The sequence below is a fragment of the Ralstonia sp. UBA689 genome (genome assembly GCF_002298975.1).
Lineage (GTDB): Bacteria > Pseudomonadota > Gammaproteobacteria > Burkholderiales > Burkholderiaceae > Ralstonia.
Genome location: NZ_DBMV01000024.1, coordinates 57,672 through 171,566, shown reverse-complemented (window position 1 = coordinate 171,566; position 113,895 = coordinate 57,672). Strand labels below are relative to the sequence as shown.

Here is a 113,895-nt window from a genome sequence, read left to right as displayed (position 1 = left end):
GTCTCAAGTCTTCATCGCCTTCCAGGCCAACGAGGAGTCGCGCCCTGTGATCGAGGCCATCGTGACCGACAACCCACAGGCCGTTGTCACGTACCCCACGGGCCTGGTCAAGATCGACGCCCCGGGGCGGCTGACCATCCGCCGCGAAACCATTGAAGAGCAGACCGGCCGGCCCTTCGACCTTCAGCAACTACACGTCAACCTCGTCACGCTCTCGGGCCATATCGACGAAGACGACGACCAGTTGACGCTGAGCTGGCAGCACTGAACACGCAAGACCTCGCACACCTACACATACGAGAGGAGACACCCAATGGACACCCGTGTTGCCAAGAAGAAGCTTGGCCTGAAGGAACGCTACGCCGCCATGACCCGCGGCCTGGGCTGGGAAACCACCTACCAGCCCATGGACAAGGTCTTCCCCTACGACACCTACGAGGGCATCAAGATCCACGACTGGGACAAGTGGCAAGACCCGTTCCGCCTGACCATGGATGCGTACTGGAAGTACCAGGGCGAGAAGGAAAAGAAGCTCTACGCCGTGATCGAAGCCTTCGCGCAGAACAACGGCCAGCTCGGCATCAGCGATGCGCGCTATGTCAACGCGCTCAAGCTCTTCATCCAAGGCGTCACGCCGCTTGAATACAACGCGCACCGCGGCTTTGCGCACGTGGGCCGACAGTTCACGGGCGAGGGTGCGCGCGTGGCCGCGCAGATGCAATCCATCGACGAGCTGCGCCACTACCAGACCGAGACGCATGCGATCTCGCGCTACAACAAGTACTTCAACGGCATGCACAGCCCGAACCATTGGTTCGACCGGGTCTGGTACCTGTCGGTGCCGAAGTCGTTCTTTGAAGATGCGTGCACAGCCGGGCCGTTCGAGTTCCTGACGGCGGTCAGCTTCTCGTTCGAGTACGTGCTGACCAACCTGCTGTTCGTGCCGTTCATGTCGGGCGCCGCGCATAACGGCGACATGAGCACCGTCACCTTCGGCTTCTCGGCGCAGTCCGACGAGTCGCGCCACATGACGCTGGGCATCGAATGCATCAAGTTCATGCTGGAGCAGGACCCGGACAACGTGCCCATCGTCCAGCGCTGGATCGACAAGTGGTTCTGGCGTGGCTACCGGCTGCTGACCATCGTTGCGATGATGCAGGACTACATGCTGCCCAAGCGCGTGATGAGCTGGAAGGAGGCCTGGGAGATGTACGCCGAAGGCAATGGCGGCGCGCTGTTCAAGGACCTCGCGCGCTATGGTATCCGCGAGCCGGCTGGCTGGAAGGATGCGTGCGAAGGCAAGGACCACATCAGCCACCAGGCATGGGCGACGTTCTACAACTATGGCGCGGCCGCACCGTTCCATACCTGGGTTCCGAACGAGGACGAGATGCAGTGGCTTGCGCAGAAGTATCCGGACTCCTTCGACAAGCTCTATCGCCCGCGCTTTGAATTCTGGCGCGAGCGGGCCGAGGAAGGGCGGCGTTTCTACAACAAGACGCTGCCGATGCTGTGCACGACCTGCCAGGTGCCGATGTTCTTCACCGAACCGGGTGACGCCACCAAGATCGCCTATCGCGAGAGCGACTACTTCGGCAACAAGTACCACTTCTGCTCAGACCACTGCAAACACATCTTTGACGATGAGCCCGAGAAGTATGTGCAGAGCTGGCTGCCGGTGCACCAGGTCTACCAGGGCCATTGCTTCCCGGAGGGAACCGATCCGACGGCAGAAGGCTTCGATCCGTTGATGGCCGTGCTCAAGTACTACGAGATGAACATCGGGCGGGACAACTTCGATTTCGAAGGCTCGGAAGATCAGAAGAACTTCGCCGCCTGGACAGGAGAAACAGCATGAGCGTCATAACCAACCCGAAAGCCGCGCCCTACACGTTTCCGATGAAGGATGTGCGCGAGAACTTTCCCGCGCCGCTGCTTTACATCGGATGGGAAGACCACCTGATGTTCAGTGCGCCGCTCTGCCTGCCGCTGCCGCCCGACATGCCGTTTGGCGCGCTGATGACCCAGGTGCTGCCTGGCATCTACGCCGAGCATCCGGACTTCGAGCGCATCGATTGGAGTGCGGCGCAGTGGTTCAAGTCCGGTCAGCCCTGGACGCCCGATGCGGCCAAGTCGTTGGCCGAGAACGGCCTGGGCCACAAGGACGTGATCCGTTTTCGCACGCCGGGCCTCACCGGCATCAAGGGTTCCTGCAGTTAAGCCATGTGTAATCAACTCACCATCGAGCCCCTTGGCGCCACGCTGGACGTGGCCGAGGGCCAGACCCTGCTCGACGCCGCGTTGCGCTCGGGGGTGTACATCCCGCATGCGTGCGGCCATGGCCTGTGCGGCACGTGCAAGGTGCAGGTCAACAGCGGCGAGGTGGATCACGGCGCAGCCAACCCCTTCGCGCTCATGGACATCGAGCGCGAAGAGGGTAAGACGCTGGCGTGCTGTGCCACGGCGCTTAGCGATGTCTGCATCGAAGCTGATGTGGACGACGAGCCGGACGCGCGCGTCATTCCCGTGCGTGACTTTGTTGCCACGGTCACGCGCATCGACGCACTCACGCCCACCATCAAGGGGCTGCGCCTGAAGCTCGATCAGCCGATCGACTTCCAGGCCGGCCAATACGTGATGGTCGAGATTCCGGGGCTGGGCCAGCGGCGTGCTTTTTCCATTGCCAACGCGCCGAGCGAGGTGGCCAAGACTGGCGAGATTGAGTTGCAGGTGCGCCGGGTGCCGGGTGGTGCCGGTACCGGCGTGCTGCACGAGCAGCTTGGGGTGGGTGACACGCTGCATGTGACGGGCCCGTACGGCCGGTTCTTCGTGCGGCAGTCGGCAGCCAAGCCGATGCTGTTCGTCGCGGGTGGTTCGGGCCTGTCCAGCCCGCGCTCGATGATCCTCGACCTGCTGGAGCAGGGCTGCACGTTGCCCATCACGCTCGTCAATGGTCAGCGCAGCCGCGAAGAGCTGTATGGCCACGAGGAGTTTGTCGCGCTGGCCGAGCGCCACCCGAACTTTCACTACCTGCCGGTGCTCTCCAACGAGCCGGAAGGGAGTTCATGGGACGGTGCGCGGGGCTTTGCGCACGACGCGGCCAAGGCGTATTTCCAGGGGCAGTTCGCGGGGCACAAGGCGTATCTGTGCGGGCCGCCGCCGATGGTCGAGGGTGCCATTGGCGCGCTCATGCAGGGCCGGCTGTTCGAGGACGACATCTACACCGAGAAGTTCCTCTCGGCCGCCGATGCCAATGCGCAGCGCAGTCCGCTGTTCAAGCGGGTTTGAAAGGAGGGCCACGCGATGCTGGATACCCGACCCAAGGTGGACGTGTGCGTGGAGCAGACCCAGGAGCACTACGCATGCGCCACCACCGAAAGCTTGCTTACGGGCATGTTGCGCCTGGGGCGCAAGGGCATTCCCGTGGGCTGCGTCAACGGCGGCTGCGGCGTGTGCAAGGTGCGCGTGCTCGAAGGCAACACCGCGCGCCTGGGACCGCTCAGCCGTGCGCACGTCAGCGCAGACGAAGAAGCGCAGGGCGTGACGCTGGCCTGTCGTGAAGCGCCGTTGACCGCCGTTCGCCTGGCCGTGCTGGGCAAGTTTGAAAAACCGTTTTCCAGAGGCTTCGCCGCATCTGCGGGGGCGCAGTCCAACACAAAACCGCAGTGAGTTTGATCAACCAGGAGACAAGCATGGGTGTTCTACGAATCGGGCATGCCAGCCTGAAGGTAATGGACATGGCCGCCGCCGTGCGGCACTACGAAAACGTGCTCGGCCTGAAGGTGACGATGCAGGACAACGCCGGCAACGTCTACTTCAAGTGCTGGGACGAGTGGGACAAGTACTCGCTCATCCTCACGCCGTCGGATCAGGCCGGCCTCAACCATCTCGCCTACAAGGTCGAGAAGGATGCCGACCTCGACGAGCTGCAGGCCAAGATCGAAGCGTGGGGCCTGAAGACGGCGATGCTGCCCGAAGGCACGCTGCCAGCCACCGGCCGCATGCTGCAGTTCAATCTGCCCAGCGGTCACGAGATGCGGCTCTATGCGATGAAGGAGCAGGTCGGCACCGAGGTGGGCAGCCGTAACCCGGACCCGTGGCCAGACAACCTCAAGGGCGCTGGTGTGCACTGGCTGGACCATGCGCTGCTGATGTGCGAGCTGAATCCGGAAGCAGGCATCAACACCGTTGCCGAGAACACGCGCTTCATGCAAGAGGTGCTGGGCTTCTTCCTGACGGAGCAGGTGGTCGTCGGCCCGGACGGTTGCGTACAGGCGGCTGCATGGCTGGCCCGCAGCACCACGCCGCACGACATCGCTTTCGTGGGTGGTCCGCGCAGTGGCCTGCACCACATCGCCTTCTTCCTGGACTCGTGGCACGACGTGCTCAAGGCCGCGGACGTCATGGCCAAGAACCAGACGAAGATCGACGTGGCACCGACGCGCCACGGCATCACGCGCGGGGAGACGATCTACTTCTTCGACCCCAGCGGCAACCGCAATGAAACCTTCGCCGGCCTGGGCTACCTCGCGCAGCCGGACCGCCCCGTCACCACGTGGAGTGAAGACAAGCTGTGGACCGGCATCTTCTACCACACCGGTGAAGCAGTGCCGTCGTTCACCGATGTGTACACCTGATCTGTCCGTTTCTGTTCACCGAGCCGCCTGATCCGTCATTTCCACGTTCCGTCTTGCCATGTCCACACGTACTGCACACGACGCCACCTTCCTCAGCGAAGCACGCAGCCAGATCACGCTCCCCGCGGCCCAGGCTGCCGTTGCGGCGGCGGTGGAGTCGGCGCAGGCGCAGGGGCTGCGCATCAACGTGGCCGTGGTCGATGGCGGCGGCGTGCTCGTGGCCTTTGCGCGCATGTCGGGCGCGTTTCTGCACTCGATCGACATTGCCATCGACAAGGCCTATACGGCGGCCAGCTTCGGTTTTCCCACCGCGCAGTGGGGCGACCTGCTGGCCGGCGACGACATGCTGCGCATTGGGCTGGCCGAGCGTCCGCGGCTCGTGATGTTTGGCGGTGGCCTGCCGATCATCGCGGCGGGCGAGCGTATCGGCGGCATTGGCGTGTCTGGCGGCTCGGCGGAGCAGGACGAGGCGTGTGCCCGCGCAGGGCTCAGCGCCATCGGGCTGTGAAGAAGATCTCTCCTCAATCAAAAGAAGAACCGTTTGTTTCGGGAATCCAACCGTGAAGCAATTCCTCAATTTCATCAATGGCGAATTTGTCGCCACCAGCAAGACGTTCGAGAACCGTGCGCCGGTGGATAACCGTGTGATCGGTCTGGTTCACGAGGCCGGACAGGCCGAGGTGGATGCCGCCGTTGCCGGCGCGCGGGCTGCCCTGCACGGCGACTGGGGCCGCATGACCGTGGTCAAGCGCGTCGAGTTGCTGCACGCGGTGGCGGACGAAATCAATCGGCGCTTCGACGATTTCCTTGAAGCCGAGCTGGCCGATACCGGCAAGCCGCGTAGCCTGGCGGCGCACGTCGACATCCCGCGCGGCGCGGCCAACTTCAAGATCTTTGCCGACATCGTCAAGAACGTGCCCACCGAAAGCTTTGAGATGGCTACGCCCGACGGCGGTACGGCAGTCAGCTATGCGCTGCGTTCGCCGTTGGGTGTGGTGGCCGTGGTCTGCCCGTGGAACCTGCCGCTGCTGCTGATGACGTGGAAGGTGGGCCCAGCGCTGGCATGCGGCAACACCGTCATCGTCAAGCCCTCAGAAGAGACACCTGCCACGGCCACGCTGCTGGGCGAAGTGATGGCGCATGTGGGGGTGCCGAAGGGTGTCTACAACGTGCTGCACGGCTTCGGGCCGGGCTCTGCTGGCGAGTTCCTGACGCGGCACCCCGGCGTCAATGGCATCACCTTCACGGGCGAGACGCGTACGGGCGAGGCCATCATGGCCGCGGCCGCCAAGGGTGTGCGGCCGGTGAGCTTCGAGCTGGGCGGCAAGAACGCGGGCATCGTCTTTGCCGATGCCGACTTCGACAAGGCGGTGGCCGGCATCACACGCAGCGCATTCGAGAACTGCGGGCAGGTCTGCCTGGGCACCGAGCGTGTCTACGTACAGCGGCCGATCTTCGACAAGTTTGTTCAGGCGCTCAAAGAGAAGGCCGAGGCGCTCAAGATCGGACCCTCCGGCGAGCCGGGCGTGGGCCTGGGGCCGCTGATTTCTGCCGAGCACAAAGCCAAGGTCATGTCCTATTACGAACTGGCCCGGGCAGAGGGTGCCACGGTGGTCACCGGTGGCGGTGCGCCGGACATGCCCGCTGCGCTGGCCGAAGGCCACTGGGTGCAGCCCACCATCTGGACAGGCCTGCCTGAGAGCGCTCGCGTGATTCGCGAAGAGATCTTCGGCCCCTGCTGCCACATTGCCCCGTTCGACACCGAGGAGGAGGCCATCGCGCTGGCCAACGCCACGGATTACGGCCTGGCGACCACGGTGTGGACGCAAAACCTGGGCACGGCGCACCGCATGGCGCGCGCCGTTGAGGTGGGGCTGTGCTGGATCAACAGTTGGTTCCTGCGCGACCTGCGCACGGCATTCGGCGGCGCCAAGGCTTCTGGCATTGGCCGCGAGGGCGGCGTGCATTCGCTGGAGTTCTATACCGAGCTGCGCAACGTGATGGTGAAGCTATGAGCACGATCAACCTTGAAGGGGCGGATGCCCGTTACGTCCGCACGGGCGCGGTGCAAACCCATGTTCACGATATCGGGCAGGGCGCACCGGTGCTGCTGATACACGGGTCCGGCCCGGGCGTGAGCGCGTGGGCCAACTGGCGGCTGGTGATGCCTGCGCTGGCGCGCGAGCGCCGCGTGATCGCCCCCGACATGCTTGGCTTCGGACAGAGCGACCGGCCCGCCGGTCAGGTCTACAACATGGATGTGTGGGTGCAGCAGGCCATCGACCTGCTGGATGCACTGGGCTTGCCGCAGGTCGATCTGGTCGGCAACTCCTTTGGCGGCGGGCTGGCACTGGCGCTCGCCATTCGCGCGCCCGAGCGTGTGCGGCGGCTGGTGCTGATGGGCGCGGTGGGTGTGCCGTTTGCGATCACGCCGGCGCTGGATGCCGTGTGGGGCTATACGCCGTCGCTGGCGGCCATGCGCGGCCTGCTGGACCTGTTCGCCTACGACCGCAGCCGCATGACCGACGAACTCGCGAAATTGCGCTACGAAGCCACCATCGTGCCTGGCGTGCAGGAATCGTACGCCGCCATGTTCCCCGCCCCGCGGCAGCGCTGGGTAGACGCCATGGCGAGCGCCGAAGCCGACATCCGCGCGCTGCCGCACGAAACACTGGTGTTGCATGGGCGCGAAGATCAGGTGATCCCGGTATCCAACTCGCTCACGCTGGCCGACTGGATTCCTAACAGCCAACTGCACGTTTTCGGCCATTGCGGGCACTGGACACAGATTGAGCACAGCGCGCGCTTTGCCCAATTGGTGAACAACTTCCTGGCCGAAGCCGATGCCGGCGCAGTCGCCTGAACCCACCTTTTACGCAGACCTTCATATGGACGCTCTCAAGATCCAACACTACGGCGATGCGCTTTACGAATCGTTGCTCTCACGCACACCGGTGGAGCCGCTGACCGACCGTGAGCCCGGTATCACCATCGACGACGCCTATCAGATCCAATTGCGCATGATCGGCCGCCGCATTGAGGCGGGCGAAACCGTGATCGGCAAGAAGATCGGCGTGACCAGCCAGGTTGTGATGGACATGCTGGGTGTGAACCAACCCGACTTCGGCCATCTGCTTTCGGGCATGGTGTTCAACGAAGGCGAGCCGGTCGACACCAGCAAGATGATCGCGCCCAAGGCCGAAGCGGAAGTGGCTTTCGTGCTTGCGCGCGATCTGTGCGGCCCAGGGGTGACGGCAGCTGATGTGCTGCGTGCGACGGACTACGTGATGCCGTGCTTCGAGATCGTCGATTCGCGCATCCGCGACTGGAAGATCAAGATTCAGGACACCGTGGCCGACAACGCCTCGTGCGGTGTCTTCACGCTGGGCGGCACGTGCCGGAGCCCGCGCGATCTCGATCTGGCGCTGGCCGGCATGGTGCTGGAGAAGAACGGTGAGATCGTGAGCACCTCCTGTGGCGCCTCGGTGCAAGGCTCGCCCGTCAACGCGGTGGCGTGGCTGGCCAATACGCTGGGGCGGCTTGGCATCGCGCTCAAGGCAGGGGATGTCATTCTGTCCGGCTCGCAATCGCCGCTCGTGCCGGTCAAGCCGGGCGACAGTCTTTACTGCAGCGTAGGCGGCCTCGGTGGCACCTCGGTGCGCTTCATCTGACGCGACGCCAACATCGAGGAGACACCCATATGGCACTGAATCGTCAAACCATCGAAGCGCTTGCCGCGCACGTGGAATCCGCGCAACTGGAAGTGCGCGACATCACCAAGATCACCGACGAATACCCGGACATGGATTGGGCCGATGCCTATGACATCCAGGATGAGATTCGTCGCCGCAAGGAGGCACGCGGGCTCAAGATCGTTGGCCTGAAAGCGGGGCTCACCTCCTTCGCAAAGATGAAGCAGATGGGGGTCGAAACGCCCGTGTTCGGCTTTGTCAGTGAAGACATGGCCCGGGCGGACGGCAGCGAGATCCGCATGTCGGAGCTGATCCACCCCAAGGTGGAGGCGGAGATCTGCATCGTCACCAAGGCGCCGCTGCGTGGCCCGGGCTGCCATGTCGGCAGCGTTCTGGCAGCGATCGACTTCGTGATTCCCGCAGTGGAAATCATTGACAGCCGGTACCGTGATTTCAAGTTCGACCTCAAGAGCGTGATTGCCGACAACACGTCGGCCGCGCGCTTCGTGGTGGGCGGACGGTCCCGTAACCTGGAAGAACTGGACCTGCGTACGTTGGGCGTGGTGCTGGAGAAGAACGGCCGCGCCGTCGCCATGGCTGCAGGTGCTGCGGTGCTGGGCCATCCAGCGGCTGCCGTGGCCATGATGGCAAACCATTTGGGCGCGCGTGGCCAGGAAATCCCGGCCGGCACCTTCATCATGACCGGCGGCGTGACCGAAGCCATTGCGGTGGCAGCGGGCGACAGCGTATCCGTGCGTTTCCAGGATCTGGGCAACGTGTCGATGCGCTTCGTGAATTGAATGCCAAATTGAACATTGCGTATTGGAGACCGCAACCATGACCCAAAAGATCAAATGCGCCCTGATCGGCCCCGGCAACATCGGCACCGATCTGCTGGCCAAACTCAAGCGCAGCCCCGTGCTCGAACCGGTGTGGATGGTGGGTATCGACCCAGAATCCGACGGGCTCAAGCGTGCCCGCGAGATGGGCATCAAGACCACCGCCGAAGGCGTGGATGGGCTGCTTCCGCACGTGCTGGCCGACGGCGTGCAGATTGCCTTCGATGCCACCAGCGCCTATGTGCATGCGGAGAACTCCCGCAAGCTCAATGCGTTGGGCGTATTGATGATTGACCTCACACCCGCTGCCATCGGCCCGTATTGCGTGCCGCCGGTCAACCTGAAAGAGCACCTCGGCCGCGCCGAGATGAACGTCAACATGGTCACGTGCGGCGGGCAAGCCACCATCCCGATGGTGGCGGCAGTCAGCCGCGTGCAACCGGTGGCGTATGGCGAGATCGTTGCGACGGTGTCGAGCCGGTCGGTGGGGCCGGGCACGCGCAAGAACATCGACGAATTCACGCGCACCACGGCCGGTGCGGTCGAGCGCGTGGGCGGTGCAAAGAAGGGCAAGGCCATCATCGTCATCAACCCCGCCGAGCCGCCGTTGATCATGCGCGATACCGTGCATTGCCTGACGGAAACCGAGCCGGACCAGGCGGCCATCACCGCGTCGATCCACGCCATGATCAAAGAGGTGCAGAAGTACGTGCCGGGCTACAAGCTCGTCAACGGCCCGGTGTTCGACGGCAACCGCGTGAGCGTGTTCCTGGAGGTCGAGGGCCTGGGCGATTACCTGCCCAAGTACGCTGGCAACCTCGACATCATGACCGCCGCCGCTGCGCGCACCGCCGAGATGTTTGCCGAGGAGATTCTCAAGGGTGAACTGACCCTGCGCGCCACTTCGGCCGCCCCCGCCATCGAAACCGCCTGACGAGGAACCCCACATGACTACGCTGCAAGGCAAGAGCATTACCGTTCACGACATGACGCTGCGCGACGGCATGCACCCCAAGCGCCACCTGATGACGCTTGAGCAGATGCGCTCCATTGCGCAGGGGCTGGACGCCGCTGGTGTACCCCTGATCGAAGTTACCCACGGCGACGGTCTGGGTGGCTCGTCGCTCAATTACGGTTTTCCCGCGCACAGCGACGAGGAATACCTGGGCGCCGTCATCCCGCTCATGAAGCAAGCCAAGGTCTCGGCGTTGCTCCTGCCGGGTATTGGCACGGTCGATCATCTCAAGATGGCGCGTGAACTCGGCGTGCACACGATCCGTGTGGCGACGCACTGCACCGAGGCCGATGTCTCGGAACAGCACATCAGCTACGCGCGCAAGCTCGACATGGACACCGTCGGCTTTCTGATGATGGCGCACATGAACAGCCCCGAAGGCTTGGTCAAGCAGGCCAAGCTGATGGAGAGCTACGGTGCCAACTGCATCTACATCACCGATTCAGCGGGCTATATGCTGCCCGACGATGTGAAGGCCCGCCTTACCGCCGTGCGCGATGCGCTCAAGCCGGAAACCGAGCTGGGCTTTCACGGTCACCACAACCTTGCCATGGGCATCGCCAATTCGATTGCCGCCATCCAGTGCGGTGCCACGCGCATCGACGCGGCTGCGGCGGGGCTAGGGGCGGGCGCGGGCAATACGCCGATGGAGGTGCTGGTGGCGGTGTGCGACCGCATGGGCATCCGTACCGGGGTGGACGTGTGGAAGATCCAGGATGTGGCTGAAGACCTGGTGGTGCCCATCATGGATTTCCCCATCCGGATCGACCGCGACGCGCTCACGCTCGGCTACGCCGGCGTGTATGGCAGCTTCCTGCTGTTCGCCAAGCGTGCGGAAAAGAAGTACGGCGTGCCTGCACGCGACCTGCTGGTCGAGCTCGGCCGACGTGGCATGGTGGGCGGTCAGGAAGACATGATCGAGGACACGGCGCTCACCATGGCTCGCCAGCGCGGCTTGTTGCCCGCGCGGGCGGCCTGAGCGTCGGTACTTTCCACTGTATTGCGGGCATCAAGGAGAAAACCATGCCGTTTGCGCAGATCTACATGATCGAAGGCCGGACCACCGAACAAAAGCGTGCGGTGATCGAGAAAGTGACCGCAGCCCTCGTCGAGGCAACCGGCGCTCCAAAAGAGAACGTCCGCGTTTGGATCCACGACGTTCCCAAGGAGAACTGGGGTATCGCAGGTGTGTCGGCGCGGGATCTTGGTCGGTAGTGGGTCGTGCATACCGGTTCAGCTGCTTTGCGTCTGCCGTGATTGCCTAGCACCAAAACCGTCGATGTATGACGGCCACAGCTTGCTAGCGAGTTCTTGTACGCCGCCGAACTGGCGGCGGTTTCTCGACAGTGCGCAAAACCAATTGCGTGTGCAAACGGCTTCACGAAACCGGCGGCGCAAAGCCATCCAGGACCAAATGCACCGATCTTTTCTACTGAACGGAAGCTGCCGCCGGCCAACCTCGAAGGCATTCTGAGAATAAAGGTGTGCACCGAAAGAAAGCGTGCTTATCGACAATGGGCTGGAAACTACGGTCGATTGCCTGGTGCATGCGTCTCAACGCGCCGCGCCCGCGTTCTGCAGGTAGCGGCTGTCGGTCAAGCAGCCGCGCAGCCAACCGGTGTCTTCTGCGCCAAGCTCGGCTTCGGCATCCAGCTTGGGCAGCGCCGTTGGCGCCACGGCCGGACGGCCGGGATGGAGATTCCAGCCAGCGGCCGACTTGTGCGGCTCATCTGCGTCCGGACACGGGGCACCCCCTTCGGATTCATCGCCGCATGCGGCCACGGTTTCCAGCCGGCCCCCGACAACGTTGCCGACCAGGCGTGTCTGGTAGTAGCCGCCGCTCGCCCAATCGTCTTTCAGGGTGCATACCCTATCCAGATTCTGATAGCGGCGTTCGCTGAAGCATCCGTAGCTCAGCTGTTGACCGTGAGGAAGGAAGTCGCATCCGGTTTCGAAGCCGGCGAATGCCCCTCCCGTGAATTGCGCCAGGAATTTACGCTGCGCAAGGGCTGCCTCCAGCAGGCGGGGCGCAACCTTCCCGCGTTCGCTCAGTGTCTCGGCGCGCTGGCGGATCGCTTGGAGCAGGCTTGTGCGTAGTGCCTTGGTATTCGGTGCGCCCGGAAAATCGACTGGGTCTGCGAACCGTTTGTCCCGAGCTTCGATCCAGCGCTTCTGGCTGCGTATCAGCATCGCGCGCAACTCGCTATCGTTGCCGGCTTGCTGCATGACAGCCGTATAGGCTTTGCCCATCTCCGCATCGGCAGTTTTGAGTTTTTCGTCGGCACAGATGGTGTGCTCAACGCGGTTGCTGGCCCTCTTGCAGTCGATCGCGTGCGCTGAGGCTGCACCGGCTAGCAGGGCGACGCAGGTGGCGTATTGGGGGAGGAGCCTCATGTCGGCTTCCGGGTCGGTTTCGTGATGTCTGGGCGCATGGGATGCCAAGCGTCGAGCTGGGTAATGACGCTTCCCACTCAAGTGGTTGGTGGCATTCTGTCTCAGAATAACGCTGGCTTCGTTACCATCAGAAAATAGACGATCACCATCGCAACGAAGGCCGGATAGCCCAGCCACTCCCAAAAACGCGCATCGCGCCAGTAGGTTGGGGGCAACTCGGTATGTCCCTGTGCCGCGCACGTCACGGCCGTCCGGTGCATTCGAATCTGAAGCCACACCACAGGCAACCAGCACGCCCCTGCCAGCACATACAGCACCACTGATGCCATGATCCACGGCGTTTGCCACGGCCAGCCTGCGTGGTGCGCCAGCCACAGACCCGACAGCGGCTGAAAGAGGACAGTCGGCGTTGTGAACCACCAGTCGGCACGCACAACCAAGCGCGAAACTTCAGCAATCGTGCGCACCGATCGCGTGCGGTTGGAGAAGAACAGATAGAAGGCACTCCCAAAGCCGGTGCCGACCAAGAGTACCGACGACAGGACGTGCAGGGCTTTCACCATCAGATAGACGTTCATGATTTCACCTCGCTGCTGAACAGCGTAATCAGGACGGCGAGAAAGGGGATGTTCTTGAGCACCGGTCCAAACGGGTGAATGAGAAACTCCGGCAATGCCACGCAGATGAGGAGGCTGTAGGTCAGCACCAGCACCAGTTGCGCAAGCCATAAGCGTCGACTGGGCCAGAGGAGTGTCGCCATACCGAACATCAGGTCGAGGGCGCTGGCGCCGATGAGTGCCGCGTCTGCAGTCAACCCATGCAAGCCCAGGCGGCTCAGCAGCGCAAGGCTATCAGCACGTGGATACCCAAAGACACTTACCCATGCGGTGCAGATCCACACAATCGCCAGGGCGAGACGTAGCAGCGGGAGTTGCCACGTGGACAGTGCTTCGTGGCGGAGCGCGCTCGCTTCCTCCTTTGAAATGAACGCTTCCACGCCAAGCGGGTGACGCCTCAATCTACTGCGGGTGGACGTGTCTGAGCCGGTGCTACCGTCCTGCAGCATGCGCCACGTGTCGCGTGTCAATGGAGAGCCGGGAATTCGATCCCCGACTGCCACAGCCATCCGCATCAAGGCGCTTGGGATGCTGATGGCCAATGCGGGCGGCAGCTGCATCGCAGCACGATAGTGGCTCAACATCTCGCGGTACGTGGTTTCTGTCGCACCGACGGCGTTGATGCACGGACCGGGCAACTCCATCCCGGGGGACAACAGGCCCGCCACCATATCCACGAGATCGTCGATATGTACGGGGCGCAGGCGTTGCTGACCACCTGACGGCAAGCCATGCATCGGAATGCTGGCCAACGCCCGGAACATACGTGCCGACGTACCCGCCGGGCCATACACCAGAGCAGGCCGCACGACGTGAACACGCATCGGCTGCGCCAGTAATGCCAAGTCCGCACGATATTTGCTTTGGAAGTAGGCGGTGTCACCGGAGTCCGCGCCAAGCGCTGAGATTTGTACGACATGCTGCACACCAGCTTCCTGGCAAGCACGAAACAGCGCGGCTGGTGCCTGATAGTGCAACTTCTCGAAAGTCTGCGCCCCGCGCTCTACGATGATGCCGACGGCATTGATCACGACATCGACGTCACGCAATCGCGGCAGCCATTGTCCGGGCGTCAGGTCTGTCGTGTAGTCGATGGCCACGTCCATCGGCCCGCGTGGTTGTCGCACCCCACGCAGGACCAGATGCCAATCCCGCACCAGCCGCTCGCAAAGTGCTGCGCCGATGAACCCGTTTGCACCGCAGACCAGAATTCTCATGACGTGCTCTCCGCGGCTTGCGCGGGCATGGCTGCTGCCTGGCGCGGAATTCGACGACCGACACCTCGCGTTACGGCTGCGACTGCCAGCAGCACGCCTGCGAGGCTCCACATCACTGTTTGGCGCAACACCTGCAAAGCGCAGGCTGCGTTCAGCACGGTACATTCCAGCGGATTGCGCGCGCCAACAAGCACGAACATCAGCGGTGCCGAAACAAAGACCACGGCGGCGGCCCGCATCCAGAATTGGGCGCGATCTTCTGTTCCACACAGGTCGACGAGCAGGCGTAACGTCACGCCACGCAGGTAAGAGGCCACGATCAGGCCCAAGAGGATCGGAACGGCGATTTGCACCGCAGACAGTACTAAGGACATCATGATTTCCTCCTTCTTTTGTTGCAGTTATTTCTGTAAAAAAAGAAATTCAAACGCCAAAAAATGCGGGCACGATGCCCGCTTTCATGGCGCGATCCCTACGCCTTTGTGCGACGCACTGTCCGGCTGATCTTTGCGCCCATACCTAGTGTCTTCATCAACGTCTCGGGCTTGAGCCGCAGCATCTCTTCAGTCCACGTAGTGAGTGTTTCCATGAAGGCCAGTGTTTCTTGGATGCGTTGGGCGCTCTCTTTGGGCTCTTGCTGCAGTTCAGGACTGACGAGGCAGTCGCGCAGCACGGTCAGCGTCGGATCAATTTCACGCTGTCGTCGGCCTTCTACGATCAGCTTGAATAACTCCCAGACATCCGTGGAGGTTTCAAAATGGTCTCGCCGGTCCCCCATGACATGGACCACTCGAGTCAGGCGCCACGATTGCAGTTCCTTGAGGCTGGTGCTCACGTTCGAGCGCGCGACGCTGAGCGTCTCGGCGATATCCTCCGCGGACAACGGACGGCCGGCCAGGAATAGCAGCGCGTGGATTTGGGCTACGGTGCGATTGACGCCCCAGCGAGAACCCATTTCGCCCCAATGGAGGATGAAGCGTTCGGAGATAGGTGTGAGTTTCATGTCAGGAGCATAGGTTCTTCAGTTATTTCAGTCAAGACAGAAAAGACTGAAATATGTATCTGCACAGCCCGCCGCTTTCAAGGGAGGGCGCTGACAGGGATGCCAAGTAGTGCCGTCGCCATCGCGTTTGGGGAAGCTGCGCCGGATAGGTGAACTGCGATGACAGGCGTGCAAGGCGTGCAGCTTGACGGGAACTGGGTCTATCTCAGACGAGAAGGAACGCTAGTCAGTTGTGGGCCAGCACGAAGAAAACTCGATCCGTTGTTCCTTTGTATTTAACATAAGATACAGTGTTCGGGGCCTGAAAATGGCTTAACGGCGCGGCTTTGGCGGGAGTTGGTGTCACAAAATTTGTGACACCAAGGCCGAGCGAAATGAGGAGGGCGACCAGGCCGCTATGCGCCATCCTCGGTGAAAAAACTTCCCACAGCGACCGCTGTCCAGCTCGTTCTGCGCGGTCCGCGTCTGCTGCCATGATGATTGGTAGCGGGTTCTCCATTCCCAGCTCGATGGCAACGCGCAGGCACTGCTCGTTGTCCATGATTCGTAAGCCTTTCCGGTAGTTGTTGACTGCGCTGTGCGACCAGCCCATGTGCTCGCACAGTGCTTTGTCGGTCTTCAGGCCGTGTCGCTCGATCACGGCATCCAGGTATTTCACGCTTTTCATGGTCGACACCCCCTTGTGAATCCACGGTTCGTGGATTAATCTACGGTCCGTGGATTCACGGAACGTGGATTTAACCGAAATATAACCGGTTAACCGGGCAGGGGTAAACGATCCGATGGGCAGGTTGAAGGCGACGTTGACGGTAGGGACACGCGGCGCACGTGCGCTGATGGACGGAGCGGCAGCGACGGACAGCGGGCGCGCGAGCGCTAGCCCCCCCTCTAGTAACACGGGGGGAACGGATGCAGGAGCGCCTCGGCCGATTCTGGCGGCAACCGAGTTGGTTGATGTGGTGATGACCGACACGGGCGAAGTTAAGACGGTGATGGTGCGTGTCCCGGTATCCGGTCAGGTGGCGATGATCGACACGCTGCGCTTCACCATCGGTGAGGAGACCTTCCGCAGTGAGGCGGTTGGGGTTGATGACGTGGCGTACGTCATGGCCCTGTCGGAAAAGCTCACCGAGATTCTTGGCTACGGTGTCACGCGGGACTTGGAGCGGTCGCGGGATTTCTACCTGAATGCCTGGGAGCTTGGCGACAATTATGGTCACGTGGCGATTGGTGGTCAGAACCAACGTTCGACCATCATGGTGAGTATCAGCGGTGCCGGTTGTCTGGCTGCGCGTGAAGGGTGGGAACAGCGGCTGTTCGATTTCCTTAAGACTAAGGCCCGGCGTCCGAGCATTACGCGGGTCGATCTTGCGCACGATTGTTTTGACGGTGAAGTCACCGTCGATCAGGCCGATCAGTGGTTTGATGATGGGCTCTTCACGGCATCGGTCAATGAGCCGCATCACGAGTACAAGGGCAATTGGAAGAAGCCTAATGGCAAAGGGCGTTCGCTCTATATCGGCTTGCGTCGTAACGGCAAGTTGTGCCGCATTTACGAGAAGGGCAAAGAGCAGGGCGATGCGTCATCAGAGTGGGTGCGCATTGAGGTTGAGTATCGCAATGTCAAGCGCGTCATTCCGTTTGATGTGCTGCTCGATCCGTCTGCCTTCTTCGTTGCCTCGTATCCCTGTCTTCGTTTCATCGATCCGGGCCGTCAGCCGGAGCGCATGGAAATCAAGCGCAAGACCGCGCAAATCAACGTTGAAGCATCGCTGGACAACATCTGTGCGAGCTATGGCAAGTACGTGCGCGTGCTTGTTGGCTTGATGGGGCCTGAGGCCTTTGTCAAGCGTGTCACGTCCAAATCCGAGGCTTGGCCGGAGCGCCTGAGGGTGCCCGATCACGAGCTTTGCGAGCGACCCATGCATGAGCGTGCTCGTACGCCGCGTTTCAACGATCTTGACCCCTCCGACGATGGCTGGACGGGGGAACCGGTCATATCACCAGCCTGGAAGGAAACAAATCATGCGATTCACTAGCGAAGTGGTTGTGTACGGCCTCAAGGCATCCAAGGGTGACATGGATGGTGTGGCCTTCGACTCGTGCAAGGCCTACGTGCTGACGCCGTTCGATGATTCCAAGGGCACTGCTCGTGGTGCTGCAACGGCGGAGTACACCATCGGCAAGTCCGACGAGTTCGAGAAGTACAGCAAGGTCGATCTGCCTTTTAAGGCCAAGGCTGACATGGAAATCACGACCAACGGCAAGACGATGAAGACCATCGTGCATTCGCTGGTGCCGATTGCCGCTGCCAAGGCGGCTTGATCGTGGCGGGCGTCGGCTTCGTCGTGCAGGAGGTGAACTCGGGTCTGTTCCTGTGTCCGTGCGGGGGCGACGTTGGGTTCACGCATCGGCTGCGTGAGGCGGGTACGTTCGATTCGCGTGAAGACGCGGTGGTTACGGCGGTGGATCACTGCGATGAGGCGTTCGATGTGGTTGCCATTGTCAAGCTTGATCACTAGGAGGAGGTGATGGGTCCCTTTGGCGGTTTTGATCCGCTTCACGCGGCCGTTGGCTTTCTGTTGATGAGCGTGAGCTTGTTCGTCGCGTTCTTTGCCGGTGCGAGCGCTGTTGCGTGGATTGAGGCTCGGGCCGATGCAGCTGCTCGTCGTGTTTCCGTGTGGCGTCAGCACTGCCGTTGGGCGCGTAGTGATTTCCTGGATGACTTGCGGATGCGTGAGGAGGCGTATTGCGAGTTGGATGGTTCGAAGCTTGACCTTGCTGACGAGTTCTTGCGTGAGGACTTGCATCAGCTCGGTGGTTTGGCTGGGGCTTGGTGATGGCTCAGTGCGTGCAAATCGTCAGTGGGCAGCTGCAGTTCGATAGCACTTCAGCTTCGTCGTGCACGGGGTATCTGCTGCTGACTGCTGATGAGGTCACGCTGTTGCATGCGGTGCCGCCGCTCTCGGTGAGTGACGGTGCCCTAATTGGGAGCGCGATGCTCGGTCTATGGGCTCTCGCTTTCGTCTTTCGGTCCGCAGCGCGGGCCATTTATCAACGTGAAGAGGAGTAGGGCGATGAAGTCGATTTTCAAGAAAGTGGGTTTTGCCGTTGGTACTGTCGGTGTCGCTGGTTCGGCGATGGCTGCCGATGGCGTGGATGTGTCGGCAGTGGTGACCACGCTGGGTACGGGTGTCGCTGCGATCGGTCTGATCGGAGTGGCCATCCTGGGGCTCGCTGCTGTCGTGGCGATCTACAACTGGGTTCGCAAGCCGATCAAGTGATGCTGCGGGGCACGCTCCCCGTGCCTGGCAAGACGCGGGGACTTCGGTCCCCGTTTTTATTGGAGCTCGTCATGGAAGGCTACTTCGTTCTCATTGCGATAGCGGGTGCTGGATGGATTCTTTTTTCGTGAGGGTGGTGAGCTATGCCCTGGTCATTTTTCTTGCTTCCTGTACGCATCTGGATTCCGCTCCGCCGGGCTCGTGCGCTACAGGTGTTAGTGCTTGCCTTTGGCCTGATGTGGGGTTCTAGCGTTTGGGCGGGTTATTTTGAGCTGCGTAAGCAAAGCACGAATGCGTTGCTTGGTTATTACGATACGGGTGCGGATGCGTGTGCTTCTGTGTCAGCGACGTTTGCGCCTCCGAGTGGAACGTGTTGGGATAGGCAGGGGTACAACAGCGGCTATTTGGTTGTTGGTAAGAGTGAGTCTGTTCCACCGTTGACGTGCACGACACCGCAGGTGTTGCAGACGGATTCGACTGGGAAGTATGTGTGTGCGACGCCTGCTCCAAATTGTCCTGCGGCTGGTCAGTCCGCTCCGGGTGGGAATACTGCGTATGGCACGAGTGCGACGCAGACGGTGACTAACTCGGCTGTTTGCGTCAATAGCTGTTCGTATGGGTACAGCAGTTATTGGACTGGTGCGCAGGCAGGGCAGTCTGGCGGCTACTCTGCAGAGTGGTACGGGCTGACTTCGAATTACGCGTCTTGTAGCGGGTCGGGGATGCCTAATGCTGTGGATACGAAGCCGACGAGTTCGTGTCCGGACAAAACGTATTCCGGCACGGTGAATGGGCAGAACGTCTGCGTTCCGTATCCGACGCAGACAACTGGCGGCACGACGAACTCAACGACAACGGATACGCCTGCCAGCGGTGTTCCCGCGTCGAATTCCAGCAGCACGAGCACGAGCACAACGTGTGATGGCGCGACTTGCACGACGACGACAACGACGACTGGCAGCGGTACAGGTGGGAGTGGTTCGGGTGGTGCTGCGAGTGGTACGGCTGCGGGGCCTTGTCAGGCGACGCAGGTCAGCACAGGTGGCACGGTTAATGGTGGTGCCGGGACTTGCACGACGACGACTTCGCAGCCGCAGGAAGACTATTGCAAGCAGAATCCGACAGCAGCTCAATGCAAGAAGGATTCCGCGAGTGGTGGTGTCGATTGCAGTGCGCCGCCGACCTGTGATGGTGATGCGATTAGTTGCGCGATTCTGGCTCAGCAGTGGAACACCCGTTGTGAGTTGCAGAAGCACGATGATTCGACGGATCTCGGCGCGAAGCTCGGGAGCGGTCAGGATCCGTTGGCCGGTAAGTTGCCCACGCCCGATGGTGCCGACAAGGTGGACATGAGCTCCAAGTTTTCTAACGTTGATGACATGGGTATCGCTGCTCAGTGTCTCGGGAACATCGATGTTCCGTTGCAGTTGCCTGATCGTGTTTGGAGTTTGCACATGGACACGACGCCGTTGTGCGACATCGGCAAGCTGCTCGGTTATCTCAACATGCTGGGCACGATGATGCTCTGCGCCTACATGCTCAAGGGGAGTTTCTGATGCCTTTCGCTGCTCTGTTGGCTTCGGCCATTGTTGGTTTGTTGGCGCAGGCCTGCGTGTCGTTGGTCGGGCGTGTCCTGGTTGCGCTCGGTATCGGCTTCGTGATGTTCACGGGGGTCGATGCAATGATGAGTGGCATGAAGACGCTCTTCATGCAGTACGTGAACGGTGTTGGCTCGATCTCGTCTGTGAGTGTGGTGGGCATCCTCGGCGTGCTGAAGGTGGGCACCTCGATGAACATGATTCTCACGACGTTGGGCATTCGCGCATCGTTGTCCGGTTTGAGCGGTGGCTCGATTCGCAAGATGGTTCAGAAGTGAGGCCGACATGCTGACGCTCATCACAGGTCAACCTGGTAATGGTAAGAGCCTCTACACGATCGCGTTTGTGGAGGCGAAGCGGAAGGCTGAGAACCGGCCTGTTTTCTATTTCGGTATTCCGGAGCTCACGCTGCCGTGGACCATGCTGGAGGATGCGACGAAGTGGCATGAGTGCCCGGAGAAGTCGATCATCGTGATCGACGAGGTGCAGAAGGTCATGCCGCCGAGGCCTTCGAGCTCGAAGCCGCCGCAGCATGTGTCCGAGCTGGAGACGCATCGTCACAAAGGCTTCGACCTGTTCTTCATGACGCAGGACCCGAGCCTGGTCGACAACCACTTGAAGAAGCTCGCCGGTGAGCATATCCACCTGATCCGCCAGTGGGGTCGGCAGAAGGCGGATCTGTTCAAGATGCAGAAGGTGCAGGACCCAACGAACGCGAATCTCAAGCGTGCGTTGCACAGCAGCTTCCCGTATCCCAAGCAGGTCTTCGAGTGGTACAAGTCCGCCGATGCTCACACGCACAAGAAGGCGATCCCGCTCAAGTACTACATGATGTACGCGCTGCCGGTGGTGGCCCTGGCTGCGGCGGTGTTTGGCGGCTGGAAGCTTTGGAAGATCTCGCATCCTGACCAGGTGAAGCTTGCAACTGCTTCGCCTGGTGCCGTGCCTGGTCTGCCTGGCGCACCGGGTGCGATGGTCGGCCAGCCTCAAAAGGCTGCGCCGATGACGGCGTCGGAATACGTGGCGAGCTATACGCCGCGTGTTCCTGGTCTGCAGTACACGGCCCCGGCCTATGATGAGCTCACGAAGCCGTCGCGGGTGCCGGTGCCGGCCGCGTGTGTGCAGATTCGTGGCGGTTGCGAGTGCTGGACCCAGCAGGGTACGCATCTGGAGACAACGCCGCAGATCTGTGCTGACCTGGTCAAGCGCGGTTTCTTCGAGGCCTTCGAGGCTGATGGTCGGGCTCAGAAGGTGCAGGCCGCTGTGCAGCCGTCTCCGGCGCCTGTTTCTACTGCAGTAGCGCAACCGCAGGAGCTGAAGCTGGTCGTGGAGGCCTCGCCGCAGCGGGAACGCGCCCAGGAGCCTCGCAAACGGACGGTCATAGGTTCGGGCAGGGCACGGCGCGTTGATGAGCTGGAGGCCTTTCCTGAAGGCTGAATTTTCGTTACTGAGAAAAGTGTGAGTGTCCGCGCTTTTGTGACTAGTGAGGGTGCTGTGAAATATTTGCTTGCTGTGGTTGCGATTTTGGTTGGTCAAGCGGCGCTTGTTTGGGCTGTGTTTTATGGCACGAATCTTCGAATTGAGAACTGGTGGGTTTTTGTCGGTGGTTTAGTCATTGCTAACGTGTGCGCATTTGTTGTGAAGGCGTGCGACGACTAGCGTAGGGAGTGTCCGCGCTCTGATCGGAGCCGCAAGGGGGCCCCTTTGGGGACATGGAGAGTTGACCAGGTGCAGGACGGTTGACGCCCGGAGGGCGCCCCGCGGGACCGAGCAGCGGGTATGACCACCAAGTTGTCCATCCTGCGCCACAGGCAAACACCCCCTCTCTTGCAAGCCCGCTTTTCAGCAGCGGTTGCGGTACAGCGCGTCTGATACCGTGTGAAAGCGTTCGTTCCAGTAGTTCATCCATTGAGCTGTTCCGCCATGTCGCAGGTTCGATAGGACTGCCTCTTTTTCCTGCCTTAGCGTTGCACAGTTGGCTGCGGCTGCGTTTTGTTTCGCGCTGGTCGAAGCCTGTTCGGTTGCTAGGTCTCTATCTCTCTGCGCCATCCGCCTGTCCCATTCTTGGGCCATCTCAAGGTTGTTGTGTTCTGCGTCTGACATGCGACGCGGCACTTGTTGTGGTGCCGGTTCGGCTGGGTCGATTTGTCGCTGGAGCGATGTTCCGCAGGCCTGGTCTGTGTAGACCACCTTTCCACCGATTTTGCAGCGATTGATGCTTTGTGCTTCTGCTGTGGGGATGGCGAGCAGCAGCATGAGCGGTACGATTGTGCGCATTTCGTAGCCTAGGCTGTTAGATCGACGCAACGATAGCACGCAGGGATTGAGTGACCGACGATGACAAGAGGTTGTTGGCGCGGGAGATTCGGAATCTGTATTGGCACATCCGGTATCTGCGCCGAGGTATTCAAGACGCGCCGCGCAGGCGTTACTACAGGAAGATCGAGAAGAAGAAAAAACGCCTGCTCGAGGCAGGCGTTTCAAAGAGGGAGGTGCTTGACTTACTGATGTGTTGCCGGTCACGCGGGTGTAGGTTCCGTGCGTGCCTGGATTGCACGCAGCGCCTGTTGTAGACGCGCCCACAGGCGTCTGCGTGATTTAACATAAGATACATTATGCGAGAGAAATGCGTTGAGCCCGCCAGCACATCGCTCACTGTGCGGGTTGCTCCACTGAGGCCGGGGGCGCGAGTGGGTCGATGCGCTCGATCGGGGCCAGGCAAACGGCCGGATGCATCCGCGCAAAGGCAAAGGAGTACTCCAGCTCGCCCGAAGCCTGGGCATGGATCGTGAACAGCGGTTGCCCTGCTCTGACCCGGTCATGCAGGCGCGCATGCATCTCCACACCGGCAACTTGACGCATCGGCGCTCCAGCCAGCTTTGCGATGCGGGCGAGATGCCGGTTGTCGATATCGCTGACGACGCCATCCTGCCCGGCCACGACATCGCGACGGAAGATGGCTTCACCAGGTACGCGCAAGCCCCCCTGCGCCTCGCAGATTTCCTGAAACTTCCGCCAGGCAGCGCCGCTGTCCAGCACGCTGGTGGCCAGATCGAGCCCACCCCCTTGCGGCACGGCCTCACAAAACTCCAGCAACGCGCCAGCCAGCAACAACGACCGCTCCCGCAAATCGAACGGTGCCGTGGGCGAGCGTTGCAGGACAGCCAGGACGTCTCGTGCTTCAAGCGCCGGGCCAATGCCACGGCCCACCGGTTGAGAGCCATCGGTGCGCACGATCATGACGTGAATGCCAAAGGATTTCGCCACGCGCTCAAGCAGCATGCGCAGGCGCTCCAAGTCCTGCAGGCGACGCACCTTGGCTGTAGGCCCAACGGGCACGTCGATCAAGACGTGAGTGGACCCGGCAGCAATCTTCTTCGAGAGGATGGAGGCCACCAGTTGGGCGTCGCTATCCACATCCAGCGCCCGTTCCACGCGAATCAGAACATCATCGGCCGGGCTGAGACTCAACGCACCGCCCCACGCCAGCGAAGCCCCGACACGATCGACAACGTGCCGCAGTTCCTTGGCGCTCAACGCAACGCGCGTGAGCGTTTCCATTGTGTCGGCCGTGCCCGCGGGTGACGTGATGGCGCGGGACGATGTCTTGGGCAGCAGCAGACCGGCCGCAGCCGCGATGGCCACGACGATGGGGCTGGTGCGGTTGCCGGGCAGTCCGCCCACGCAGTGCTTGTCGGCAACGACGGCCCGATCCCATTTCAGGCGCTCACCGGAGTCCACCATGGCCTGCGTGAGGTCGGTCGTCTCCTTCACGCTCATCCGTCCGCCCGCGCAAGCACTCAGGAACGCCGCGATGTGGACATCAGCGTACCGTTCGCCGGAAATGTCGCTCACGATGCTAGCCAGTTGATGCGTATCCAGGTGCGCTCCGTAGATTTTGGCGCGCACGGCACGCAGCGATTCCAGCGACGGCGCATGGTTGACACTCACGATATCGCCGGGCCGCGCCATCAGCGACTCTTCTGCGCTGGCGGACAAGCTGATCTCATGCGTGTCGAGCAAGCCTGAACCCACGAGATTGAGGGTGGCGATCAGGGCACGCTGGCCGATGCGCACTTCCACCCGCGCTTGTGCGGAAAACCCTTCTGCGCGGCAGATCGTGCAATCCGGATGCATGTAGATGACATGCTCCTGCCAGGTGTCGATGCCCAGTGGTTTGAATGTGAGCCGATCGGGCACTGCCGTCATGTCGGGCGGCACGAGCATGGCGTGCACTCCAGAATATCGATTACGGGCGAGTCACGAGCGAGTCCAGGGGGAAGCGGAAGTGGCCGCTGTGCAGCGTGATCTGTTTCGATCCTGTCATCTCGAACATGGCCCGGGCGACGGCCTCGATGTCGCTCCGATGGCTGGAAAAGGCCGCCATCAGGTCTTCAGCGCGGCATGAGATGGCGCCGAAGTGGTCTTCAAGTGCTTCCGCGGTGACGGCATAGCTGGCACTGCTGCCGTCCACCGAGGCGCCACACTGCAGGACCGGGCCACTTGCACAGTAGATGGGCTCGTCGGCCGTAAACACGATCTCTTTCATGATGCATCCCGTGGAGTTGGGGCCTTGCCACCTTCGGGGCCAGACGCTCATGCCTGGCCTTGATGCCTGTCAGCGTAGAAGCCCCGCCCTCACCGGACAAGGTTCTGCGTGATGGCGGGCAGAGGTAGATCAAACATGGTGGAAATCGCCTCAGCGACCGGTTCTGTTAGCTCGATGCGGTTGGATGGGTGAGCGATGGTGTCGCAGGTCAGCACGTCGGCAGCCACTGCCGTCAACTCGCTGTACGCGTCGGCCGTGAACACGGCGTGGACCGCAACGCACTGTGGACGCGGCAACCCGGCCCGGCGCAATAGTTCGGCCGCCGCAATCATGGTGCGGCCGGTTGAGATGATGTCGTCCACCAGCACAGGCGTGCGCCCGGAACTCAGATCGGTTCCGGTGGCCGTCACCTCTACGTTCCACGCGTTGTGGCGCGTCTTATGCAGGACAGTCCAAGGTGCACCACACAGGCGGGCGACGTGCTCGACCTGGTGGCGGCTTTCGTCGTCGGGACCTACCAGCAGCGGATCGGCAACATGGCCCTGTACCCAGGCCGCCACGGCTGGAGCCGCCAGCACCGCGATAGCCGGAATGCCGAAGATATCCGACAAGGCCGGAATGCGGTGCAGGTGCGGATCCACGGCTACCAGCCAGTCGAAGTAGCGGGTCAGTAGTTCGGCAAAGTGCTGCGCTGCGAGAATTTCTCCCGGCTGGAAGACGCCGTCCTGCCGCATGTAACCCAGGTAAGGCGCCACCAGCCCAACGCGACGCGCCCCGCCCTCTCTGGCGGCAATCGCGAGCCACAGTAGCGGCAGAATCTTCTCATCCGGCCGGTCCAACGTGCAGACAATGGCGACTTCCGCATCGCGCACCGGTGTTTGCAGGCGCACATAGGATTCGCCATCGGGAAAGCGTCGCACGTCGGCTTGGCCGATCTCCGCGCATAACGGCACCGCCAATCTGGCTGCTGCGGCCTGGTTGCCCGGCAAGGCAAGTACCACGCGTTTTTGTGCCTTGTCGGGTGATGCATGAACGGCGGTTTGCGGTGTCATGGTCAACTCACTGCGTAGGACTGTCGATACTCGGGCATGAGCACCGGCCAGCGGAGTTCATGCTCGATGCGTTGGCGCAGCGCGTCGCTGGCGGCTGGCTCGCCGTGCACGATGAAGGTCTGCTGCGGGGCATGGATAAAGCCACGCAACCAGGTCATCAGCTCGCTGGCGTCTGCATGGGCGGAGAGATTCTGGATCTGCTCGACCGTGGCACGAATGGTAATGTCGCGGCCATGTACGCGCAGACCTCGCTGGCCGGCCAACAACGCCGCGCCGCGCGTGCCTGCGGCCTGGAATCCGGACATCAGGATGGTGTTGCGCTTGCCCCCGCCGAAGCTCTTGAGGTGATGCAAGACACGGCCACCCGTGGCCATGCCGCTGGCCGCGAGGATGATCTTGGGGGTGCGGTCGTTGCCCAGATGCATTGACTGCTGCGGACTCTGCACCGGTACCGCCAGCGCGCATGCCGCCTGGCAATCCGCCGCATCGATATGCAGGTCGTCGACATGGCGGGCAAACACTTCGGTCGCTTGCTCGGCCATCGGACTGTCGAGATAGATTGGCACATGCGGGATGCGGCGCTCCCGAATCAGCCTGTAAAGGCAATACAGCAGCGCCTGCGTGCGCCCGACCGCGAATGCCGGAATCAACAAGGTGCCGCCTTGACCGATGGTTCGCTGGACGATCTGTTCGAGCGTGTCGAGCGGATCGCCTGCCGGATGCAGCCGGTCACCATAGGTAGATTCGACCAGCAGGGTATCGGCCTCCGCCACAGGTTCCGGCGGCCGCATGACCAGGTCCGCCTGCCTGCCCAGATCGCCGGAGAAGACAATCCGCCGGCCGTCCGCAAGCAAGGTTGCCGTGGCCGCGCCGATGATATGCCCGGCGCGGTGGAACTCCGCCTCCACACCGTCAACCACGGAGAAGCGCTCCCCGTAGGCCACCGGGTGCAATCTGCGCAACGCCTTGGCGGCATCCTCCTCGTCATAGAGCGGCAGTGCCGGGTGATGCCGAGAAAAGCCCTGCGCGTTGGCGTACTGCGCATCTTCCACGGCCAGGCGCGCGCTGTCGGGCAACAGGATGCGGCATAGCTCGGCGGTGCCTTTCGTGCAATAGACGGGGCCGCGAAACCCGTTGCGGACCAGCAGCGGCAGATAGCCGCTGTGGTCGATATGCGCGTGGGTGAGAACCACGGCGTCAATGTGGTGCGGGTTGACCGCGAGCTTGTCCCAGTTGCGCAGCCGCAAGGACTTGTAGCCCTGAAACAGCCCGCAATCGACCATGACGCGATGCTTCTGGGTCTGCAGCACATACTTCGACCCGGTCACCGTATCGGTTGCCCCGAGAAATTGGAGTTGCATGCGTGGGCCACCAATCAACGGATGGTAATGCGCTGTTGCGGCGAAGCCTCTTTCTTGGGCAACGTCACGTGCAGCAGCCCGTCCTTGTATGAGGCATCGACCTTGCTCTCGTCGATGGCCGCATCCAGCGTGAACATGCGCTGCATCGCTCCGCTGTAGCGCTCACTGCGGATGATGCGCTCGCCTTCCTTCTTCTCGGTCAGGCGCTCCACCTTGGCCGAGATCATCACCGTACCGCGATCGACGGTGACATCGATGTCTTCCTTCTTTGCACCGGGGATTTCCGCGACGACGTTGTACGCAGAGTCGGATTCCGTCACGTCCACCTTGAACGGCAACGCCCCCTCCATGCCGCCGCGGAACGAGCGCAAAAGTCCCTGGAAGATATCCCCCACCGGTTCAATGGCAAACGGGTCGTAACGCCTGAGTTGGCTCATGGCTGCCTCCTGATGAATGGTCGTGATGGCCGAGTGGCTCACACATTCATCGTGGCACGGCGGCTCGGGCACGCTTTGCGGCAGATCAACGAGGGGACGGCGGCACCCTGGGCGCGTGTGTCATGCGGCTCACGTGGAATGCCCCCGGAACCCGACTGCCTGGAAGCCTTCGGCGGTTTCGACAACGTCTGTCAGGCTTCCCTGACATGGAAACCCGCGGCTCCGACAGGATTCTCAGCGCTGCCTGCATGACGCCCCTGCCCGCTCCGCCAATACTGGGGGCATGCAAACACACCGCGCCGGCATTGGTCGCATCGCCGTCGGAACGCCACAACACCGGCCGGCCAGCATGAGAGGAGCACGCCATGAGCCGAAACATCGAGGCCCTCGCCGCACGGCACGGACAGGATGGTTTTGCCGCGCCCGGCTCGACGCTGCCCCTGGGCGCACACCTCGTGACGGAGCGAAAAGGGTATGCCCATCACGGCATCTATGTTGGCGACGGTCAGGTGATTCACTACGCAGGTTTCTCGCGTTGTCAGCGCAGGGGGCCGGTGCAGAGAACCTCGATCGCCGGTTTTTCCTGTGGTTTTTCGGTGTACGTCCAGCTCGACGTTTGCCCCGCGTACGACGGCGAAGAGGTTGCTCGCCGCGCCAAGTCGCGCCTGGGCGAAAACGACTACCGGTTGCTGAGCAACAACTGCGAGCACTTCTGCTCGTGGTGTCTGTTCGGTGAGTGCCGCAGCCCGCAGGTTGAAGTCTGTATGAAAAGCCCGTTGCAGGCTGCACGCACGCTTTTCAGGCTGATGCTGTTCGTGCTGTCGAGGGTTGCGCAGCCGCAGCCGCTGACTGCATGAAGGCATGAAAAAGGCGATGGAGGCCGGGATGGTCCACGACAGCACTTCACTGCGCGAGCTGATCGCCAAATGGTTTGGCCCAAGCGATACGCCGCATTTGCGGATCACGCGCCTGCACTGTCCGGGGTTCGAGTGTGGTTGCGTGCGGGCCGAGCTGGCCACTTCAACGCGGCCGCTCGCCATCGTCTTCTTTCGCCATCAGGCGGGTTGTTGGCGCCTGTTTCCGCCGGCACGCGCGCACTGCCGATAGATGATGGAGCGTGTGGGTCTCTCATCAAGCACTTGTGCCGCGCGGCAACATTGACTTGGTCAGATCGTTTGAATCTTCGGTGCCCGCCCGATCCGTTGATCCGCATCAACTGCCCGCCGGGTGAAGGCGCGAAGATGAATGCCGGCCTTGTATGTTCATCACGACAGTTCGACATTGAGCGACGCCGACAGAGGACAAGACGGCATGGAACCGCAGCAGCAAAGGTTTTCTCTCTGGTACGCCATCGCGGTCATATTGATGATGCTCGCGGTCCAGACGCTGTTCGTGTCCGACCAGTTCGAGACGCTTCCCTACAGCGATTTCAAGCTCCTGCTGAAATCGGGCAAGCTCAAGGATGTATCCATTGGTGAACAGGACATCACCGGTACGTTTTCCACTGAGGGCATCGAGACGCTCCTCACGAAGCAGCAGGTCGATGAGATACGCCGCACAGGTAAGGCTGATCGTGCCTTCACCACACTTCGTGTGAACGATCCGGCACTGATCCCGGAGCTGGAAGCCGCCAAGGTGCGTTTCGTTGGTCGCCCCGACAACAAGTGGTTAAGTTCCATCCTCTCGTGGGTGGTGCCTGCGCTCCTGTTCTTTGCCGTCTGGAGTTTCCTCATGCGGCGTATGGGGGGCGCCGCCAACGGTTTGATGGGGATCGGCAAGAGCAAGGCAAAGGTCTACATGCAGAAAGAGACCGGTGTGACCTTTGCCGATGTTGCCGGTATCGATGAAGCCAAGGAAGAGTTGTCGGAAATCGTCAACTTCCTGAAGGATCCGCAGCGATACCAGCGCCTGGGCGGCAGGATTCCCAAAGGGGTGCTGATTGTCGGCGCTCCCGGCACGGGCAAGACGCTGTTGGCCAAGGCAGTCGCGGGTGAGGCCGCTGTCCCGTTCTTCAGCATGAGCGGCTCCGATTTTGTCGAGATGTTCGTGGGCGTCGGCGCCGCGCGCGTGCGCGATCTGTTCAGCCAGGCCGAAACCATGGCGCCGTGCATCATCTTCATCGATGAGCTCGACGCCTTGGGCAAAACCCGCGCGCTGAGCATGATCGGCGGTAACGAAGAGCGCGAGCAGACCCTGAACCAGCTTCTGGTTGAGATGGACGGTTTTGACAGCAACAAGGGCGTCATCATCATGGCGGCCACCAACCGCCCCGAGACACTGGATCCCGCGCTATTGCGCCCGGGCCGGTTTGACCGCCATATCGCGCTGGACCGGCCGGATCTCAAGGGGCGCGAGCAGATTCTTCAGGTTCACGTCAAGAACGTCACGCTCGGAAGCGACGTGGAGTTGAACAAGATCGCCGCCCGAACCCCAGGCTTTGCCGGGGCAGACCTCGCCAACCTCGTCAACGAAGCCGCGCTCCTGGCGGCCCGCAAAGGCAAAGCAGCCGTCGAGACGGCAGATTTTGACGAAGCGCTGGACCGTATCGTTGGCGGGCTCGAAAAAAAGAACCGCGTGATGAATCCCAAGGAAAAGGAGACCATCGCCTACCACGAAGCGGGTCATGCCATCGTTGCGGAACATCGACCGCTGGCGGATCGCGTCTCCAAGGTTTCCATCATCCCCAGAGGTGTCGCCGCGCTCGGCTACACACAGCAAACACCCACGGAAGACCGCTACCTGCTCAAGCACAGCGAGCTGCTCGACCGGCTCGACGTGCTGTTGGGCGGCTACGTTGCCGAGCAGATCGTCTATCGCGACGTGTCGACTGGCGCGCAGAACGACCTACAACGAGCCACCGACATGGCCCGCCAGATGGTCACCCAATTCGGCATGAGCGAAAAACTCGGGCTGGCGACGTACGAAGACGTGCCGAACCCACTCCTTTCCGGCACGGGATGGCCGCAGCGAGAGCGTAAGGAGTACAGCGAACACACGGCCCAGTTGATCGACACCGAGGTACGCAACGTCCTGACCGATGCAACCACGCGTGTGACGGCCACGCTGGAAAGCCAGCGCGCGAAGCTCGAAGCGCTGGCTCGGTTGCTCCTCGACAAGGAGGTGGTCGATCGACAAGACCTGGACATGATCCTGTCGGACAAGGTCACAACCATGCCGCTCCCCAAGCCGGGTGGTGGGCCCAGCAATGCATCGTCCACGGAAATCTCCGGGCGTGACCGGAGAGACCCCTGAGTCCGGCGGCCCGGGGGCAGATGCTGGCCAGCGTTGATGCGCATCAAGCGCAGTCGGAGCGGCTGCCCCAATATTGAACGCAAGAGGAACCCGTCCGTTCGACGGCTGGCCGTTCCGGTTTCCTGCGGAGGCAGTCAATGAAAGCGAGATCGATGAAGCCGCTGGCAGTGGCCCTGGCTTTCTTGTTGCTGATGTTCAACACGGCGTTCTCTCAGCAAGACCTTCCTGAAAACGATCCGCCGCAAGCGACGGCTGAGCAGCTCGACCAGATGCTGGCTCCCATCGCCCTGTATCCGGATGCGCTTGTTTCCCAGATCCTCATGGCTGCCACGTATCCGCTCGAAGTGGTCCAGGCTGATCGCTGGTTGCAGGATCCAGGCCACGCGGGGCTCAGCGGCAATGGACTGGCCGATGCACTCGCGCCGCTGCCATGGGATCCGAGCGTGAAATCGCTGGTGCCGTTTCCCGGGCTCCTGCACATGATGGACGACAACCTCGACTGGACGGAGCGCGTCGGCAACGCGTTCCTCGCAGACGAAGCCGCTGTGATGGATTCGATACAACGTCTGCGCAGCCGTGCCCAAGCCGCCGGCACACTGGCTTCAACAACCGAGGCGATGGTGTCGACGCAGGACGGTGCCATCATCATCGAGCCAACCAACCCAGACCTCGTCTACGTTCCGGTCTACGATCCGTATGTCGTCTACGCGCCATGGCCGTATCCGGCTTACCCGCCCTACTTCTTTCCCGACATCTGGGGCGGCGTGGTTGTCGGCGGCATCGGCTTTGGCTGGGTCGGGTTCTCGGCGGTCATCCCGCTGTGGGGCTGGAGCCACTTCAACTGGCGCGGCCACCACATCGATATTGACCGGGGACGCTTCGGCAACATCGACCACCACCGTACGCCCCCGAGCGGGACCTGGGCACATGACCCAGGGCATCGTCATGGCGTTCCGTATCCCGGCCCGGTGCAGGCGGGGCGCTTTGGTGGCGCCGCTGTCTCGCCGGACGTGCGGCGCGGCTTTCGCGGTTATCCGACGTCACCGGCCACGCCGACGGGCTCCGTGATTCGGCCTTCCCCCGTTGCACCTGCGCGCCCGGTATTCCGAGCACCGCAAGGCCCGCCCCAACGTCCGCCGGGGCAGGCGCCTGCGGTCCGCCCGCCTCCACGACGCGCGCAGTCGCCCGGCTACCCGCCCACATTTGAGTCGTTCGGACGCGGTGCAGACGTGCGCAACCAGGCGCAACGTGGGCAGTCGAGCCGCATGTCGGCCCCGTCGCCGCAACCGCGCGGGCCAGCGTTCAGAGGTTCTTCCGCACCGCACGCCGCACCTGCTGGGGGCAATCGGAGACGATGATGCGAGAGATCTGCGAAGTGTTTCACTGGCGCCGTCTTGTCATGCGTCTGGCTGCGCTGGCCGCCTTGATGACGTGTCTTCCGACGTGGGCCGACCGGCCCACCCAGCAAGCGTTTTCCTCGCCCGAGGAGGCTGCGGAGGCATTGGCATCGGCATGGCATAGCGGCAGCACGGAAGCCCTGCTCGCTTTGTTCGGCCCCGATGGGACAAAGCTGGTCCGCTCTGGCGACCCGATCGGAGAACAGATCGCCCGAAGCAGACTTGCAGCCGCGTACGACGAGGCGCATCGCATCGAAAACGATGGTGCCGGCCACGCCGTCATCATCCTGGGCAAAGACGATTGGCCCTACCCGATCCCGCTGGAAATGCAGGGAACGCGTTGGCGCTTTGATACGAAAGCCGGCGCAAAGCAGATCCTCGATCGGCGCATCGGCCATCACGAAGCCCATGCCATCCACGTTTGCCGTGCGTATGTTGAAGCCCAACTGAGCTACGGCACATCGCACCGCACCGCCGATGGACAGCCCGAATTCGCACAACGCATTGCCAGTTCACAAGGCAAGCGCGATGGCCTGTATTGGAAGGCCTCGGGCGGCACAGAAGACAGCCCTCTGGGGCCCCTCGTCGCCGCTGCCGATGCAGCCAATGCCCGAAGCCACGGCTCCGCAGGCAAGGCGACGAGCGCTCCGTTCCATGGCTATCTCTTCCATATCTTGACCCAGCAAGGAAAGCACGCGCCCGGTGGTGCACACGACTATGTCGTGGGCGGGCGGATGACGGGTGGATTCGCGCTGGTCGCCTTTCCGGCGGAATTCGGCTCGTCTGGCGTGATGACCTTCATCGTCAATCAGAACGGCGTCGTCTACCAAAAGAATCTCGGCCCGCGCACCGCCGAAATCGCACGCCACTTGCGGGCGTACGACCCGGACGAGAGTTGGAAGCCCGCGGTGCCATGAGGTAACAGCCGAACACCGGCACACCCAACCCATCATGGCCCGCTGCACCGCCATCAAAATTCTGGCGACCTTGCTGGGCATCCGTTTGGGCCCTGCCGAGGTTGCCGGGTTCGATGTTGCCAAAGCGATATGACCGTCATCCTGCCGCGCCAACGTATGCCTGCTGTGCCGTCGCAAGCGCGTCTTTTCGAGTGTCGACGGTTCGCTTGATCCAGCCCAACCCGTAGCGCATCGGGCTGGTTAATCTAAGAAGTGTCCAACCGCACGCACACGTCAGACCGGCGTGCGCTGCGCATCGGCAGATCTGCGATCAACAGGAGTCAACATGAAATTGCGTTCCCAATCCGAACGGATTCGACCGGCACGCTGGAGCCCGTTTGTCGTTGAACCGATCCATGAGCATTACAGGCAACCCGACAAGACACCAGCGGCAAGCTGCTGCCCGGTGTGCGGAGCAGTTTTTCTGAAGGGCCGATGGCAGTGGCGAAATCCGCCACCCGGCGCAAACACGGTGGTTTGCTCGGCATGTCATCGCTCGGCGGACCGCGTGCCGGCGGCACGAATCCGCCTCTCGGGCGACTTCGAAACGGCCCATCGAGAAGAAATACTCACGCTCGCCCGCCATCGTGAAGCCGCGTTGCGCGCAGATCACCCGATGGAGCGCATCATGGCCGTCGAGAGCACGGCCGATGGCACGGAAATCATGACGACAGGGTTCCACCTGGCCCGCGATATCGGCCACGCAATCCATCACGCTTTCCATGGGCATCTGACGTTCGACTATGGCAACGCCGAAACCGAACTGCACGTGCAATGGACCCGATAGCGTTGCGCTCTGCAACTAGTGGCCCGCAACCCGTCTTCCGTTTCGTGCTTGGGTGCGCGCGGCGGCGCTTCTTACCGATGACAAGGCAACCATGACAGCCAAGACCCTGGTCTTTCATCAAGCCGCCCGCAGGATGATGCTCAACGGCATCGACCTGCTGGCCCGCGCCGTCAAGGTGACACTGGGGCCGGGCGGGCGCAACGTGATCATCGAACAGCCCGGCACCGGGCCCATGATTGCCAATTCGGGGGTGGTAGTGGCGCGTGCAATCTCATTGCGCGAGCCGTTTGCCGATATGGGCGCGCGTCTGCTGTGCGAAGCCGCCGTGCGCACCAGCGAGGTAGCCGGAGACGGCACGACCACGGCCACTACATTGGCGCATGCCATCGTGTCCGAAGGCGTCAAGTACGTGGAAGCGGGGCATGATCCGATGCAGCTCAAACGCGGCATCGAAGCAGCCGGGGCAGTGGTCGCGCAGCAGTTGCGCAATATGGCGCAGCCCTGCACCACGGTCGACGAAATGCGGCAGATCGCCACGATCTCAGCCAGCGGAGACCAGACCGTCGGTTCGCTGGTTGCGCGAGCGGTTGAACAGGTGGGCAAGGATGGCGCCATCAGCGTGGAAGATGGCTCCAAGCTGGATGACCAGTTGGAGATTGCAAAGGGTGCGCGCGTGGATCGCGGCTATCTCTCCCCTTTTTTTGCGACGACCGAAAGCCGCGCTGTCATCCTGGAAGCGCCTTGGGTGCTGCTGTGCGACGCCACCATTGCCTCGGTTGCCCAATTGCTGCCCGTGCTCGAAGCCGTATCCAGCACGGGCAAACCGTTGCTTGTCATTGCCAATGACGTGGAAGGCGAAGCGCTGGCCACGCTCGTTGTCAACAACCTGCGCGGCACGCTCAAGAACTGCGCCATCCGCTCGCCGGGCTTCGGTGAGTCCCGCACCGAGCAACTGGCGGATCTGGCAGCGCTGACCGGCGGCACCATCATCTCGTCACAAACGGGGGTTTGGCTCGAGCACGCCACGCTCGAACACCTTGGCCAGGCACACCGCATTGAAATCACCAAGGACGCGACGACCCTCATTGCCGGCGATACGGCCAAAGCCGAGGTCGAGCGCCGTATTGCGCTGCTGCGCGGGCAGGCTGCCGAGGCCAAGACAGACTATGACCGCGAGCAGCTTCAACACCGGCTTGCCCGCTTGAGTGGCGGGGTTGCCGTCATCAAGGTGGGCGCGGCCACGGAGACGGCGCTGCACGAACGCAAGAACCGTTTCCAGGATGCATTGCACGCAACGCGCGCGGCCGTTGAGGAAGGCATTGTGCCCGGCGGCGGGGTGGCGCTACTCCGCGCCCGGGCTGCAATCGATGCCTGGGAAGCGCCCAACGTCGAACAGCACGCAGGTGCCCGCATCGTCCATACCGCACTGGCTGCCCCCATGCTGCAGATCGCTGCCAATGCGGGAGCCGACGCACAGGCTGTCGTCCATCAGGTGCTGGCCGGTGCGGGGTCGCATGGCTATGACGCCGCCTCCGACCGCTATGGCGACATGCTCGAATTGGGCGTAGTCGACCCCGTCAAGGTGGTACGCACCGCCTTGCAGAACGCCGTCTCAATCGCTGCTCTGTTGTTGACCACGGATTGCATGATCGCCAACGTGCGCCAGGAGCAGGCTGACGGGGCGGGTGACGCCACGAACGCAACAATGTTCGATACCGGCTACGCCTAGCGCGGCACGTTGGCGGGATCGTGGCGGTCGCGAGTGTTCCATCGCATCCGCCCACTAGGCTACTCAGTGCGGCCAAGCCATGGTATGCACCACCGCGCCATGTGCCGGCACCGTGATCGTCGTCTGCTTTTCCTCGCCGTTGTAAGACGCGCTGACTCGATAGCTGCCGCTCGGAAGGCGGACATACAGCAACGGCCCTTCGGACACGACAGCAAGCACAGCGGCCCCGCGCGCGGTGCGGATGTGTGTGTCAATGTCGGAAAGATACTCACCACCCTTGCCCACGAACGTCAGACGCACGCTGTAGTCGCGTGCTATGCGGTGCATGGCTTCAACCTCGTCTTGCCCAACCCCGCCCGAGACGTAGGTAACGCCGCCTTGTATTTTCGGCGTCACCACGCCAGCGCCGGCCGGCTCGTCCAGGCACCCCATCTCGCGCATGGCCCGCCACGACGGCCGATCCATCATTGCGCCGGGTCGACCGTTTTGCATATGCCGGCGCATGCCGCCAGCTTCATTCGGGCCCCGGATGTCGCGCATGCGGTGCATCAGGGCACGGCGCTCCGCCGGCGTTCGCGCATTGCGCAATTGCGTGCAGAAGTCGGAGTACGCCTGGCGTTGCGCTTCTGGCGTTGGCGACGGTGCGGGCGCTTGGGCGGACGCCACGCCCACGGATGCCAGACATGTAGCGAACAGCGCGGCGGACAGAAGGTGGCCTATGCGCGGCATAATCGACTCCTCAAGAATTCAACGCATTCCTTTATCCACAATGGCCCATCTGTGCTGGAGGGCGTTGATGTGGAGCAACCTTGCACGTCGACGATCAGGAAAGCAATGCGGCGCTCAGCGGCTCGATGGCGGAGGTTTCGTCCAGGTGGAACAGCGCATCGAACTGGTCACCGATGGTGGCTTCAAAGTAATGCGAGGCGTACTCGGTCTTCGGCAGGTAGAGAACACCGATCGCCCGCTCCAGCAGCGGCTCGCGAAACACCGCAGGTGCTGCATCGCCAAGTGGCAGGAAGAATCGATCCAGACCGGTGCTATGGAACAAATGTTCCCAGCTATCCGGACGGGCGGGCCTGACCCATTTCGTTTCGGGCTCGCCGCCCCACTCCGATGCCGCGCAGACATGGCCCGTATAGGTGGTGAACCCGACGAGCAGCGCGGCGCTGTGCACCTGTTCCCGCACGAGTTGCCCAAGGTTCCACTCGCGCCGACCCGCAGATTCCGTTGCGCGAGCGTCGCCCAGGTGCGAGTTGTGCGCCCATACCACCACGCGCCCCGTACCGCCGCGCCGGCGGCGATAGGCCGCCAGGGCAAACAAAGTCTGCGCCATGTGCGCGTCGCGCAGGTTCCAGGTGTTGACGCGCCGGCCGAACGATTCACGGTAATACGCCTCGGCATTGACCACGACGATCGCGTTCTGCTCGGCAAAGAAGTGCGAATCCACTGCCGCGACGCCATCCTGCTCGATCAACTTCGTCTCGCTCGCCCTGAGCCTGCGCAGTTGCTCGATCACCTCACGCTGGGCGGGCAATCTGAGCCCCGAAGCCGCCTCGTAGCCATACGTCATCGGCTCGCGCACGTGGTCGAGCGCCGCATAGTGCAGGCGCGCCACGGCCGCCTGGTCCGGGTCGTTCTTCTCCAGGTACTCGACCACGGCCTCGGCAGATCGATACAGGCTATACAGATCGAGCCCATAGACACCAACGCGCTCGGACGCGGGCAACGGCGTGTTGTACTCACGCAGCCATGTGATGAAGTCCAGCGTTTCCTGGTTGCGCCACATCCATTCCGGAAAACGCCGGAAATCGCTCAAGGACTCGGCCGCCGTATCGTTGCTCTCTGCCTGAACGTAGCGGTTGATTCGCCATACGTCGGGCCAGTCGCCCTCGATGGCTACCGCATCAAAACCGCAGCGCTCGATCAGTTGCCGGGTGATGTCGGCCCGCGTCTGGTAGAACTCGCGTGTTCCGTGGGTGGCTTCGCCAAGGAGGACATAGCGCTTATCACGCGCCATTTCGATCAGGCGTTCGTAGTCGACCACGGCACCAGTGAGTCGGCTGGCCGCATCGCGCACGGCAAGAAAAGGGGTGAGGGGTTGGGCCATGGGTGACGCACTCCCGTACTTGCAGCAACAGACATGAACAGTCTATGCACCGCAGCCGGGCTTTCTTTGCGCAATCGCAAACCGTAGGCCAGGCGGTACGCCGGTGTTGCGCGAAACCGGCTTCACCGGTTCCATCCCATCCCTGCCCTGCCCATCCCTGCCCTGCCCTGCCCTGCCCTGCCCTGCCCTGCCATCGTGCCGGCATCAATACAGCAGATAGGCCGCACGCTGCCGCGCAAATGCTTCGCTCTGTGCCTGCGCTACACGTTCGATCGTCTCCAGCGGCACACCATTGCGCAGCATGTTCCAGACCGTCTGCGATCCAACGGAAACGCGGATCGCTTCCAACTTGAAGTGTTCCGGATAGCGCTGCGACAGCACTCGCGCCAACGCCAGCCCGATGCGTCCGGGCAGGATTGGCGCGGATAGATGCTGGATGGCAACGCCCGCGCATGAACGGCCTTGATATGGGCCTTCAGCCGGTACGAAATGGATCGGGGCATACGTTGCGCCGGCATCCAGCGCATTGAGCTCCTGAGCCAGCGCACCACCATCGATCCAGGGCGCCCCGATCACGCTGAAAGGCACCGGCGTGCCTCTGCCGACACTGACGGCGGCGCCTTCGATCAGCCCCACGTCGGGGTACCGCTCAAGGGCAGTGAAATCGCGCAGATTCGGCGAGGGCGGAACCCAGCCCAGCCCGGTGTTCAGGTAGCGCATCGAGCGGGCATACCGCTCCATGGCCAGGACGTGCAGGTCTGCGCCGATTCCGAGCCGGTCGTTGAAGAACCTGGCCAGCTCCCCTACCGTCATGCCGTGCACGAGGGGCAACGGCGCGTAGTTCGTCAGTGATCCATCCGCCGTGTCTGACACCGGGCCGCCGACCAGGTCTGCGCCCAGCGGGTTGGGCCGGTCAAGCACCAGCACCGGAATGTGCGCCGCGGCGGCCGCTTCCAGCGTGTACCCAAGTGTCGCGAGGTAGGTAAAGAAGCGCACGCCGGCATCTTGCAGATCGAACACCAGCACATCGACATCAGACAATGCGCCTGGTGGTATTCGCTTGCCCTCACCATAGAGGCTGTGGACGACCACCTTCGTGCGGGTATCGACGCTTTCGCCAAACGCGGTGTCGAGGTCGGTGCCGAGGCCGTGTTCCGGGGCGAAGATGGCAGTCAGGCGTACGCCGGGCGCTTGGGCCAGGACATCGATGGTGCGTCGCCCAAGCGCGTCAAAGCCGCTGTGGTTGGTGACCAATCCAACCCGCTTTCCAACAATCGGTGCGAAACCCGCTGCCTCCAGCACATCGATACCCGTGCGCACCGGCCCGCTTGCAGCGGGCAAGCGTTGTGCGGCGCGCGCAACCGCCTCGGCCATGGTCGGGGCGCGAGCTGCGATCTGCTCGCCCGAGAGCACAGGCGCGGTGCTCGACACCAGCCCCAGCACCGCCTCACGCAACGGCATGGCGTTGCCACGCTCATCAGGGTAAAGGCGGCTGGTCAGCACGATGACGAATCGGCGCGTCGCCAGATCCACCCACAGCCCGGTGCCGGTATAGCCAAGGTGTTGCAGGAGCCCGGCCCGGGGCGCGCGATAACGGTTGGGGATGAGCGGCGGTTGGACGTCCCAGCCGAGCGTGCGCGTTGAATCCAGTTCGCTCGAACTGTCCGGAGTCGACAGCGCAACAACGCTGGCTGGCTGCAAGATACGAGTGTTCCCCAGACGACCGCCGTTGAGCAGCATCCGGGCAAACCGGGCAAGATCGTCCGCAGTTGAGAACAAGCCGGCATTGCCGGACACGCCGCCCAGTGCGGCGGCCGTCGGGTCCTGCACCTCGCCTCTGAGCAACCGTCCGTTCCGGTAGATCGTTGGGGCGATACGCCCGATCAGCTTGCCGCCCGGCCGGAATGCCGTGTCGCGCATGCCGAGTGGGCGAAAGATATTCTGGGCGCACCACTTGTCCAAAGCGACGCCGCTGACACGCCGCACGATCTCGCCCAGCGCCACATAGTTGATGTCGCTATAGATGACGCGCGTGCCGGGCTCTGCCATGGGTGGCATGACGGCGATGGCATGAAGAACGGAGGCGCGGCTGCGGAAAGCGGCCCGCGAAACGAGGCCGGGCGGCAGGCCGGATGTGTGCGTCAGCAACTGCCGCACCGTAATGCCCGCCTTCCCTCCCTCTCCAAAGGCGGGCCAATAGCGGCTGGCGGGCGCGTCCAGCTCCACGCGCCCGTGCTCCGTCAACTGCAATACTGCCGTCGCAGTGGCAACCGCCTTGGTCAGTGAAGCGAGGTCGAAGATCGTGTCGTCGGTCATCGCTTCCGGAGCCAGCCCGATCGTCCGCTGCCCAAGGGCGATTCGTTCACGTACCCCGCTGGCATCGCCAATGAGGACGACCGCTCCAGCCACGTTTGCATCGGAGATCTGCGCGGAAACCACCGCTTCGAGCTCTTGCATGGGCACAACCCTGCCGAGCGGCTCGATACCCTCGGATGCGTGCACGGCGCACGCTGCCTGCGGCCAGCAGAGGAGCATGGTGATCAACACCACGCTTAACGCGGCAAGTTGGCGCGGTCGTAGCGGTTGCGCGCGTTCCATAGCATCCACCCGTCGGAGTCTTCCGCATCGGCCGCCTCGACTTGCGCACGGATCATCTCGGCGTCGAACTCGCGGCGGTCAAAAGCGTAGTCTCGAAACGCCTGCAGCCAAGGCCGGAAACGCACGCCGGGCAAACCGGTGCGTCGCTTCGCTTCGGCCAGGGAGCGCGCGACAATCTCGCAGGGTTTTTCGGTCGGCTTCCGGCAGCCTGGCAACCCCCAAGTAAAACCCGACGGATAGAGCATCGGAGAAATGTAGTCCACCACGGCACCCAGCGTTTCGATCTGCTGGCCGATCGCCGTATCGTCGGGGTTCCAGCAGACGTAGCCAAAGATGTCCACTGCCAGATAGACGTTGTATGGGCGAAGCCGATCGCGCGCTTGCGCGAGAAAACCCGTGATGGCCGCGACCCTGTGCTCCCTTGTATTGGCCTGGCTGAACTGCAGGCCGTTGGCATCCGGAAAGCGTAGATAGTCGAACTGGATTTCGTCGAACCCGAGCCTGGCCGCCTCTTCCGCCACATCCAGGCTGCTGGCCCACGCCGCTTCCACGGTAGGGTCGATCCATTGCTGTTGCTCTCCATCACGCCAGGCGGCGCCATCGCGGTCGCGCACTGCCCATTCGGGGTGGGCATCGGCCAGCGGGTCGTCTTTGAACACCACGATGCGAGCGATCAGATATAAGCCTCGAGCCCGCAGGCGTTGGATCAGGGCGGCGAACTGGTCGGCGCGAGCGGCGCTGTCGTTGCGCGGGCGGGCAACCCCGGCCGCCACGCGCGCCGTGCTCGGGTAAGGCGTCTCACCACGGTCGCCTTTCATGTCGATCACGAGTGCGTTGATGGCAGTCTCGCCCTGCAGCGCTAGCGCCGCATCGCGCAGGGCTCGGCTTGAGATGCCTTGTACGGACAGATATACCGCCCTGGGCCGTATCCGCTTGAGCAGAACATCAACCGCGGCGTCATGAGTATCAGTATCGAATGCCAGCTCGGTACGTGCGTAGCCAGGAGCCCGAACGCTGAGGGTGGTGCGTGCGCCAGCAGGGGGCGCCGGAATGGAAACGACACCGTCTGCAACCGTGACATGGCTTTCTCCCGCCATGTACACGTTCGCCCCCTCCACAGGGTGATGATCCAATGCATCCACCACCCTGACTTCCACTGCCCCGGCAAGCTCGGCCGCGCAGAAGATCACCAAGACAATCCACACACGTAGCCAGCTAATCACGACGCACCTCGCCAGCCTGGAGAATGTTGGTCATGCACCGTGAGCCGCAACGGTCGGTGATCAGGTACCGCGGCAACGCCATGGTGTGTTGCCCCGGCTGAACCGGTTGCGCGTCCAGCGTAAAGCCTGCGGTGTATCCCTCCTCCTGTGCCATGCGTTCGAGTTCCGGGTCATGGATCCCGAACGGCCATGCCAGCATGTGCACCGGTTTCGCCATCTCCGCCTCAATGCGCACGCGTGCGCGTCGCAGTTGGTCGCGGGCGAAGCGGCGGAAGTCATCGACGCTTCGCTGTGCCCGCTCCACCCGGAAATTTGGATGCCAATACGTGTGCGACTGCACGTCAAACTGGCCGGTGCCGAGCAGTTCGCGTAGTTGCGTCCAAGTCATCGCGTACGAGGCATTCGAGATTGCCGACGGGTAGATGAACAGTGTCACGGGAATCGACTTGCCGCGCAGTGCCGGCCACAAGGTGTCGTACACCGAGCGATGCCCGTCATCCACCGTGATGGCGACGGCCCGCGCGGGCAGCGCATCCAGCCTGCCCTCCTGCCAATTGACGACGTCGGCAAGCGGAACGATGCGATACCCGCTCGCCTCAATGGTGTGCAGATGCGCCTCGAAAGTCCGCATGCGAACCGTCATGGCACTGTCCACCGTCGCTGCAAAGCGGTGATAGATGAGCACCACGACATGGCGTTGCGTTTGCGCCGCTTCGGCGCCGGCGCCCAAGCTACAAACCATCAGCCAGGCGAAGCACAGCAGAGAGATCGCGTTTCTCATCAGCACAAGCCTCCGTGGGCGATGTTCGACGAGGTGCGGTGCAAGGTTCTACGATTCCCGTGCCGCGCCGTGCAGCCAATGCCACAGCAGCAGCCCGCTGCCCGCCATGCCGCCCAGGTGAGCAAAGTGCGCGACGTTGCTTTGTGCTCCACTCGCGCCGAGCGTGAGTTCGATGATGGCGTAGAGCGTTGCGAACAGCCAGGCGGGCATCGGAATCGGTGGAATCAACAGAACGATCGTTCGATTTGGGAATAGCACGGCATAGGCGAGCAGCAGTCCGAACACGCCTCCCGAAGCGCCAATCACCGGGCCTGCGGGCAGGATTCCCAAGACCGTACAGGCGATTTGAGCGAAGGCGGCACTCAGAATGCTGGCCATGTAGAGCAGCCAGGCGCGCCGCCCGCCCAGTGTGCGCTCGATGTCACGCCCGAACATATAGAGACCCAGCATGTTCAACGCCAGGTGCGCGCCGTTTGCATGCAGAAACGCGTAAGTCAGCGGTTGCCATGGCATGAATACGGCGCCGACATCACCACCCGACCCATCCAGTGGCCACAAGGCAAAAACGCGTATCAGCGCATCCCCCGCAAACAGTTCTGCGACGAATGCGACGACATTGGCAAGGATGAGCAACCGAACCATGCAAAACCCTTTGATCTGTGCTCACGATACGAGCGCTCGGGTCTGCCGGGTTGATCTTGCGCAACTCGGCTGCGCGGTCGCTTGCGGCGCCACAGAGATGGCACTTGGTTTGATGTGCCGCAAGATCAAACTGCCCGTAGCTGAAACGATGGAACCATGAAGCGTCGAACGTTGCACACAGGCTAGGCCTGGTCGATGCGCGTTGGTGTCAAGTGGCCTCACGTACACAAACAAGGACATCCTCATGCCGCAAGCTGCTTCCTCTCAGAACCAGGCCATCGCGGCGGTCTTCAACGAAATCGCCGACCTTCTTGAGGTCGAAGAGGCCAATCCGTTCCGGGTGCGCGCCTACCGCAACGCCGCGCGCGTCGTCGAAGGCATGACGGAGGGTGTCGATGCCATGCTGGCGCGTGGTGCGGACTTGACCGAGCTGCCCGGCATCGGCACAGACCTTGCCGCAAAGATGCGCGAGATTGTCGAAACAGGAACGTGCGCCATGCTCAACCGTGTGCGCACGGAGGTCCCCCCATCCATGGTGCAACTCCTCCAGTTGCCAGGATTAGGCCCAAAGCGTGCCCGGGTGCTTCAACACGAAATGGGGATCACCACCTTGGATGAATTGGCCCAGGCGGCGGCCGCACACCAAATTCGTGAGCTTCACGGTTTTGGCGCTCAAAGCGAATCGCGCTTGCTTGAGGCCGTCACCGCGCGTCTGGAGCGCCATCGGCGCTATGGGCTCGTCGTCGCCAAGCCGTGCGCCGACGCGTTGGCACACTACTTGTCGGCAAGCGGCGCAACGGAACAGCTCGTTGTCGCGGGCAGCTACCGCAGAGGGAGCGACACCGTTGGCGATCTCGACCTTCTGGCAACCGCCCGGCGCCCAGCGCAGGTGATCGATCAGTTCGTCCGCTATCAAGACGTCGCCAGCCAGATTTCCGCCGGAACCACGCGCGCCAGCGTCGTGCTGAAGAACGGCATGCAGATCGACCTGCGGGTTGTCAAACCCGACGCCTTCGGGGCGGCGCTGGTGTATTTCACGGGTTCGAAGCCTCACAACATCGCGCTGCGCAAGATCGCGCAGGCACAAGGGCTGAAGATCAACGAATACGGCGTGTTTCGTGGGAAGGAACGGGTGGCCGGTCAAACCGAGGCGTCGGTCTACCGCGCCATCGGCCTGCCGTGGATCTGCCCTGAACTGCGTGAAGACCAAGGCGAGATCGAGGCGGCGCACAAAGGCACGCTGCCGTCATTGGTGGAAGAAAGCGACATCAAGGGCGATCTGCACGTTCACACTTCTGCCAGCGACGGAATGGCCAGCCTGGAACAGATGGCTGAGCAAGCCCGTCTGCAAGGCCTTCAATACTTGGCGATTACCGACCATTCGCCCCGGCTTGCCGTCACGCATGGATTGACGGCTGAACGCCTGGCCGCCCAGGCCGATGCGATCGATCGTTTCAACGCCGAACATAGCGGTTGGCCGGTGTTGCTCAAGGGCATCGAGGTCGACATCCTGGAAGACGGTTCGCTGGATTTGCCCGACGCGGTGCTGGGGCGCCTGGACCTGGTTGTCGGGGCCATTCACAGTCACTTCAACCTGCCGCTGCAGAAGCAGACCTCGCGCATTCTGCGCGCGATCGACCACCCGCATTTCAGCATTCTGGCGCACCCCCTTTGCCGCCTGATCGGCGAGCGCAATGCCTGCAATATCGACCTGCAGCGGGTGTTGAAAGCCATCGCCCAGCGCGGCTGCTACGTTGAAGCCAATGCCCAACCCGCACGCCTTGACCTGTCGGATCATGGATGCCGGCTGGCAAAGGCCGAAGGCGTGCTGGTCAGCATCGCTTCGGATGCGCACAGCCGGGCCGATCTGGCGAACCTGTCGTTTGGCGTCACGCAGGCGCGGCGGGCTTGGCTTGGGCAGGCCGACGTGCTCAACACACGATCGCTCAAAGCCTTGCTTCCGCTGTTGAAACGGACCATGTAGGCGACGACGCGCTCGCCGTGTTGGCAAGCGTCTTCGATAACGAACGGACAAGTCCGTACCGGAACCACAACAGCTTGGAGTGAATTGACCGCGCCCTGATGCACGTCAATCTGGCGCGCGCGCCAGCAGTAAAAATAGACATGCACGCCGCTGCGCAATTGCGCTGTTTCCAGCACGTCGCGGATTCAGCACAGTGTGTCTCGCGTGATCTTTCTGTTTATTGTTCGATGGAGTACCAACGTGACACTGCCGATTGACATCTCGTTCCAAGACATCCCCCACTCCAAAGCGGTTGAAGAGGCGGTGACGCATCAGGTCAATCATCTCGGCCGCATTTGCGATCAAATCACACGCTGCCGTGTCAGCCTCGCCCTGGAAGCCAGGCACCAGCAGCAGGGGCGTCCGTTCAGCGCGCACATCGGCGTAACGATGCCTCACCATGCACCGATCTCCAGCAAGGCCTCCGACGAGGATGTGTACGTCGCGTTGCGTGAGGCCTTTGCACAGTTGGAGCGCATGGTTGCCGAAACCGTCCAGAAACATCGGCCGCGCGCTGACCAGCATGGAGATCAAACGGCAGGCACATAGCACGTCGAGGGGCGCCGATCAGGTCTCTCGCGCCCCTGCCCCCTCCGTCGGCCATGATGGCTGCGCTACTGCATGTGCAAACCGCCATTGATGGCGATGTTTGCCCCGGTGATGTAAGCCGCGTCTTCTGAGCAGAGAAACGCCACCAACGCAGCGACTTCATCCGGCCGGCCAAGGCGTCCCAACGGAATCTGGGGAAGGATGCGCTGCTGCATGATGTCTTCGGGGATATCCCGTGTCATGCGGGTGGCAAGGTAGCCGGGCGATACCGTATTGACCGTCACGCCCTTTGCTGCGCACTCCAGCGCCAGCGCCTTGGTAAAGCCATGGATGCCGGCCTTGGCTGCCGAATAGTTGGTCTGGCCGAACGCCCCTTTTGACCCGTTGACCGACGAGATGTTGACGACGCGGCCCCAGCCGCGCGCGAGCATGCCTTCATACAGCGGTTTGGTCATGTTGAAGACCGAATCGAGATCGGTTGCCAAAACCTGCCGCCAGGCGTCGAGCGTCATGCGTTTGAAGGTCATGTCGTGCGTGATGCCGGCGTTGTTCACCAGAATATCCACCGGGCCGACTTTCGAGACCACGTCCTCAGCACAGCGCTGGCAGGTGGCGTAGTCAGCCACGTCCACGGCAAAGGCCTGGAACTCGCGGCCATGGTCCTGCTGCTCCGCCAGCCATGACGCGACGCGCGTGTTGCCGAGCGAATACGTAACCGCCACCCGATGCCCTTGGGCATGCAGGCGGACTGCAATGGCCTCCCCCAGCCCTCCCATACCACCGGTGATCAGCGCGATGCGGTCTGTTGTCATGTCAATGTCGTTTGGTTGCGTTGCGTGTCGAAACCCTGCCATGCATGCTTCAGCGTCCTGCTGGCCGGCGTAAAGAATCCTGGGCACATCCACGCTTGCAGAGCAGCCACTCCTCTGGCCCGGGCTCCGATGGCAGATGCACGATGACATCGACGGGCTGCGCGCCTGCCTGAAGGTTCAGGGTCTGCATCGCGCCCCGATATTTCACGGTGACCTGATAGCGCCCGTGCGGGAGTTTCATATACAACAGCGGGCCGGCCATATGCACAGTCAGGCGCAGCTTCCCGCTGCCATCCACCACGGCAGCCTCAGCATCGGACAACGCCTCTCCATTCTTTGCGGAGACCACGTTCAGCCGAACGTTGAACCGGCTGGCAATCGCATGCATGGCGTCCCGCTCGTCGCGCCCGATACCTCCCGAAACATAGGCGATGTCATTCTCGAAGTGAATTTCCGGCGTGACAGCGGTGCCGGACTCGGCTGCGACGGCTGTCTGGCCTGCGAGCAATACCAGCGCCGCCAGGCAGTACCTCGGAAGGGAAACTGCAATCCGGTGCATCGCTCACCTCACTCTGCAAGAGGACACCCCACCGTCTGCGCCAGCACCGGAACCTCATCCTCGTTGAGCGACAAGGCCTCGGCCAGCAGACGGTGGTTAAGCCAGCCGCGTACCACGCAGACCAAGCCTGCCGACGCGCAATACAGCGATACGTTCTGTGACATCGCGCCCGCAGCCACGCCTGAGAACGTGTCGCGCTGCGGTTGCGGCATCTGATCTGCGCGCGCGTGGTTGACCACGTAGACCAGGTCCAGAGGTGCCTTGCCGACGAAGTCCTGATAACCGGTCAGGTCGCGTGCGTCCACGGCATGCTTGAGCCGCAGGCGGTGCGAAACGGGTTCGTAGTGATAAACGCCTTCCGGCAACGCGACGTAGATGTCGATCTCGTTCAGACCATGCGCTGAAGGCGCGGTGCGTCCGCCCGTCTCAGGCCGGTTGATGCCGTCCGCCGCCCATAGAAGTTCACTGAGCTGCTGGAGCGAGAGTGGCGTCTGCGCAAACTCGCGCACGCTCCTGCGTTGGGCTAGCGCCGCCATCAATACCGTGCCTCCACCAAGGTGAGGCGGTGGCAGTGCAATCGTGGCAGGCGCGGCATTTGCTGCCGGCTTGGGCAACACCGGGTGCACCGGCGCGTAGGAAAGAAGCGCAGCTTCGCTCATGGCAATGGCCTCAGAACACTGAAAGATCGGGCAATATCGCCCGGCTGTTTCGAGCGTAGTCAGACGCCGCCGTTTGGTGTTGACGAGGGTCAACCGGACGGGGCGTCGGCAGGAGAACAGGTTGCGCCAAGCGGAGGCACAACGGTGTGGCGTGCTCAGCAGAAACATGCGGGCCGGCCGTCCACCGCCGGCAGCACGGAAAGCACGTCGTCTGCTTCGGGATCCGGCCGGAAGATCGTGATGCCCTTGAGCCGTAGCTGCCACGCATGAAAGAGCAATGCCCCGACCTGAGTGGGCGATACCCTGGTTGAAACAAGGACCGTTTTCGAGATCGAGGCGTCAATGAACGGTTGCAGCGCGGCCACCATGCGCAGATGGTCGGAGCCGTCGATCTGGCTCGCGGTTGTGAAGTAGCTGGGCAGCACAACGTGATCTCCATGCGCGGCCCAGAAGCATCGGTAAGCGTGATTCTCGATACGGTAGAGCTGCGGCGGACCGTGCTGGATGCGTACCCGCCGCTGGTATGTCCAATCGAACGCGGGTTCGATGCCGCTGGAGCAATTGCCGCCGAAAGCCAGGCTCACGCTGCCTGCTGGCGCCAGCGAAAGCAGATGACTGTTGCGCAATCCGTGGCGGGCGACGGCTTCGCGCACGGCACTGGGCAGGGTGGCAACGAAATGCTCCGGTGCAAGGCTGCGCTCGGCCCGGAACAAAGGATAGGGAGCGCGCTCCCGCGCCAATGCCGCAGACGCCGCATAGGCGTTGTCGCGCAGGCATCGCCCGATCTGGGTGGCCATGTTTCGCGCTTCGGGCGCGTCATACGGCAAGCGCATCATCGTCAGCGCATCGGCCAGGCCGGTCACGCCGACGCCGATCCGGCGTTTGGCCTGAGCCTCATGCATATGCTCGGCCAACGGCCAGCGCGTAATGTCGATGGCGTTGTCGAGCATCCTGACCTGAACCTGTGCTGCCCGGCCGAGCCCCACAAAGTCGAACATCGGCGGCCCACCGACGCCAAACGGACATTGCACCCACCTGGACAGGTCGATCGGGCCGAGCACACAACTTCCCCAGGGCGGCAGGGGCTGTTCGCCGCAGGGGTTGGTGGCGGCAATGGTTTCGATCTCGGCAAGATCGTTGGCGGCGTTGATGGTGTCGATAAACAGCAGGCCGGGCTCCGCGCTGCAATGCGCCGCTTCAACGATCGTGTCCCACAGTTGCCGTGCGGGCACGGTTGCATAGCACCAGTTGCCGTTGTCCAGCAGGTGGGCGCCGGCTGCCAGTTGCCGCGCGTTGGGTGCGGCAGGATGTTGCAGCCGCCACAGCCCATCGTCGGCAACCGCCTGCATGAAAGCGTCGGTGACGGCAACCGAGACATTGAATGTGGTCCAGCGCCTGCGCCCGCGTTTGGCCGCGACGAATGCGACAAGATCGGGGTGATCGCAGCGCAGCACGGCCATCTGCGCACCGCCGCGCGTGTCGGCCAGTGCAAGCGTCGTGCAGACGTGGTCGAAGCGCTCGATGACTTCGCATACGCTGCCGTTGCCCGCCCCCGCTTGCCGCGCGTCGACGGGGGCCACGGCAGAGAAGTCGTAGCCGACGCCGCCGCCCATGCGCAGCGTGATCTGCGCCTGCTTTAACGCCCGCTCGATGTCGGCAGCATGCGCCACCTGCGCACCCGGGCCGGCGATGGGGTGAACAAAGCAGTTCACCATGGTGGCGCGTCGGTCCACACCCGCATTCGCCATGATGCGGCCCGCCCCGATGGCGCCGTGCAGCATGTTGACGTAGAACAGGTGCGCGAAATGCGCACGCTGCTCCGGGGCCTCCGCGGCCGCCAGCGCATGCGCGACCCGCCGGAAGACCTGATCGCGCCGCATTTCGCCCGGCGCAAGATAGCGATCCGCCAGCACAGCAGCGCAGACGGGCGACAACACCTCCGGATTGATCGGCGTTTCCGCCCGCATGGCCTCCTCCTGGGCTAGGCAGCGTGCAAGTCAGTCTGCGCTCATGAATGCCAGCGCACGTTTGCTGGCACAGCCCAGCGATGCCATGCGCCAGGTGGTGGACTTGGCATGTGTGTCACGTTCTCGCCGGACGACACGGCCATGACGATCCGGGTGGCCGAAACAGGAATCGGCCCCGTACCGACACCGACAGGCCGGCATGCAAGCTCTGTAGGCAGCGCAGTTGACTGGCTGCCTTTGGCCGGCACCTTGCACCCGGCTAGGCGGAGATGATGACCTTGAGCGCATGCGTTTCCCCCGCCTTTGGCTTGTGTATCAACTCGATCCTGCCGGAACGCTCTAAAGCCAACGCTTTCATGGAGTTCACCCGGGAGGATGGTGATTTCATGCTAGGCAATGGCCCTGCCCTGAGGTTGATCTGCGTCAGGCGTGCATTGCCAGGGCAGCGCGATATTGACAATCAGGAGGCGACACACGCGCATGCCCGAATTATCGAACTCCCCCCTAACCAGCCAGGATGCCGAAGCGCTCGTCGCGGGCATGCTGGATGCGGCGGCCTATCCGCACCCCGCGGCAGATTTGCGGATGATCGAAACCCACCTCTCCTGGGTTTTCTTGGCGGGCGCTTTTGCGTACAAGGTTCGCAAGCCGGTGACGCTCGACTTCGTGGATTTCTCTTCTCCCGCTGCGCGGCAGGCCGATTGCGACACGGAATGGCGGCTCAACCGTCGTCTTGCGCCGGACCTTTACCTTGGCGTGGTGCCCATCTCCCGCGACCCCGCCACCGGCGCCATCCGTGTAAGCGGACGAGGAGAGCCCATCGAGTACGCGGTTTGCATGCGACGGTTTCATCAGCAGGATCTCCTGAGCACCATGGCGCTCGACCGGCGGCTGGGGCCTCGGGAGATCGATTCGCTGGCCGACCTGATTGCAGACTTTCACAGGGCTGCGCCGCTCGCAGACCTGGACACTGATTACGGAACGCCGGCACGCATCCAACGCACGCTAGAAGACTGCGCAGCAGGGGCTGTGGCACGCAGCACCGACCTGCGGCAAGCATCGGACAGCATAGCCCTGCTGTCCCGGCAAGCCGCCCTGCTCGAAAAGGCTTTCGCGTCACGCCGGCGCACCGGACACATCCGTGAATGCCACGGTGATCTCCACCTGGGCAACATCGTCCTGCTCGATGGCAAACCGACACCGTTCGACTGCCTGGAGTTCTCCGCACCGCTGCGCTGGATCGACACCATGTACGACGTCGCCTTCCTGTTCATGGACCTTCTTGCATCGAACCACCCTCAACTCGCATACCGTCTGATCAACCGCTATCTCGAACGTTGTGGAGACTATGGAGGGCTGCCGCTGCTGCCCTTCTATGCGTCCATGCGCGCGCTGGTACGTGCCCGCGTCCTGCTGGAGCGAGCCCATCAACTGGAGGAGAAGCACACGCCTGAGCTGGCGGCCGCGCAGCGTGACGAGGCGCACAGGCTGCTCGATTTGTCGCAAAGCCTGATCAGCCGACGCGATGGCTGCATTCTCCTCATGCATGGCCTATCGGGCAGCGGAAAATCAACCCGCGCTGCCGAGCTTGCCGAGTCCGAAGGCATGATCCGCGCCCGCTCCGACACTGAGCGCAGGCATGGCGGCTGCACTAACCCGGCCGATCGCTACACGCCGCGTGCGATCGATCAGACGTACCGCCGCCTCGCAGCCATCTGCAAGATTGGTGTCAGTGCCGGCTTTCCGGTGATTGCCGATGCCACGTTCCTGGCCGAGCGCCAGCGCAAGCGATTTTTCGCGCTGGCACGGCGTCTGGGCGTGCCCATCTTGATTGCCGATTGTGCTGCGGACCCTAGCGTCCTGCGCATGCGCATCCGGTCGAGAATGCGCGATGGTCGCGACCCCTCCGAAGCGGACCTCTCGGTGTTGAGCGCCCAAATGGCCTCACAACAGCCACTGACCGCAGAAGAGCGCGCGCATGTTGTCCCAGGTGGCATTCGCCTGGTGCTTCCCTACCTCAAACGGATGCTGGCCAAGCAGTCTGCGTCGACTCGTACGTAACGCGAATCGACTCGGATATCGCTTGGCCACATCACGGCACCAGGACCATTCTGAAATGGCGTCTTACTTCGAATGTGCTCCGTCGGTATTGGGGTCTCGCGTTTCCGTATGCGCGCGCTTGCCCTGCTTGGCCCCTTCCGTGTACGGGTCGAATTTCCCGCTCCGGGCGCCTTCTGTGTACGGGTCAAACTTGCCGCTCCGGGCGCCTTCCGTGTAGGGATCGCGTTTGGCTTGCTTGGCACCTTCCGTGTAGGGATCGGTCTTGCCGGCCTTTGCTCCATCGCTGTATGGCGATTCCTGCTTTTGCTGCGCATAGGCTGAAGCGGTGGCCGCTGCTGCGGCAACGAGCAGCGTCATCATGAGTTTCCTGTTCATCTCTTGCTCCCATAGAGAATCCACGACGAATCGTTGGATCAACGTCCCCCGAGACCACTGCTTTCGTTGAGGGCTGGAGGCGTTCTCAAGCATAGTGAACTGTCGGAACTTCTCGTTGACTGGAGTCAAGGCCTGGCGGCCATCGACGCAGACGCCTTCGGTTGTCGTCCGCATGACTGCCGGCAACTCGCATCCGTACCCGCATCAACACTTCCAGGCATAGGCAATCAAGCACCCGGAAACGCTGCGCCGCCGCCGGGGCCACATGTGCCCATCGTCCAATTTGCGCCATATCAAGCCAGGCAATAGTGGAGTGCCTACGCTGCATACAGACCAATCGTCCGGCGCACGTTCCATCTGCCGGCAAGCCCGAACGGAGATCGCAATGCAACAACCTGCAGATGTGGCGTGCAACCTGGCTTGCGCGGCAATGCGCGACGCCAGCCGCGCCGCTGAATTCTTCATCGAAGCGCAGATCGAGTTCGCACGTCTTCGTCTCAAGATGGCGGAAGCCGCGCTGGAAGACGTGCACGAAATGCAGCATGAACTGGCCAAAGCCCGCGACTGGACATCCTTGGCGGCCGTGCAAAGCCTGTTCACGAAAATGCAATCCAGTCATGGCCCAACGGCCATGAAGACGTGGGTCGACTTTATGAACAACCTGCAGGCAGCCTATCTGCGCCAGGTGACGGAGTGGAACGACCAGATGAAGCACTCATCGGGCCAGACCTCTTCCGCGCAGTTGTTTGCCGCGTCCGCCGATTCGTTGCGGGCCTTTTTCGATAGCTTCAATGTCGCGGCACTCCCCGATTCCGAGGCCAAGAAGAAGGCCGTGCCGCGCCCAGCGGTGCAAGCGCAAGGCGCACATGCCGCCTGACCACCACACACAGGAGCCGATCATGCGAGTTCAAGATGTTTATTCACGTAACGCGGTCCATATCCCACTGTCTTGCACGCTTCAGGAAGCCGCTCAACAGATGCGGCAGAAGCATGTCGGGGCGTTGGTCGTGACGGAAAACAGCCCCACCGGCCCGCGCGCGATCGGCGTTGTCACCGACCGCGACATCGTGCTCGACGCGGTTGCCGTGGGCGTAGACCCCACCCAAACCTGTGTGGCTGACGTGATGAGCCGAGGGGTACGCAATGTCACGCCTGAGGCCAGCCTGAGCGATGCCCTGCAGGAGATGCTCTCAGCAGGGGTCAGGCGCGTAGGGGTGACATCCGACGAGGCAATCGTCGGCGTGCTGTCCCTGGACGACATTCTGGAGGCGATGGCCGCCGAGTGGAGCTTGATTGCACGTCTGGTGCGCAACGAGCGCGAGCGCGAAACGACCGGCAGTGTCGAGCCTCCGCTCAACGTCTGAGGCCACAACTGACCAACATCGAGGACCTCATCGCATGAACACCGAAATCCTCTCCCGGAGCATGGCCATCGTTGCCGACGGCGAACTGCTGGAAGGGAGCCTGACTTGCCCCAGCAATGCAATCGGTCTGGTGATCTTCGCGCATGGCAGCGGCAGCTCGCAGTGGAGTCCGCGCAACCGGTACGTCGCCGATCAGCTCAACGCAGCAGGGTTGGGCACGCTGCTGTTTGACTTGCTGACCGAGGATGAGGCTGCGCACGCCTCATGCCGTTTCGATATCGGCCTGCTTGCGCAACGCCTGCGCACAGCCACGCACGCTGTGGGCGACATCGTCCGAGAGCGCAAACTGCGCCTCGGGTATTTTGGGGCCAGTACAGGCGCCGCCGCTGCAATTCAAGCTGCCGCAACGCCGGGCGATCTGTACCGGATCGACGCGGTGGTCAGCCGCGGCGGGCGCCCGGATCTGGCTGGCCCGCTTGCGCTGTCGCAGCTCGCGTCACCCACCCTGCTGATCGTAGGCGGCGCTGATCTGGACGTCCTCGATCTCAACAGGCAAGCGTTGAGCGAGATGCGATGCGAAAAGGCCCTGGAGACGGTGCCCCACGCCACGCACCTGTTTGAAGAGCCTGGCGCGCTCGAGCACGTGGCTGAACTGGCGCGAGCCTGGTTCTTGCAGCATCTCAGCGCGAAGGAACAGCCCCGCCAGTCAGTGAGGTGAACCGTGCGATTCAAAGACCGATTGGACGCGGCGCGGTTGCTCGCGCTCGCGCTGGACAAATACCGGGGCGGCAATCCCCTGGTGCTCGCCATTCCGCGGGGTGCCGTTCCCATGGGCCAGCTCATCGCCACGGCGCTGGGTGGAGAGCTTGATGTCGTTCTCGTTCGCAAGCTGGGCGCGCCTTTCAATCCTGAATTGGCCGTCGGCGCGGTTGACGAAAGCGGCTGGACCTATGTTGCACCGTATGCCGAGCGCGTGGGCGCCGACACCACCTATCTCGAGCAAGAGCAGGCCGAGCAGATGGATGTCATCCGGCGGCGGCGCGCGCTCTATACGCCGCGGCGAGGCCCGTACGACGTACATGACCGCGTCGTGATCGTGGTCGATGATGGCCTGGCAACAGGCGCTTCGATGAGGGCGGCATTGCATGCCGTGCGCCAGCGCCAACCGAAACGGCTGATCTGCGCCGTCCCGGTGGCTGCCCCGGACAGCCTTGAGAACATTCGCCCGCTGGCCGATGAGGTCGTCTGCCTTTATGCGCCGCCCGGCTTCCGCGCCGTTGGGGGGTACTACGACGACTTTCCGCAGGTCGAAGATGCGCAGGTGTGTGCCGCCCTGAATGCCGAATGACGAATGACCTTGAGGCCCCAGCCCGGTGATCGGGGCGTGGTTCGGGTTATTGGGCCGCTGCGCGCTTGCCGGCGCCGTCGCTCGGTGCTTGCAGCGTTGGCCACAGGACTTGCGCAGGGGTGATTGCCAGCAGCGTGTTCTCCAATAGCCCATGGAACGGCATGGTATTGCCGGCCGCATGCAGTATCTGCACCACGGATTGCTGCCATTGCTTCAGAGCCTGCTGCGCCTGACCCACGGCCGCCGTGTGATTGTCCAGAGCGGTGCGGGTGAGGCCCTCCAGCACGCTGACGCCGTGCCGGCTCGCGCGCCACCAGGCATCGGGCCACAGTGCTCCCAGGGTGGCCCAATCCGAGACGCCCATGAGTTCGGTGTACATGGCCTGTATTTCGTCGATATCGTCTGCCAGGTGATCGACCCCCTGGGCCAGCCAGCGCTGCCGGGCGACGAGCAGCAGTTCGACCAGTTGCAGCGTCAACGCCAGCCGCGCCTTGAAGACGGCCAATGGCAGATTGGTTTCTTCATTCATATCCGCTCCTTTCACGGGTTGACGCCGTCATCCGGGTCACGCTTCCAGCACATAAGCCCCCGGCGCTTCAGCCTGCGCCGGATAGGCCTGCGTGCCCAGTTTCGGTGGTTGCACGAGCGTTGCCGAGGTGCCATGCCCGACCAGCCAGGCATGCCATGCCGGCCACCACGAACCGTCGTGGTCTGGGGCCCCAGCCAGCCAGTCGTCCGGCGAGAGGCTGGTGCCACCCGACTCCCGCGTCAGCATGTGGAAATGCCGATGAGGGTGTCCGGGCGGGCTCACGATGCCCGCGTTATGACCGCCGCTGGTCAGTACAAAGGTCAGCTCCGCAGGGCACAGATGGTGCAGCTTGTAGACCGAACGCCATGGCGCCACGTGGTCTGTCTCGGTGCCCACCACGAACATCGGCAGCGCGATATCGGAAAGCCTGACGGGTTTGCCGTCCACCGGATACCGTCCTTCGCTCAGGTCATCGTTCAGGAACAGGCGGCGCAGGTACTCGCCATGCATGCGCGCGGGCATACGTGTGGCATCGGCATTCCATGCCATCAGGTCGTTCAAGGGGGGGCGTTCGCCCATCAGGTATTCCCCAACCACGCGCGACCACAGAAGGTCGTACGAGCGCAGCATCTGGAAGGCGCCCGCCATCTGCTGCGCCGTCAGGTAGCCGGTCTGGGCCATCTGCGCGTCAAGCAGGCTGATTTGCGCGTCGTCGATGAACAGCCCCAGTTCGCCGGGGTCCGAAAAATCCGTCTGGGCGGCAAACAGCGTCATCGATGCCAGACGCCTGTCGCCATCGCGCGCCATGGCCGCCGCCACAATGGACAGCAGCGTTCCGCCCAGACAGTATCCGACCGCATGCACGCGCTGGTCGGGAACGATGGCGCAGACGGCATCCAGCGCTGCCCGCACACCCAGGCCCACGTAATCGTCCATCCCCAGATTGCGTTCAGCCTCGCCGGGGTTCTTCCACGAGATGCAGAACACGGTATGCCCCTGCTCGATCAGGTAGCGGATCAAGGAGTCGTTCGCGGAGAGATCGAGGATGTAGTACTTCATGATCCACGCCGGCACGATCAGGATGGGCTCGGCGTGCACCTTGGGCGTCGTGGGCGCGTACTGGATCAGCTCGATCAACTGGTTGCGCAGGACCACCTTGCCGGGTGTAACGGCAACATCGCGACCAGGCAGGAAGCGCTCTGTGCCGGCGGGCGGCGTGTTGCTCAAGGTCCGCTCAACATCATCCACGGCATTCAGGGCGCCGCGCAGCAGATTGGCGCCACGCTGCTCGAAGGTCTCCTGCAACACCACCGGGTTGGTCGCAAGCTGATTGCCCGGCGACGCCATGTCGAGCCATTGCCGCGCAGCAAACGCCACAACGTCCTGGTGGTGAGCGGAGACGCCCCACACGCCGTGCGTTGCTGCATCCCACCACCGTTCCGCCAGTAGGAACGACTGATGAAGCACGTTGAACGGCCATCGCCGCCATGCGTCATCGCTGAAGCGGCGGTCATGCGCCGGCGGGAGCACGCAGCATTCGACGGCAGGCGACCCGCTGATTGCGCAGTTTTGCGCGTAGCGGGCCAACTGCTCGGCCTGCGTCATGGCAAGCCGGAGCAACTCAAACTGCTTGCCCGGCGAGATCCCGAGGTGCAGCGCCCAATCCAGCCAGGCCAGCAGCATCGAAACATGCGAAAGCGACATGGAAGCCCTCGCCATTGCGGCGTGCAGCGGGATATCGATCTTGTCGGCGGCGGAAGGAGAAGGTGCAGGCGTGGCGTGCATCGGCGGTCGGGGGCGAAGTTCGTCGATCTGTGCACTCCATTAGAGGGTAGTGCGTGCCGTTTGTGTTTGATGCATCTCAATCGCATCGGGAAGTCCAGGCAGATTTTCCAAGGCGTTGCATCGGCGCTGCACTCAGGCGGCGGGCTCCGTTGTCTTGCCCGGCACGGCGTCGCGCCAGCCTCCGCCCAGGGCGAGGAACAGCGCTACGGTGTCCTGCAGCCGCTGCGCGCGCGCCTGCACAGTACCGAGCACGGCCTGCTGAAATTGCAGATCGGCACTCAGCACCTGTAGGTAGCTGGCCACTCCCGCGCGGTATTCGGCATCGATCTCGTCCAGGGCCGTGCTGGCGGCCGCCTGCGCCCGCAGTTGCGCATCGAGCTGCACCGCATCGTGCTCAAGTGCGCGCAACACATCGGCAACCTGCTCGAATGCGGTGAGCACCACTTGCCGATAGTCGGCATCCGCAGCCTGCAAGGCCTGCTGTGCGGCAGAGCGCCGGTAGCGCAGGCTGCCACCCTCGAACAGCGGCGCGGCAAGGCTGGCCCCCAGGCTCCACGCTGCGGTTTGCGGTCCGAACAGGGCAGCGCTGCTGCTGGCCATGCGCGCGTAGTCGGCGCTGAGGGTCAGGCTTGGCAGCATGGCAGCCGTGGCCACGCCCACCTGGGCGCTGGCCTCATGCAGGCGCGCCTGCGCGGCCAGGATGTCCGGCCGCTGCCGTACGAGTTCCGAGGGCACGAGCCTGGGCAGGTCGACCGGCAGCACCAAGCCGCTGAGCATCACGTCGACGGCATCGGCCTGCGATGGAAACCGGCCGGCCAGCACGGCTTCCAGATGCATCGCCTGATCGCGCTTCTGCTCAAGGGGGGCAAGGGAAGCCTCCAACGAGGCCAACTGGCCAGCAAGGGCCAGTTCGCTGGAATCGGCCGCCACGCCGGCAGTGACCTGGGCATGTGCAATGTCCACCTGTTCGCGCACCACCGCAATCAGGCTGCGTGTGGTCTCAATCTGTGCGGCATAACCGGCATGCGCGATAACCGCGTTGACGAGATTGCCGGTCAGCGTGAGGTAAGCGGCGGCGACGGCATAGCGCTGGCCTTCGGCTTGTGCGGCCAGCGCTTCAACGGCCCGCCGATTGCCGCCGAAGAGATCGAGCGCGTAGCTGACCGACGGGCCCAGCGTCCACAGCGTAAAAAGGCTCGGCGCCCCTGTCTGACCGAGTCTGGCAGGCAGCACAGCCTGGCGCGACACCGCGCCCGAAGCCGTTACTTGTGGATAGAACACCCCGGCACCGGCCCGCAGCAGGTCTTGTGCCGCCCGCAGGTTGGCTTCTGCCTGCTGCAGGGTCGGGTTGGCCTGGATGGCCGTTGTCATGACGTCGTCCAGCGCGGGACTGCCGAACATGCGCCACCAGTCGGCAGACACCGGTGCCACGGAAAAGCGCTGGGCAACCCCGTCCGCTGGCGCCGATCCGGCAGGATCGCCATCGCGAAGATAGCGGTCAACGCTCGGCGCCGGCGGCGTCTTGAAGTCCGGCCCGACGGCACACCCCCCGGCCAGCAGCACGACGGCCATCACGCATGCGGTGGTGCCCCGTAGCGTCGGCTTCACGATGCCCCCTGCAGGTAGACATCTACCAACTGGCCCGGATAGACCATGAGCTTGTCCGGCTGCTTGAACCGGAAAAGCAAGGGAAGCACGCGCACATCCACCCGCTCGGAGCGCTGGTCGGATAGTTGCACCTTGGGCGACACATAAGGCTGCACCCGCACGAACTCCAGCGGGACGCTGATGTTGGTGCCGCGGAAGAACATGCGCGCCTGGACCGCGCCGGGCGGCAGGCGGTGCACCAGGATCTCGTCCACGTACACGCGCACTGCCAGCTTGTTCTGCCCCGAACTCATGATGACCAGCGGAACGTAGCCCCGTGTGTAGGCATCGTAGGTGCCTTGTGATGAGACATAGGCGCCGGGCGCGGTATTGATCGACATGACGATGCCATCCGCCGGCGCGCGCACGATGTACTTCGCGAGTAGCGCGGCAGCCGCGGCGGCCCCCTTCTGCAATGCATCGCGCTGCTTCTGCAGGCTGCGGATGTCATAGACCCAGGCACCAGCGCGCGTGAGGTCGTACTGGCGCTGCGCGACGGCCAGGTTGCCGCGCGCCACGCGCACGGCGTTGGCGGCGTTGTCCATCGTGTCGCGGCTGACCGCCTTGGGGTTGAGCCGGGCGGCGGCTTCCAGCTTGTCCAACTGGTCCTGCACGGTGCGCAGGCTCGCGTCCGCCGCCGACACCTGCGCACGCGTGACCTCCAGCGTCTCTTTGCGCGGCTGCGCCACCAGCGCATTCAACTGGGCATCCACCGCGTCCACTTGCGACTGCTGTTGCGCCGTCAAGGCGCGCTGGACTGAATCTTCGATCTCGATCAGTGCGTCGCCCTGCTTCACCGCCTGCCCTTCCTTCACCGGAATGCGCGCCACGGTGCCCGAAACCTCGGGATACAGGTTCAGGTTGGCACCGCTAGGCTGATCGCTTTCGATGATCCCGTTGGCGTAGATGCCGGTGGCATACGGGTTGGCCGCCGCCTGGAAGACCGGCGGCAGCGGCGGACTCTGCCGGGCGTAATAGATGGCTGCCCCGACGCCCGCCAGCAGGCCGCTCACCGAGAGCACCAACAACCAGCGGATCTTCATCGCACCTCTCCACGTTCAATATGGCTCAGGCGGCCGTCTTCCATATCCAGGATGCGGCTGGCCATGTCCAGAATGCGCGCGTCGTGCGTCACGATCACGATGCAGCGGCGTTCGTTGAGGATCTCCGTCTTGACGAACTGCATGATCGAGCGGCCGGTGTCCCCGTCCAGCGAAGCCGTGGGTTCGTCCAGGATCAGGATGTCCGGCTGCGTGACGATGGCGCGTGCGATGGCCACGCGTTGCTGCTCACCGCCGCTGAGCTTGATCGGCGGCAACTGGGCGCGGTTCTTCAGGCCGACCACGTCCAGGTAATGCATGGCCTGTTTCAATGCCTCATCCCAATGGACACGCCGAAGAACGAGTGGGATGGCGACATTTTCCACCGTGGTCAGGCGCGGAAAGAGGTGATAATCCTGGAACACGAAACCGATCTTGCTGAGACGGAAATCGGCCAGCGCATCGGCCGAGAGCTTCCAGATATCGACACCGTCAACCACGGCATGGCCGCCGTCCGGGCGCAGGATGCCGGAAATCACGCTCAGCAGCGTGGTCTTGCCGCTGCCCGATGGCCCCACGATGAACAGCATCTCGTTGAAGTAGGCGTCGAACGTGACTTGTCTGAGCGCGCGGGTGCGTGCTTCCCCTTCGCCGAACCATTTGTCCAGCGCCTGTGCGGCAATGGCAACCTTGGCCACGCTCACCCCCGGAAAATGTCGAAGGGCTCGATGCGCAGCACCTTGCGTACGCCGATGTAGCCCGAGATCGCGGCGATCAAGATCACCATCGCCAGAGCGAACACGAGATTCGTTGCTGTGATCATGGCCGCGTAGTCCGGAATGCGGATGCGGACCAGCGCAATGGACCCCGCGCACAGACCGATCCCAAGCCCGTAGCCAACCAGCGCCACAAAGGTGGCCTGGAACACGATCATCATCACCAGTTCATGCCCCTTGGCCCCGATGGCCTTCAGCGCACCGAACCGCTCGAGGTTCTCCAGGATGAACGTGTAGAAGGTCTGCCCCGAAATCGACAGCCCCACGATGAAGCTGATCACCGTCATCAGCAGGATGTTGGTGCCAAGCCCGGTCTGGTACGTATAGAAGTGCGAGATACGGCTGATGAATTCTTCCTTGGTCAGCGCGCGATAGCCCAGCCGGTCGACCGCGCGCTCAATGGCTGCGATATCCGCTTCACTCTTGGGCTCGACCAGAACGTAGGACATCGTATAGCGCGTGCCCGGCAGGTATTGCACGGCGCGGCGGTACGTGGTGTACAGCGTGGGCACGCCGAACAGCCCGCTGGTGGCGACCTCGCAAATACCAACGATCACGCCGCGATGGTCGTTGATCTCGAATTCGGTGCCGATGCGAGGGTTTTCGAGCTTACCGAACTCGGCATCTTGAACGACGATGAAACCGTTTTCACCGAAGATATCTTCGATTCGCCCCTTGAGCATGCGCGGGCGCCCGAACAGGGTGGTGTCGTCGATGCCCACCACGGTGACGGGCTGATACGTTCCGCTGGCCAGGCGTACGAGCCCGCCGCCCGAATACAGGGGCACGGCAAACTTCACACCGTCGATGCTGCGTACCGCATCGAGCACGTAATCCGGCATGCCGATGGTGTTGGCCACGGTATTGACCGCCGGGTCCATCACCCACATGCGGGCACCGATGTTGTAGATGGCAGACGATGACCGGTTCAGCACGCCCGCGAACAACGAGGTCATCTCGATCATCAGGAAGACGGCAAAGGTGATACCGACCAGCAAGCCGCTCAACTTGGCCCTGTCGTTGACCAACAGCTTGTAGGCAAGTTTGAGAATGGCCTGCACATGACCCCCTTTTGGTCATGCACGGCGACAGCGGTGTGGCCTCGCAACCACATTAGGCCTGCCGAGAATCGGCCGCGCGCCAAACCGTCGGGCACCGATGCATGTGCCTCAACGATAGCGCTCCGCCGACGCCGTCATTTGACGTGCCGCAAGCCGCAGAGAGCGGCCACTGCCGCAGCGCAGCAGTTCCGCTTGTTGGGCCGCTGCGCGGTGTTGCCGGTCAGCTACAGGGTGTCGTCGTCCGAGAACAGGCGATGGCGTATCGCGTAACGCACGAGCGCGGCCTCGCTGGTGAGCTGAAGCTTGTCCAACAGCCGCATCTTGTAGGTGCTGATGGTCTTGGCGCTGACGCACAGGCTGGTGGCGATCTCCGTCAGCGGCTCACCCAGCACCAGCCGGCGGTAGACCTCCATCTCGCGATCGGACAGACGGGTGTGCGCGGCCTCTTCACTGCGCTCGCCCAGGCTGTGCGCAAGCTTTTCCGCCATCGCCGGGCTGACGTAGGTGCCGCCACGCGCCACCTTCTGCAGGGCGGCCACCAATTCGGTGGCGGCGCTCTCTTTGGTCAGATAGGCGGCTGCGCCAGCCCGGAAGGCGCGCGCGACATACTGTTCCTCCGCATGCATTGTCAGCACTAGCACCCGCACCCCCGCGTGCTCCTCCTGCAACTGCCGCAATAGTTCCAGCCCACTGCGTCCCGGCATCGACAGGTCGAGCACGATCACCTGCGGCCGATGCTCACGTGTCAGCTGCAGCACCTGTGTGCCATCGGAGGCCTCGCACACGACGTCAAAGTCTCCGGCTCGCTCCAGGATGTGGCGTACACCGTCGCGCATCACTGCGTGGTCATCGGCAATCATCACGCGGATCATGATCCGGCTTCCTCCTGCGCCACATCACGGGCTGCGGGAAAACGCACGCTTACGCAAAACCCCCCGTCCGGCGAATGCGTGGTCGTAGCCTGGCCGCCCAGCAAACGCGCACGCTCTCGGATGCCGAGCAACCCCAATGGCTTGCGCGCGCCCGGCGCGGGTGGCGCGCCGCTCCAACCGTGGCCGTTGTCCTGGATGGACAGCTCGAGCGTGTCGTCCAGTTGGTTAAACCGGATCTCAACGCGGGTGGCGTCGGCATGGCGAACAACATTGTTCAGCGCCTCCTGCACGATGCGGAATACCGAAATCGCTGCGCGCTCATCCATCGGCATCTCCTGGGCGTGCACGTCGACAATGAGCCCGAAGCGCAGACGAAAGCTCTTGGCGATCCATTCAATGGCGGGCACCAGCCCCAGTTCGTCAAGCAAAGGTGGACGCAGATCGGCCGAAATCTGCCGCACCGCCGCGATCGTCTCGTCAATCACGCGCTGCATGGCTGTCGTTTGCGCCGTCAGTGCAGAGGCGGCACCGCTCGTGGCCTGAAGATCCGCTGCCAGCAGAGAGATATCCATCTTGAGCGCGCTGAGGCGCTGCCCGAGGTCGTCGTGCAACTCGCGGGCAATGCGATACCGCTCCGCCTCCCGCGTCGCCAGGATGCTGTCGGAGAGGTGCTGCAACTCTTCCTGAGACCGGCGCAGCGCGGCTTCAGCGCGGACCCGCGACGTGGTATCACGCAGCATCACGGTAAAGAGCTTGGCGCCGTCGTCATCGATCTGCGAAATGGAGGCTTCGATGGGGAATTCACGGCCGCTCGCATGCAGCGCAAACAGCGCGCGCTGCTTACCCATCTGCCGCTCTGAAACGCCCGTCACTCCGAAGCGGCGTACATGCGCCTCATGTGCGCCGCGAAACCGCTCGGGGATGAAATCCGACAACGGGCGCCCGATTGCAAGGTTGGCCGGGCAGCCGAACAGGGTTTCGGCCATAGGGTTGAACAGCACGACGCGTTGTGCGTCATCCACGGAAATGATGGCCTCCATGGAGGACCGGATGATGCCGGCCAACCGGGCTTCGCTCTTCTCCAGATGGGCGAGATAGTCGCCCACGGTGGCGCGCAGCATGCGCAGACGAAACCAATAGAACACCAAGGCGAGAACTGCGGCGATGCTTGCCAGGGCCAGCAACAGGATGGTCGCGCCAAGATCGCGCGGGATGACCGCCGACACCAGCCACACTGCGGATACGAACAGCAGCAGAATGGCTAGCCCCCCGGCCACCAATTCCGCTGGCGTGGAATGCAACTGCAGCATGCGCCGACGCGACGTCGCCGCCAAATGTCTCTCTTTCTCCATCACTGAACGCCCGGATCAGTCTGAGATATCAAAAACATAATCCATCTGGCGGTCAAATGGCATCAGCCATGTGACGGATTCACCACGGAATCGAGTATCACTGTCAGGAAAGCCTGACAGCGCCACGACATATTCCGACATGCATCTCAGCGCTGCCTGATTTCGCGCAAGAACGCCTTCTTCGATACTGAGCTTACGGACACCGGGACTCGGACTCGGCAGAGCGCGGTGATCGTCCCCGTCGCGCAACCTGTATCAGGATGACGGGGCCGCAACCTGCCTATGATTTCTGGAGAACACCCTATGCTGCCGAATGCTGTCGAGGCTCGGACTTCGGACGACGTGGTCCGCCCTTCTCCCCTGCTGCAGTTGAAGCTGGTTCGTGACGCATGCCAATCGCCGGCACCGCTGGACCCGGCATTGAGCAGCCAATGCGCCAACTGCATGATGCATTGGGCCTGCATCACGGGCGCCGTGCCGTCAACCCAACGGGAACGCGTGGAGCGCATGGTCCATACCTGGCGCAAGGTCGGCAAGGGCGAGGCGCTGTTCCGCGCCGGTGATACCTTCCACGCGCTCTACGCGGTCCGCTCCGGATCGTTCAAGACCGTGGTGTCGCACCCCAATGGGACCAGCTATGTGTCGGGCTTCCCGCTTGCCGGCGAAACGCTCGGGCTCGACGGCATTGCCGCCGATCGTCATACGTGTGACGCGATTGCCCTGGAAGACAGCACAGTCTGCTCGATGCCTTTCCACTGCGTGGAAGAGCTTTGCCAGGATATCCGCCCGCTGCAGCGCCGGCTCCACCAGTTGATGGCGGAGGAGATCGTGCGCGAGTCTGGGCTGATGCTGCTGCTGGCGGGGCTCACCGCGGAAGCGCGCGTCGCGACCTTCCTGCTGAACCTGTCCACCCGCCTGCAGGATCGCGGCTATTCGGGTTCAAGCTTCACGCTGCGCATGACGCGCGAAGAGATCGGCTGCTATCTGGGCATGCAACTGGAAACGGTCAGCCGCACGTTGTCGCGGTTCCAGCGGGAAGGCTGGATCTCGGTCAACGGCAAGCACATCGAGCTGGCCAACAAGACAGCGCTCAGCGAATTGCAGTAAGCGTGACGCTTGGCTTGAGTGCGGCAGATGCAAACGCCCTCCAGACAGGAGGGCGTTTCTTCGTCGTCACGGCGCGAGTTGCAGATGGTCGATGACTTCGGTCACCCCCGGTGCCGACCACGCCGCCCCCTTGGCTGCACGGCGTTCCGATGCCGAACCGACATGGCCGCTCAGCGTCACCGTTCCACCATGGACGGTCACCTGGATGCGGTCGGCTTCGCGTTCGGCATGTCGCTTGAGTGCCGCCTCGATCTGGCGAACAACGTCTTCCGGCACTGTGCGTGCCTTGATCCTCAGGCGGTTGATCAGCCCCGTCACACCGCGCAACGAGCCGACCGCCTGCACTGCCAGCTCAACCTGGTACGGCCAGTCCACCTCGCCCGACAGCGTCACCCAGCCCTTTTCCACCAGAACTTCGATGCGGCTGGAAGGCAGGCTGGCGTGCCATTCCAGCGCTGAGCGGGCTGCCTCGGCAATGTCTTCGTCGGCGTGCTCGCCAGGCCAGCGGACCTCGATCTTCTGCACCACGCCCCGTACGCCAGCCACACGTTCAGCCGCGTGCTCGGCGGCCACCTTTTCCGTATAGCTGTGCACGTGCCCGGTGAGCGTCACCACCCCGCGGTCAACCTCCACGCCAATGGCAGCGGCGTCCACGGCAGGCTCCCAGAGCAACTCATCATTGACGTCTTGCTTGATACCCAGATCGCTTTTCATACATCACCTCCAGTGTGCCGACGGTGCCCAATCAGACCCGCCTGTGCTCAAGCGCCGTCTGGCAGGCAACGCACCGCAGAGCCGTCGGCTGGGCTTGCAGGCGCAGAAACGGAATCGCCTCGCCGCAATCCGCACAGATGCCGTACTGGTGCTTTTGCATCCGTGCCCGCGCGGCATCGATCTGTGCAAGCTCATTGCGGTAATGGGCCAGCATGACGTCGCTTGCCTGATTGTCAGCCTCCTGGTCGGCCAGGTCTGCATCTTCCACAGGCATCTCGCGAGGCGCTTGTGGAATCGCAACGCCGAGATTGGCCAGCTGGCGCTGCACGCGCGCTTCTTGCTCGTCGAGCAGTGCAATGAGGCGCTTCCATTGCGCCTCGGTAAAAGGGGTCATGCCCAGTCTCCTGCTATCGGTCCGGGGCCCAAGCCTCGCGGTGGCTCAAGCCTCCGTGGGAGAGAGCCACGCCTGCCGCCGCTTCGATTGCCCCCAGCGGCCGGCGGTCTTCACCTGTTCGATAAAACCCATCATCTCTTCCTGCGAAAGTCCGCTTTCCACATCGCGCTGACAAAGCGCCAGGACCGGCACCGGAACGGTGGAGGTGATGCGCATGATCTCCTCGATGGCGTTGAACGCCCCACGCGCGGCCATGACGCAGACCACAGACAGGCTGGCCGCAAACGGCGTCTGGTCGATGAGGAAGTCACGCATGGGCGAGGCCAGGCGGCCCATCCAGATCGGCGCCATCACAATCACCTGGTCGACCTCGTCCAGCGGCGGCCCCTCGTAGCGATACTTGGCTCGCTTATGGAAGACCGCCTCGATCACGCAGCGCAAATCGCCCAGAAAACCTGCACGCGGGTGCACATCCGAGATTTCGGCGAGCTGCCAGCCGCTCTGCGCGGCCATCTGCTCGGCCACCTGGCGTGCTGTGCCGGTGCGTGAGTAGTACACGATCAGCTTCTTTTCCATGAGGAACTCCCGTCTCCAGTGACGTACAAGCCGCAGGGGCTTGCTGACCCTCGGTTAAGTCCCCACCCATAGGTGGTCGATCACGGCGCGCACGCCTGGCGCATCCCAGGCGGCCTCCCGCGCGGCGCGACATTCATTGAGGTTGCGCATGGGCCCGGACAGCGTGACCGTGCCGTTCGCGACCAACACGTGAATGCGCGAGGCGTCGAGCACGGCTTGGCGCTCGAGCGCCTTGGTAATACGTTCGGAAAGATCTGCCGGCCCGGCGGCATCTCGCAGGGTCAACGCATTGGCAACCGACTGCACACCGCGCACCCTGCGCACGGTGTCCAACGCGGCGCGGCGCTGGAAATCCTGATCGACTTCGCCCCGCAGGGTCACGGCGCCATCCTCGACGGTGATCCGAATGACATCCGCCGGCACAGACGTGTTCCAGTGCAATGCATTGCTGATGGCCTGCGCAATCTCATCGTCCGGACGCTGCATGTCCGGCGGTACGCGCACGTTCACGTGGACGACAAGAGCGGTCACGCCCGATACACGCCTGACGGCCTCTTCCGCGGCGTGCTTGTCTGCAAACGCATCAACACTGCCGGAAATCGTGACCACGCCATCCTTGGCTTGAACGGCAAAGCGGCTGGCATCCACTGCCGGGTCCCATTGCAGTTCTTCTTCCACATCCTGCTTGAGCTGGATATCGTTCTTCATGGTCGTCGCCCTTGGGGCTTGAACGGGGCAAGTTGAGCGGCAGCAACTAGTGCGACATCAATACCGGAACCGTCATGGTTTCCAGCAAGGTGCGCGTGACCCCACCCAGCACGGTCTCGCGCAGACGGCTATGCCCGTAGGCGCCCATGACGATCAGGTCGATATTGAGATCGGCGGCGCGCGACAGCAGCATCTCGCCGATCGCCGCATCGGGCCCCACGCTTGGTGCCTCTTCGACCTGCGACTCGATAGCGTGCGCCTTGAGCGCACGGGCAACCTGCCCGACCGTCGTTTCTTCGCCCCAGTGCTGCGGGCGCTCGCTCGTCATCTGCAATACGTGCACGGCGGCGCCCGCCATCAGCGGCAAGGCGTCATGCAGCGCACGCGCCGATTCGCGCCCACCGCTCCATGCCACCAGCACCCGCTGCGCCACGCCGGCAAATTGCCCTGCATACGGCACCACCAGCACCGGCCGGCCCGATTCGAGAATCAGCGTTTCCACAAAATCGGCGGCGACAAAGCTCTCGGGGTCCTCCGGGTCTCGCTGGCCGACGATCAGCAGGTCGGCCTCGCGAGCTTCCCGCAAGACCAGCGCCACCGGATCGCCGTCGACCGCGCGCCACTCGACTTCTGTGGCCAGCGATTGCGTCGCCTCGAGAAACCGCGCATGTACAACGTCCCGCACTCGATCGCGTCGACTGCGGTCTTCCTCCAGGAAGCGTGCCGCGCCCTCCATCATGTAGAACCAGCTCGGGCTGGGCGCAAAACTTGCATAAACGCCGATCAGCCTGGCGCGGTGCGCCTGCGCGTAACGCATGGCAAGTTCGAGGCGGTGCATGGCGCGTTCGCTGCGGTCCAGGTGCACCATCACACTGGCATAGGTCATGATCGGATTCCCTTTCGTGTCAGATGGGGTGTCAGAGGAACAATCCGTCATGCAATGACGGCGTTGCTGAGGGCTTCGGTTGGGGCATGCTCGGCTTGCGCGGGCTCGGCACGCACCAGCAGGACCGGCAGGCTGCTGCGGCGCACCACGCTCTCGGCCACGCTGCCAAGCAGAAACCGCCGGAACCCGCGCCGGCCATGCGTGCCCAGCACCAGTAGCTTGGCATTGGCGTCGTGGGCCGCCTTCTCGATGGCCTCACCCACGTCGAAGGTGCCTAGCGGGTCATCCGCGACCACGGTGCGGGCCCGTACGCCGGCGGTCTCCGCCTTGGCATGTGCGTCCGCCACGATCTGCTTGCCCGATTCGATCAGCATTTCAGTGAACCCGCTGACATCGATATAGCCAACGTCGTACTTGAGGTAGCTGTTGTCGATCACGTGGGCAAGGACGAGTTCGGCGCCTAGCTTGCTCGCCAGCCGGATCGCCTCGTCCAGGGCGCGATCCGCCGTGGGGCTGCCGTCCAGCGCTACCAGAATCCTGTCGTACATGGTGTGCCTCCACATGAAATCGGCCAAACGCCCAGCATCGGGCTCCGGTGTTTCCATGTTGGATCACCCGCCAAATCGCCTCTTGATTTACATCAGCGTTTCCCCATCCCGGGAAACAGCGCCGCTGCTTGATCTCCCTCAACCACAAAGGCGAGGCGCCCTCTAGACTCTCGCGTCATTCGCCGCCGCCGGTGCTGCCCGCCGGTTGGTGACGACATCTTGTGCAGGATCAACGTCTGCAACCTGCTCGTCCATATAGTGAAGACGTACGCGCATTGGAGTTCAGCATGAGGGTTGACGAGATTTGCTCCCGCCGCATCGTCCACGTTCCAGCGTCGGCGACGCTGCAGAAGGCCGCCCGCCTGATGCGGGATCAGTCTCTGCGCGCCCTGTTCGTGACAGAGCCAGGGACCGGAATGCGGGTCATCGGCATCGTGACCGACCGCGACATGGTGGTGCACGGGATCGCCAGCGAGACCGATTGCGCCCGGATCACCGTCGCCGAGGTGATGACGCGGGGCGTACTGACCATCCGTGAGCACGCCATCATCAGCGAAGCGCTTCGCACCATGCTCGGCCACGGCTTGCACCGCCTGGCGGTGATCGACGATCAGCAACGGCTCATCGGCATGCTGACCCTGGACGACACCATCCGTGCCATGGGCGGCGAATGGGCCTTGCTGGCCGGCATCCTTGGTCGCGACCGAAGCCCGGAGCACGGCTCGGAGGCGCCATCGGACCTGACGGTCTAGGGCGCTCGCCCTTTCTCATCACTAGGAGCGGCATCATGCTTCCCAACGTTGGCACCGTCGATCGCATCGTACGCATCATCATTGGCGTGGCCATGATTCTGCTGGCGTGGTTCGGCAAGGTGCCAGTGTGGGTCGGCTGGCTTGGGCTGGTGCCTCTGCTCACGGGTGTTGTCCGCATCTGCCCGCTTTACTGGGTACTGGGCATCGGCCGGGATTGACCGGGGCGACTAGGTCGTGATCAGGAGCGCCGCCCAGCTCGCAGCCAGCATCGTCAGCAAGCCAACGGCAACCCGGGCGGCGAATGCCTTTCCCCCACCGATCGCTACGACCCCTTTGGTCAGGGTATTGGCGGTCAACGCCAGCATGACCAGCGTGGCCGCCTCGGGGTGTGCGAGCGCCCCACCAGCCGCCTGTGTCGCGATGGACGCGGTGGCGGCGTGTACATCGGCCAAAGCGCCAAACAGCGTCACTGCGGCCACCGCCGCTGGCCCGAGCCACGCTCGCGCCACCGCTGCCGCCAGCAGCAAGGTGGCCGTCCATAGCCCGAAGCCAATCGCGGCTCGCCAGTTGATTGACGAAGCGGTGTTTTCCGCCTCCGTTTGAAACGGCGTGTCTTTCTCACGCCGCATCCAGAACAGCGCCCACCCAATGCTCGTGGCACCGGCAACGGCCAGCGGCGCCGCCAGGAGGCGCAGAAATGGGATATCGAGGGCCGTGACCAGCAATGCCATCTGTACCACTGTTGCCACGTTGGACAGCAACGCGGCTGCGATGGCCCCTTCCTTTGAGGAACCTCCCTTCCGGACCCTCGCCCCCATCGCCGCAATGGTCGCGACGCTGGACGCAAAGCCGCTGAACAGGCCCGCCAGCGGCAGCCCGATACGCTCACCAAACCAACGCGCGGCAAAATGGCCGGCATTCCCTGTCACCATGACCAGGATGACCACCAGCCAGAGCGTGTGAGGATTCCACGCCTGCAGCGGTCCCATGAAGCGGTCGGGAATCGCGGGCCAGATCAGAAGTGCCGCGGCGGCAAGCGTCAACAGATCGCCGAATTCGCGCTCCGTGATCGCAGTGCGGGCAAATCGATGCAAAGCGGCTTTGGAGTAAAGCAGCACCAGCAGTACCGTCCCAAGCGCGGCGGCCATTCCCGGCGCGCTCACCGCGTATGCCCCAAGCAACGTTGTCGCGATGAGCGCGAACTCCGTGGTCGCACCGGGATCGACATCCGCCGAGTGGTGATAGCCGACCGCAGCGAGCACGGTGACGGCAAGCAAGACAGCCGGTAACGCAAGCGGTATCGAAAGGCTGGCCGCGATGGCGCCGGTCAACCCCGCGATGGCAAACGTCCTCATCCCGGCGGGAATTTCCGCGGCGCCCGTCTGGCTTCGTTCGCGCTCGAGACCAATGGCCAACGCCAGACCTAAGGCAACGGAGAACGATAGTAACGAAGACATTCGCGTCGTGGCAGCGGCATTCCGATAATTCAGTATGACCGACTGCGGCGCGTTCCCATTGATCTGGCGCAGTCACTGGCCTGCCGCCCAAGCGACGGCCCTGCGCCGTTCGACCATACTGCACTCATCCTTTGTGCGTGGAGGCCACTGTGCCCGAATCGATGCAGGCCATGGTGTATGAAAGCGCGGGCGCGCCGCTGCAATTGCGCACGATGCCTATGCCGGTTGCGGGGCCGGGCGAAGTCCGCATCAAGGTGACCGTGTGCGGGGTCTGCCGCACGGATCTGCACATCGTCGACGGCGATCTTCCGCACCCCAAGGCGTCGCTCATTCCTGGCCACGAGATCGTGGGCGTCGTCGAGTCATGCGGCGAGGGCGTGACTTCGCCAACGCCGGGCGAGCGTGTTGGCGTGCCCTGGCTCGGCCGGACATGCGGCGCTTGCCCATTCTGCCTGGGCGGGCACGAAAACCTGTGCGACCACCCAGCCTTCACCGGCTACACGCGCGACGGCGGCTATGCCCAATATGTGGTCTGCGATGCCCGGTATTGCCTGCCGATTCCCGAACGGTATGACGACGCACACGCCGCACCACTGCTGTGCGCGGGCCTGATCGGCTACCGCACGCTGCGCATGGCCGGCGATGCCAGGCGGCTTGGCATCTATGGTTTCGGGGCCGCCGCGCATCTCATCACGCAGATCGCAGTGGCGGAACAGCGCGAAGTCTTCGCCTTCACGCGCGCCGGAGATACCGCGGCACAGCAGCTCGCGCTGCAGACCGGCGCGCGCTGGGCAGGAGCGAGCGAAGAGCCACCGCCGGCGCCGCTTGACGCGGCATTGATCTTCGCCCCGGTGGGAGCGCTCGTCCCGAAGGCGCTGCGGGCCATCGTCAAGGGCGGCACCGTCGTCTGCGGCGGCATCCACATGAGCGACATCCCAACGTTTCCGTACCGGTTGCTGTGGGAGGAACGCAAACTCATGTCGGTTGCCAACCTGACGCGGGCGGATGGCCTCGCACTCATGCGCGTGGCAGCGAGGATCCCCCTGCAGGTTCACGTCACGCCGTATCGCCTGCAAGACGCCAACGTCGCGCTCGATGACCTGCGTGCGGGCCGTGTCATCGGCGCAGCGGTGCTGCGGGTCTCCCCTGAAGACCTTTGATGCGCATCAACCGCCGCCGCGCTGCGATGCCTAAGCTGATTGCATGCGGTGCCATGCCGCATGATTCTCTTGGAGGCCGCCATGTATCACAAAATCCTGCTTGCCATCGACGGCAGCCACGCTTCGAATCTTGCACTGCATCAAGCGATCGTCGTCGGCAAGGCGACCGGTGCTGAAGTGGAAGCCCTGTTCGTTGCCGATAGCACGGACGCAGCCTTGGACATGACGGGGTTCGACAGCATTGACTACGCCCAACGCGTCATCGAATGCGGCCGAGATACCTTGGCCGATGCTGCCACCAAACTGCAAGCCGCCGGCGTCGCGCATTCGACCAAGCTGCTGGAAAAGGCCGTTGCGCCAGGACAGATTTCATCCACGATCGTGGCGGAAGCCAACGAAACCGGCGCCGACCTGATCGTGCTGGGCACGCACGGGCGACGCGGGCTGAAGCACCTGGTGATGGGCAGCGTGGCGGAAGGCGTTGTCCGCAAGACCAACAAACCTGTGCTGATGGTCCGCAGCGAGGTTGAAGAATGAGGCCGCAGGTTTAAGACGCGTTGTCGCTTGCGCCCGCAACGGCCGCTTCACGGTCCGTAGGCCTACTTGTTCGCCTCAAAGTCAGCCCACGGATTCCCCAGGTCGTTCATGCCACCGCCGCAGGCGCTGGAGCGCGCCCGTCAACGCATCAGGACGCGCTTCACGGCATCGTTGACCAGCAACGAGATCACTAGCGCGTAGCCGGCGATGAAGGCCACTTGGCTGGCCGGCAAAGGCTGCAGCTCGCCCAACCCGTACAGGCCGATGACGAGCCCTACGCAGGCATCAGCGATCAGCGCCGCTGCGAGCTGCCAGCTCGGCCACGAAGCCCAGAATGCGCGGCGCTCACGGATCGAGACGATCGAGAACAGCGCGAAGAACAGCAGGACCTCGAACGCAAAGGTCGAGCGGGCGCCGGCGTTGGCATCCAGCCCGAAGCGCTGCCACGCGAAAGCCAGTAGCCCCAGCGCCTCGACAAGCATCAGCACACCGAGCAGCGCTGCCGCCTTTAGCAGCGGCGCGATGTTCCATGTGACCGGCTGCGCCGATGGACTGACGCGATCGGTCGACAGTGCAATCTTCACGAAGTCGGTCATGAACACGAGCAAGACCATGCCGAGCGCCGAGATGACAAAGTGGCCAGTGGCCACGAATGCAATCGACACGAACCCCGATTTCAGAATCGTGCGGCTGACCTTGTTGATGATCCAGGTCAGTACGCGCTGGTAGATCGAGCGGCCGGTGCGCACGAGGTCGACGACGCTGGTCAGCCCCTCTCGCGTGAGGACGACGCTGGCGGCACCCTTGGCGACATCGGTCGCCGAGCTGACCGCGATGCCGACCTCGGCCTGGCGCAACGCGGGCGCGTCGTTCACACCATCGCCGGTCATCCCCACGACGTGCCCGGCGGACTGAAGATCCTGAACGATGCGGAACTTGCCTTCCGGAAGAACTTCGGCCGACACGTCGGTCACGCCGAGTGTGTGCGCCACTTCTTTCGCGACGGATGCGGCGTCGCCGGTGATCATCTTCACGCCAACACCAAGCGCATGCAGTTCTGCGATGAGCGCCTTGGAATCCGCACGCACGATGTCGTTGAGCAGCGCGAGGCCGACAAGCTCCAACGGCTGCCCGCCCTGCCCGCGGGCCACGGCGAGCACGCGGTGGCCCTTGGCTGCGGCCTGCGCCGCATAGGTATCGAGCCGCGCGCGTGCCTCGTCATCCAGCCCCGCGAGCCCGGCGATCGTGGCCACCGCCCCCTTGACTACGTGTACGGCGGTATCTCGGTCGACGACCACCGCCTCGGTGCGGCGCGTCTGCGCGGAGAACGGCACAAACCTGCTCTGCGGCACGGATGCCCACCCGCGCTCACGCGCCCCGCGCAGGAACGCCAGGTCGATGGTGTCCTGGTCAGCCTCGTTCGAAGCCATTGCCCCGTAACGCAGCACATCCTCCTCGGTGAACCCGGGCTGCGGCAGTGCGCCGGCCCACGACAGACGGTTCATCGTCAGCGTGCCGGTTTTGTCTGCGCACAGGATGTCCATGTTGGCCGCATCCTCGGCCGCGCTCAGCCGAGTGATCAGGACACCCTGCTTGCCGAGCTCGAGCGCGCCCAGCGACATGCTCACGGTGAACATGACCGGCAGCGCAACGGGCACCGCACTCATCAGCAGCACGAGCGACAGCGGCAGGATATCGACAAGCAAGCCGTGCCTGGCCAAGGCAAGCCCCGCGACAACGGCCACCTGCGCGCCGACGATCAAGAACAGCCACTTGACCACGCGCGAGACCACGGCTTCGACGTGCAGCCTGGGCTGCGCGCTGTCGACCAGGTGTGTCGTGCGGCCGAAATAGGTGGCGGTGCCCGTGGCACGCACCTCGGCCGTCGCCTCGCCACGGCGCACGATCGAACCCGAATGCACCTCGTCATCGCGTTGCTTGTGCACCTCGCGCGATTCGCCGGTGAGGGCAGACTGGTCAATCGAGAGTTCGCCTTCGATGAGCCGCAGATCGGCGGGGACGAAGTCGCCCGCGCGCACGCGCACGATGTCGCCGCGCACCAATTCGCGCGCAGCAATCGATACCCAGGCTCCGTCACGGAGCGCGCGTGCACTCACCTGCATCTGCCGCCGCAGCGATGCAACTGCCGAAGAAGCGCGCTGCTCTTGCAGGCTACCAAGGATGGCGTTGACCAGCAGCAGCGCCAGTGAGACCCAGAAGTCCGCCAACTTGTGCAGCACGAGTGACAGCACGGCGATGGATTCGAGCATCCACGCGGAAAGGCCCCAGAACCTGGCGGCAAGCCGTCGCAAGGGGTGTGTTGGGGCTGGCTCGACCTCGTTCGGGCCATCGCGCAGCAGCCGTGCGCGCGCCTCGGCAGCGCTCAGCCCCTCGGACGCCGCCTCCCTCATGGCAGCTACGTCAGACATCACTGCCCCCGCAACACGGCAATGGGCGGGACGATACCCTGCGGCGCGCCGAACCGGCAGCGCACCGCTGCGGCAACGCAACAAGGTGGGTCATGGCGAGCGGCACAGCAGTGCGAATGGCGCACATCTTGGCAGGCACAAAGCGGAGATGCAGTGAACTGTTGAACGGCCAGTGCGTGAGCGGCAGTGACACCAGCAACGCAAGACAGCGCCGCCAGCAGAATTTGGACAAGTCGCTTTTTCATGGGGAAACCCTGCTGCCGCAACGCTGCAACGCAGATACCTTGATTGTGCCTTTTATCTACCTGTCGGAACCAACGTGCGGGCTCGCTCGGTCAAAGACCAGCCCTGCAGCCCGCAAACACCAACAAAGGGTCCACTACCTAGGCAGCACCCTGGCCGAGCAAGTTTTTGCTGAATTGCATGCAATCAATCATGGAACACCTTCACGCTTACCTTGATCCCATCCTCTGGGGGACGTTCAGCCGCTTGGCGATCAGTCTATGCACCGCGCTGCTGATTTTCTGCGCGGGCTGGTGGCTGTCGAAATACATCGGTCGCTGGCTCCAACGGCTGATGAGCCGCCAGTCCCGGCTCGATGCCACGCTCGCCCCCATCTTTCGCGACATCGCGGTCTGGGGTATCCGCACGCTGGCGATCGTCGGGGCGCTGTCGCGGCTCGGTATAGAAACGGCCAGCATCATCGCCGTGCTCGGCGCGGCGGGTCTGGCCATCGGGCTGGCGTTGCAAGGCACGCTCCAGAACATTGCCGCGGGCATCATGCTGCTGGCGCTGCGTCCGTTTCGGGTGGGCGACTATATCGACGGCGGCGGGGGCGAAGTGGCCGGCACGGTGGAGGAAGTCAGCCTGTTCATGACACGCCTGACCAAGCCGGATGGCATCTGCGAATACGTGCCGAACAGCGCCCTGTGGAGCCACACCGTGCGCAACTACACGCGCAACCCGACCCGCCGGCTGGACCTGGAAACCGAGGTGTCGCTGCATGACGATATCCCTCACGCCCTGGATGCGCTCACGGCGCTGGCGGCCAGCGAACCGTTGGCCCTGCCCGAGCCCGCGCCGATGGCCATGGTCATGCGCTTTGACGACAGCGTTGCCGTGCTGAATCTCCGGGTCTGGGCCAAGACAGAAGACTTTTGGGCGATGCGCTGGAATCTGGCTCAGCAGATCCGCACGACGCTAAAGGCGGCACGTTGCGACCTGCCGGTACGGATGCGCGAGCTGCGTATCGTGCGGGACGCAACGCACGACGCAGCGGTTGCACAAGTCGCGCATAGCAGCGAAATCGTTGTGCGCCAATAGATTGCATTGCTGCGTCGCAAGAGTGCTTGGATACCACAGGCGCGCAGCATTTTTCCTGTGCATTCCCAGACGCATTGCCTAGACTCACCTTTCAAGGCATCCCACGCAGGCAATGCATCATGTGTCGTTGGCTGGCCTACTCAGGCGACCCCATTCAATTGGAGACGGTGCTGTTCCGGCCGCGGCACTCGTTGATCGACCAGAGCCTGCGCTCTCGCCTGGGGCACACGACGACCAACGGAGACGGGTTCGGCATTGGATGGTACGGCCGCCATTCCGAGGTGCCATTCCGGTATCGGTGCCTGCATCCCGCCTGGAACGATACGAACCTGCGTGAAGCTGCCCGCGCCATCCGGTCGCCGATGTTTGTCGCGCATGTCCGCGCGGCAACGGACACTCCCGCACAGGAAACCAACTGCCATCCATTCCGCTATGGCCGGTGGCTGTTTGCCCACAATGGGCTGATCCGCGAGTATCCAACGCTCAGGCGTGACTTGATGATGGAGGTCGCGCCCGAGCTTTTTCGCTGGATCGAGGGCTCGACGGACTCGGAGGTCATGTTTTTTCTCGCCCTCACCTTCGGGCTGGATCGGGACCCGCGCGCGGCCTTGGAACAGATGGTGGGCCTGATTGAGCACATCGGCCATCGCCACGGTGTCGAGCACCCATTGAACATGACGGTCTGCGCCACGGACGGCGAGCAGGTCATCGCGGCCCGTTATTCCAGCGAGCGGGATTCACGCTCCCTGTTCCACAGCACGTCATTCCGGCATCTGCGCGAACTCTATCCCGAAGACTTCAGCATCACCGATGCGGGCGACACGGCTTTTCTTGTACTGTCCGAGCCATTGGTCGACCTGCCGAATGCCTGGGAGGAGATCCCGGAAGAGACGCTCGTGACCGCCAAAGGCGGCATCGTCGAACACCACCGGTTCGTCCCCCGTCTACCTGTTTTCGAGGTGTCGGCCAAGGAGCAGTCTTCCTACGGGCGTGCGGCCGGCTGATCGGGCGCCGGTAGCAGGTGGCAGGCGCAGGAAACGTCCCCGGGCTCAAGCCAACGTCGGTTGCCCCTCGCCTGCATCGTTCTGGCGCTGGAGCTTTCGGGCGTCAATCAGTTCGGCAAGCTGCCCCATGGCTTGCGCGGCAAGGCTCTCGAACAAGGGGTTGAAATCACGCTCGTACTGCATGACCAACTGCACAATCTCCGGGATTTCCCAGTGGGTTTCGGCCTCGCCGGGCATATCCCCCGGACGTATTGCCGCCCCCTTTTTCGTGGGCGTTCCTCCCGGAAATGCCTCCCATAGGAAATCTGGGGTATCCACGCGTAAGAACGGCTGCCCATATTGCTGGGCAACGAGGCTGTCATGGCGCAGCGTGAAATCGACGATTTCCTCGAAGAATGTGTCGCTGTCACGGAAATGACTTCCGCGAATCCAGCAGTGGTACGAGTTGAGTTGGGAGAGCTTGCGCGCGCTGCGCCGTGAAGTGCGCGATGGCTGCAGCACAATGCGCCGCCCTTGCCCGCAATCGACTACGCCGCCTCCGCCTACCGGGCGGTAAGGCTGGCTGGTCAGCAGTGTCAGCAATTTGGCGCCCACGATGGCGTAGTCGGCGCAGCGTCCAACCGGCCCCGCTGGCAAGCGGGCGCGGCTCGCTGCCGCTTCCAGCGTGGCGTTAATTGCCTCGTCAATCAAAGCTTGTGCCGGGCGCGGTATTGGCGCGGGCATCAAAGCCGATCCTGTCATGCACGTTTCCCTGGATAACTCGCAGACGAGTAGGAACGACAGTATGGAGAAAAAGTGAAGAGAAAGTGAAGAAACATTCGAATGCCCCGAGGCTGCCCGGGAACGAATGCTCGATTCATGCCAGTAAGACCGCCGATGTGGGCCAGCCACTCGCCGCAGCACCTTCAAGTGGGTCGTCCGCTCCCCCGCTGAAAGCTCCTGACAAAACGTTGTCAGGAGCCCTGCGTTACGCTCGCGCCCGCGACTCGTAACGTAAATCAACCGGATTTTCAGAATCCGCTAAAGTTTACGGCCCGAATTCTGATTGCCGGGCGCGTTCAGGACAGTTGTCCGCGCCGGCCATCCCCCCAAACGCCTCCAAGGAACACCCCATGTCCTCCGGTGTCATTCGCCTGCGCGGAGCCCGTCAGCACAATCTCAAGAACCTCGATCTGGAACTGCGCACGGGCGAGATGACCGTCGTCACCGGCCCGTCCGGGTCCGGCAAATCCAGCCTGGTCTTCGATACGCTTTACGCCGAGGGCCAGCGCCGCTACGTCGAGACTTTCAGCGCCTACGCTCGCCAATTTCTGGACCGGATGGATCGGCCGCAGGTCGAGCACGTCGAGGGCGTGCCGCCAGCGATCGCCATCGACCAGACCAACCCGGTGCGCAGCTCACGCTCGACTGTGGGCACGATGACGGAGCTGAACGACCACCTCAAGCTGCTGTTCGCCCGCGCCGCACAATTGTTCGACCGCGACACGGCGCTGCCGGTGCGGCACGACACGCCGGAAACCATCTACGACGAACTGCTTTCGCGCACGCGCGAAGGCGATCCGCGCCTCGTGGTGACGTTTCCCGTGGAGCTGCCCGCCAATACGAGCCCCGAAGAAGTCACGCAGTGGCTGTCGGTCAGCGGCTATACACGCGTACAGGCCGAGCGCGTGGTCGAGTCCTCCACGGGCAAACGCAAGCTGCTCGACGTGGTGGCCGACCGCTTCCGCCTGCAGGGCACCGAGCGTGCCCGCGCGCTGGAGGCCATCGAGTCGTCGCTCAAGCGCGGCGGCGGGCGCGTGAACGTGTACGTCTTGCCGGCCGATGAAGCTGCGCAGCCCACCATCTGGCGTTTTTCCACCGGCCTGCACTGCCCCGAAAGCGACTTGCGCTACGCCGACCCGCAGCCCGCGCTCTTCTCGTTCAATTCCGCTTACGGCGCGTGCGATGCCTGCCGTGGTTTCGGCCGCGTAATCGGCGTCGATCTTGGCCTGGTGATTCCTGACGAGCGCAAGACCCTGCGCGACGGCGCCATCAAACCGATGCAGACCCCGGCCTGGAAGGAATGCCAGGACGATCTGATGCGCTACGCCGCCGCAGCCGACATCCCGCGCGGCACGCCGTGGGCGGAGATGACCGAAGCCCAGCGCCACTGGGTCATCAACGGCGACCCGGCCTTCAAGCGCGGCGGCTGGAACAAGCAGTGGTACGGCGTGCGCCGCTTCTTCGACTACCTGGAGTCGAAGGCGTACAAGATGCACATCCGCGTGCTGCTCTCCAAGTACCGCAGCTACACGACCTGCGAAACCTGCGGCGGGGCGCGCCTGAAAACCGAGTCGATGCAATGGCGCCTCGGCACCAAGGAAAATGCCGACGCGGTGCTGGCGCCCGAACACCGCTTCATGCCGCACGGCGTGGCCTGGAGCCGCGCCCAGCTCGAAGCCCTGCCCGGCCTGACCGTGCACGACCTGATGCTGCTGCCCATCGAGCGCATCCGCCGCTTCTTCGATGCGCTGACGCTGCCCTCAACGCTGCTCGACGACGCGCTCAAGCTGCTGCTCGACGAGGTGCGCACGCGCCTGGCGTATCTGTGCGACGTGGGCATCGGCTATCTGACGCTCGATCGCCAAAGCCGCACGCTGTCGGGCGGTGAAGTGCAACGGATCAACCTGACCACCGCGCTCGGCACCTCGCTCGTCAACACGCTGTTCGTGCTGGACGAACCGAGCATCGGCCTGCACCCGCGCGATCTGGATCGCATTGTCCAAGCCATGCAGCGTCTGCGCGACGCGGGTAACACGCTGGTGGTGGTAGAGCACGACCCGTCTGTGATGCTGGCTGCCGACCGTCTGATCGACATGGGCCCTGGCCCCGGCGAGCGCGGCGGCAACATCGTCTTCGACGGAACGCCGGCGGCCATCCGCCAGGCGGACACACTTACCGGCGCCTATCTGTCCGGACAGCGCCGCGTGGCCGATGCGACCGACTGGCAGGCGCGTCCGGTCAACGACGCCACGCCACGTCTCGTGCTGGAAGGCGCGGCAGAACACAACCTGCGCGATGTCACGGTCGAGATTCCGTTGCAGCGCCTGGTGTGTGTGACCGGCGTGTCCGGCTCGGGCAAATCGACGTTGATCCAGGATGTGCTCCACCCTGCCCTGGCGCGCCACTTTGGCAAGGCCACCGAATCGCCCGGTGCGTTCCGCGCCTTGCGTGGTGCCGATCAGATCAGCGACGTGGTGTTCGTCGACCAGTCCCCGATCGGCAAGACCGCGCGCTCGAACCCGGCCAGCTACGTTGGCGCGTTCGACGAGATCCGCAAGCTGTTTGCCAAGGCGCCGATGGCGCTGCAGCGCGGCTACACCGCCGGCACGTTCAGCTTCAACTCCGGCGATGGCCGTTGCCCGACCTGTGGCGGCTCGGGCTTCGAGCACGTCGAGATGCAGTTCCTCTCCGACATCTACCTGCGCTGCCCCGATTGCGACGGCACGCGCTATCGCGCCGAAATCCTGGAAGTGAAGATCCCCCGCGCCGGCCGCACGCTTTCCGTGGCGGACGTGCTGGAGTTGACGGTGAGCGAAGCCGCCAGCGTATTCGCCGACGACGCAGACGTGCTCCGCGTGCTGCAACCGATTGTCGACGTGGGTCTGGAATACGTGAAGCTGGGCCAGCCGGTGCCGACGCTCTCCGGCGGCGAGGCCCAACGCCTGAAGCTGGCGGGCTTCCTGGCCGAAGCCGCGCAGGCCGCCCAGGCGGCAGCCCGCAAGCGCGTCAAGCAGGATGTGCAGGCCAATGCCGGCCGCCTGTTCATGTTTGACGAGCCGACTACGGGCCTGCACTTTGACGACATCGCCAAGCTGATGCGCGCGTTCGGCAAGCTGCTCGAAGCGGGTCATTCACTGATCGTGATCGAGCACAACCTCGACGTGATCCGCGCGGCCGACTGGATCATCGACCTGGGCCCCGAAGGCGGCGATGCGGGCGGTCTGCTCGTGTGCGCCGGCACGCCCGCGCAGGTCAAAGACTGCGCCGCATCGCACACTGGCGCGGCACTCAAGCAATACGAGGCACATATCGGCCAGCCGGAGGCAACCGAAGGCATCCCGCTGCAAACAGCGCTGGCCGAGCGCCGTGCAAAGCGTGCTGCCTTAACCGAAGTCCAGGGTGAGAACGTCGTGCGCATCGTCCACGCGCACGAGCACAACCTCAAGGGCCTGAGCGTCGACATTCCGCACGGCAAGTTCAACGTGGTGACGGGCGTCTCGGGCTCGGGCAAATCGACGCTGGCGTTCGACATTCTCTTTCACGAGGGGCAGCGTCGCTATCTGGAATCGCTCAATGCCTATGCGCGTTCCATCGTCCAGCCTGCGGGGCGGCCGGAAGTCGATGCCGTGTACGGCATTCCGCCCACCGTGGCCATTGAGCAGCGCCTGTCACGCGGCGGCCGCAAGAGCACGGTGGCGACAACGTCCGAGGTGTGGCACTTCCTGCGCCTGCTGTATGTGAAGCTGGGCGTGCAGCACTGCATTCATGACGGCACGCCGGTGTCGGCGCAGAGCCCTGAGGCCATCTTCGCCCAGCTCATGCGCGACCACCGTGGCGAGCACATCGGCCTGCTGGCGCCGCTGGTCGTCAACCGCAAGGGCGTCTACACGGATCTTGCCAAATGGGCCAAGGCGCGCGGTTACACGCACCTGCGCGTTGACGGCGAATTCCTTACCGTTGACCCGTGGCCGCGGCTGGATCGCTTCCGTGAGCACACGCTGGAGCTGCCGGTAGGCGACATCGTCGTTGCGCCGGAAAACGAAGCCGCGCTGCGTGCATTGCTGGAACAGGCACTGGAATACGGCAAGGGCATCATGCACGTGCTCGCGCCGCTCGACGGCCTGCAGCACGCCATGCACCACGGTGGCACCGCGCACGTCGGCAATGTGAAGGTGTTCTCGACCAAGCGCGCGTGTGCAACTTGCGGCACCAGCTACCCCGAGCTGGACCCGCGCATGTTCTCGTACAACAGCAAGCACGGCTGGTGCCCGAGCTGCGTCGGCACCGGTCTGGCGCTCACGCGCGAGCAACGCGCTGCATTCGACGACACCGTGCTCGGCGGTGACGATCGCGGGCGCGAACAAACACTGCCGTCTGAGGAAGTCGATCCGGAAGGCATGACCGACCTGCCCTGCCCCGACTGCCATGGCACGCGCCTCAACCTGACCGCGCGCGCAGTGACCTTTGCCGACAAACCTATCGTCGACATTGCACAGTGGACGGTCAGCCAGACCCGCCGCTGGGTCGAAGGATTGAACCTGATTGGCCGCGATGCCGACATTGCCCGCGACGTGGTGGCCGAAATCCACAGCCGCCTGTCGTTCCTGGAGGAGGTCGGCCTGGGCTACCTGAGCCTGGATCGCGCCGCGCCGAGCCTGTCGGGCGGTGAAGCCCAACGCATCCGCCTGGCTGCGCAGCTCGGCAGCAACCTGCAGGGCGTCTGCTACGTGCTGGATGAACCGACCATCGGCCTGCATCCGCGCGACAACCAGATCCTGCTCGACGCGCTGCGCAAGCTGGGCGACAAGGGCAACACGCTGGTGGTGGTCGAACACGATGAAGACACCATCCGCCGCGCCGACCACATCATTGACATCGGCCCGGGCGCCGGCAAGCGCGGCGGCACGCTGGTGGCGCAAGGCGGCGTGAAGGACCTGGCCGCGCAGCCGGAGTCGATCACCGGCCGATTCCTGTCGCAACCGATCGAGCACCCGCTGCAGCTGCGCCGCGAGGTGGTCGCACCGCGTGCCGGCGCTCAGGCCGTACCGGAGCAATGGCTGACGGTGCACGGCGCCAAGCTGCACAACCTGCGCAACGTGACCGCGACGATGCCGCTGTCGCGCCTCGTGGCGATTACGGGCGTATCGGGCTCGGGCAAATCGACGCTGGCGCGCGATGTGTTGATGACCAATCTGCTCGACGCCGTGGGCCGCTCGGTGTTGTCTTCACCCGCCACGCGCCGTGCACGGAAGGCCGCGCAGGTTGAAGCTCCGGATGCCAAGGCACCGCGCAAGCTTGACGTACGGCACGACTGGCATGGCTGTGACAGCGTCACCGGCTGGGAAGCCATCGACCGCGTACTCGAGGTCGACCAGACGCCGATCGGCAAGACGCCACGCTCCTGCCCCGCCACCTACATCGGCGTGTGGGACACCATCCGCAAGCTCTTTGCCGATACGCTGGAGGCACGCGCACGCGGCTACACCGCCTCGCGCTTCTCGTTCAACACCGGCGACGGCCGCTGCCCCGCTTGCGAGGGCCAAGGCGTGCGCACCATCGCCATGAGCTTCCTGCCCGATGTAAAGGTGCCGTGCGACGTCTGCCACGGCCAGCGCTTCAATGCAGAGACGCTTGCCGTCACCTGGCGCGGCAAGAACATCGGCGAGGTGTTGACCATGGAGATCGACGAGGCGGTGGAGTTCTTCGGCGCGATGAACAGCATTGCCCACCCGCTGCAGTTGATGAAGGACGTCGGCCTGGGCTACCTGACGCTGGGCCAGCCTTCGCCCACGCTCTCGGGCGGCGAGGCGCAGCGCATCAAGCTCGTCACCGAGTTGTCCAAGGTGCGCGATGACGTGACACGCCGTGGCCAGAAGCCGCCGCACACGCTCTACGTGCTGGACGAGCCGACCGTAGGCCTGCACATGGCCGACGTGGCCAAGCTGATCCGCGTGCTGCACCGGCTGGCCGACGGCGGCCATAGCGTGATCGTGATCGAACACGACCTCGACGTGATTGCCGAGGCGGACTGGATTCTCGATCTGGGCCCCGAGGGCGGTGACGAAGGCGGCACCATCGTGGCTGCGTGCGGGCCGGAAGCGCTGGCGCGCGTCAAAGCCAGTCACACAGGCGCAGCGCTGGTGCCGGTGCTGGCGCGCGGGAAAGTGGAGGCGCAGCGTCGCACGGGTTGAATCGAAAGCGTCACAGCAATCGATCGAGAGCGTGCCTGCCCGCACTTTCAAGCGGCAAGGCCACCCGTTCGGCGCATTGCGTTCATCACCTGACCGACTAGTGTTGGACTATGGTATGGCCTAGGGTCTATGCACCCTCAAAACGTACGCGCGCAAGGGGCAGATCGGTCGCAGGGCTAGGCGTGGATGGCGCCGCTTGGCACTCCAAGCAAGCCAGCTACAACAACGCCATGCGGCCGATCTGCCCCTTGCCCTACGGGTTGACCCGATCGGGGGCCATCTGCTTTGTCGGCACGCCTTGCAAAGGGAGTGACCCTTTGCGGCGGCGTCCTTCGCGCATCTGGCCCCCGCTCGGGTCAACGCGCGTACGTTTTGAGGGTGCATAGACCCTGCGGGAGGCCGCCATGAGCATGGTCCAAGTCGAACCCGGCAGCTATCGCTTCAGCCCGCTGAAGAACGCGGGCGAGGTGATCGACCTCATCAAGCAACGCGCGATCCAGGTGGTGGACCTCCGGTTCACCGATCTGCCCGGTTTGTGGCAACACTTCTCGATCACGCTTCCGGAAGTCAACGACGAGTTGTTCGAGGCCGGCATCGGCTTTGACGGCTCGTCGATCCGCGGCTTTCAGGAGATCCACGAATCCGACATGCTGGTGAGGCCCGACCCCACCACGGCGTTTGTCGACCCGTTCTGCTCGACGCCCACACTGGCCGTCATCTGCGACGTGCTGGACCCGGTGCAGAAGCAGCCGTACTCACGCGACCCGCGCTACGTTGCGAAGAAGGCGGAGATGTACCTCCGGCAAACCGGCCTTGCCACCACCTGTTACTTCGGCCCCGAGCTGGAGTTCTTCATCTTCGATTCCATCCGCTTCGGGCAAGACCAGCACAGCGGCTACTACCACGTGGAATCGGCCGAAGGGGCGTGGACCACGGGCCGCGACGAGGGCGCCTACGGCGGCGGCAACCTCGGCTACAAGCAGCGCTACAAGGAAGGCTACTTCCCCGTTCCGCCGCACGACACGCTGCAGGACATCCGCTCCGGGATCGTCCTGGCGCTCATGCAGGCCGGCGTTCGGATCGAAGTGCATCACCACGAAGTGGCCACGGCCGGGCAGTGCGAGATCGACATGCGTTTTGCCCCGCTCACACGCATGGCCGACAACGTGATGATGTACAAGACCTTCTGCAAGAACGTGGCGCGGCAGCACGGCAAGGTGGCAACCTTCATGCCCAAGCCGCTATTTGCCGACAACGCCAGCGGCATGCATTGCCACCAGAGCCTGTGGAACGACAGCGAGAACCTCTTCTATGACCCCGCCGGCTGGGCACTGACGTCTCAACTGTGCCGTTGGTATATCGGCGGACTGCTCAAGCATGCCCCGGCCCTCATGGCCTTCTGCGCACCGAGCACGAACTCGTACAAACGCCTGGTGCCGGGGTACGAAGCGCCGGTCAACCTTGCCATGTCACAACGCAACCGCTCCGCTGCGGCAAGAATCCCGATGTACTCGGATTCGCCGGCCGCACGGCGCGTGGAATTCCGCTGTCCGGATCCGACGGCCAATCCGTACCTTGCCTTCTCTGCAATGCTGCTGGCGGGCCTGGACGGCATCGACAACAAGATCGACCCGGGCGAGCCGCTGGACAAGAACATCTACGACCTGCCGCCGGAGGAAGCCGCCAACATCCGGCAGGTGCCCGGTTCCCTGGAGGAATCGCTGTCTGCGCTGGAAGCCGATTCGTCCTTCCTGCGCAAGGGCGATGTGTTTACGGAAGACGTGATCCGGACCTGGATCGATTACAAGCGCACGCACGAGATCGAACCGCTGAAGCTGCGCCCGCACCCGTGGGAGTTTCATCTGTACTTCGACATCTGATGTGCGACACACGGCACGGCCGGCGCGGAGCCGCACAGGACGTTGATGGCTACCAACCAGACTGCGCTGACTCGCTGATTATCAGCACGCCTTGCGGTTGGCCAGTTGTGACAAATGGCGCGCACATGCGATCCGCAAAATGCTGCATCGCAACACACCAGACATCCCTCCCCCTCCATTTCTTTCGCTTTCCTGAGCAAATCCGTCGCGGCAACCTGCCCAGGCAGGGTTTGCCCTCAAGAAATGCCGTGCGCTGCCGTCACATTGTGAAGAAACAACCGTTTGCGCGCGCATCCGACCATGGCCACGACTCCCACCTCCGGCAACACCTACGTCCCGCCGATCTCCCTGCCGGGCATCGGCACGAGCATCGACGTCAATACGCTGGTCTCCAAGCTGATGCAGGTGGAAGGCAAGGCGATGACGGTGCGGCAAAACCAGCAGAAGACCTTCCAGATGCAGCTGTCTGCGGTCGGCTCGCTCAAGAGCGCGCTGTCGACCTTCCAGGCGGCGATGTCCAACCTGACCAGCGCGGCTTCGTTCAGCGGCATGAAGGCGAGCGGCTATGACACGTCGATCCTGAACGCCAGCGTGGGCAGCTCGGCGCCGTCGGGCACCTATGCCGTCAACGTGACGCAACTCGCGCAGTCGCAGGTGTTGAGCGCCCAAGGGCAGGCGTCTACCAAGACGCCCATCGGCGGCGGCACACCCACCACGATTTCGTTCTCGTTTGGCACCGTTTCGGGCGGCAGCTTCGCCAATGGCAAGTACAGCGGCGCCACGTTTGCGCAAAACGGCAACCTGTCGGGCGGCTCGATCACCATCGACCCGTCCAACAACACGTTGGCGGGCATTCGCGATGCCATCAACTCGGCCAACCTGGGCGTATCGGCCAGCATCGTCAACGACGGCAGCGGCAATCCGTATCGCCTGGTGCTGACCTCCACCGCAGGCGGCGCCAATTCGGAGATGAAGATCTCGGTGTCGGGCGACTCGGCGCTGCAATCGCTGCTGGCACACGACCCCGCCGGCACCCAGAACATGACCGAGGTGACCACGGGCCAGAACGCCCTGGCCACCGTCAACGGCATTGCCGTGCAAAGCCCGACCAACACGCTCACGGAAGTGGTGGATGGCACGTCGTTCACGCTTGCCAAAACGGGCAGCACGACCGTGACGGTGAACAACGATGCGGGCCAGGCCAGCGCGTCAGTGCTCAACTTCGTCAAGGCCTACAACGCGCTGCGCATCCAGCTCAACGCCCTGACCCAGTTCGATACGGCCAACCCCGCCAACAACGGCGCGTTGGCCGGCGACGTCAGCACCAAGGCACTGATCAACCAGGTCACCGACGTGCTGGGCCAGGCCATCGGCAACGGCGCCTATCAATCGCTGGGCAGCATCGGCGTGACGATGGACAAGGATGGCACGCTGTCGATCAATGACACCAAGCTCAGTGCTGCCCTCAAGGCATCGCCCAGCCAGGTGGCGGCCCTGTTTGCCGGCACCGGCACGGCGACGGACTCGATGCTCAAGGTCTCGGCCTTCTCCAAGACCACGCAAGCAGGCAGCTACGCCGTCAACGTCACGCAACTGGCGGCGCAGGGCACGCTCAAGGGCTCGGCGGCGGCCAATACAACGATCCAGAGTGGGGTGAACGACAGCCTGTCGGTCACGCTCAGCGGCATTGCCACCAACATCACGGTGCCGGCCGGCAATTACTCGGCGTCGAGCCTGGCCGCGCAGATCCAGAGCCAGATCAACGCATCGCCGGCATTGCAGAAGGCCAAGGTGGAAGTTTCGGTGGCGGCCGATGCCAATGGCGTGCTGACGTTCACTGACAAGCAATATGGCTCGATATCAACCGTGTCGGTCTCGGGCAATGGCGCGGCCTCGTTGCTGGGCAGCAGCCCGACGGCCACGGCCGGGCGCGACGTGCAGGGCAGCATCAACGGCGTGGCCGCCACCGGTTCGGGCCAGAACCTGTATGGCGCCAGCGGTTCCGCAACCGATGGCCTCACCGTGCAGGTGACTGGCGGCGCGCTGGGCAACCGGGGCACCGTCACCGTTCAGCGCGGCTACGCTGCGCAACTGAACAGCGTGATGGACAACCTGCTGTCGAGCAACGGCATGGTGCAGAACGCCACCGATGCCATCAACAGCTCGATCAGTTCGCTCAGCAATCAGATTGGCCGGATGCAGAAGCAACTGGATGCCAAGCAGGCGCTGTATTACGCCCAGTTCAATGCGCTGTCGAAGGTTGTTGCCGGCATGACGAATACCAGCAACTATCTGACGCAGCAGTTGGCGATGCTGCAGAAACAGCGTAGCGGTGGTTGACGGTCGCTAATTCAGAGGCTGGCAGCCCTGCCAGCGGGGGTGGGAAGCCGTCCAGGTTGGTGGCCCATCCCCCGATTTCGCCCCCCCGCCCTTGCCGGGGCCGGCTCCCTTTGCTCAGACCGTTTCCCGTCCTGTTTCCTCCTTGCAACAGAAAGTCAAGGCGCCGCATAGGGCAAGGTAAGGCCAAACGGTCTGGGCGCATGTGTTGGCGGCAGGGCTGGCCCTGCGCCCTACTCACCGCCGCCCGGTGCCAGCACTTCGCGCTGGCCGTTACGCCCCATCGGCGATACCAGCCCCGCCGCCTCCATCTGCTCGATGAGCCGCGCGGCACGGTTGTAGCCGATGCGCAATTGCCGCTGCACCGACGAGATCGATGCACGCCGCGTGTTCAGCACAAAGGCCGCCGCTTCGTCGTAGAGCGGATCGGCTTCCGCATCCCCGCTCTCGCTGCCAAACAGGTCGCCACCGGCAGCAGCTTCGCCTGGGTCACCTGCCAGGATGGTTTCGTCGTACTCGGGCTCGCCAAACTGCTTCCAGTGCTCGACCACGCGGTGCACTTCTTCATCGGCCACGAACGCGCCATGCACGCGCTGCGGATAACCAGTGCCAGGCGGCAGGAACAGCATGTCGCCCTGGCCGAGCAGCGATTCGGCGCCCATCTGGTCGAGAATCGTGCGCGAGTCGATCTTGGACGACACCTGGAACGCCACCCGCGTCGGGATATTGGCCTTGATGAGCCCTGTGATCACGTCTACCGACGGCCGCTGCGTTGCCAGGATCAGGTGGATGCCGGCCGCACGCGCCTTCTGCGCCAGGCGCGCGATCAGCTCTTCGATCTTCTTGCCGGCCACCATCATCAGGTCGGCCAGCTCGTCGATGACGACCACGATCATCGGCAGCGTGGAAAGTGGCTCCGGTGCGTCAGGCGTGAGCGAGAACGGGTTCGGCACCTTGCGGCCTGCCTGTTCCGCCGCGCGGATCTTCTGGTTGTAGCCGGCCAGGTTGCGCACGCCCAGGGCCGACATCAGACGGTAGCGCTTCTCCATCTCGCCCACGCACCAGTTGAGCGCGTGCGCGGCTTGCTTCATGTCCGTCACGACCGGCGCGAGCAGGTGCGGAATGCCCTCGTACACAGACAGTTCCAGCATCTTCGGGTCGATCATGATCATGCGCACGTCGTCGGGCGTGGCCTTGTACAGCATCGACAGGATCATCGCGTTGACGGCCACCGACTTGCCCGAGCCGGTCGTGCCGGCCACCAGCAGGTGTGGCGCGCGCGCCAGATCCGTCACCACCGGGTTGCCGGTGATGTCCTTGCCCATGGCCAGCACCAGGTGCGATGCGTGTGATTGGAAATCCGCCGCATTCACAACTTCCGACAGGCGGATCATTTCGCGCCTGGCGTTGGGCAGCTCCAGGCCCATGCACGTCTTGCCGGGGATGGTCTCGACCACGCGGATGGACGTCACGCCCAGGGCGCGCGCCAGATCCTTCATCAGGCCCACCACCTGCGCGCCACGCACGCCAATCGCCGGATCGACTTCGAAGCGCGTGATGACCGGGCCCGCCGAGGCGCCCACCACCGTCACGGGCACCTTGAACTCGGCCAGGCGCTGTGCGATCAGGTTGCTGGTCTCTTCCAGGTGTTCTGCGGAGACGGCCTCGGCATTGGTTGATGCGGCCGTCAGCAGCGCGGGGCCGGGCAAACGGTAGTCGACATAACGCGGCACGACGGGAACCGGTGCAGGTGCAGGCACGGGGGCTGCCGCAACCGGCGGCGCGGCGCGCGACACCACATCGCCCACCACGGCGGGCAGGACAATGCGCGGCTTCGGCAGCGGAGCAGCCGGTGGCGGAAGCTCAACCGGTTCCAGGTTCAGCACCGCAACGGCTGCCTCTGGTGCCAGCGAGGTTTGAGCAACCGGCGCCAGCTCAATCGGCTCCACGACGGTCTCCGGCTGCAGCTGCGGCTCCGGCACGGGCGCTGTCACCGCGGGCGCCACGAGTTCGCGCAGCTCGGCCAGCAACGCCTGCGCTTCCAGACGCACGGCTTCCAGATCAACCGCTGGCACTTCGGGTGCAGCCGCCTGCGTTTCGATGGGTTCCGGCAGTACCGTCTCGGCCGGCACGGTGGTTGGCTCGTCGACAGCCTCCGGCGCAGGCGGTGCCTCAACCTGTGCTGCAACGGGTGTCGGCGGAACCGGCGTGCGCAACCCGAGTTGCGGCTGATGAAACGGGCTGCTGACGATGGTGGCGCGCGGCTTTGGGCGAGTCGGGGCCGAGTCCGGTGTCCCGACAGCGGCTGCTGCGGTCGCGGGCGTCTCGACGGGCGGCACGGTCTTTGTGGTTGCTGGAGCTTCGGCGGCGGCCTTCTCCGCATCCTTTTGTGCATCCAGCAGCGGCCAGATCTCGCCGGGCTGCGGCGGCGACGGGCGCGTGCGCGGCGGCGGCTGCCATGCCGGCTGGCGGCGTGCGGAAATGGCTTCGATTCCACGATGCCGCCCCGTCGGTTGCGCGGGACCGATGTTGCCGGTCCAATGCGCCTCCCCGGCGCCGCCCAATCCCAGGGCTGTCGGCTTCAGGCTATCGGCCGGCGGCTCGTCGTGTTGGGCGGCGGGCTCGGCAGGCTCTTCATCGTGGGCAGCCTGGCCGCGCCTGAATATCTGCCACCACGAGCGCCCGAACAGCATCGGCGCCACCCAGATCAGCACGCCGAGCATCAGGAGGAAGGCGCCGGTCCAGCCCAGCATATGGGAGAACAGCGACGACAGCGCACGCCCGGCCGCCCCGCCCGCCTTGTCCTGCGGGTCGGTGCCGGAGGTGAGCGCTTCTAGCGCGGCACTGGCGCACAGAGCAATGAGCGTGACCAGCCAGAGCCGCACGGTGCCCCGGCCCTTGAGAAAGCCCCGCTCCCCCGCCAGCGCGCGCGTTGCGTACCGCCACATGAGCGGCAGCAGCCACACGGTGGAAATCCCAAACCAGCCAAGCCCCATTTCGAAATGCCGTCTACAAATGCCAGGCCGCGATTGTAGCGGGGCGCGGCGCCCCAATGAAAACGCCCGACCGAAAAACACGTGGCCGGGCGCTCAGGGCGATACGTTTGGGAGAGGCTTCCGCGCGCAGGCCTGCCGAATTCAACTGCCGAGTGCACCTGCCGCAGCACGCTCATCGTCCTGCCGTGTCGGCGCCGGCCTCGCCTGTTCATCGCGCAACAGCGTCCATACCACGATGGCCGCCAGGATGTCGAACACGGCCAGCGCCACAAACAGCGGGTTGTAGCCAATGGTGGTGGCCAGCGTGCCCACGGCCAGCGAGAACAGCATGCCGCCCAGCCAGCCGGACATGCCGGTCAGACCCACAGCGGTCCCGACCTCGTGCTTGCCGAACAGATCGGAGGTGAGTGTGTAGAGCGCGCCCGACAGCGTCTGGTGCGCAAAGCCGCCGATGCAGAACAGCGCACATGGCGGGCTTGGGCGTGGGAATGGCGACGCTGCGGTCGAGGCGGCCGTCCGGCGTGAAACGGTGGACGAGCCCGGCATCGTTGCCGCAGATCCAGTGGCAGCCGTCGGCATCGACTGCAGCGCCGTCGGGGCGGCCGGGGTGGGCGTGCATATCGATGAAGATGCGGCGGTTGTGCGGCGTGCCGCTGTCGATGTCGTAATCGAAAGCCCAGACGGTCTGCCGGCTCGCGTGCGAGTCCGACAGGTACATCGTGCGGCCGTCGGGGCTGAAGGCCAGGCCGTTGGGTACGATCAGGTCGTCGATGACAGCCTCCATGCGGCGCGCGTTGGCGTCGAAGCGATAGAGCTTGCCAGCGGGCATGCCCAGCACGATCGGCACCTTGCGCGCCACCGACAGCGACGCCCCACGGCGCAATAGCGCATCCGAGATGATTCCGCCAAGGAAGCCGCACACTGCCGGGATCGACGCCACAAAGCCCGCCTTGAGGATCGACATGCCGCGCGCCTGCACGAGGTACACCGGGAACCACGTGATGAAGAAGTACGTGAGCGCATTGATGCAGTACTGCGCGATGTACACGCCCATCAGCATGCGGTTGCCCAGCAGCTGCTTGACGTAGCCGAGGTTCGGGCCTTCGGTCTTGGCCACGCCCGCGCGGTCCATATTGACCAGACCGCCGCCGGCTTAGATGTATTCAATCTCTGAGCGGGTGATGCGCGGATGGTCTTTCCATCGTCTCCTCCTTGCTCCGGCGCCAGATGCGCCGGAGGGGGCGGTGGCCGGGTCCTGTGCGGCCCGGCTTGTGATTGGGCTATTGGTTACTGCTTGCTGCCACTGGCCATCGACCAGACGGTGCAGTTGGAGCGGGTTGGCGTCCTGCAGCGCCTGCGGCAGCAGTTCCGCCGGCAGGTCCTGATAACAAACCGGGCGCAGGAAGCGCTCGATGGCTGCTGTACCGACCGAGGTCGTGCGCGAATCCGTCGTCGCCGGCCACGGGCCGCCATGCACCATGGCGTGACAGACTTCCACGCCGGTAGGCCAGCCGTTGGCCAGGATGCGGCCGGCCTTGCGCTCCAGGATCGGCAGCAACGAACGCGCGATCTCTGTATCACCAGCATCCAGATGCAGCGGGGCGTAGTTTCCTGCCCGATGCATCGCGCATCCTGCGCCTGGCCGATGAGGCAGCGGCCACGGCTCGGCGTGTTGCCACGGGCGCTGCAGGGTCGCTGGCGATCGGGTTTACGGCCACGGTCGGGTACGGGCAACTGCCCTCATTGGTGAGCGCGGTGCGGGCTGCGTCACCGGGCGTGCGGCTGACGCTCAAAGAGATGGTGAGCGGCGCGCAGCTCGCCGCGCTCGACGCGCGCGAGATCGATGTCGGCCTGCTGCGTCCGCCGGTCGAGCATGGCGAACTGACGGCCGTACCGTGCTCACAGGAATCGTTGGTGTTGGCGCTGCCCGAAGCCGTTGCCGACAGTTGGCCGCAACGCCCTTCCCTGCGCGACTGCGAGGGCCAGCCGCTGCTGATGTATTCGCCGTATGAGGCGCGTTACTTCCATCAGTTGATGAGCGGGCTGTTCGAGCGTGCCGGGGTGCTGCCCGACGTCGTGGAATACGTGAGCCAGATCCACTCGATGCTGGCCCTGGTGCGCGCGGGCATTGGCGTGGCGCTGATCCCGGCGGCGGCATCGATGCTGCACTTCGAAGGCGTGGTCTACCGCCCGGTGCGCACCACGCCGGCCAAGCCGGTCGAGCTGTGGCTGGCCTATCGCAAAGACAACGACAACCCGGTGTTCAAGCTGCTGAAGGACACGTTGCAGACGTCACTAACGGGCACCAACTAGCGATCAGGCCGCCAGCGGGAAGCCGGCATCGAAGGTGGATGCCACTTCCAGCCGCCGCTTCAACAAGCCCGCCTTTAGATAGAAATCTGCCGTGCGCTGCTGCTCGGCAACGATCTGAGCGTCGATTGGACGCCACACCGTCTGGCGCCGCGCAAACTGCAGCCGCGCCGCTTCCGGTGCAATGCCGATGATGCGTGCCAGCGTGGCCGAGAAGCTGTCGACATGCTGGTACGACCACACCTGCGCCCGCACCGCACGCTGCAGGAAGTCGCGCAGCGCATCCCGCTTGGCGGCCAGCGCGGCATCCGTGGCGGCCAGATAGCTCAGGCCCGACCACAGCCCGCGCCCGCTCACCAGTACGCGCGCATGCCTGGCGGTTTCCGCCATGGCCGTATAGGGCTCCCAGGTCGACCACGCGTCGACCGAGCCATTGACCAGCGCGAGCTTGGCGTCCGCAGGCGGCAGGAAACGGAAGTTCGCGTCCTCCGGCCCCAGCCCAGCGGATTCCAGCGCCTTGAGTGCCACGAAATGCCCGATCGACCCGCGATTGGTGCCGATGGACTTGCCCTTCAGGTCAGCCGCCGTCTTCAGCGGTGAATCGGGCCGCACCAGCACCGCCGTGCCGTAAGGGTCCGACCGATTGGCGCCGATCAGCTTGATGCGCGTGCCCGCCGCCAGCGCAAAGATGGCTGGCGCATCGCCAATGGGGCCCAGATCCACCACACCGGCATTGAGGGCCTCGGCCAGCGGCGCGGCGGCGGGAAACTCCGTCCACTGGATGTCATAGGGCACACCCTTGAGCGCATCTGCGGCTTCCAGCAGCGCGCGCAGCCCGCCCTTCTGGTCTCCCGCCTTGAGCACGGTGCGGGGTTGTGCAAAGGACAGCGCAGGCACGGCGGCCAGCGCCAGGCCGGATTGCATAAAACGTCGTCGGGAAGTCGGCATCGTGGTTGGGATGAAATTGGATCAATGATTAAAGCCGCCCTTCACATAGCGCACCGGTTCGGCGTCCATGCGGGCGATCAGCGTGTCGAGTCCGCCAGCGCGCGGCGCCTCGGCGTTGCGCGCGGTGGAGGTGCAAAGGAAATCGGCGTCGGACCAGGTGCTGCCGAGCTCACCGCGTGCGCGCAGCCAGCCGTTGCGGTCGGCCAGCAACTGCGTGCCGGAGAATGTTTGCGGCGTGACCCCGGCGATGGCCGCGAAGATGGGCCAGGCGTCTCGCCCCGTGACCACGCAGCGCGCCTGGAACGACCCCGTGAGGGACGGCAGCGCGCCGTCCGGCGTGACCAGCAGCGTCTGAAAACGTGGGTCTTCCAGCGGCAGGGCCGATGTTGCACCGACGGCCACAATCCGCACACGCTGGCCTTCACGCCATGCTGCCAACGGCTTGTCCGGCGCATTGCCGCACCGGACAGACAGCGCAGGCAGCGCCACCGGCTGCGGCCAGCCACCCGCACGCACGCCGCCGCTGGCCGCCAGCACCTTCATGTAATCGAGCACGGCCCAGATGTCGGCATCGCTCAGGCGATTGGCGAAGGCGGGCATGGTGTCCGCACCTTGCGCGTCGCGCATGCCGTGGGCGATGTGCCAGAACAGCTCGCCGTCGGCCCGGCGGCCGAGCAGCGGGCCAACGACGGTCGGCGGCCAGCGCGTGAGCGTGGCGGCCAGCGGGCCCTCACCCCGGCCGTCGGCGCCATGGCAGCTCGCGCAGTCGGTGCCATAGACGCGCGCACCTTGCGCGATGGAGGCCAGCGAGAACCCGGTGGGGCTCGCATGCAGACTCGTTGGCACAGCGGAAGACAGCACCACTGACGATGGCCATGGCGCCACGACCAGCAAGCCAGTCGCTACGCCAAGCAACACCGCGCGCCAACGGCGCACCAACAATGCAGCGAGCACGGCCGCCAGCGACAGCGCCACGGCAATCAAGGTCATGCCCAGTTGCCGAGCCTGGCCCAGATCGATCAGCAAGGTCTCGCCAGCGATGCGCACAGCCCAGGGCCAGGCCGGTTGCCCGTGCACGTCGCCCGTCAGCCCCACTGCGTACCAGAGCGTCAGCACGCCCTGCTGCGCCCATTGCACGAAGCCGAGCAGCGCATTGAGCCAGACCGTCGGCGGCGGCCCACTCATGACAGCACCATCATCATGAAATGTCCTGCGATCGCGCTACCAGGTTTCTCCCAGGCCCAGGTGGCCGAGCGCCTCGTGGCGTAGCGCATTCAGGCGCGGGTCGCCCCGATGGCGCGGATACGGCAGGTCCACCGTCAGCTCCGCCGCGATGCGTGCAGGGCGCGGGCCGAAGATGATCACGCGCTGGGCCAGAAACAGCGCCTCTTCCACGTCATGCGTGACCAGCACGGTGGAGAATCGCGCGCGCTGCCACAACGCCACCAGTTCGCTCTGCATGGCCAGTCGCGTAAGCGAATCGAGCTTGCCCAACGGCTCGTCCAGCACCAGCAGTTCCGGATCGTTGACCAGTGCGCGCGCCAGCGCCACGCGCTGCGCCATGCCGCCCGACAGTTCATGCGGAAACGCGCGATGGAAACCCTTGAGCCCGACGCGCTCCAGCGCATCGTCCACGCGGTCGCGCTCGGCCTTGAGCACGCCGCGCGCCTGCAGACCGAGAGCCACGTTGTCCCACACGCGGCGCCACGGATAAAGCGTCGGGTCTTGAAAGACAACGACGCGTGACGGATCAGGCTGCGTGATCGGCGCATCGTCCTGCAGGATGCGGCCGCGCGTGGGCGCTTCCAGCCCCGCAATCAGGCGCAGCAACGTGGATTTGCCGCAGCCGCTCGGCCCCAGCAGCGCGACGAACTCGCCGGGCCGCACAGTCAGGTCAACATTGTCGAGCACCTGCAGCGGGTTGTCGCGGCTGCCGAACCAGTGGCTGACGCCCTGCACATCGATGCGCGCCCCCTTGGTGGACGCTGGCGCCTGAATGGGCGCCTCGGCCTCGTGTTCAAGCACGGCTACCATTTGAGCGTTCCCTTCTGCCAGACCAGCGCACGGTCACGCGCCTTGAACAGCAGCGTGATGATGCTGGAGAACAGCAGCGCCATGACGATCAGCGCCGCATACATGTTCACGTACGAAGCCCAGCCCTGCGCCCACGTCAGATACCAGCCGAGGCCTGATTTCACGCCCATCATCTCGGCCGTCACCAGCACCGTGAACGACGCGCCCAGCCCCATGAACAGCCCGACGAACACCTGCGGCAACGCTGCCGGAATCGCCACGCGCAGCACCAGGAAAGCGTTGGAGGCGCCCAGCGTGCGCGCCACGTCGTAGTAACTCTTGCTCACGCCCGCCACGCCAGACCATGTCAGCACCGCCACCGGAAAACCCGCCGCCAGCGCAATCAGGAAGGCCGCTGCCGAATAGCTCGACGGGAAGAAGTAGAACGTGATCGGCAGCAACGCCGTGGCGGGCAGCGGCCCAACAATGCGCAGAACCGGATGCACCCAGTAGCCCACCGCACGTGACCAACCGATCGAGACGCCCACCAGGAAACCCGTCAAGGCCCCAAGCGAATACCCGAGCCCCAACAGCTTGAGCGTATTGAGCACGCTCTCGCCCAGGCGCGCCCAGTCTTCGGTGTAGACCTCGATCAGCGCCTGCGGTGGCGCGAAGAACGGCGTGGGCAGGACGCCCGATTTGGCCGTCAGCGTTTCCCATGCCGCCAGTACGACGGGCACGGCGATCAACCACGGGCCGGCCGGCTGCAACGACGCCTGCACCGGGCGCAGGGGTGCGACGTAGGCACCCGCCAGCGCCAGCACGAACAGCGCAGCGCCGGCCAGCAGCGCGGCGACGCCCAATTCCGCAGTGAACGTCCAGTCGCTGAAGCCGACCACATGATTGGGCCAGCGCCAGGTGAGCAGGCCGAAGGCGGCCCACGCCACCGCGGCCGCCACGCCGATGCGCCAGACGCGGCCGCCCGCAGCGGCACCGGCGAACGGGTGAATCAGCGCGCCCGGCGCCTCCAATGTTTGAGGGATGGTGCTCATGTCGATGCGCTCCTCATGTGCTCTTGTCAGGCGAGCACGTTGACGTAGACGTGCTGCGCGAGGCGCTGCGGGTCGGTCGTCTTCTTGATGACGCCGATGCGGCGGAAATCCTCGGCGAAGAAGGCGATCTCGTCGCGCAGGTCGATGCCCGTCGGGTGGTGGGTGTAGGTGAGCGTGGCGTAGAGCTTGCGCAGGTCTTCCAGTGGCACCTTGGGCGAATACTTGGCGAACACCTTGGCGGCTTCGTTCGGGTTGTCGTTGACAAAATCGGTGGCCTGCACGATGGCGCGCGCCAGCGCCGAGGCCGACTGCCGATCGTTGCGCACCAGCTCGCCGCGCGCGCCGATCACGCAGCAGACCTTGCGTGCATACTCGCCCGACAGGTTGGTTGCCAGCTCCACGTAGGCGCCGTTGGTGCGCTTCTCCAGCAGGTAGAGGTTCGGGTCGCCGTCGGCAATAGCTTGGATCTCGCCCTTTTCAACCGCCACGCCCAGCAGGTCGGCCGGGTACTGGCGCCAGGTGATGTCCTTGTCCGGGTCGATGCCGTTCTTGGCCAGCAGAATCGTGAAGAAATGCTTGCCCGGCGCGGCCAAGTCACTCACACCCACGGTTTTGCCCTTGAGCGCGGCCAGGCTGGTGACGCCCGCCGCCTTCGACCCGATCAGCCGCACGCAGCCGCCGTGCGAACTGCCGATGATCTTCACGTCGAAGCCCGCTTCCAGCGGCTTGAGCCAGCGGTGGATCATGCCGACCGCCGCATCGGCCTTGCCGGTGGCGATGGATTCCAGCAACTGGGCGGTCGAACCACTGTAGTTGATCAGGTCGACCTGCAGGCCGTTCTTCTCGAAGAAGCCCCGTTCCTGCGCCACCACAATGGGTGTCAGGCAAAAGGCATTCTGGTTCCACGCAAACTTCAGCTTGCGCGGCTGCGAATAGGCTCTGCGGCCCAGGATCAGGGCCGGTGCGGCCAGTGCCGTGGCGGCTGCCGCGTGCAGCACCTTGCGGCGCGAGATGCCCGCATTGTCTTGGCTCATTGAGTGCTCCCCGTATGGTGATGCGTTGGATGTGTTCTGTTCAGTCCAGCACGTCGGGCTCGGCGGCGACGAGGCCTGCATAGAGGCTCTCGAAGGCGTGCAGCGCGCCTTCCGGCCCGCCCACCTGGCTGTGCGTGTGCCGCGCAGTGGCGGCGTCGATTGGTTGCGGCATGCCAGCCGCTTCGGCCAGCAATTGCGTGTGCGCCGCGTTGTCCAGCGCGATGTACCACCACGCCGCGGCTTCCACCGTCAGGCCCGCGGTGAGGATGCCGTGGTTCTTCAGGATCACGCCCTTGTGCGTGCTGCCATCCGGTTTGCGGAGTGCCTTGGCTATGCGCTCGCCTTCGCTGGCATCAACCACCATGCCGGTGAAGTCATCGAACAGGGCGTGGTCTTCGTAGAAGGAGCACGCATCCTGTGTCAGCGGATCGAGCGGCCGGCCCAGCGTCGACCACGCCTTGCCATACGTCGAATGTGTATGCGCTGCCGCCACGATGTGCGGATGCGCTTCGTGGATCGCTGCGTGGATGGCAAATGCCGCCTTGTTGAGCGGCCGGCTGCCGACAACCGTTTCGCCGCGCGCATTGACAAGCAGAAGATCCGACACCTTGATGCGCGAGAAGTGCACGCCAAGCGGGTTCACCCAGAAGTGGTCCGGCAGCTCCGGATCGCGCGCGGTGATGTGCCCGGCCAACCCCAGGTCAAAGCCATGCCGCGCAAAAATGCGGAAGGCACCCGCCAGACGCTCCTGCCGGTGACGGCGCTCGGCCTCGATGGACGGTCGCGCAGCCGGCGGGTCGAACCAGAACTTCTGCTGTGGCGCGGGGTTCAGTGTGAGCGCGGCAGAAGCCGGGCGCCCGATGGAAATGACGGCGCTCATGCTCCTGCCCTCACGCCGCCTTGCGTTGCGCGTCGCGCTGGGCAACCAGCTCGCGCACACGCGGGATGAGCGTGCGGCCGTAGTCAACCACGTCTTCCAGCGGATCGAAGCCGCGGATCAGGAACGTGGTGACGCCCAGGTCGTAGTAATCGAGCAACGCGTCGGCCACCTGCTCGGGCGTACCGACCAGCGCGGTGGAGTTGGAACGCCCGCCGGTTTCCTTGGCAATGGCCGTCCACAGGCGTTTGTCGACGCGCTCGCCCTGCTCTGCTGCTGCCAGCAGGCGGCGTGCGCCTTCGCTCTGCTGCGGGCCGCCACGGCTGTAGCCCTGCTGCACGCGCAGTGCGCGGGTACGCTCCAGAATGCGCTCGGCACGCGCCCACGCTGCATCTTCCGCCTCCGCCAGGATCGGCCGGAACGACACGGAAAAGCGGATGTTGCGTCCATGCCTGGCGGCTTCTGCCCGCACGCGCGTGGTCAGATCGCGCACCTGGTCGAGCGATTCGCCCCACAGTGCGTACACATCGGCATGCTTGCCAGCCACCTCGATCGCCACGTCCGACGCCCCGCCAAAGTAGATCGGCACGTGCGGCTTCTGTGCAGGCTTCACCTCCGAGAAGCCCTGCTCGAAGCGGTAGAACTGGCCTTCGTGGTCAAACGGCTTGGCCTCCGTCCAGATGCGGCGCAGGACGCCGAGGTATTCATCGGTGCGGGCGTAGCGCTGGTCGTGATCGAGGTAGTCGCCGTCGCGGCGTTGCTCGCTGTCGGAGCCGCCCGAGATGAAGTGCACGCCCAGGCGTCCGCCGGTGAACTGGTCGAGCGTGGCGATCTGCCGCGCGGCCAGCGTCGGGTTGGTAAAGCCCGGCCGATGGGCCAGCATGAAGTGGATGCGCTCAGTCAGCGCTGCGGCATACGAAATCGTCAGCGTGGCCGATGGGCCGGTCGAATGGTGCGGCACCAGGATGCGATCAAACCCCGCCTGCTCGTGCGCCTGTGCAAAGGCACGCACGTAGTCACGGTCAACCACCGGCCCGTTTGGATCGGGTGGATGGATTTCCGACTGTTTCTGGCTCTGGATCATGCCGATGAAATCGACGCTCATGCTGGCTTCGCTCCGCATATGGTTAGAAGACTGGCGAGGCTTGCTGCACGTTTGCTAGTGCGCTGCACCCGCCGTGAATGCGAATGAAGTTACGTCACCGTCGGCGTTGCGCTAACGAATAAATTCAACGCTGCATATTCGGCATCGGTCGTTCGTCGTGCGCTGCAACGCAGATACGCTGTGTGGCAACGTCACTTGCTTCAAGCACTGCATCGCCATGTCGTCCGCTCCTTTGCATCGCCTGCCCACGCCGCCCGAGCGGCTTGCCGAAGTGCTGCCCGCGATCACGCCGCAACTGGCCGCCACGGCCGCCGAGCACGATGCGCACGGCACATTTGCACACGACAACTTCGCGTTGCTGCATGCTTCGGGGTTGATCGCGCAAGTCGTTCCGCAAGCGCACGGCGGCAGCGGTGCCAACCTCGCAACGGCACGGCAGATCATTGCGGCGGTGGCCTATGGCGATGCCGCCACCGCGCTCGTGCTGACGATGACCTATCTGCAGCACCGCGCCATCGGCCGGGCAGACACACGCTGGCCTGCGCATGTGCGCCGGCAGGTGTTCTCCACGGCATTGAACGAAGGCGCGCTCATCAACGCGCTGCGCGTGGAGCCCGATCTCGGCACGCCGGCACGTGGCGGCCTGCCGGCAACGGTGGCCACCCGCACGGGCAACACTTGGCGCATCCGGGGCCGCAAGCTCTACAGCACCGGCAGCCCGGCGTTGCGTTGGCTGTCCGTATGGGGGCGCACCGACGAAGCCGAGCCGCGCGTCGGCATCTTCCTCGTGCCACGCCCGCTGCCAGACACGCCCGGCATCCGCATCGAAGAAACCTGGAACCACCTTGGCCTGCGCGCCTCGGGCAGCCACGACGTGGTGCTGGAAGATGTGGAGATTCCGCTGGACCACGCGGTCGACATCCGGCCCGCCGCAGAGTGGGCTACGCACAGTGCCGCACAGGCCGATACCGGCGCGCAGCTCGATCAACAAGCGTGGATGACCGTACTGCTCGGCAGCCTGTACGACGCAGTAGCGCAAGCCGCACGCGACTGGCTCACACAGTTCCTGAACACACGCGCACCGGCCAACCTCGGCGCGCCGCTGGCGACACTGCCGCGCATGCAGGAAGCTGCGGGCGATATTGCCGCCGCGCTGCGCACCAACCGCGTGCTGCTCGATCACGCAGCAGAGGTGGCCGATGCCGGCATGCCCTTGTCCATGACCGACAGCGGCCTGCTCAAGTACACCGTCACCACCAACGCCATCCGCGCTGTGGAACTGGCGCTGCAGCTCTCGGGCAATCACGGCCTGTCGCGCCACCACCCGCTGGAGCGCCACTACCGCGATGTGCTCTGCAGCCGCATCCATACCCCGCAGAATGATTCGATCCTGTTGGCGGCCGGCCGCACTGCACTTGGGGTTTAACTAGACGCCGGCCATCCCGTCCCGCAAGATAGCCTCATACCTCACATCCCCCAATCAGGAACCCGCCGATGAGCACGTCTGCCGTTGCTGCCGACCCTGCGCAAGCCCAGTCCATCGCCCCGCTGCGTGACTTCGTGACGGCACTCTCGCGCCTGCTCGACCAGCAGCCGACCGAAGCCGAGATCCTTTCGCGCGCAGGCGCCCTGCTCGGCGCCCTCGTTGCCCGCGACGACTGGCTGCCGGCCGAATATGCGCAACCGCATCCCGAACACTTCCAGCAATACCTGCTGCACGCCGATTCGGGCGAGCGCTTCTCCATCGTCAGCTTTGTCTGGGGCCCGGGCCAGCGTACGCCCATCCACGATCACACCACGTGGGGCCTGATCGGCATGCTGCGCGGCGCGGAATATTCGCAGCCGTTCAAGCTCGACGCGCAAGGGCGTCCGCAGGCCGACGGCGCCGCCATCCGCCTGGAACCCGGTGCGGTGGAACACGTCTCGCCGCGCGTGGGCGACATCCACCGCGTGTACAACGCATTTGAAGACCGCACCTCGATCAGCATCCACGTGTACGGCGGCAACATCGGCGGCATCCATCGCTCCGTCTATACGGAAGGCGGTGAGCGCAAGCCGTTCATCTCCGGCTACTCCAATACCCATCTGCCCAATCTCTGGGACCGCACCAAGGACACGTCAGCATCATGAGCACCGCCAACGCCATCGTCGAAACGGCCGCGTCGCCCCTCGCTGCGCCGCTGGCCGACACCCACGTGCCCACGCTCACCTACGCCGACGTGCGCGCTGCCCTGCTGGCCAGCAAGGAGATCGCGCTGGTGGACGTGCGCGAAGAAGACCCGTATGCGCGGGCGCACCCGCTGTGGGCCGCAAACCTGCCGCTCTCGCGGCTTGAACTGGAGGCGTGGTCACGCATTCCGCGCCGCGATACGCTGATCGTCCTGTACGGCGCGCATGATGGCGTGGACTTGGCCCCGCGCGCCGCCGCCAAGCTGACCGAACTTGGCTACACGCGCGTCTATCTGCTCGATGGCGGCCTGGATGGCTGGCGCGCCGCTGGCGGCGAGCTGTTTCAGGATGTGAACGTACCCAGCAAGTCTTTCGGCGAATACGTGGAGGCGCAGCGCCACACGCCCTCGTTCAGCGCGCAGGAAGTCAAGGCGTTGATCGATGCCAAGCGCGACGTGGTCATCGTCGATGCGCGCCGCTATGACGAATTCCAGACCATGAGCATCCCCACCGCGACCAGCGTGCCGGGGGCGGAGTTGGTCTTGCGCATCCGTGAGCTGGCGCCCGACCCGACCACGCAGGTCGTCGTCAACTGCGCCGGACGCACGCGCAGCATCATCGGCACGCAATCGCTGGTGAATGCAGGCATTCCCAACCCGGTGGCGGCGCTGCGCAACGGCACCATCGGCTGGCTGCTGGCAGACCAGGTGCTGGACCACGGCGCCAGCCGCCGGCATCCGGAAACCGTTTCCGCCAAAACCCGTGCCCAGGCGCAGGCCGATGCCCGTGCCGTGGCCGAACGCGCCAATGTGCCGCGCATTGCGCTGGCCGATGTCGCCACGCTGGAAGCGCCTGAGCGCACGCTCTACAAGCTGGACGTGCGCACGCCAGAGGAATATGCCGCCGGCCACCTGCCCGGCTTTGCCAGTGCGCCCGGCGGTCAGCTCGTGCAGGAGACCGACCACACCGCAGCCGTGCGCGGCGCACGCATCGTGCTGGCCGACGACGACGGCGTGCGCGCCGACATGTCGGCCTCGTGGCTTGCGCAGATGGGCTGGGAGGTGTACGTGCTCGATCCGGTCGATGCGCGCGAGCGCAGCGTGACCGGCCCATACCAAACACCCGTGCCCGCATCCCCGGCCGTGCGCACGGTCGATGCCCGTGCGCTGTCCGGCTGGCTGGATGCCGGCAACACCGCCGTCATTGACGTCACGCGCAGCGCCAACTACGTGGCGCGGCACATTCCGGGCGCATGGTTTGCCGTGCGCTCCGACCTGCCCGCTGCGCTCAAGCGCATTCCGCCCGCGCGCCGTTACGTGCTGACCTGCGGCTCCAGCCAGCTTGCCCGCTTTGCCGCCGTTGATCTGGCCAAGCTCACGCAGGCCGAAGTCTGGGTGCTCGACGGCGGCACGGCGGCGTGGGTGGCGGCGGGCCTGCCCGTCGAATCGGGCGAGAAACGCCTGGCTTCCGAACGCATCGACCGCTACCGCCGCCCCTATGAAGGCACCAGCGCGCCGCGCGCTGCCATGCAAGGCTATCTGGACTGGGAGTTCGGCCTCGTGGAGCAACTCGGGCGAGATGGCACCCACGGCTTCCGGGTCATCTAGCCGGTCACCGGCATTTGGAACCCCGACCTCGGCGTTGTGAACGCGACGGCCCCGGGTTTTGGACCGCGCGGCTGTGGTCTGGAACCTCGCTATCGACGTTCCGAACCCGGCCATTGCGGTTGAAAACGCCACGGCCTCGGGCTTTGAACCCGGCCATTGCGGTCCGGAACCCGGTCGCTCGTGTTCCGTACGCAACGGGCGAGGTTCTGAACGCAAGGCTCGGCGTTCGGGACGCAAGGGCCGGTGTTCCCAACGCGGTGGCGCGCCATGCTCACTTGCTTGCTAACGCCACTCACAACAAGCGATAACAAAACTCGTTTTGCGCATCAACCGGCCTTGAGTAGCATCGGGACTTGCTCGCCGAGGTCTCGCCATGTCCCCCTTCATCGCCCTGTGCCTGCTCATCACCTACGTGGTGTGGGGCACAACGTATCTCGCCATCCGCTTTGCGCTGACCGACTTGCCGCCCTTCCTGATGATGGGCTCGCGCTTTCTGGCAGCGGCCTTGCTGCTCGCCCCCGTGGTCATCCTGCGCCAGCGCGAGCGACCAGACTTTCGCCCAAGCTGGCGCCAGGTGCGCAACTGCGCGCTGATCGGCGCATTCATGCTGGTGGGCGGCATGGGCATGACGGCGGTGGCCGAACAGACCATCTCGTCGGGCGCCACCACGGTAATGATCGCGTCGATGCCGCTGTTCTCCACGCTGTGGACGCTGCTGGCGGGCGGCCGCCTGCGCGGCTACGAGATCGGCGCCATTGCGCTAGGCAGCATCGGCATTGCGGTGCTGTTTCGCGGCGCGGAATTCCAGGCCAGCACCGCCGGCGTGCTGGCGCTGACCACGGCCATCGCGTCGTGGTCGTTCGGCTCGCAGTTCTCCAAGCGCATCGACATGCCCAAGGGCATGACCGCATTCGTTCTGGAGATGGCCTTTGGTGGCGTGGCGCTGGTGCTGCTCAGCCTGATCGTGGGCGAGACATGGCCGAAGCACATCGGCATGCATTCAGCGCTCGCGTGGGGCTACCTGGTGGTGTTCGGGTCGGCCATCGCCTTTACGGCCTACATGGCGCTGGTGGAGCGCGTGTCCACCGTCATGGCAACGAGCTATGTCTACGTCAACCCACCGATTGCCCTGCTGATGGGCGCATGGTTGGCCAACGAACAGGTTGCGCCGCAGACGCTGGGGGCGACTGCCATCATCCTTGCCGCGGTGGTTGTGCTGACAGCGGGTGCCACGCGCGCTGCCCGGCGAGCAACCGCCTGAGCCTTACCCTGCCAACGACGAAGGCAGCGAGTCGGAAGACGCGGCCTCGTCGTCCGGCTCGCCGTTCGACACCGCATCGCCGCCGCGCTCCAGGCGCTTGAGCCATGCGATCAGCGGCTCGGCCTGCAGCGGGCGCGAGAACAGGTAGCCCTGCCCCAGATCGCAGCCGGCCTTGCGCAACAGCGCGAGTTGTTCAGGGTCTTCCACGCCCTCGGCCACCACCTCCATGTTCAGGTTGTGGGCCATGGCGATCACCGCACCGGCAATCGCCTCGCCGTCGCCGGGCATGCGTTGCACGAAGCTGCGGTCGATCTTGAGCTTCTGGATTGGGAAGCGCTGCAAATATGCCAGCGACGAATACCCCGTGCCGAAATCGTCGATCGACAGGCTGATGCCCGCCGCGTGCAGCGATTCAAGCAGCGCGATGTTGGCCTCGATGTCTTCCATCAGCACGCTTTCGGTAATTTCCAGCTCCAGCAGGTGCGGCGGCAGGCCGGTCTCGTGCAGCACGTCCAGCACGCTCTTCACCAGCCCCGGATCACGAGCCTGCCGGCCCGACAGATTGACGGACACGCGCAGCGTGAGATCGTCCTCGCGCATCCAGCGCGCGGCCTGCTGGCACGCCGTGCGCAACACCCACAGGCCGAGCGGCACGATCAGGCCGGTCTCCTCGGCCACGGCGATGAACTCGCCCGGGCCGATCACACCGATCTCCGGGTGCCGCCAGCGCACCAGAGCCTCCACGCCATGCACGTGCATCGCAGGCAACGGCAGCGGCTCGCCATCCGCCGCCTTTTTTTCCACCTCCAGCGCCTGCAGGAGGACCTGCGGCTGGAACGTCAGGAGCAGCTCGTCACGGTCGAGCGCGCGGCGCAGGTCGGCCTCCACGCGCAGGCGGCGTCGCGCCTGCTGGTCCATCTCGGACGTGAAGCTTGCGGCGGCATTCTTGCCACGATTCTTGGCGTAGTACATCGCTGTATCGGCATTGCGCGTGAGCACCTGCACGTCGCGCGCGTCGTGCGGATACAGGCTCACGCCCACGCTCGCCGTCACGTAGATCTGATGCAGGTCCAACGCAAACGGCGCGGCCAATGCGGCCAGGATGCGCTTGGCCAGCCCGTCGGCCAGCGTGGCCGCCTCCGCATCGGCAATCACGGCACGTCCTGACAGCTCGGCGATGACGGCAAACTCGTCGCCACCGATGCGGCACAGCACGGCACGCAGGTTCGCCTGTTCGATCACGTCGTTCAGGCGGCGCGCGACCTGGCGCAACAGCCGGTCGCCATTGTTGTGGCCCAGCGTATCGTTGACCACCTTGAAGTTGTCGAGATCCAGCAGCAGCAGCCCCACCGCGCCGGTCTGGCCCGCGCGCTTGAGCGATGTCTGCAGGCGCTCGTTGAAGGCATGCCGGTTGGGCAGTTCGGTCACCGAATCGATGTGGGCGAGATAGTCCAGATGGGCCTCGGCCTGCAGCACCGCGCGACGCATGCGGGCGATCACCAGGTAAGCGACGCCCATCGCACCGATACCGACCGACACCGTAAGGACCGCATAGCCGAGCAATTGCATGTACAGCTCGGACAGGCTGGAGCGGATGACCACATAGCCGATCACTCGGCGCTCGGACTCCACCGGCTCGACCACCTCCAGCGTGGTCAGCGTGGACACGTCGGCCTCGCGCAGCATGGCAGCGTCGGGCGCCTGCACGGATGCCGCATCGCCGTGCTGGTACAGCGCCAGGGGCTTGCGCAATGCCGTGAACACACCCGCGGCGCGCAGCGACGGTGATGAGCCCAGCGCGCCCAACGTCTCATCGGCAGCACGCCGGTCATTGAAGAGCAGCGCCGCCACGCTGTTCGCGCCGATGATGCGTGCCTGCACATGCACGTCTCGTACGAGCGCCGCATGCAACGCGATGAACTGGAACACGATGAGCAGGAAGCCGGCAATGCTCAGTGCCGCCCCCGCGCCGACCATGTTGGCCCGTACCATGGATTGCCCCAGCCGGGGCCGGTGTGTCATCAGCGGCAAGTTCATCGCACGCTCCTTGCCAGGCGCAGCAGTTGCGAGCTGATCTGCAGGCCAGCCTGCCGCGCCGCGCCCGCGTCGATGTCGAACACCACCCGGTTGTCCTGCAGCGCTAGCGCAATCATCGGCCCGGAGCCGCCGGAGCCACGCGCCCCCTTGCCGCTGTCGGAAACCGTCAGCACCGGCGCAGCCGGGTCCGGCCGCACACTGGCCGACGCATGCTCGTCGAGCACCAGCACGTGGCAGCCGGCAGCCGTGCCATCATTGATCTTTCGGATTTCCAGCCGGTGTCCGCGCACGGGTTTTCCTGTCAGTTTTTCCAACGTTGCCTGCAGCGGTTGCTCGGCAGCCACGCACAGCACCATCGGAGCATCAGCCAGCATCGCGTCGGAGGGCCAGGTGGTGAACAGCGCAAAGTTGTAAATGAAAGCCGCCTTGACCTGCACCTCGCTGGCCTGCATCTGGGCGTGCGTGGCCCGCACCCACACCGCCCCCGCCAGCGCGAGGCTCAGCACCGTGCACAGCCGGCGCAGGCGCTGGCCTGAAGCACGTCGAGCGGAGGCATGCAGAGCGCTCATCGGAAGGTGTAGGTCAACTTCAGGCGAAACGTACGGCCGTCCTGCACGATGGACGTCTGCGGCACCTCCGGGCCTGCCGGATCGGCATAGCGCCGGTCGAACAGGTTGTAGACACTCGCGGACATCTCCAGATTGGGCACCAGCCGGGCCGCCAGCAAGGTCAGGTTGGCAATCCAGTAGCCGCCAACGCTACCCGACGTTGTCAGCCGGTTGCTGATGTATTGGGCCTCCACCCCCGCGCGGCAGTCGTCGCGCCACACCGGTGTGGACACGTTGAGCTTGAGCATGTGACGCGGTGAATTCGAGAGCGTCTGATCGCTATCGGCATCCTCGGAGTGCTGAAAGCTGTAGCTCGTGCGCAAACGCGTGCCGCCCGGCCAGTTCTGTTCGTAGCCTAGCTCGGTGCCGCGCGTGCGCACCCGCGCCACGTTGCTGAAGACCAGCAGACCCGTGGTGGGGTCTTCGCTCTGGCTGATCAGGTTGGAGACGTTGTTCTGGAATACCGACAGCGTGGCCTTGCCGCCAGGCCCCATCTGTTGCTCCAGCACCGCTTCGTATGTGCGGATGCGTTCAGCGGACAGCCTCGTATTGACCTGCTGGCCGCCCGGCGAGCTGGTCTGGTAGTGGAGCTCGTAGTCGTTGGGCGAGCGGTACGCCATACCGTAGATCGCCTTGACGGTGGTCGTCGGGGCGGCGCGCCAGATCAGGCCCACGCGCGGGCTGAAGATGCCCGGCACGAAGCTGGTGTGGTCGTAGCGCAGGCCGCTGTCCAGCACCCAGTCCGTGGCCAGCGCGAACTGGTCCTGCACGTAGAGGCCGACGCGGTTGTTGCTGCGGTGGTCATCCAGGTAGCTGAAGTAGGGCGTGACGTCGAAGTTGCTCATCGCGTCACGGTAGTCGCGCTGCAGTTCGGTGCCGGCCACGAGTGTGTGTCGCTCGATGCTGTGCGTCACGAGCTTGAGTTCCATGCCGTACCAGGCGGAGTCGAACCAATCACGGTTCACGGTCACGGGCGGAGTGTTATAGACGTAGTAGCCCTGCGACACGTAGCGCCCCCAGTACAGGCGCGCAGACACATCCGTGGCATCGTTCAGCGCGTGTTGCCAGGTGCCGTTCAGGATCTGCCGCGTGTCGATGGTGCGCGAGCGCGGATCGCCGAAGAGTTGATCGTACGGCGCGGTCGGCACGCCCTTGGTGCGGTCGACATAGCCGAAGGTCAGGCCGAATTCGCCAAAACTGCCCTTGGCGAACACGCGTTTGCTGCGGTCGAAATCCATGCCGCGCGCCACACCATCGCTGATGCCGGGCTGGTTGAACTCGCCGAAGTACAGATCGCGGCCCGGGGCATCATCCACGCTGGCAGACAGCAGCCATTCGGCGCCGTTCTCCGCGCGGTTGCCCCAGGTGACGCGGCCCTCGCGCGCGTTGGTGCTGCCTGTGCTGCCGCTCACCTGCACACCGCCAATGTCGCGCGCGCGCTTGGTGACGATGTTGATGACACCGAACAGCGCATTCGAGCCGTACACGGCGGAGCCCGCCCCGGGCACGAACTCCACACGGTCGATCAGGTCGACGTCAAGCATGGCTTCCGTGCCGACGGCCGCCTGGTCGAAGATGGAATCGTTGGTGCGGTAACCGTCGATCAGCAGCAGGAAGCGTGTGTCGTAGTCGCCCGGACGCAGAAAACCGCGCGCGCCAAGCGCAGCGTAGTTGCGGTCATAGTTCGTGTAAAGCCCGGGAAGGCTGCGCAGGATGTCGGCCAGCGTGCGCCAGCCGTAGGTCTTGATGTCATCGGCAGTGATGACCGACACGTTGGCGGGTGCTTCATTGATCGCTTGCGCGTACTTGGAGGCCCCGGTGACAACCTGCACCTGCATAAGCTGCTCGATGGGCAACTCGGTCAGATCCGTCTCCGCCCGCGCAACCGCCGGCAGCAGCAGGCACGCCAGAGCAAACATTTGCGTACGGTGTTTCCCTCCGGAATGCTGAAGCTGTGGAGAGGCAGCACGCAAGCGTTCTCGGAAGCCCCGCGCAAACGCGCAGGCAGTTACAACAATGAGCGACATCAGCTGACCAGCAGAACCGAACACGTCTCTCATGGACGTTCATCGGGATTTCGATAGTTCCGCCTTAAAACGGAGCACTGGCGCGGTTCTTTAGCCCGCTGTAGGCGGAATGACACAATTGCGCGCTTATGCTGGCGTCAATCCAGTGGCTAGCGGCGGCGCTTGCGCAAGCGCTCGATGGCCGCCAGTTGCGCAACTGCCTCGGCAAGTTCTGCCTGGGCACGCGCGTAGTCGATCTTGCTCTTGCTGTTCTGCATCAGCTCTTCGGCTTCCTTGCGTGCCTGCTGTGCCTTGGCCTCGTCCAAGTCGCGGGCGCGCACGGCGGTATCGGCCAGCACAATTACCTGTTCGGGTTGCACGTCGACAAAGCCGCCGGCCACAAACAGCAGCACCTCTTCGTCATTTTCCTGGGTGACGCGCACGGTGCCGGGCCGCATGCGCGTGAGCAAATGGTCGTGGCCGGGCAGGATGCCCAGTTCGCCCTCGGTACCGGGAATGACCACGAACTTGGCGTTGCCTTCGTACAGCCGCTCTTCCGCCGTCACGACATCGACCTTCAGCACCGGCATGGTGTCTCCTGTATTGCGCGCACTGGCCCACAAGGTAGCACGATGTGCGCCCGGCGCCCTACCCCCGCGCCCCCAGGTTCGCTCATCTAGCTCACGCTATTTTGTCAGGCGCGTGGCAGCGCCCGCTGGTTGCCCCGCGATGCCTGCCCCGGCCGTAAGGTTTCACAGTATGTAGCTGTAGCGTCATAAACGCTGTCTAGACTGTGCGCTTGATCACAAAACAGAAACACAAGCATGCTCGGCGATCTGCTGATGTCGTTCTTCGAGGTGGCTCGCCAAGGCAGCGTGACAGCCGCCGCCAAGCGCCTGCGCCTGTCGCAGCCCACCGTGACCGGGCGCATCCGCCAACTGGAAGAGATGTACGGCGTGGAGCTGTTCCACCGGCGCGGCAGCCGACTGGATCTGTCGGACCTGGGCGTGAACCTGATGCCCATCGTCGAGCGCCTCGCGCAGCAGGAAGGCGACGTCGATTTCCTCCTGCGCAATGCAGGCGACCTGCGCACCGGCAACCTGCGCGTGGGCGCTACCGGCCCGTACTACATCCTGCCCAGCGTGGCAGCCTTCCGCGCCCGCTACCCGACCATCGAGATCACCATCGAGTTTGGCAACTCGCAGCAGATGCTGGAGGCGCTCTCGGAGGTACGCATCGACCTGGCCGTCTCATCGCACGCGGTGGACGACGAGCGCCTGCACCGTATCACCCTGGCCGAGGACACCATGGTGCTTGTGGTGCCGCTGGACGACCCGCTGGTGCGCCGCCCGCATGTCACGCTGGATGACGTTGCCCGCTGCCATCTGCTGATGCGCGAGCCGGGTTCCGTCACCCGCCGCGTGACTGAAGACGCCCTGGGCAGTGCCAGCATCGAGCCCGCCAGCATGAGCATCATCGGCAGCCGCGAGGCCATCTACGAGGCAATCAGCCTGGGCCTGGGCTGCAGCATCGTCCCCGCGCGCGAGGCACCGCGCCGGCCCGACGTGCGCGTGCTGCCGTTTGCCGCCAACGCGCCGGTCATCCACGAATACCTGTATTTCCTGAAAGAGCGCAAGGACGCGCGCCTCGTGCGCAGCTTCCTGGATTGCCTGGACAAGCAGCCCCCCAAGAAGAACGCCGATGCCTTCATCGCCAAAGTTCTGGCGATGGACACAGCCGCGACGCGTTGAGGCGGCATCCTCGCGTTTTTTCAACCGTTGCCCCAACGCTGTATGCAATCGCTTGCCCTGTTCGACCTGGACCACACCCTGCTGCCGATCGACAGCGAATATGAATGGGGCCGCTTCCTGGTCGCCCAGGGCGCCGTGGACCGCGATACCTTCGAGCAGGCCAACGAGCGCTGGATGCGCGAATATCGCGACGGCACGCTCGACTTTGCTCGCCACGCGCGCTTCTCGCTCGGGCTGCTGGCACAGCATCCACGTACGCGGCTCGATGCGTGGCGCGCAACTTTCATGCGTGAAGTCATCACGCCCGCCGTGCTGCCGCAAGCGCGGCAACTGGTCGATACGCACCTGCGCGCCGGCGATCTCTGCTGCATCGTCACCGCAACGCACCGCTACCTGACCGAACCGATTGCCGACGCCTTCAACGTGCCGCACCTGCTCGCGGTCGAGGGCGAGATGACGGGCGGCCGGGACGCCGGCGATTTCACCGGCAACGTGCTCGGCACGGCCACCTTCGGCGCCGGCAAGATCGTGCGCGTCACGGAATGGCTCGCGCAGCGCGGGCAACGCATGGCGGACTTCTCGCGCACGGTGTTCTACAGCGATTCGCGCAACGACCTGCCGCTGCTCGATGCTGTCTCGCATCCGGTCGCGGTGAGCCCGGACGCCACCTTGCGCGCAGTGGCCGAGTCGCGCGGCTGGCCCATCCTCGAACTCTTCGCTGCCTGAACGCTGCCTGAAAATGAAAACGCCCGCACGGCGCAAATCGTGCGGGCGTTTCCTTCCATCATGCGATGTGGCGTCAGGCCACGACGGCAACTGGCAACGTAGCCGGTGGCGTCCACTGCGGCAGCGCCGTGCCGTCGACCAATGCATCGACATGCCGATGCGCCAGCGCCGGCCCCACGCTCATGCCGATGCCGCTGTGCATCAGCGCAACGGTCGTGCGGTCGTCGATGCGGGAGATCGAGAACGCGCCACGGCCAGGCACGTGGCACTTGGCGCCATACACGCCCTGCCAGCGCTCCACCACACGCAGCTTGCTGCCAAAGGTGTCGCGCGCCAGATCCAGCAGGATGTTGTCGACCGACTCCGCGTTGAACGGGCGGGCATCCTGGCTGTAGTCGTGCGAATCGCCGATGATCCAGTCGCCGTAGGGCGTCGGGCTGACCAGCAGGTGGATGCCGTGGCGCTGCAGTTCGGGGCGCTGCTGCTCAAGCTGCGTGGCGAGCGCCTGGGCAGTTGGCAGGTCGGAAAACGCGCCGTAGTGCGTGCAGGACAGGCCCGTCAGCACGGCATGTTCGAGATTGAGGCCATCTTCCGGCGTCACGCGCAGCATCTGCAGGCGGCAGACCTGCGGCTGCAGCGCGCGCAACTGCTCGGCACACAGCGTCTGGTAGTCGTGCCCGC

General features: G+C 64.0%; 107 protein-coding genes and 3 pseudogenes (2 of these 110 running past the window's edge). 54 read left to right on the top strand and 56 right to left on the bottom strand.

Annotated features, from left to right (window positions below):
• The 14 genes in view from B4F51_RS12025 to B4F51_RS11960 are tightly spaced (at most 58 nt apart) and all read left to right on the top strand, a layout consistent with a single transcriptional unit that may run on beyond the window.
• Positions 1-268 carry the 3' portion of an MmoB/DmpM family protein gene (locus tag B4F51_RS12025; RefSeq protein WP_296225758.1) on the top strand. 2 nt of this gene lie to the left of the window's left edge, so only the last 268 of its 270 coding nucleotides appear in the window; its start codon straddles the left edge of the window (only 1 of its three bases is visible, at position 1); the stop codon is at positions 266-268.
• 45 nt (positions 269-313) lie between these two features.
• Positions 314-1,858 (top strand): aromatic/alkene/methane monooxygenase hydroxylase/oxygenase subunit alpha, encoded by a 1,545-nt coding sequence (locus tag B4F51_RS12020; RefSeq protein WP_296225756.1) that lies wholly within the window; start codon positions 314-316, stop codon positions 1,856-1,858.
• Complete coding sequence (locus B4F51_RS12015; protein WP_296225753.1) at positions 1,855-2,220, top strand: phenol hydroxylase subunit P4; 366 nt, start codon at positions 1,855-1,857, stop codon at positions 2,218-2,220. Before B4F51_RS12020 ends, B4F51_RS12015 begins: the two co-directional genes overlap by 4 nt.
• 3 nt (positions 2,221-2,223) lie before the next feature.
• Positions 2,224-3,288: an NADH:ubiquinone reductase (Na(+)-transporting) subunit F gene (locus B4F51_RS12010; protein ID WP_296225751.1), complete on the top strand. Its 1,065-nt coding sequence runs from the start codon at positions 2,224-2,226 to the stop codon at positions 3,286-3,288.
• 15 nt (positions 3,289-3,303) lie between these two features.
• On the top strand, positions 3,304-3,669 hold the full coding sequence (locus B4F51_RS12005) for a 2Fe-2S iron-sulfur cluster-binding protein (RefSeq protein WP_296225749.1): 366 nt from the start codon (positions 3,304-3,306) through the stop codon (positions 3,667-3,669).
• Between the two features lie 23 nt (positions 3,670-3,692).
• Positions 3,693-4,637: a catechol 2,3-dioxygenase gene (locus B4F51_RS12000; RefSeq protein WP_296225747.1), complete on the top strand. Its 945-nt coding sequence runs from the start codon at positions 3,693-3,695 to the stop codon at positions 4,635-4,637.
• A gap of 58 nt (positions 4,638-4,695) precedes the next feature.
• Entirely contained in the window at positions 4,696-5,145 is a 450-nt protein-coding gene (locus tag B4F51_RS11995) for a GlcG/HbpS family heme-binding protein (protein WP_296225745.1), read from the top strand.
• Between the two features lie 52 nt (positions 5,146-5,197).
• A complete protein-coding gene (locus tag B4F51_RS11990) occupies positions 5,198-6,652 on the top strand; it encodes a 2-hydroxymuconic semialdehyde dehydrogenase (protein ID WP_296225743.1) in 1,455 nt (484 codons plus the stop codon).
• Positions 6,649-7,500, top strand: a complete 852-nt coding sequence (locus B4F51_RS11985; protein WP_296225742.1) for an alpha/beta fold hydrolase — start codon at positions 6,649-6,651, stop codon at positions 7,498-7,500. Before B4F51_RS11990 ends, B4F51_RS11985 begins: the two co-directional genes overlap by 4 nt.
• 25 nt (positions 7,501-7,525) lie before the next feature.
• Positions 7,526-8,308: a 2-oxopent-4-enoate hydratase gene (gene dmpE, locus B4F51_RS11980; protein WP_296225739.1), complete on the top strand. Its 783-nt coding sequence runs from the start codon at positions 7,526-7,528 to the stop codon at positions 8,306-8,308.
• Positions 8,309-8,337: 29 nt separating this feature from the next.
• Positions 8,338-9,129, top strand: coding sequence for a 2-oxo-3-hexenedioate decarboxylase (dmpH, locus tag B4F51_RS11975; RefSeq protein ID WP_296225737.1), 792 nt, complete (start codon positions 8,338-8,340; stop codon positions 9,127-9,129).
• Between the two features lie 37 nt (positions 9,130-9,166).
• A complete protein-coding gene (locus tag B4F51_RS11970; protein WP_296225735.1) occupies positions 9,167-10,102 on the top strand; it encodes an acetaldehyde dehydrogenase (acetylating) in 936 nt (311 codons plus the stop codon).
• Positions 10,103-10,115: 13 nt separating this feature from the next.
• Entirely contained in the window at positions 10,116-11,162 is a 1,047-nt protein-coding gene (dmpG, locus tag B4F51_RS11965; RefSeq protein ID WP_296225733.1) for a 4-hydroxy-2-oxovalerate aldolase, read from the top strand.
• Positions 11,163-11,206: 44 nt separating this feature from the next.
• Positions 11,207-11,398 carry a 2-hydroxymuconate tautomerase gene (locus B4F51_RS11960; RefSeq protein ID WP_296225731.1) on the top strand — a complete coding sequence of 64 codons (192 nt, stop codon included), beginning with the start codon at positions 11,207-11,209 and terminating at the stop codon, positions 11,396-11,398.
• A 339-nt stretch (positions 11,399-11,737) separates the two neighbouring features.
• Here the strand turns inward: B4F51_RS11960 and B4F51_RS11955 are convergent, their stop codons facing one another.
• The 6 genes from B4F51_RS11955 to B4F51_RS11930 all read right to left on the bottom strand — a co-directional run bounded on the left by B4F51_RS11955 (position 11,738) and on the right by B4F51_RS11930 (position 16,387).
• Positions 11,738-12,625 carry a lysozyme inhibitor LprI family protein gene (locus B4F51_RS11955; protein WP_296225729.1) on the bottom strand — a complete coding sequence of 296 codons (888 nt, stop codon included), beginning with the start codon at positions 12,623-12,625 and terminating at the stop codon, positions 11,738-11,740.
• A 53-nt stretch (positions 12,626-12,678) separates the two neighbouring features.
• Positions 12,679-13,155, bottom strand: coding sequence for a DUF2269 family protein (locus B4F51_RS11950; protein ID WP_296225726.1), 477 nt, complete (start codon positions 13,153-13,155; stop codon positions 12,679-12,681).
• Positions 13,152-14,411, bottom strand: coding sequence for an SDR family oxidoreductase (locus tag B4F51_RS11945; protein WP_296225725.1), 1,260 nt, complete (start codon positions 14,409-14,411; stop codon positions 13,152-13,154). Before B4F51_RS11945 ends, B4F51_RS11950 begins: the two co-directional genes overlap by 4 nt.
• On the bottom strand, positions 14,408-14,788 hold the full coding sequence (locus tag B4F51_RS11940) for a hypothetical protein (protein ID WP_296225723.1): 381 nt from the start codon (positions 14,786-14,788) through the stop codon (positions 14,408-14,410). Before B4F51_RS11940 ends, B4F51_RS11945 begins: the two co-directional genes overlap by 4 nt.
• Positions 14,789-14,883: 95 nt before the next feature.
• The gene (locus B4F51_RS11935) at positions 14,884-15,414 is read right to left on the bottom strand and encodes a GbsR/MarR family transcriptional regulator (RefSeq protein WP_296225721.1); all 531 of its coding nucleotides are present in this window, start codon (positions 15,412-15,414) and stop codon (positions 14,884-14,886) included.
• A 226-nt stretch (positions 15,415-15,640) separates the two neighbouring features.
• The gene (locus B4F51_RS11930; protein ID WP_296225719.1) at positions 15,641-16,387 is read right to left on the bottom strand and encodes a hypothetical protein; all 747 of its coding nucleotides are present in this window, start codon (positions 16,385-16,387) and stop codon (positions 15,641-15,643) included.
• Here B4F51_RS11930 and B4F51_RS11925 point away from each other — a divergent pair.
• The 8 genes from B4F51_RS11925 to B4F51_RS11890 all read left to right on the top strand — a co-directional run bounded on the left by B4F51_RS11925 (position 16,377) and on the right by B4F51_RS11890 (position 21,733).
• The gene (locus B4F51_RS11925) at positions 16,377-17,453 is read left to right on the top strand and encodes a replication initiation factor domain-containing protein (protein ID WP_296225717.1); all 1,077 of its coding nucleotides are present in this window, start codon (positions 16,377-16,379) and stop codon (positions 17,451-17,453) included. The genes B4F51_RS11930 and B4F51_RS11925 overlap by 11 nt on opposite strands.
• Complete coding sequence (locus B4F51_RS11920; protein ID WP_296225716.1) at positions 17,440-17,739, top strand: hypothetical protein; 300 nt, start codon at positions 17,440-17,442, stop codon at positions 17,737-17,739. The genes B4F51_RS11925 and B4F51_RS11920 overlap by 14 nt, the downstream gene beginning before the upstream one ends.
• Before the next feature lie 2 nt (positions 17,740-17,741).
• Complete coding sequence (locus B4F51_RS11915; RefSeq protein WP_296225840.1) at positions 17,742-17,936, top strand: hypothetical protein; 195 nt, start codon at positions 17,742-17,744, stop codon at positions 17,934-17,936.
• A 9-nt stretch (positions 17,937-17,945) separates the two neighbouring features.
• Entirely contained in the window at positions 17,946-18,254 is a 309-nt protein-coding gene (locus B4F51_RS11910; protein WP_296225714.1) for a hypothetical protein, read from the top strand.
• Between the two features lie 237 nt (positions 18,255-18,491).
• Entirely contained in the window at positions 18,492-18,698 is a 207-nt protein-coding gene (locus B4F51_RS11905) for a major capsid protein (protein WP_296225712.1), read from the top strand.
• A 722-nt stretch (positions 18,699-19,420) separates the two neighbouring features.
• Positions 19,421-20,254 carry a virulence factor TspB C-terminal domain-related protein gene (locus B4F51_RS11900; protein ID WP_296225710.1) on the top strand — a complete coding sequence of 278 codons (834 nt, stop codon included), beginning with the start codon at positions 19,421-19,423 and terminating at the stop codon, positions 20,252-20,254.
• Positions 20,254-20,574 (top strand): DUF2523 domain-containing protein, encoded by a 321-nt coding sequence (locus B4F51_RS11895; protein WP_296225708.1) that lies wholly within the window; start codon positions 20,254-20,256, stop codon positions 20,572-20,574. Before B4F51_RS11900 ends, B4F51_RS11895 begins: the two co-directional genes overlap by 1 nt.
• Before the next feature lie 7 nt (positions 20,575-20,581).
• The gene (locus B4F51_RS11890) at positions 20,582-21,733 is read left to right on the top strand and encodes a zonular occludens toxin domain-containing protein (protein WP_296225706.1); all 1,152 of its coding nucleotides are present in this window, start codon (positions 20,582-20,584) and stop codon (positions 21,731-21,733) included.
• 405 nt (positions 21,734-22,138) lie between these two features.
• Here B4F51_RS11890 and B4F51_RS11885 read toward each other — a convergent pair whose 3' ends face one another.
• The 6 genes from B4F51_RS11885 to B4F51_RS11860 form a co-directional block, all read right to left on the bottom strand.
• Positions 22,139-22,552 (bottom strand): hypothetical protein, encoded by a 414-nt coding sequence (locus B4F51_RS11885; protein WP_296225704.1) that lies wholly within the window; start codon positions 22,550-22,552, stop codon positions 22,139-22,141.
• A 396-nt stretch (positions 22,553-22,948) separates the two neighbouring features.
• The gene (locus tag B4F51_RS11880) at positions 22,949-24,523 is read right to left on the bottom strand and encodes a thymidine phosphorylase family protein (RefSeq protein WP_296225702.1); all 1,575 of its coding nucleotides are present in this window, start codon (positions 24,521-24,523) and stop codon (positions 22,949-22,951) included.
• 22 nt (positions 24,524-24,545) lie between these two features.
• Positions 24,546-24,845: a DUF1488 domain-containing protein gene (locus tag B4F51_RS11875; protein WP_296225700.1), complete on the bottom strand. Its 300-nt coding sequence runs from the start codon at positions 24,843-24,845 to the stop codon at positions 24,546-24,548.
• An 89-nt stretch (positions 24,846-24,934) separates the two neighbouring features.
• Positions 24,935-25,897 carry a ribose-phosphate pyrophosphokinase gene (locus tag B4F51_RS11870; protein ID WP_296225698.1) on the bottom strand — a complete coding sequence of 321 codons (963 nt, stop codon included), beginning with the start codon at positions 25,895-25,897 and terminating at the stop codon, positions 24,935-24,937.
• Positions 25,898-25,899: 2 nt separating this feature from the next.
• Positions 25,900-27,258: an MBL fold metallo-hydrolase RNA specificity domain-containing protein gene (locus B4F51_RS11865; protein WP_296225696.1), complete on the bottom strand. Its 1,359-nt coding sequence runs from the start codon at positions 27,256-27,258 to the stop codon at positions 25,900-25,902.
• 14 nt (positions 27,259-27,272) lie between these two features.
• The gene (locus B4F51_RS11860) at positions 27,273-27,695 is read right to left on the bottom strand and encodes an Hsp20/alpha crystallin family protein (RefSeq protein ID WP_296225695.1); all 423 of its coding nucleotides are present in this window, start codon (positions 27,693-27,695) and stop codon (positions 27,273-27,275) included.
• Positions 27,696-28,060: 365 nt separating this feature from the next.
• Between B4F51_RS11860 and B4F51_RS11855 the strand changes: the two genes are divergently transcribed.
• From B4F51_RS11855 to groL, 7 genes are all read left to right on the top strand, one after another.
• The gene (locus B4F51_RS11855; RefSeq protein ID WP_296225693.1) at positions 28,061-28,552 is read left to right on the top strand and encodes a lecithin retinol acyltransferase family protein; all 492 of its coding nucleotides are present in this window, start codon (positions 28,061-28,063) and stop codon (positions 28,550-28,552) included.
• Between the two features lie 4 nt (positions 28,553-28,556).
• On the top strand, positions 28,557-28,802 hold the full coding sequence (locus B4F51_RS11850) for a hypothetical protein (protein ID WP_296225690.1): 246 nt from the start codon (positions 28,557-28,559) through the stop codon (positions 28,800-28,802).
• Positions 28,803-29,006: 204 nt separating this feature from the next.
• A complete protein-coding gene (gene ftsH / locus B4F51_RS11845) occupies positions 29,007-30,947 on the top strand; it encodes an ATP-dependent zinc metalloprotease FtsH (protein WP_296225689.1) in 1,941 nt (646 codons plus the stop codon).
• 137 nt (positions 30,948-31,084) lie between these two features.
• On the top strand, positions 31,085-32,305 hold the full coding sequence (locus tag B4F51_RS11840) for a DUF3300 domain-containing protein (protein ID WP_296225687.1): 1,221 nt from the start codon (positions 31,085-31,087) through the stop codon (positions 32,303-32,305).
• A complete protein-coding gene (locus tag B4F51_RS11835) occupies positions 32,302-33,261 on the top strand; it encodes a DUF2950 domain-containing protein (protein WP_349676280.1) in 960 nt (319 codons plus the stop codon). The genes B4F51_RS11840 and B4F51_RS11835 overlap by 4 nt, the downstream gene beginning before the upstream one ends.
• A 325-nt stretch (positions 33,262-33,586) precedes the next feature.
• Complete coding sequence (locus B4F51_RS11830; RefSeq protein WP_296225685.1) at positions 33,587-34,087, top strand: BCAM0308 family protein; 501 nt, start codon at positions 33,587-33,589, stop codon at positions 34,085-34,087.
• Between the two features lie 91 nt (positions 34,088-34,178).
• Positions 34,179-35,816, top strand: a complete 1,638-nt coding sequence (gene groL, locus B4F51_RS11825; protein WP_296225682.1) for a chaperonin GroEL — start codon at positions 34,179-34,181, stop codon at positions 35,814-35,816.
• 63 nt (positions 35,817-35,879) lie between these two features.
• Here groL and B4F51_RS11820 read toward each other — a convergent pair whose 3' ends face one another.
• From B4F51_RS11820 to B4F51_RS11795, 6 genes are all read right to left on the bottom strand, one after another.
• Positions 35,880-36,545 (bottom strand): hypothetical protein, encoded by a 666-nt coding sequence (locus tag B4F51_RS11820; RefSeq protein WP_296225681.1) that lies wholly within the window; start codon positions 36,543-36,545, stop codon positions 35,880-35,882.
• 94 nt (positions 36,546-36,639) lie between these two features.
• Positions 36,640-37,926, bottom strand: a complete 1,287-nt coding sequence (locus B4F51_RS11815; RefSeq protein WP_296225679.1) for an erythromycin esterase family protein — start codon at positions 37,924-37,926, stop codon at positions 36,640-36,642.
• A gap of 204 nt (positions 37,927-38,130) precedes the next feature.
• The gene (locus B4F51_RS11810) at positions 38,131-40,524 is read right to left on the bottom strand and encodes an exo-beta-N-acetylmuramidase NamZ domain-containing protein (protein WP_296225677.1); all 2,394 of its coding nucleotides are present in this window, start codon (positions 40,522-40,524) and stop codon (positions 38,131-38,133) included.
• Positions 40,479-41,747 carry a putative glycoside hydrolase gene (locus B4F51_RS11805; protein WP_414706750.1) on the bottom strand — a complete coding sequence of 423 codons (1,269 nt, stop codon included), beginning with the start codon at positions 41,745-41,747 and terminating at the stop codon, positions 40,479-40,481. The genes B4F51_RS11810 and B4F51_RS11805 overlap by 46 nt, the downstream gene beginning before the upstream one ends.
• Positions 41,740-42,489 carry a polysaccharide deacetylase family protein gene (locus B4F51_RS11800; protein WP_414706756.1) on the bottom strand — a complete coding sequence of 250 codons (750 nt, stop codon included), beginning with the start codon at positions 42,487-42,489 and terminating at the stop codon, positions 41,740-41,742. Before B4F51_RS11800 ends, B4F51_RS11805 begins: the two co-directional genes overlap by 8 nt.
• 87 nt (positions 42,490-42,576) lie before the next feature.
• Positions 42,577-43,170 (bottom strand): rhomboid family intramembrane serine protease, encoded by a 594-nt coding sequence (locus B4F51_RS11795; protein ID WP_296225672.1) that lies wholly within the window; start codon positions 43,168-43,170, stop codon positions 42,577-42,579.
• A 244-nt stretch (positions 43,171-43,414) separates the two neighbouring features.
• On the opposite strand from B4F51_RS11795, the gene polX reads away from it, so the two are divergent.
• Both polX and B4F51_RS11785 read left to right on the top strand, forming a co-directional pair.
• A complete protein-coding gene (polX, locus tag B4F51_RS11790) occupies positions 43,415-45,154 on the top strand; it encodes a DNA polymerase/3'-5' exonuclease PolX (RefSeq protein WP_296225670.1) in 1,740 nt (579 codons plus the stop codon).
• Between the two features lie 240 nt (positions 45,155-45,394).
• Positions 45,395-45,742, top strand: a complete 348-nt coding sequence (locus B4F51_RS11785) for an HPF/RaiA family ribosome-associated protein (RefSeq protein ID WP_296225669.1) — start codon at positions 45,395-45,397, stop codon at positions 45,740-45,742.
• Positions 45,743-45,807: 65 nt separating this feature from the next.
• On the opposite strand, the gene phbB is transcribed toward B4F51_RS11785, so the two are convergent.
• From phbB to B4F51_RS11765, 4 genes are all read right to left on the bottom strand, one after another.
• Positions 45,808-46,554 (bottom strand): acetoacetyl-CoA reductase, encoded by a 747-nt coding sequence (gene phbB, locus B4F51_RS11780; RefSeq protein ID WP_296225668.1) that lies wholly within the window; start codon positions 46,552-46,554, stop codon positions 45,808-45,810.
• Positions 46,555-46,603: 49 nt separating this feature from the next.
• A complete protein-coding gene (locus B4F51_RS11775) occupies positions 46,604-47,113 on the bottom strand; it encodes a hypothetical protein (protein ID WP_296225667.1) in 510 nt (169 codons plus the stop codon).
• An 8-nt stretch (positions 47,114-47,121) separates the two neighbouring features.
• Entirely contained in the window at positions 47,122-47,772 is a 651-nt protein-coding gene (locus B4F51_RS11770) for a SagB/ThcOx family dehydrogenase (RefSeq protein ID WP_296225666.1), read from the bottom strand.
• 155 nt (positions 47,773-47,927) lie between these two features.
• Positions 47,928-49,739 carry an adenosylcobalamin-dependent ribonucleoside-diphosphate reductase gene (locus tag B4F51_RS11765; RefSeq protein WP_296225665.1) on the bottom strand — a complete coding sequence of 604 codons (1,812 nt, stop codon included), beginning with the start codon at positions 49,737-49,739 and terminating at the stop codon, positions 47,928-47,930.
• A 480-nt stretch (positions 49,740-50,219) separates the two neighbouring features.
• On the opposite strand from B4F51_RS11765, the gene B4F51_RS11760 reads away from it, so the two are divergent.
• Positions 50,220-51,800: an AAA family ATPase gene (locus B4F51_RS11760; RefSeq protein ID WP_296225664.1), complete on the top strand. Its 1,581-nt coding sequence runs from the start codon at positions 50,220-50,222 to the stop codon at positions 51,798-51,800.
• A 63-nt stretch (positions 51,801-51,863) separates the two neighbouring features.
• Here the strand turns inward: B4F51_RS11760 and B4F51_RS11755 are convergent, their stop codons facing one another.
• Positions 51,864-52,160: a hypothetical protein gene (locus B4F51_RS11755; protein ID WP_414706749.1), complete on the bottom strand. Its 297-nt coding sequence runs from the start codon at positions 52,158-52,160 to the stop codon at positions 51,864-51,866.
• Positions 52,161-52,560: 400 nt separating this feature from the next.
• Here B4F51_RS11755 and B4F51_RS11750 point away from each other — a divergent pair, with 400 nt between their 5' ends.
• The 4 genes from B4F51_RS11750 to B4F51_RS11735 are packed head-to-tail and all read left to right on the top strand — an operon-like array spanning position 52,561 to position 54,887.
• On the top strand, positions 52,561-53,052 hold the full coding sequence (locus B4F51_RS11750) for a hypothetical protein (RefSeq protein WP_296225663.1): 492 nt from the start codon (positions 52,561-52,563) through the stop codon (positions 53,050-53,052).
• Between the two features lie 22 nt (positions 53,053-53,074).
• Positions 53,075-53,539: a cyclic nucleotide-binding/CBS domain-containing protein gene (locus tag B4F51_RS11745; RefSeq protein WP_296225661.1), complete on the top strand. Its 465-nt coding sequence runs from the start codon at positions 53,075-53,077 to the stop codon at positions 53,537-53,539.
• 34 nt (positions 53,540-53,573) lie between these two features.
• Positions 53,574-54,257 carry a dienelactone hydrolase family protein gene (locus B4F51_RS11740; protein ID WP_296225660.1) on the top strand — a complete coding sequence of 228 codons (684 nt, stop codon included), beginning with the start codon at positions 53,574-53,576 and terminating at the stop codon, positions 54,255-54,257.
• 3 nt (positions 54,258-54,260) lie between these two features.
• Positions 54,261-54,887 (top strand): phosphoribosyltransferase, encoded by a 627-nt coding sequence (locus B4F51_RS11735; protein WP_296225659.1) that lies wholly within the window; start codon positions 54,261-54,263, stop codon positions 54,885-54,887.
• 46 nt (positions 54,888-54,933) lie between these two features.
• Here the strand turns inward: B4F51_RS11735 and B4F51_RS11730 are convergent, their stop codons facing one another.
• The 8 genes from B4F51_RS11730 to B4F51_RS11695 all read right to left on the bottom strand — a co-directional run bounded on the left by B4F51_RS11730 (position 54,934) and on the right by B4F51_RS11695 (position 63,949).
• The gene (locus B4F51_RS11730; RefSeq protein WP_296225658.1) at positions 54,934-55,416 is read right to left on the bottom strand and encodes a hypothetical protein; all 483 of its coding nucleotides are present in this window, start codon (positions 55,414-55,416) and stop codon (positions 54,934-54,936) included.
• A gap of 36 nt (positions 55,417-55,452) precedes the next feature.
• Positions 55,453-57,201 carry an alpha/beta fold hydrolase gene (locus B4F51_RS11725; protein WP_296225657.1) on the bottom strand — a complete coding sequence of 583 codons (1,749 nt, stop codon included), beginning with the start codon at positions 57,199-57,201 and terminating at the stop codon, positions 55,453-55,455.
• A gap of 132 nt (positions 57,202-57,333) precedes the next feature.
• Entirely contained in the window at positions 57,334-58,773 is a 1,440-nt protein-coding gene (locus B4F51_RS11720; protein WP_296225834.1) for an efflux transporter outer membrane subunit, read from the bottom strand.
• A gap of 32 nt (positions 58,774-58,805) precedes the next feature.
• Positions 58,806-59,891 carry an HlyD family secretion protein gene (locus B4F51_RS11715; RefSeq protein ID WP_296225656.1) on the bottom strand — a complete coding sequence of 362 codons (1,086 nt, stop codon included), beginning with the start codon at positions 59,889-59,891 and terminating at the stop codon, positions 58,806-58,808.
• On the bottom strand, positions 59,888-60,586 hold the full coding sequence (locus B4F51_RS11710) for an ABC transporter ATP-binding protein (protein ID WP_414706748.1): 699 nt from the start codon (positions 60,584-60,586) through the stop codon (positions 59,888-59,890). The genes B4F51_RS11715 and B4F51_RS11710 overlap by 4 nt, the downstream gene beginning before the upstream one ends.
• A gap of 2 nt (positions 60,587-60,588) precedes the next feature.
• Positions 60,589-61,725 (bottom strand): ABC transporter permease, encoded by a 1,137-nt coding sequence (locus tag B4F51_RS11705; protein WP_296225653.1) that lies wholly within the window; start codon positions 61,723-61,725, stop codon positions 60,589-60,591.
• A 224-nt stretch (positions 61,726-61,949) separates the two neighbouring features.
• A complete protein-coding gene (locus tag B4F51_RS11700; RefSeq protein ID WP_296225652.1) occupies positions 61,950-62,597 on the bottom strand; it encodes a response regulator in 648 nt (215 codons plus the stop codon).
• The gene (locus B4F51_RS11695) at positions 62,594-63,949 is read right to left on the bottom strand and encodes a PAS domain-containing sensor histidine kinase (protein ID WP_414706747.1); all 1,356 of its coding nucleotides are present in this window, start codon (positions 63,947-63,949) and stop codon (positions 62,594-62,596) included. The genes B4F51_RS11700 and B4F51_RS11695 overlap by 4 nt, the downstream gene beginning before the upstream one ends.
• Positions 63,950-64,252: 303 nt before the next feature.
• Between B4F51_RS11695 and B4F51_RS11690 the strand changes: the two genes are divergently transcribed.
• A complete protein-coding gene (locus B4F51_RS11690) occupies positions 64,253-65,056 on the top strand; it encodes a helix-turn-helix domain-containing protein (RefSeq protein WP_296225650.1) in 804 nt (267 codons plus the stop codon).
• A 66-nt stretch (positions 65,057-65,122) separates the two neighbouring features.
• Here B4F51_RS11690 and B4F51_RS11685 read toward each other — a convergent pair whose 3' ends face one another.
• Genes B4F51_RS11685 through B4F51_RS11660 form a run of 6 tightly spaced genes read right to left on the bottom strand, consistent with a single transcriptional unit; the run spans position 65,123 to position 68,882 of the window.
• On the bottom strand, positions 65,123-65,770 hold the full coding sequence (locus B4F51_RS11685; RefSeq protein WP_296225649.1) for a BON domain-containing protein: 648 nt from the start codon (positions 65,768-65,770) through the stop codon (positions 65,123-65,125).
• 31 nt (positions 65,771-65,801) lie between these two features.
• A complete protein-coding gene (locus B4F51_RS11680) occupies positions 65,802-66,164 on the bottom strand; it encodes a TraR/DksA family transcriptional regulator (RefSeq protein ID WP_296225648.1) in 363 nt (120 codons plus the stop codon).
• A gap of 45 nt (positions 66,165-66,209) precedes the next feature.
• Complete coding sequence (locus tag B4F51_RS11675) at positions 66,210-66,740, bottom strand: flavodoxin family protein (RefSeq protein ID WP_296225647.1); 531 nt, start codon at positions 66,738-66,740, stop codon at positions 66,210-66,212.
• 54 nt (positions 66,741-66,794) lie between these two features.
• Positions 66,795-67,448, bottom strand: coding sequence for a BON domain-containing protein (locus tag B4F51_RS11670; RefSeq protein WP_296225646.1), 654 nt, complete (start codon positions 67,446-67,448; stop codon positions 66,795-66,797).
• Positions 67,449-67,494: 46 nt separating this feature from the next.
• Positions 67,495-68,334 (bottom strand): universal stress protein, encoded by an 840-nt coding sequence (locus tag B4F51_RS11665; RefSeq protein WP_296225645.1) that lies wholly within the window; start codon positions 68,332-68,334, stop codon positions 67,495-67,497.
• Between the two features lie 47 nt (positions 68,335-68,381).
• A complete protein-coding gene (locus B4F51_RS11660; protein ID WP_296225644.1) occupies positions 68,382-68,882 on the bottom strand; it encodes a universal stress protein in 501 nt (166 codons plus the stop codon).
• 287 nt (positions 68,883-69,169) lie between these two features.
• Here B4F51_RS11660 and B4F51_RS11655 point away from each other — a divergent pair, with 287 nt between their 5' ends.
• Positions 69,170-69,634 (top strand): CBS domain-containing protein, encoded by a 465-nt coding sequence (locus tag B4F51_RS11655; protein WP_296225636.1) that lies wholly within the window; start codon positions 69,170-69,172, stop codon positions 69,632-69,634.
• 35 nt (positions 69,635-69,669) lie between these two features.
• Positions 69,670-69,852: a YgaP family membrane protein gene (locus tag B4F51_RS11650; RefSeq protein ID WP_296225634.1), complete on the top strand. Its 183-nt coding sequence runs from the start codon at positions 69,670-69,672 to the stop codon at positions 69,850-69,852.
• Positions 69,853-69,861: 9 nt separating this feature from the next.
• Here the strand turns inward: B4F51_RS11650 and B4F51_RS11645 are convergent, their stop codons facing one another.
• Positions 69,862-71,091, bottom strand: coding sequence for an MgtC/SapB family protein (locus B4F51_RS11645; protein ID WP_296225633.1), 1,230 nt, complete (start codon positions 71,089-71,091; stop codon positions 69,862-69,864).
• A 149-nt stretch (positions 71,092-71,240) separates the two neighbouring features.
• Between B4F51_RS11645 and B4F51_RS11640 the strand changes: the two genes are divergently transcribed.
• Both B4F51_RS11640 and B4F51_RS11635 read left to right on the top strand, forming a co-directional pair.
• A complete protein-coding gene (locus B4F51_RS11640; RefSeq protein WP_296225631.1) occupies positions 71,241-72,251 on the top strand; it encodes a zinc-dependent alcohol dehydrogenase family protein in 1,011 nt (336 codons plus the stop codon).
• Positions 72,252-72,332: 81 nt separating this feature from the next.
• Positions 72,333-72,788 carry a universal stress protein gene (locus B4F51_RS11635; RefSeq protein ID WP_296225629.1) on the top strand — a complete coding sequence of 152 codons (456 nt, stop codon included), beginning with the start codon at positions 72,333-72,335 and terminating at the stop codon, positions 72,786-72,788.
• Between the two features lie 140 nt (positions 72,789-72,928).
• Here the strand turns inward: B4F51_RS11635 and B4F51_RS11630 are convergent, their stop codons facing one another.
• Entirely contained in the window at positions 72,929-75,217 is a 2,289-nt protein-coding gene (locus tag B4F51_RS11630) for an HAD-IC family P-type ATPase (RefSeq protein ID WP_296225627.1), read from the bottom strand.
• Between the two features lie 116 nt (positions 75,218-75,333).
• Between B4F51_RS11630 and B4F51_RS11625 the strand changes: the two genes are divergently transcribed.
• From B4F51_RS11625 to B4F51_RS11615, 3 genes are all read left to right on the top strand, one after another.
• Positions 75,334-75,678, top strand: a complete 345-nt coding sequence (locus tag B4F51_RS11625) for a hypothetical protein (RefSeq protein WP_296225626.1) — start codon at positions 75,334-75,336, stop codon at positions 75,676-75,678.
• A complete protein-coding gene (locus B4F51_RS11620) occupies positions 75,653-76,540 on the top strand; it encodes a mechanosensitive ion channel family protein (protein WP_296225624.1) in 888 nt (295 codons plus the stop codon). The genes B4F51_RS11625 and B4F51_RS11620 overlap by 26 nt, the downstream gene beginning before the upstream one ends.
• Positions 76,541-76,659: 119 nt before the next feature.
• The gene (locus B4F51_RS11615) at positions 76,660-77,544 is read left to right on the top strand and encodes a class II glutamine amidotransferase (protein ID WP_296225623.1); all 885 of its coding nucleotides are present in this window, start codon (positions 76,660-76,662) and stop codon (positions 77,542-77,544) included.
• Positions 77,545-77,589: 45 nt separating this feature from the next.
• On the opposite strand, the gene B4F51_RS11610 is transcribed toward B4F51_RS11615, so the two are convergent.
• Positions 77,590-78,270: a hypothetical protein gene (locus B4F51_RS11610; RefSeq protein ID WP_296225622.1), complete on the bottom strand. Its 681-nt coding sequence runs from the start codon at positions 78,268-78,270 to the stop codon at positions 77,590-77,592.
• Between the two features lie 386 nt (positions 78,271-78,656).
• Between B4F51_RS11610 and uvrA the strand changes: the two genes are divergently transcribed.
• The 3 genes from uvrA (at position 78,657) to fliD (ending at position 88,717) form a co-directional block, all read left to right on the top strand.
• Positions 78,657-84,497: an excinuclease ABC subunit UvrA gene (uvrA, locus tag B4F51_RS11605; RefSeq protein WP_296225620.1), complete on the top strand. Its 5,841-nt coding sequence runs from the start codon at positions 78,657-78,659 to the stop codon at positions 84,495-84,497.
• Positions 84,498-84,901: 404 nt separating this feature from the next.
• Positions 84,902-86,377, top strand: coding sequence for a type I glutamate--ammonia ligase (gene glnA / locus B4F51_RS11600; protein ID WP_296225618.1), 1,476 nt, complete (start codon positions 84,902-84,904; stop codon positions 86,375-86,377).
• 300 nt (positions 86,378-86,677) lie between these two features.
• Entirely contained in the window at positions 86,678-88,717 is a 2,040-nt protein-coding gene (gene fliD / locus B4F51_RS11595; RefSeq protein ID WP_296225616.1) for a flagellar filament capping protein FliD, read from the top strand.
• 230 nt (positions 88,718-88,947) lie between these two features.
• Here the strand turns inward: fliD and B4F51_RS11590 are convergent, their stop codons facing one another.
• The 4 genes and pseudogenes from B4F51_RS11590 to B4F51_RS11575 all read right to left on the bottom strand — a co-directional run.
• Positions 88,948-91,710 (bottom strand): FtsK/SpoIIIE family DNA translocase, encoded by a 2,763-nt coding sequence (locus B4F51_RS11590; protein WP_296225615.1) that lies wholly within the window; start codon positions 91,708-91,710, stop codon positions 88,948-88,950.
• 141 nt (positions 91,711-91,851) lie between these two features.
• Positions 91,852-92,256 (bottom strand): MFS transporter, encoded by a 405-nt coding sequence (locus B4F51_RS11585; RefSeq protein WP_296225832.1) that lies wholly within the window; start codon positions 92,254-92,256, stop codon positions 91,852-91,854.
• Positions 92,228-92,908: pseudogene (locus B4F51_RS24645) on the bottom strand (SMP-30/gluconolactonase/LRE family protein); the annotation flags it as partial. The pseudogene B4F51_RS24645 and the gene B4F51_RS11585, both read right to left, overlap by 29 nt.
• 102 nt (positions 92,909-93,010) lie before the next feature.
• Positions 93,011-93,313, bottom strand: a pseudogene (locus B4F51_RS11575) (aldehyde dehydrogenase (NADP(+))); the annotation flags it as partial.
• Between B4F51_RS11575 and B4F51_RS11570 the strand changes: the two are divergent.
• Positions 93,304-94,023: pseudogene (locus B4F51_RS11570) on the top strand (LysR substrate-binding domain-containing protein); the annotation flags it as partial. The pseudogenes B4F51_RS11575 and B4F51_RS11570 sit on opposite strands and share 10 nt — an antisense overlap.
• Before the next feature lie 3 nt (positions 94,024-94,026).
• Here B4F51_RS11570 and B4F51_RS11565 read toward each other — a convergent pair.
• Genes B4F51_RS11565 through B4F51_RS11535 form a run of 7 tightly spaced genes read right to left on the bottom strand, consistent with a single transcriptional unit; the run spans position 94,027 to position 101,049 of the window.
• The gene (locus B4F51_RS11565; RefSeq protein ID WP_296225613.1) at positions 94,027-94,968 is read right to left on the bottom strand and encodes an ABC transporter substrate-binding protein; all 942 of its coding nucleotides are present in this window, start codon (positions 94,966-94,968) and stop codon (positions 94,027-94,029) included.
• Positions 94,969-94,989: 21 nt separating this feature from the next.
• The gene (locus B4F51_RS11560; RefSeq protein ID WP_296225611.1) at positions 94,990-96,153 is read right to left on the bottom strand and encodes a c-type cytochrome; all 1,164 of its coding nucleotides are present in this window, start codon (positions 96,151-96,153) and stop codon (positions 94,990-94,992) included.
• A 36-nt stretch (positions 96,154-96,189) separates the two neighbouring features.
• Complete coding sequence (locus tag B4F51_RS11555; RefSeq protein WP_296225609.1) at positions 96,190-97,002, bottom strand: ABC transporter ATP-binding protein; 813 nt, start codon at positions 97,000-97,002, stop codon at positions 96,190-96,192.
• The gene (locus B4F51_RS11550) at positions 96,996-98,033 is read right to left on the bottom strand and encodes an ABC transporter permease (protein ID WP_296225607.1); all 1,038 of its coding nucleotides are present in this window, start codon (positions 98,031-98,033) and stop codon (positions 96,996-96,998) included. The genes B4F51_RS11555 and B4F51_RS11550 overlap by 7 nt, the downstream gene beginning before the upstream one ends.
• A gap of 26 nt (positions 98,034-98,059) precedes the next feature.
• Positions 98,060-99,067, bottom strand: a complete 1,008-nt coding sequence (locus tag B4F51_RS11545) for an ABC transporter substrate-binding protein (RefSeq protein ID WP_296225605.1) — start codon at positions 99,065-99,067, stop codon at positions 98,060-98,062.
• A 40-nt stretch (positions 99,068-99,107) separates the two neighbouring features.
• Positions 99,108-99,947: a class II aldolase/adducin family protein gene (locus tag B4F51_RS11540; protein ID WP_296225603.1), complete on the bottom strand. Its 840-nt coding sequence runs from the start codon at positions 99,945-99,947 to the stop codon at positions 99,108-99,110.
• 10 nt (positions 99,948-99,957) lie between these two features.
• Positions 99,958-101,049, bottom strand: a complete 1,092-nt coding sequence (locus B4F51_RS11535; RefSeq protein WP_296225601.1) for an LLM class flavin-dependent oxidoreductase — start codon at positions 101,047-101,049, stop codon at positions 99,958-99,960.
• A 217-nt stretch (positions 101,050-101,266) separates the two neighbouring features.
• On the opposite strand from B4F51_RS11535, the gene B4F51_RS11530 reads away from it, so the two are divergent.
• The 4 genes from B4F51_RS11530 to B4F51_RS11515 all read left to right on the top strand — a co-directional run bounded on the left by B4F51_RS11530 (position 101,267) and on the right by B4F51_RS11515 (position 106,086).
• Positions 101,267-102,475, top strand: a complete 1,209-nt coding sequence (locus B4F51_RS11530; RefSeq protein WP_296225599.1) for an acyl-CoA dehydrogenase family protein — start codon at positions 101,267-101,269, stop codon at positions 102,473-102,475.
• 68 nt (positions 102,476-102,543) lie between these two features.
• Positions 102,544-103,179, top strand: a complete 636-nt coding sequence (locus tag B4F51_RS11525; RefSeq protein ID WP_296225597.1) for a cysteine dioxygenase — start codon at positions 102,544-102,546, stop codon at positions 103,177-103,179.
• Positions 103,176-104,825, top strand: a complete 1,650-nt coding sequence (locus B4F51_RS11520) for a rhodanese-related sulfurtransferase (RefSeq protein ID WP_296225595.1) — start codon at positions 103,176-103,178, stop codon at positions 104,823-104,825. The genes B4F51_RS11525 and B4F51_RS11520 overlap by 4 nt, the downstream gene beginning before the upstream one ends.
• A 373-nt stretch (positions 104,826-105,198) precedes the next feature.
• Complete coding sequence (locus tag B4F51_RS11515) at positions 105,199-106,086, top strand: EamA family transporter (protein ID WP_296225593.1); 888 nt, start codon at positions 105,199-105,201, stop codon at positions 106,084-106,086.
• A gap of 3 nt (positions 106,087-106,089) precedes the next feature.
• Here B4F51_RS11515 and B4F51_RS11510 read toward each other — a convergent pair whose 3' ends face one another.
• The 4 genes from B4F51_RS11510 to B4F51_RS11495 all read right to left on the bottom strand — a co-directional run bounded on the left by B4F51_RS11510 (position 106,090) and on the right by B4F51_RS11495 (position 111,327).
• Positions 106,090-108,123 carry a putative bifunctional diguanylate cyclase/phosphodiesterase gene (locus tag B4F51_RS11510; RefSeq protein ID WP_296225592.1) on the bottom strand — a complete coding sequence of 678 codons (2,034 nt, stop codon included), beginning with the start codon at positions 108,121-108,123 and terminating at the stop codon, positions 106,090-106,092.
• Positions 108,120-108,692, bottom strand: a complete 573-nt coding sequence (locus B4F51_RS11505; RefSeq protein ID WP_296225590.1) for a YfiR family protein — start codon at positions 108,690-108,692, stop codon at positions 108,120-108,122. The genes B4F51_RS11510 and B4F51_RS11505 overlap by 4 nt, the downstream gene beginning before the upstream one ends.
• Complete coding sequence (locus B4F51_RS11500) at positions 108,689-110,650, bottom strand: TonB-dependent receptor plug domain-containing protein (protein ID WP_296225588.1); 1,962 nt, start codon at positions 110,648-110,650, stop codon at positions 108,689-108,691. The genes B4F51_RS11505 and B4F51_RS11500 overlap by 4 nt, the downstream gene beginning before the upstream one ends.
• 257 nt (positions 110,651-110,907) lie before the next feature.
• Positions 110,908-111,327 (bottom strand): F0F1 ATP synthase subunit epsilon, encoded by a 420-nt coding sequence (locus B4F51_RS11495; RefSeq protein ID WP_296225586.1) that lies wholly within the window; start codon positions 111,325-111,327, stop codon positions 110,908-110,910.
• A 234-nt stretch (positions 111,328-111,561) separates the two neighbouring features.
• Here B4F51_RS11495 and B4F51_RS11490 point away from each other — a divergent pair, with 234 nt between their 5' ends.
• A complete protein-coding gene (locus B4F51_RS11490) occupies positions 111,562-112,488 on the top strand; it encodes a LysR substrate-binding domain-containing protein (protein WP_296225585.1) in 927 nt (308 codons plus the stop codon).
• A gap of 42 nt (positions 112,489-112,530) precedes the next feature.
• Positions 112,531-113,214, top strand: coding sequence for an HAD family hydrolase (locus B4F51_RS11485; RefSeq protein ID WP_296225584.1), 684 nt, complete (start codon positions 112,531-112,533; stop codon positions 113,212-113,214).
• A 73-nt stretch (positions 113,215-113,287) separates the two neighbouring features.
• Here the strand turns inward: B4F51_RS11485 and B4F51_RS11480 are convergent, their stop codons facing one another.
• A protein-coding gene (locus tag B4F51_RS11480) for a TIGR03364 family FAD-dependent oxidoreductase (protein WP_296225583.1) crosses the window boundary here: on the bottom strand, positions 113,288-113,895 show its 3' end. The gene runs 613 nt beyond the window's last position; only the last 608 of its 1,221 coding nucleotides appear in the window; its start codon lies off the right edge, out of view; its stop codon occupies positions 113,288-113,290.

Bases quoted from the DNA above. Each gene is read 5' to 3' on its own strand.
- B4F51_RS12020 (WP_296225756.1), top strand. From the start codon at position 314: ATGGACACCCGTGTTGCCAAGAAGAAGCTTGGCCTGAAGGAACGCTAC.
- B4F51_RS12015 (WP_296225753.1), top strand. From the start codon at position 1,855: ATGAGCGTCATAACCAACCCGAAAGCCGCGCCCTACACGTTTCCGATG.
- B4F51_RS12010 (WP_296225751.1), top strand. From the start codon at position 2,224: ATGTGTAATCAACTCACCATCGAGCCCCTTGGCGCCACGCTGGACGTG.
- B4F51_RS12005 (WP_296225749.1), top strand. From the start codon at position 3,304: ATGCTGGATACCCGACCCAAGGTGGACGTGTGCGTGGAGCAGACCCAG.
- B4F51_RS12000 (WP_296225747.1), top strand. From the start codon at position 3,693: ATGGGTGTTCTACGAATCGGGCATGCCAGCCTGAAGGTAATGGACATG.
- B4F51_RS11995 (WP_296225745.1), top strand. From the start codon at position 4,696: ATGTCCACACGTACTGCACACGACGCCACCTTCCTCAGCGAAGCACGC.
- B4F51_RS11985 (WP_296225742.1), top strand. From the start codon at position 6,649: ATGAGCACGATCAACCTTGAAGGGGCGGATGCCCGTTACGTCCGCACG.
- dmpE (WP_296225739.1), top strand. From the start codon at position 7,526: ATGGACGCTCTCAAGATCCAACACTACGGCGATGCGCTTTACGAATCG.
- dmpH (WP_296225737.1), top strand. From the start codon at position 8,338: ATGGCACTGAATCGTCAAACCATCGAAGCGCTTGCCGCGCACGTGGAA.
- B4F51_RS11970 (WP_296225735.1), top strand. From the start codon at position 9,167: ATGACCCAAAAGATCAAATGCGCCCTGATCGGCCCCGGCAACATCGGC.
- dmpG (WP_296225733.1), top strand. From the start codon at position 10,116: ATGACTACGCTGCAAGGCAAGAGCATTACCGTTCACGACATGACGCTG.
- B4F51_RS11960 (WP_296225731.1), top strand. From the start codon at position 11,207: ATGCCGTTTGCGCAGATCTACATGATCGAAGGCCGGACCACCGAACAA.
- B4F51_RS11950 (WP_296225726.1), bottom strand. From the start codon at position 13,155: ATGAACGTCTATCTGATGGTGAAAGCCCTGCACGTCCTGTCGTCGGTA.
- B4F51_RS11945 (WP_296225725.1), bottom strand. From the start codon at position 14,411: ATGAGAATTCTGGTCTGCGGTGCAAACGGGTTCATCGGCGCAGCACTT.
- B4F51_RS11940 (WP_296225723.1), bottom strand. From the start codon at position 14,788: ATGATGTCCTTAGTACTGTCTGCGGTGCAAATCGCCGTTCCGATCCTC.
- B4F51_RS11935 (WP_296225721.1), bottom strand. From the start codon at position 15,414: ATGAAACTCACACCTATCTCCGAACGCTTCATCCTCCATTGGGGCGAA.
- B4F51_RS11925 (WP_296225717.1), top strand. From the start codon at position 16,377: ATGACCGACACGGGCGAAGTTAAGACGGTGATGGTGCGTGTCCCGGTA.
- B4F51_RS11920 (WP_296225716.1), top strand. From the start codon at position 17,440: ATGCGATTCACTAGCGAAGTGGTTGTGTACGGCCTCAAGGCATCCAAG.
- B4F51_RS11910 (WP_296225714.1), top strand. From the start codon at position 17,946: ATGGGTCCCTTTGGCGGTTTTGATCCGCTTCACGCGGCCGTTGGCTTT.
- B4F51_RS11905 (WP_296225712.1), top strand. From the start codon at position 18,492: ATGAAGTCGATTTTCAAGAAAGTGGGTTTTGCCGTTGGTACTGTCGGT.
- B4F51_RS11900 (WP_296225710.1), top strand. From the start codon at position 19,421: ATGCCTAATGCTGTGGATACGAAGCCGACGAGTTCGTGTCCGGACAAA.
- B4F51_RS11895 (WP_296225708.1), top strand. From the start codon at position 20,254: ATGCCTTTCGCTGCTCTGTTGGCTTCGGCCATTGTTGGTTTGTTGGCG.
- B4F51_RS11890 (WP_296225706.1), top strand. From the start codon at position 20,582: ATGCTGACGCTCATCACAGGTCAACCTGGTAATGGTAAGAGCCTCTAC.
- B4F51_RS11885 (WP_296225704.1), bottom strand. From the start codon at position 22,552: ATGCTGCTGCTCGCCATCCCCACAGCAGAAGCACAAAGCATCAATCGC.
- B4F51_RS11880 (WP_296225702.1), bottom strand. From the start codon at position 24,523: ATGCTCGTGCCGCCCGACATGACGGCAGTGCCCGATCGGCTCACATTC.
- B4F51_RS11875 (WP_296225700.1), bottom strand. From the start codon at position 24,845: ATGAAAGAGATCGTGTTTACGGCCGACGAGCCCATCTACTGTGCAAGT.
- B4F51_RS11870 (WP_296225698.1), bottom strand. From the start codon at position 25,897: ATGACACCGCAAACCGCCGTTCATGCATCACCCGACAAGGCACAAAAA.
- B4F51_RS11865 (WP_296225696.1), bottom strand. From the start codon at position 27,258: ATGCAACTCCAATTTCTCGGGGCAACCGATACGGTGACCGGGTCGAAG.
- B4F51_RS11860 (WP_296225695.1), bottom strand. From the start codon at position 27,695: ATGAGCCAACTCAGGCGTTACGACCCGTTTGCCATTGAACCGGTGGGG.
- B4F51_RS11855 (WP_296225693.1), top strand. From the start codon at position 28,061: ATGAGCCGAAACATCGAGGCCCTCGCCGCACGGCACGGACAGGATGGT.
- B4F51_RS11850 (WP_296225690.1), top strand. From the start codon at position 28,557: ATGAAAAAGGCGATGGAGGCCGGGATGGTCCACGACAGCACTTCACTG.
- ftsH (WP_296225689.1), top strand. From the start codon at position 29,007: ATGGAACCGCAGCAGCAAAGGTTTTCTCTCTGGTACGCCATCGCGGTC.
- B4F51_RS11840 (WP_296225687.1), top strand. From the start codon at position 31,085: ATGAAAGCGAGATCGATGAAGCCGCTGGCAGTGGCCCTGGCTTTCTTG.
- B4F51_RS11835 (WP_349676280.1), top strand. From the start codon at position 32,302: ATGATGCGAGAGATCTGCGAAGTGTTTCACTGGCGCCGTCTTGTCATG.
- B4F51_RS11830 (WP_296225685.1), top strand. From the start codon at position 33,587: ATGAAATTGCGTTCCCAATCCGAACGGATTCGACCGGCACGCTGGAGC.
- groL (WP_296225682.1), top strand. From the start codon at position 34,179: ATGACAGCCAAGACCCTGGTCTTTCATCAAGCCGCCCGCAGGATGATG.
- B4F51_RS11820 (WP_296225681.1), bottom strand. From the start codon at position 36,545: ATGCCGCGCATAGGCCACCTTCTGTCCGCCGCGCTGTTCGCTACATGT.
- B4F51_RS11815 (WP_296225679.1), bottom strand. From the start codon at position 37,926: ATGGCCCAACCCCTCACCCCTTTTCTTGCCGTGCGCGATGCGGCCAGC.
- B4F51_RS11810 (WP_296225677.1), bottom strand. From the start codon at position 40,524: ATGGAACGCGCGCAACCGCTACGACCGCGCCAACTTGCCGCGTTAAGC.
- B4F51_RS11800 (WP_414706756.1), bottom strand. From the start codon at position 42,489: ATGGTTTGTAGCTTGGGCGCCGGCGCCGAAGCGGCGCAAACGCAACGC.
- B4F51_RS11795 (WP_296225672.1), bottom strand. From the start codon at position 43,170: ATGGTTCGGTTGCTCATCCTTGCCAATGTCGTCGCATTCGTCGCAGAA.
- polX (WP_296225670.1), top strand. From the start codon at position 43,415: ATGCCGCAAGCTGCTTCCTCTCAGAACCAGGCCATCGCGGCGGTCTTC.
- phbB (WP_296225668.1), bottom strand. From the start codon at position 46,554: ATGACAACAGACCGCATCGCGCTGATCACCGGTGGTATGGGAGGGCTG.
- B4F51_RS11775 (WP_296225667.1), bottom strand. From the start codon at position 47,113: ATGCACCGGATTGCAGTTTCCCTTCCGAGGTACTGCCTGGCGGCGCTG.
- B4F51_RS11770 (WP_296225666.1), bottom strand. From the start codon at position 47,772: ATGAGCGAAGCTGCGCTTCTTTCCTACGCGCCGGTGCACCCGGTGTTG.
- B4F51_RS11765 (WP_296225665.1), bottom strand. From the start codon at position 49,739: ATGCGGGCGGAAACGCCGATCAATCCGGAGGTGTTGTCGCCCGTCTGC.
- B4F51_RS11760 (WP_296225664.1), top strand. From the start codon at position 50,220: ATGCCCGAATTATCGAACTCCCCCCTAACCAGCCAGGATGCCGAAGCG.
- B4F51_RS11755 (WP_414706749.1), bottom strand. From the start codon at position 52,160: ATGATGACGCTGCTCGTTGCCGCAGCAGCGGCCACCGCTTCAGCCTAT.
- B4F51_RS11750 (WP_296225663.1), top strand. From the start codon at position 52,561: ATGCAACAACCTGCAGATGTGGCGTGCAACCTGGCTTGCGCGGCAATG.
- B4F51_RS11745 (WP_296225661.1), top strand. From the start codon at position 53,075: ATGCGAGTTCAAGATGTTTATTCACGTAACGCGGTCCATATCCCACTG.
- B4F51_RS11740 (WP_296225660.1), top strand. From the start codon at position 53,574: ATGAACACCGAAATCCTCTCCCGGAGCATGGCCATCGTTGCCGACGGC.
- B4F51_RS11730 (WP_296225658.1), bottom strand. From the start codon at position 55,416: ATGAATGAAGAAACCAATCTGCCATTGGCCGTCTTCAAGGCGCGGCTG.
- B4F51_RS11725 (WP_296225657.1), bottom strand. From the start codon at position 57,201: ATGCACGCCACGCCTGCACCTTCTCCTTCCGCCGCCGACAAGATCGAT.
- B4F51_RS11720 (WP_296225834.1), bottom strand. From the start codon at position 58,773: ATGGCCGTCGTGCTGCTGGCCGGGGGGTGTGCCGTCGGGCCGGACTTC.
- B4F51_RS11715 (WP_296225656.1), bottom strand. From the start codon at position 59,891: ATGAAGATCCGCTGGTTGTTGGTGCTCTCGGTGAGCGGCCTGCTGGCG.
- B4F51_RS11700 (WP_296225652.1), bottom strand. From the start codon at position 62,597: ATGATCCGCGTGATGATTGCCGATGACCACGCAGTGATGCGCGACGGT.
- B4F51_RS11695 (WP_414706747.1), bottom strand. From the start codon at position 63,949: ATGGAGAAAGAGAGACATTTGGCGGCGACGTCGCGTCGGCGCATGCTG.
- B4F51_RS11690 (WP_296225650.1), top strand. From the start codon at position 64,253: ATGCTGCCGAATGCTGTCGAGGCTCGGACTTCGGACGACGTGGTCCGC.
- B4F51_RS11685 (WP_296225649.1), bottom strand. From the start codon at position 65,770: ATGAAAAGCGATCTGGGTATCAAGCAAGACGTCAATGATGAGTTGCTC.
- B4F51_RS11680 (WP_296225648.1), bottom strand. From the start codon at position 66,164: ATGACCCCTTTTACCGAGGCGCAATGGAAGCGCCTCATTGCACTGCTC.
- B4F51_RS11675 (WP_296225647.1), bottom strand. From the start codon at position 66,740: ATGGAAAAGAAGCTGATCGTGTACTACTCACGCACCGGCACAGCACGC.
- B4F51_RS11670 (WP_296225646.1), bottom strand. From the start codon at position 67,448: ATGAAGAACGATATCCAGCTCAAGCAGGATGTGGAAGAAGAACTGCAA.
- B4F51_RS11665 (WP_296225645.1), bottom strand. From the start codon at position 68,334: ATGACCTATGCCAGTGTGATGGTGCACCTGGACCGCAGCGAACGCGCC.
- B4F51_RS11660 (WP_296225644.1), bottom strand. From the start codon at position 68,882: ATGTACGACAGGATTCTGGTAGCGCTGGACGGCAGCCCCACGGCGGAT.
- B4F51_RS11655 (WP_296225636.1), top strand. From the start codon at position 69,170: ATGAGGGTTGACGAGATTTGCTCCCGCCGCATCGTCCACGTTCCAGCG.
- B4F51_RS11650 (WP_296225634.1), top strand. From the start codon at position 69,670: ATGCTTCCCAACGTTGGCACCGTCGATCGCATCGTACGCATCATCATT.
- B4F51_RS11645 (WP_296225633.1), bottom strand. From the start codon at position 71,091: ATGTCTTCGTTACTATCGTTCTCCGTTGCCTTAGGTCTGGCGTTGGCC.
- B4F51_RS11635 (WP_296225629.1), top strand. From the start codon at position 72,333: ATGTATCACAAAATCCTGCTTGCCATCGACGGCAGCCACGCTTCGAAT.
- B4F51_RS11630 (WP_296225627.1), bottom strand. From the start codon at position 75,217: ATGTCTGACGTAGCTGCCATGAGGGAGGCGGCGTCCGAGGGGCTGAGC.
- B4F51_RS11625 (WP_296225626.1), top strand. From the start codon at position 75,334: ATGGCGCACATCTTGGCAGGCACAAAGCGGAGATGCAGTGAACTGTTG.
- B4F51_RS11620 (WP_296225624.1), top strand. From the start codon at position 75,653: ATGGAACACCTTCACGCTTACCTTGATCCCATCCTCTGGGGGACGTTC.
- B4F51_RS11615 (WP_296225623.1), top strand. From the start codon at position 76,660: ATGTGTCGTTGGCTGGCCTACTCAGGCGACCCCATTCAATTGGAGACG.
- uvrA (WP_296225620.1), top strand. From the start codon at position 78,657: ATGTCCTCCGGTGTCATTCGCCTGCGCGGAGCCCGTCAGCACAATCTC.
- glnA (WP_296225618.1), top strand. From the start codon at position 84,902: ATGAGCATGGTCCAAGTCGAACCCGGCAGCTATCGCTTCAGCCCGCTG.
- fliD (WP_296225616.1), top strand. From the start codon at position 86,678: ATGGCCACGACTCCCACCTCCGGCAACACCTACGTCCCGCCGATCTCC.
- B4F51_RS11590 (WP_296225615.1), bottom strand. From the start codon at position 91,710: ATGGGGCTTGGCTGGTTTGGGATTTCCACCGTGTGGCTGCTGCCGCTC.
- B4F51_RS11585 (WP_296225832.1), bottom strand. From the start codon at position 92,256: ATGCCGGGCTCGTCCACCGTTTCACGCCGGACGGCCGCCTCGACCGCA.
- B4F51_RS11565 (WP_296225613.1), bottom strand. From the start codon at position 94,968: ATGCCGACTTCCCGACGACGTTTTATGCAATCCGGCCTGGCGCTGGCC.
- B4F51_RS11560 (WP_296225611.1), bottom strand. From the start codon at position 96,153: ATGAGTGGGCCGCCGCCGACGGTCTGGCTCAATGCGCTGCTCGGCTTC.
- B4F51_RS11555 (WP_296225609.1), bottom strand. From the start codon at position 97,002: ATGGTAGCCGTGCTTGAACACGAGGCCGAGGCGCCCATTCAGGCGCCA.
- B4F51_RS11550 (WP_296225607.1), bottom strand. From the start codon at position 98,033: ATGAGCACCATCCCTCAAACATTGGAGGCGCCGGGCGCGCTGATTCAC.
- B4F51_RS11545 (WP_296225605.1), bottom strand. From the start codon at position 99,067: ATGAGCCAAGACAATGCGGGCATCTCGCGCCGCAAGGTGCTGCACGCG.
- B4F51_RS11540 (WP_296225603.1), bottom strand. From the start codon at position 99,947: ATGAGCGCCGTCATTTCCATCGGGCGCCCGGCTTCTGCCGCGCTCACA.
- B4F51_RS11535 (WP_296225601.1), bottom strand. From the start codon at position 101,049: ATGAGCGTCGATTTCATCGGCATGATCCAGAGCCAGAAACAGTCGGAA.
- B4F51_RS11530 (WP_296225599.1), top strand. From the start codon at position 101,267: ATGTCGTCCGCTCCTTTGCATCGCCTGCCCACGCCGCCCGAGCGGCTT.
- B4F51_RS11525 (WP_296225597.1), top strand. From the start codon at position 102,544: ATGAGCACGTCTGCCGTTGCTGCCGACCCTGCGCAAGCCCAGTCCATC.
- B4F51_RS11520 (WP_296225595.1), top strand. From the start codon at position 103,176: ATGAGCACCGCCAACGCCATCGTCGAAACGGCCGCGTCGCCCCTCGCT.
- B4F51_RS11515 (WP_296225593.1), top strand. From the start codon at position 105,199: ATGTCCCCCTTCATCGCCCTGTGCCTGCTCATCACCTACGTGGTGTGG.
- B4F51_RS11510 (WP_296225592.1), bottom strand. From the start codon at position 108,123: ATGAACTTGCCGCTGATGACACACCGGCCCCGGCTGGGGCAATCCATG.
- B4F51_RS11505 (WP_296225590.1), bottom strand. From the start codon at position 108,692: ATGAGCGCTCTGCATGCCTCCGCTCGACGTGCTTCAGGCCAGCGCCTG.
- B4F51_RS11500 (WP_296225588.1), bottom strand. From the start codon at position 110,650: ATGTTTGCTCTGGCGTGCCTGCTGCTGCCGGCGGTTGCGCGGGCGGAG.
- B4F51_RS11495 (WP_296225586.1), bottom strand. From the start codon at position 111,327: ATGCCGGTGCTGAAGGTCGATGTCGTGACGGCGGAAGAGCGGCTGTAC.
- B4F51_RS11490 (WP_296225585.1), top strand. From the start codon at position 111,562: ATGCTCGGCGATCTGCTGATGTCGTTCTTCGAGGTGGCTCGCCAAGGC.
- B4F51_RS11485 (WP_296225584.1), top strand. From the start codon at position 112,531: ATGCAATCGCTTGCCCTGTTCGACCTGGACCACACCCTGCTGCCGATC.